This is a genomic window from Pseudomonas sp. NPDC086112 (assembly GCF_044746425.1).
In the GTDB taxonomy this organism is placed as follows: Bacteria; Pseudomonadota; Gammaproteobacteria; order Pseudomonadales; family Pseudomonadaceae; genus Aquipseudomonas.
Genome location: NZ_JBIVCD010000011.1, coordinates 57,672 through 153,579, shown reverse-complemented (window position 1 = coordinate 153,579; position 95,908 = coordinate 57,672). Strand labels below are relative to the sequence as shown.

Sequence of the window (95,908 nt, the reverse complement as noted above, 5' to 3'; positions counted from 1 at the left end):
TCTTGATAGGCCAGTTGCAGCCAGTCCGGGTCGCACCCGAGGGTGTCGACAAAACATTGCCGGGCCAGCTGCGGCAGGTTGTTCTTGCTGCTCAGATGGGCCAGGACCAGGTGTTGCAGGCCTTGCCAGCCCAACTCGGCCACCAGGAATGCCGCCTGATGGTTGTTCAAATGTCCCAATTCACCGCCCACCCGCTGCTTGAGAAAGTACGGGTAGTGACCGCGAGCCAGCATGTCACGGCAATGATTGGACTCGATCATCAATGCATCGAGGTCCCGGTAGCCGTCCAGCACCTTGTTGCAATATGAGCCCAGGTCGGTCAACAGGCCGAAACGCCGCTGACCGTCGCTGAAGACATACTGCGTCGGCTCCTGTGCATCATGGGCCACGGCAATGACGCCGATGCTCAGGTTACCGATTTGCAATTGCTCGCCGCCAGCCAGAAAGCCTGCGGGTTCAATCGGTTTGCGCATCCCGCGCAGGGTCCCGCGACTGAGGTAGACAGGCAGATTGTAACGCCGAGACAGCAAACCCACGCCATGCACGTGGTCGGCATGTTCGTGGGTCACGAGTATCGCGCTCAGCTGCGAAGGGTTCACACCCAGTCGCAGCAGGCGTTTTTCGGTTTCTCGCAGGGAGAAACCACAATCCACCAGTACATACGTGTCGTCGCTGGCTATCAGCGTGCCGTTCCCTTGGCTACCGCTGCCGAGAACGGCAAAACGCATGTGATCAGCCCAGGTTGTCCTGAATCACGCTCAACACTTTACGCGCCACGTCTGCTGGCGCCACGGTGTTGATGTTTTTCTCGACGGTGACTTGGACGTTCTCGCCAACCTTGCTCAGGCGAACCTGATAACGCTCGGCGCGGGCTTCAACTTCTTCCTTGTCCGGCTTACTGCCGAACAGACCGCTGAAGAAACCTGGTTTCTCGTCCTTTTTCTCGGCTTTTTCGGCGAGGTTGATGTAGTACAGGCCCAGGCTGCGGTTGATGTCTTCAACACGCCATTCGCCCTGTTCCAGCGCACGACCGACACTCGACCAGGCACGATCCAGGTCGGAACCGACGTTGAGCACCGGGTTGCCGCTGCCGTCCTCGGTCAGGCTGACACGGCTTGGCGTATCGAAATCACGGGAGGCCAGCATGGAGACCGAGCCGCCCTTCTCCGAGGTACGGCTCATGCTCGCGAGCATGTCGTCGACCAGTGCTGCATCCAGGCCGGTGTTCACCGAACGATTGGTGAAATCCACGTTGGCGGTGCTGCCGGCAGGACGCTCGGCGCTGACCACGTAAACTTCACTGGTGTTGCGTTGCACGCCTGGTTCGATACGCACCCGCACACGGCTTTCACTGTCGGCGCCGACACCGGCTGCGCTCAGGCGCTTGGCCATTGCTGCGGACAGTTCGTCGGAATGCTGCCAGGTGGTGGTGAATTCGCCAGTTTGCGGGCGTTGCTCGTCCAGACGGAATCCGTTGTCCTGGAAGAACTGCACGGCCACGGGCCAGACTTCGGCCGGTGGGTGCTGGGCCATGACCCAACGCGAATCGCCGCTCTTCTGCAGGGTGTAGTCGCTGGCATCAGCCGCGGCCGACAGCGGCTGCGGACGAGGCACGATGTATTCGCCCTTGGCGGTATCGTCAGCCACGTTGCGAGGGATCGGCAACAGCGGATCCAGACGCTTGGCGGTGCTGACGTCCGGTGGCAGTTGCATCGGTGCAGTCTGTTGCGCTTCCAGGTAGTCGCTACCGCGGTCACGGAAATAACCTTCCGGGCCCCAGACCCATCCGCAGCCACTGGTGCTGGAGATGATCAAGGCAAGTGCGGAAAGTCCGGCCAATCGCTTCATGCGTAGTACTTCCTCAATTAAACCAGGACGCCGGACTGGCGCATGGCCTGCCGCAGCGGTTCGTGACAGGCAGCGCTGAGCCAGGTGAGCGGCAGACGGATACCGTCCGGCATCAAGCCCATTTCATGCAGAGCCCATTTCACGGGGATAGGGTTGGATTCGATAAACAGGGTTTTATTGAGCGGCATCAGCTTTTCGTGGATCGCCCGGGCCTTGACGGCATCACCGGCCATGGCCGCGGCACACAACTCGCTCATGGCACGCGGTGCGACGTTGGCGGTCACCGAAATATTACCCTTGCCGCCGAGCAGCATCAGCTCGACCGCGGTCGCGTCGTCACCGGAATACACCAGGAAGTCGCTGCTCACGCCGGCCAGGATGTCCTTGGCGCGCTGCAGGTCGCCCGTGGCTTCCTTGATGCCGATGATGTTCTTCACGGTCGACAGGCGGATCACCGTCTCGGCCTGCATGTCGCATGCGGTACGGCCCGGCACGTTGTAAAGGATCTGCGGGATGTCGACGGCTTCGGCGATTGCTTTGAAGTGCAAGTACAGGCCTTCTTGCGTCGGCTTGTTGTAATAAGGGGTTACCAGCAGGCACGCGTCGGCGCCGGCGTTCTTCGCGTTGGTCGTCAGTTCGATCGCTTCGCGCGTCGAATTGGCGCCCGTACCGGCGATCACCGGAATACGCCCTGCAACCTGGGCAACCACGCGACGAATCACTTCGATGTGTTCGTTCACGTCAAGCGTGGCCGACTCACCTGTAGTGCCGACCGCCACGATGGCGTTGGTGCCCTCTTGCAGGTGGAAGTCCACCAGTTTGCTCAGGCTGTCCCAGTCGAGACGACCCTGTGCATCCATGGGTGTGACCAGTGCCACCATACTGCCCGCAATCATGCAACCGCTCCTGCCGGAAAAAGAGAGCGGTAATGGTACTGGCGCCAAGATGCTTGTACAAGCGAAGTACTGCGCTGCTGCCATTCCCCTTGGCGCTGCTTTTCGCTACCCTTCAGACTTTGATCGGTACTGATAAGCTCGTACGCCGTGTTCCAGCCTCCATTTTCGGCATCACAAGCCCCGATCCAGCGTTGCCACCCCTCGCTCTCGCCACTCTGGAGCACGTCGCAACCTTCGGCCGGGTTTTCTGAATTCGCATCCGCAGGCTCGTCCCGGTAAAAAAAGCCCTTAAAAGTATCGACCGCTCATCGCTTTAGGAATGCTGCATGTCCACCCCCACAGTTCGCGAACAATTCCTTGTCATCAGTGCCCTCGGCGCCAACCCCATGGAGCTGACTAACGTCCTGTGCCGTGCCAGCCATGAAAACCGCTGCGCCGTGGTCACCTCTCGTCTGACCCGCCATGGCGAATGCAGTGCGCTGATCCTCGAGATCTCCGGCAGTTGGGACGCCCTGGCGCGCCTCGAGGGCAGCCTGCCAGTGCTGGCCAAACGGCACGCCTTCACCGTTAACGTGGTCCGCAGCGCGGCCCTGGAGAACCGTCCCCAGGCCCTGCCATACGTTGCCTACGTCAGCTCGGCCTACCGTCCGGACATCATCAACGAGCTGTGCCAGTTCTTCATGGATCACAACGTCGAACTGGAGAACCTGACCTGCGACACCTATCAGGCTCCGCAGACCGGCGGCACCATGCTTAACGCCACGTTCACCGTGACCTTGCCGGCCGGCACCCAGATCAGCTGGTTGCGTGACCAGTTCCTGGATTTTGCCGACGCCATGAACCTGGACGCACTGATTGAACCGTGGCGCCCACAAAACCCAATGTAAGGAAGCTTTCATGGCCGTATCCATCGACCAACCGGTTGCCGACTTCGAAGCACCCGCCACCAGCGGGCAATCCGTCAGCCTCGCGGGCCTCAAAGGCAAGCAAGTGGTGATTTACTTCTATCCGAAGGACAGCACGCCGGGCTGCACCACCCAGGGTCAGGGTTTTCGTGATCAGCTTGAAGCTTTTAAAGCCGCCAATACCGAAGTTTTCGGCGTGTCTCGCGACAGCCTGAAATCCCATGAAAACTTCAAGGCCAAGCAGGCGTTCACCTTCGAGCTGATCAGCGACAAGGAAGAAGCGCTGTGCCAGCAATTCGACGTGATCAAGCTGAAAAAGCTCTACGGCAAGGAATACATGGGCGTTGATCGCAGCACGTTCCTGATCGACAAGAACGGAGTACTGCGTCAGGAATGGCGCGGCGTGAAGGTGCCGGGGCATGTGGATGCGGTTTTGGCTGCGGCTCAGGCGCTGAACAAGGCCTGATCATTTGGGCGTCTGTCCGGACGCCTTCGCGAGCAAGCCCGCTCCCACAGTTGACCGAGTTACCCGGGCAAGCACGGTCTAATGTGGGAGCGGGCTTGCTCGCGAAGAGGCCCTCTGCCCCACCGCATAACCCGCACCGACAATTAAAGCAGCGGCGCCACCATCGGTTCCTTGCGCGGCCAGGCATCCAGCACAGCCTTGAACAGCGTTGCCAGGGGAATCGCAAAGAACACCCCCCAAAAGCCCCACAACCCACCAAACAACAGCACCGCGCAAATGATCGCCACCGGGTGCAGGTTGACCGCTTCCGAGAACAGCAGCGGCACCAGCACGTTGCCGTCCAGTGTCTGGATGATCCCGTAGACCGCCATCAAATAGATGAACTGATCGCTCCAGCCCCACTGGAACAGTGCAATCAGCAGCACTGGCACGGTCACCACCACCGCCCCGACGTAAGGCACCACCACCGACACACCCACCAGCAACGCCAGCAGCGCCGAATAGTTGAGCCCCAGCGCCACGAACGCGATGTAAGTCACCCCACCGCAAATGAAGATTTCGATGACCTTGCCGCGAATGTAATTGGCGATCTGCCGGTTCATTTCCTGGGCGACCCGGGTAATCAGCGCCCGCTCGCGCGGCAGATAACCTCGGACCCACTGGCCGATCATCTCCCGGTCCTTGAGAAAGAAGAACACCAGGATCGGCACCAGCACCAGGTAGATCATGATGTTCACCAGCAGCGGCAGGCTCGACAGTGAGAATGTCAGCGCCCACTGGCCGAACTTGCCGATCTCGCCCCGTGCCACCTCGATCGCCTGCAGCACTTGCTCATCCGATACCAGATGCGGATAGCGCTCGGGCAGCAGCAACAGCAGCGACTGCCACTTGGCGAGCATGCCGGGCAATTCGTTGAACAGCGTGATCAGTTGGTGCCAGAGCAGCGGTACCACGACGATGATAAAGACCAGCAACACCCCCATGAACAACGCGAAAACCAGCCCCACCGCCACGCCACCCGGCACGCGCAGGCGCTCGAGGGTCACTACCAGCCCCTGCATCAGATACGCCAGCACCATACCGGCCAGTACGGGCGCGAGCATTCCACCCAGGGTGAGCACCGCGGTAAATGCCAGAAACAGCAGCACCGCCAGCACCACGGCTTCTTCATCCGAGAAGTAGCGCTGAATCCAGTCGCGTAACACCTTGAACATCAATAATCCTTAGAAACGAACGCAGCAGGTTTCAGGCTTTTTTCAACCAATAGCGGTAAACGCCCGCCTCATCTTCTTCACGAAGCAGCGTATGACCGGCCAATCGGGCAAAGGTGCGAAAGTCGCGCTGGGAACCTGCATCGGTGGCGATCACCTTGAGTACCGCACCGCTGGCCAGTCGGTTGAGCTCCAGTTTGGCTTTGAGCAACGGCAGCGGACAATTCAGACCGCTGGCGTCCAGTTCGGCGTCGTGGGTTACTGCGTCAGTCATTGAATCACTCCGGGGCGGGGGTTAAGCCGCTTAGAATATCTGGTCCCAAGCGTAGTGTCCGGCTACAGTAAGGTCTTTGTCGACTAAGGCTTTGTGCATGACTTTTTTGCGCCCTACCCTGCTGACGCTCGCTTGCCTGCTCGCCTCACCGGGCTTCGCCGACGACTTGCCGTCACTTGGTGACGCCAGTTCTGCCATCGTCTCGCCGCAACAGGAACACCAATTGGGCCGTGCCTGGCTGGCGCTGTTGCGCAGTCAGGTGTCGCAGCTCAACGATCCGCAGCTCAAGGATTACGTCGAATCCAGCGTCTACCGTTTGGTAGAAACCAGCCAGGTCAATGACCGGCGTCTGGAGTTCATCCTGATCAACAGCCCGCAGCTCAACGCTTTTGCCGCGCCGGGCGGAATCGTCGGCGTCAACGGTGGCTTGTTCCTCAATGCCCAGACCGAGGGCGAATATGCTTCGGTAATGGCCCACGAACTGGCTCACTTGTCGCAGCGTCATTTCGCCCGCGGTGTCGAAGCGTCGCAACGCATGCAAGTGCCCATGATGGCTGCGCTGCTGGCTGGCATCGTGATTGCTGCGGCCGGTGCAGGCGATGCAGGGATCGCGGCCATTGCCGGTACACAGGCAGCGGCGATTCAGGAACAACGACGCTTCTCGCGCCAGAACGAACAGGAAGCCGACCGTATCGGCATCATGAATCTGGAAAAGGCCGGCTACGACCCGCGCTCGATGCCGACCATGTTCGAACGGCTGATGCGCCAATACCGCTTCGACGCCAAGCCACCAGAATTCCTGCTGACGCACCCGGTAACCGAATCGCGGATCGCCGACACCCGCAACCGCGCCGAACAGGCCAAACCGGGCGGTATCGAAGACAGCATGCGTTATCAGCTGATTCGCGCACGTGTGCAACTGATCTATGAAGAAACCCCAGGCCTGGGCGCCAAGCGCTTCCGGGCCCAACTCGATGAAAACCCGAAAAATGACGTGGCGCGCTATGGCCTGGCGATCGCCCAGATCAAGGGCGGCCAGCTGAATGAGGCTCGGGAGAACCTCAAGCTGCTGCTGGCCAAATCGCCGAACGAGATCATCTACAACCTGGCACAGGTCGATCTGGACATCACCAATAATCGTCTGCCCGATGCTCAATCTCGGGTCGACCGGATGCTCACTCAATACCCCGGCAACTACCCGCTGAATCAGGTGCGCGTCGACCTGTTGCTCAAGCAGAATCGAGCGGCCGATGCGGAAAAAGCACTGGAAACCCTGCTCAAGAGCCGACCCGATGATCCGGACGTCTGGTACATGGTGGCCGAGACTCGTGGCTTGTCGGGCAACATCATCGGCCTGCATCAGGCTCGTGCGGAGTACTTTGCGCTGGTCGGCGACTATCGCCAGGCAATCCAGCAACTGGACTTCGCCAAGCGCAAGGCTGGTAGCAACTTCCCGCTGTCATCGCGGATCGACGCACGCCAACGTGAGTTGATGGAGCAGGAACGCATGGTCAAGGACATGATGGGCTGACCGCTTCAGAAACAAAAAATCCAGGTACAAAAAAACCGCCTCTCTCGAGGCGGTTTTTTATTCAGCCGACAACCGGTTTATTCAGCCAGTTTGAAGGTGATGAAGCTGGCGCGTCCTTGACGCAGAACTCGCATCGACACCGAGCGGTTCTTCGGCAGCGCCTTGGCAATGTCCGTGAACTCCTTGGAGGAGCCAATCGCCTGGTTGTTCAGGTGAGTGATCACGTCGCCCGGCTGCAAGCCGATCAGGGCAGCAGGACCGTCCTGAACTTCCTTGATCACCACTCCACCCTTGAGGTCGAGGGTTTTCTTCTGCTCTTCGGTCAACTCGACCACGGAAACACCCAGGCGATTGCTGCTGCGCTCGACGCTGGATTTAGGCAGGGCGTCCAGCTCTTTGCCTTCCTCAGGGATAGCGCCGACGGTCAACTCGACGTTCTTGCGCTTGCCTTCGCGGATCACTTCAAGATCAGCTTTCGAGCCAGCCTTCAGCGCGCCCACCAGATGCGGAAGATCGGCAGACATGACGATCGGTTGACCATTCATGCTGAGGATCACGTCGCCCACTTGCAGACCACCCTTGGCAGCCGGACCGTCATCCTGGATCTGAGCCACCAGCGCACCGGCCGGCTTCTCGAGACCGAACGACTCGGCCAGATCCTTGTTCACTTCCTGGATGACTACGCCCAACCAGCCACGACTGACTTTACCGCCGCTTTTCAGCTGATTGGAAACGTCCATCGCCACATCGATAGGGATCGCGAACGACACGCCCATGAAGCCGCCGGAACGGGTGTAGATCTGCGAGTTGATGCCGACCACTTCACCGGCCAGGTTGAACAGCGGACCACCGGAGTTACCCGGGTTGATCGGCACGTCGGTCTGGATGAACGGCACATAGTTTTCGTTCGGCAGGCTACGGCCGATGGCGCTGACGATACCTTGGGTCACCGTGTGATCAAAACCGAACGGCGAACCGATGGCCACGACCCACTGACCGGCTTTCAGGTCCTGGGACTTGCCAAGCTTCAGAACCGGCAGGTCCTTGCCTTCGATTTTCAGCAAAGCAACGTCGGAGCGCGGATCGGTACCGATCAGCTTGGCCTTCAACTCACTGCGATCGGCGAGGCGCACGAGAATCTCGTCGGCATCGGCAATCACATGGTTGTTGGTCAGGATGTAACCGTCGGACGAAATAATAAAGCCCGAGCCCAGGGATTGCGCTTCACGCTGACGATCGCCACGGGGGGAACGCGGCTGCTGCGGCATGCCCCGTTCAAAGAACTCGCGCAGCATCGGCGGCAAGCCTTCAAGGTCAGGCATTTGCTCGCTGGACACCTTACGGTCCGGCAGCTTCTGGGTAGTACTGATGTTAACCACCGCGGGCGAGGCTTGCTCGACCAACTGCGTGAAGTCAGGCAACTCGACCGCTTGCGCAGCGACCGCCTGACCGAGCACCAGCACGGTGGCAAAAATGGAGAGATAAGACTTCAAGCGTGGTATCGACATACGGCTCCCGTTACGACGAGCATGGTTAAGCGATATGGAGCAAGGAACACCGGAAACGATACGCCGGTATTTTTGTTCCGGGAACAACAAACAAGGCCAGAGCCGAGGGGTTCTGACCTATAAAAAAAATTCGGGATATTTGCAAATGAAAATGCTCGGCAAAACATTTCGAGACATTAATGGCGCGACAGCCATTACCGATCCCCGCTCCAACCAGCCCCAGATAGGCGAGCACGGCTGACTCAACTCACTGCTTGCTGGTAGCCGCGGCATCGTTGCGCATGGACAGCGCAATCCGTTCGGCGGTGCCAATCGGTATTTCACCGACAACGGTCACCATCATCTCGCCTTGCGGTGTAGTCAATCGCCGGGAGACAGCAACGGTTGGCCCCAGCTGGGTGCGCGTATCAGTGACTGTTGCGCCATTCAACGGCTCAAGGAATACCGAGAATCGGGCCAGACCGTCGTCGAACATCAGACTGTTGACCTGGGCTTTGGTCTCCGGGTCCTTGTGAGAGGTACTGCTGGTCAACTCGAAACCTGGCGGTAACCAGTCCGAATGCCAGACCTGCGCAGTTTTGACGGCGGAAGCCTTGTCACTGTCGAGGGTAATAGGTTTGCAATCAGAACCTGCCTGCAAATCGCTGTCGGAAGGCATCTGGGCAGTGTCCAGTCGGGTGAACTGGAACCGTTCGAGCAGTTGCCCTTTGTCATTGAGCAGCAATGACTTCAACGGCAATCCGGTTTCCTTGTCCAGATGCAGCTCAAAACCGTAACGATGCTGATCGCGAGGCTTTAACGACACGATCACCGCCGCACGCCCGGCCACACGCGACTTGCCAATGACGGCAAGGTCATACCAATTCTTTAGCTTTTGTGGATCGAGTGCCCGAGCGGTGGAGTTGGGTGTGTCCCCCAGCCCTGCTATCAGGGTGCCGCTCACGCATTGAGTATGCCCATCAATGCGCACGACTTCCTGTGCCGAGCCGTCGAGCTGGAGTAAACGCTCGCGGACCTTGCCATCCTGGACGCGATGCCAGATGTTATGGGTAGAGAAACTACCGTTACGCTCGTAGACGAAAGTACCGTGGAAGCTCTGCGTTTGCTCCGCCTGCCCCAGACGCTTCAGCCAGTCCTGGGCTTCATCGGCGTGGGCTGGAACAACAAACCAGCCGCTGAGCAGAAGCGTAAGTAGAGGTATGGCGCGCATGATCCTCCTTAACGGTTTTCCAGACTTGCTGCACGAGCGTAAGGCAGAGCGCTCTCAGTACCTTTCAATGCAGCCTGTTGAGCATGTTGGCGCAAGTAACCTGGCAGACGCTGATCGTGCCAGCCTGGCTGACCTTGCAATACGCCGTTGGCCATAGGGCCAGTGGCTTCCGAGCTCTCATTGTAGCCTGCCAATACAGCGGGGCCCTTGACCTGAGGAGCGGTCAGACCCGGTTGACTGGATTGCTGGGCCAACTCGACACCGGCGATCTCGTCCTGGTTATACAGACGAACACCTGCCAGCACGGCAACCGTCACCGAAGCAGCAACTGCCAGACGACCCAGGCTGCGCCATGGACCGCGAGAAGCTTTTGCCGGTACGGCTTCGTCAGCCAGCGCAGCAGAGACTGCCGCAGCGATGTCCAGACGAGGAAGCAACAAATCCTTGTGCATAACTGCCCGAGCGATCTGGTAACGAGCCCAGGTATCGCGGGTTTCAACATCGTCGAAGGCATTCAACACCCGACGCAATTCCAATTCGTCCGCTTCGTTATCCATCACTGCGGACAGCGATTCCTGCAGGGCTTCACGACTCATGGCGTTCCTCTCTTGGCTGTCGCCGCTGTCTCAGTTTTCCTGCAACAACGGCTGCAGGGCTTTATCGATGGCCTCCCGGGCGCGGAAAATCCGGGAGCGCACGGTACCCACCGGACACTGCATGACGCTGGCAATGTCCTCGTAACTCAGACCATCGAATTCACGTAAAGTTAAAGCCGTACGCAAATCTTCTGGCAGTTGCTGAATGGTTCGATGGACGGTGCCTTCGATCTCATCCCGCAGCAATGCACGTTCTGGCGACTCGAGATCCTTGAGGCCATGGTCGCCGTCGTAGAACTCTGCATCCTCGGAACTGACATCGCTATCCGGCGGCCGGCGGCCGCGTGAAACCAGATAGTTTTTCGCCGTGTTGATGGCGATGCGGTAAAGCCACGTATAAAACGCGCTGTCTCCGCGAAAATTACCAAGTGCACGGTATGCCTTGATAAAGGCTTCCTGTGCGACATCCTGGGCTTCATGGGTGTCGTGCACGAACCGCACGATCAACCCGAGAATTTTGTGCTGGTATTTCAGCACTAGCAGATCGAAAGCTCGCTTGTCGCCGCGTTGAACGCGCTCGACCAGCTGCTGATCCTCTTCCTGGGTTAGCATGAACACTCCTCGATAAGCTCGAAGGAGGCTTGCATTACTGAACGACCAGACTTGCAAACATAGACTCGGGCTTTTCGCAAAAGTTCTCCCCCTCCAAGCAAGTTTCCTGCGGGCTCTGATTTGGCACGCACGAAAAGCGCAGCGCGGGATAACCCGGCTGCGCGAATAATCTTGTCATCGGATTCATCAGCAAGGACCCAATCGCAAGTCCTGCACCGAAGCCGACGCTGTCCCTTGTTTCAGGCAACCGTCTATTGATCTTGGGCCTTTGGCAAAAGTTCCATATTTATAGCTGCCCGAAACCGACATTGTGCAACCGTGAAGAGAAAAAGACTGTTAAATCCGCGATACAGTCCTCTTGTCGCCGAAGCCATCAAAAAAACTTCCGACGAAGTGTCCAGCCTTTTCCGTCACAGTAGTTTCACAATGCCATGCTGGCCCGGCTATTGTGCCGCTCCCCCCCTCTATATACTAGTGGGCTGTGTGGCTGTCTTGACTCGCCGATCCAGCTGTCTTGCGCCAACCCCGTCCCGGGTCGCTTTGAGCGGAATCCTGAAATGAGCCAACAGTTTCAACACGATGTTCTGGTAATTGGCAGCGGTGCTGCCGGCTTGAGCCTTGCGCTGACCTTGCCCGGTCATTTGCGCATCGCCGTATTGAGCAAAGGCGACCTCGCCAATGGCTCAACCTTCTGGGCTCAGGGTGGTGTCGCTGCCGTTCTGGATGACACCGACACTGTCGAGTCCCATGTCGATGACACCCTCAACGCCGGTGGTGGCCTGTGCCATGAAGATGCCGTGCGCTTTACGGTCGAGCACAGCAGAGAGGCGATTCAATGGCTTATCGACCAAGGCGTGCCCTTTACCCGCGATGAACAGTCCGGCACCGAAGATGGTGGTTTCGAGTTTCACCTGACCCGCGAAGGCGGTCACAGCCATCGGCGCATCATCCACGCAGCTGACGCAACGGGCGCAGCGATCTTCAGAACCCTGCTCGATCAGGCCAAGCAGCGTCCCAACATCGAACTGCTGGAGCAGCGGGTCGCGGTCGACCTGATCACCGAAAAGCGCCTGGGCCTTGAAGGCGACCGTTGCCTCGGCGCCTATGTGCTTAACCGCGGCACCGGTGAAGTCGACACCTACGGCGCACGCTTCGTGATCCTTGCCTCGGGCGGCGCGGCAAAAGTCTACCTCTATACCAGCAACCCCGACGGTGCTTGCGGTGATGGCATCGCTATGGCCTGGCGTTCGGGCTGTCGGGTGGCGAACCTGGAATTCAACCAGTTCCACCCCACCTGCCTTTATCATCCACAAGCCAAGAGCTTCCTGATCACCGAAGCCCTGCGCGGCGAAGGCGGCCATCTGAAGCTGCCCAATGGTGAACGCTTCATGCAGCGTTTCGACCCACGGGCCGAGCTGGCACCACGGGACATCGTCGCCCGCGCCATCGACCATGAGATGAAGCGCCTGGGTATCGACTGCGTCTATCTGGATATCAGCCACAAACCCGAAGATTTCATCAAGACGCATTTCCCGACGGTTTATGAACGCTGCCTGGAATTTTCCATCGACATCACCAAGCAACCGATCCCGGTGGTACCGGCGGCGCACTACACCTGCGGCGGCGTGATGGTCGATCAGCGGGGCCGCACCGATGTGCCGGGCCTGTATGCGATTGGCGAAACCAGCTTCACCGGCCTGCATGGCGCCAACCGCATGGCCAGCAACTCGCTGCTGGAGTGTTTCGTTTACGCTCGTTCGGCGGCGGCGGATATTCTTGAGCAGTTGCCAGAAGTATCGATTCCAACCGCCCTGCCCGTTTGGGATGCGAGCCAGGTCACCGATTCGGACGAAGACGTGATCATTGCGCACAACTGGGATGAACTGCGGCGATTCATGTGGGACTACGTCGGCATCGTGCGCACCAACAAGCGCCTGCAACGGGCCCAGCACCGAGTGCAACTGTTGCTGGACGAAATCGACGAGTTCTACAGCAACTATAAGGTCAGCCGGGATTTGATCGAGCTGCGCAACCTTGCTCAGGTAGCAGACCTGATGATCCGGTCAGCCATGGAGCGCAAGGAAAGTCGCGGCCTGCATTACACCCTCGACTATCCGAACATGTTGCCGGTCGCCCTGGACACTATTCTGGTGCCGCCCACCTACGCCGACTGAACTTGAGCCGAACCCGCAGGCGTCGGTGCACATCCGCCGCCTGCGAATCGCGCGGCACACAGATCGCCCTGATCCGTCGCTCATCGCGCAGACGAAAACGCAGCACCACAATCAATGGCAACGCCAGACTGTCCGGCCGTAGCTGTACGGGCTGCCAACCTACCGCCTGATTCCACAACTGCCAACCATCGGCATCGCGACGCAAGCCGCGAAACGCCTGAGGGTGTGTCAGCAAAATCTGTCGCGGCAATGCCCAAACGCCATGAGCCAGGCAGCAAAAAGCGCCGAGCAAACTGGCCCAGACCGGCATGGAAAGAAGAAACAACGAACCCAGCGCGAAAAGCTGGGCCAGAAGATACGCCGCCAGCAACTGCCGTGAGGCATGCCAGCGGCATTCGAACGCGTTATTTGGGCTGGACACGATCCAGGATCATGCGAACCATGCGCTGAAGCTCCGGATCTTCCGATTCGGCACGTTCCATGAACCAGCCGAACATGTCCTGATCTTCGCATTCGAGCAGCCTGACGTAGCACGCGCGATCGACCTCGTTGAGGTGCGGGTAAACTTCCTTCACAAACGGCACCAGCAACACGTCAAGCTCAAGCATGCCACGGCGGCTGTGCCAGTAGAGGCGATTCAGTTCAACATCTTCGACCATGGAGCGCTCCTCAAATAGGCGGCAAGTATACAGCCCCGGGCCCGCTCGAACAGTCGGCGTTGGTCGCCCCTATCGATCCTTTGTGAACTACCCATTTCATGGGCGCCCCCTTATGATGTCCCTCGGACTCTTTACCCTGCGATGACCCATGGCCGATTCTGCTTTTTTCTGCACCCTGTCTCACGAAGGCGTTCTCGCGGTACGCGGCGCGGATGCCGGCAAATTCCTGCAAGGCCAATTGACTTGCAACCTTAATTACCTGAGTGACACCCAGGCCAGCCTTGGCGCGCGCTGCACGCAGAAAGGCCGGATGCAGTCGAGTTTCCGCATTCTGCTCGAAGGCGACGGTGTGCTCATGGCGATGGCCAGCGAACTGCTGGAGCCGCAACTGGCGGACCTGAAAAAGTACGCGGTGTTCTCCAAATCGAAACTGACTGATGAAAGTGCCCATTGGATTCGCTTTGGCCTTGAGCATGGCGATGCAGCACTGGCCAGCCTGGGCCTGGAACTGCCGGCAGAAACCGACAGCGTCGTGCGCAATGACGGCCTGATCGCCCTTCGCGTCTCGCCGGATCGCGCTGAACTCTGGGTTCGCGCCGATCAGGCCGACGCCATCAAGGGCAAGCTGTCCGCTCTGTTGGCCGAAGGTGAATTGAACCAATGGCTGCTGGGCCAGATCCGCGCCGGGATCGGCCAGGTCATGCCGAGCACCCGCGAGCTGTTTATCCCGCAGATGCTCAATCTGCAAGCCGTCGGTGGCGTGAGTTTCAAGAAAGGTTGCTACACCGGCCAGGAGATCGTCGCGCGCATGCAATACCTGGGCAAGCTCAAGCGCCGTCTGTATCGCCTGCAGCTGGAAGCCAGCGAATTACCGGAGCCCGGTACCCAACTGTTCTCCCCGACCCACGGCAGTTCGATCGGTGAAGTGGTGCTGGCCGCCCGCGCCGGGCAAAACATTGAACTCCTTGCCGTGCTGCAAGCCGAAGCGGCAGAAGATGGCAACCTGCACCTTGGCGCACTCGAAGGTCCGGGCCTGCATCTGCTCGACTTGCCTTACCAACTGGATCGCGATCGCGAAATCCAGCGTTAATAGCAGCACTTGTCGCAATACCCTAGAGAAAAGAAATGAGCGAGCTGGCGGATAAGGTCCAACAGGATTTGGTTGAGGCCATCGATAACGATGACCTGGTTCTGCCAACGTTACCGGAAGTGGCCCTGCAGATTCGCAAGGCCGCCGAAGACCCGGAAATCAGTGTCAGCACATTGAGCAAAGTGATTGGCCGCGATACCGCGCTGTCGGCGCGCCTGATCAAAGTGGTCAATAGCCCGTTGCTGCGCGCAACCCAGGAAGTGACTGATCTGCACACGGCCATCACCCGGCTGGGCGTCAATTACAGCAGCAACCTGGCCATCGGCCTGGTGATGGAACAGATCTTCAATGCCCGTTCCGAAGTGGTGGAACAGAAAATGCGCGAAGTCTGGCGCAAGAGCCTGGAGATCGCCGGCGTCAGCTATGCGCTGTGCCGCAGTTACACACAGCTCAAGCCTGATCAGGCCGCGCTCGGCGGGCTCGTGCATCAGATTGGTGTACTGCCGATCCTGACCTACGCCGAAGATCACTATGAATTGCTGTCTGACCCGGTCAGCCTCAACCATGTGATCGACCGGATTCACCCGCTGCTCGGCGATAAATTGCTCAGGGTCTGGGAGTTTCCTGAAATGCTGGTGCAATTGCCGGGGCTGTATCTGGATTTCAAACGGCAATCGGAGCGGGTCGACTATGTCGATCTGGTGCAAGTGGCCAGCCTGTATTGCCACAAGGACACCGATCATCCACTGGCCCGTATCGATCCCTTCAGCGTGCCGGCCTTCAAGAAGCTGGGGATCGATCCGGAGAACGAGGCGATGTGCAGGGATCTGGAAGAATCGCGGTCGATGTTTTACTAAGAGCTTCGCGGGCAAGCCTCGCTCCTACAAAAGCATCGTATATATTTTGTAGGAGCGAGGCTTGCCCGCGAAGAGGCCATAAAAAACACCATCACTCTCCAGCAATAAAACTCACCCGCACCTTCAACCCCGCCTGCTCGCCATCGTGCAGGCTGATCTGTGCCAGGTGGGCGCGGCAGATCTCGCCAACGATGGCCAATCCAAGTCCCGATCCGGCCACCTGCTCGTTACGCCGATAAAAACGCTCGAACACCCGATCCCGCTCTTCAAGGGGAATTCCCGGGCCATCGTCCTCAACCTCCAGCACCGCCGGTGCCATGACCCGCAAGATCACATTGCCGCCCGGTGGCGTGTGGGCCAGTGCGTTGTCCACCAGGTTGCTCAACAATTCATTCAACAGCGTCGGCTCGCCGCGCAGCCACACCGGCTCGTCGGCTTCCAGCGCCAGCGCCACGCCACGTGCATGGGCCAACGGCGCCATGGCCATGCCCAGCTCACGGGCCAACTGACTGAGGTCGAGTAACTGCGCACCGCCCTCGGCGATTGCCCGGGCGCCATTCTCGACCCGAGCCAGCGAGAGTAATTGATTGGCCAGATGGGTCAGGCGATCCGTGCCCTGGGCGGCGGTTTCCAGGGTGCTGCGCCAGGTTTCGGGTTCGTTCGACCGCAAGCCCAGTTCGAGCCGTGCCTTGAGCGCCGCCAACGGGGTACGCAATTCATGAGCGGCATCGGCGATGAACTGTGCCTGACGCTCGAACTGTCCGCGCAAACGCTCGGTAAAGTGATTGAGCGCACGCACCAGCGGCCCCAACTCGTGCTGCACTTCCACCAACGGCAAGGGCCGCAAGTCATCGGGCTGACGCTCTTCCACCGCCGTGCGCAAGCGCTCCAGCGGGCGTAGCGCCGCACTGACCGCAAACCACACCAGCAGCAGCGCACCGATCGCCAGCATACCCAGACGCAACAACGTGTCGGCCATCAGGCTGCGGGCCATGCGAACCCGCGCCTCATCGGTTTCCGCCACGCGAATTTCCGCCATGCCGTTCATGTTCGGCTCGCTGACCGCTTTGAGCAGGCTGACCACTCGCACGTTCTGCCCTTGATAAGTGGCGTTATAGAAACGTGCCAGCGCCGGATAATCATCGGTACGTGGCGTTCCCGGCGGCGGTGGTGGCAGGTTTTCGTAGCCCGAGATCAGCTTCTGATTGATGTCATTGACCAGGTAAAAAATTCGTCCGGCGCTGTCGTAGGCGAACGTATCGAGGGCCACGTAAGGCACGTTGGCGCTGAGGCTGCCGTCGCGCTGGGACAGGCCGGCGGCGATGGTCCGCGCCGAGGCCAGCAGGGTCCGGTCATAAGCGGTGTCGGCGGCTTCGCGACCGTTCCAGTACGCGCTCAAACCACTGGCGAGCATCAACACCACCAACAGCAGCGCGAGGTTCCACAGCAACCGCCAACGCAGGCTGCTGAGCCTATGCATCGCGGCTTTCCAGCAGATAGCCAAGGCCGCGGAAGGTCACGATGGCCACCGGTTGGCCGTCGAGTTTCTTGCGCAAGCGGTGGACATAGATTTCGATGGCATCGGGACTGGCCTCCTCGTCCAGACCGAACACCTGGGCGGCCAGTTGCTCCTTGCTCATCACCCGACCGGGACGGGCGATCAGGGCCTCGAGCACCGCCTGCTCGCGGGAGGTCAGGGTCAGCAATTCTTCGCCAAGGGTAAAGCGCCGGGTGTCCAGGTCATAGGCCAGCACGCCACAACGCTGCTGGCGTTCACCGCCGAGCACACTGCGGCGCAGCAAGGCTTTGACCCGGGCTTCGAGCTCTGTCAGTTCGAAGGGTTTGGCCAGGTAATCGTCGGCCCCAAGGTTCAGGCCATGGACCCGATCCTTGACGTCGCTGCGGGCGGTCAGCATCAGCACCGGCAGGTTCTTGCCCCGGGCCCGCAAGCGCGCCAGCACTTCGAAGCCATCCATGCGCGGCAGGCCGACATCGAGGATCGCCACCGCGTATTCCTCGCTGCTCAAGGCCAGGTCGGCCGCCACACCGTCGTGCAACACATCCACGGTCAGCCCGGTGCTCTTGAGCGCCTGGGCGACACTTTCGGCAAGCTGCAGATGGTCTTCAACGAGCAGAACACGCATGGATCTTTACCTCATTCAGGGATGGTCGACGCCATTCTTTGGCGCGGAGTTTACAGCCGCATCCGTCGCTGTGAAGCCCGAAAACCGTGAAAGTCAGCTGAAAGGTTAGCGAAAGGTTGGCCGGTTAGAGTCCAGCCACGGACAGTTTCGACTGCCGTTGCTAGTGCCCATAGCAGTACGAGAAACGCCTCGAAGCGTTTTCGCCAATAAGAACAATAAACGGAGTACGTCACCATGCTGTCCATGCAGCTTCAGGCTCGCCCGCCTGTTCGTTTTTCCCGCCTCAGCCACACCGCCCTTGCCAGTGCCGCCGCCCTCGCCGGCTTTTCGCCGTTGAGCCAGGCTGCCTTCTTCGAAGACAGTACGGCAACCTTCGAAACCCGCAACATGTATTTCAACCGCGACTTTCGCGACGGTACCAGCGCCCAGCAATCCAAGCGTGACGAATGGGCCCAGGGGTTCATGCTCAATCTGCAATCGGGTTACACCGACGGCACCGTGGGGTTCGGTGTCGATGCACTGGGCATGCTCGGAGTAAAACTCGATTCGAGTCCGGATCGCACCGGCACCGGCCTGTTGCCGACCCATGACGACGGTCGCGCGGCTGACGAGTATTCCAAGCTCGGCCTGACCGGCAAAATGAAAATCTCCGCCACGGAACTGAAAATCGGCAGCCTGATTCCGGAACTGCCGATCCTCAAACCCAACGACGGGCGCATTCTGCCGCAGACCTTTGAAGGCGGCCTGCTGACCTCCAAAGAGATCAAGAATCTGACCTTCACCGGCGGGCGTCTGGAGAAAGCCAAGGACCGCGACAGCACCGACTTCGAGGACATCGCCCTCAACAACAAGAACAGCCGCTTCGCCGGCACCGTGGCCGGCAAGCACTTTGATTTTGGCGGCGTGGACTACAAGTTCACCGACAAGATCACCGGCAGCTACCACTTCGCTCAGCTCGATGAAGTCTACAACCAGCACTTCGTCGGTGTTGTTGCGTCGCAACCGTTCGGCCCTGGCACGTTTGGCACTGATCTGCGATTGGCCATCAGTGACGACGAGGGCGCGGCCCGGGGCGGCAAAATCGACAACAAATCCCTGAACGGTCTGGTGAGCTACGCCTTGAACGGGCATAAACTCAGCGCCGGCTATCAGCACATGTCCGGTGACAGCGCTTTCCCTTACGTCGATGGCAGCGATCCGTACCTGGTCAACTTCGTGCAGATCAACGACTTTGCCGGCGCCGAAGAACGTTCCTGGCAGGCACGTTACGACTATGACTTCGCCAAACTCGGCATTCCCGGCCTGAGCTTCATGAGCCGTTACCTGAGCGGCGACAACATCAAGCTCAAGAACGGCGACGAAGGCAAAGAGTGGGAACGCAACACCGAGATCAAATACGTCGTACAAAGCGGTGCCCTGAAGGATGTCGCCGTACGCCTGCGCAATGCCACCTACCGTTCCAACTACTCCGCTCGCGATGCCGATGAAGTGCGTCTGCTGGTGAGCTATAGCGTTGCCCTTTGGTAAACATCACGTCCAATAACAATAATGCCCGTGGAGACTCAAATGAACTTATCACTGCGTAAAGTTGCTCTCGCCGCCAGCTGTGTGCTGTTTGCCAGCCAATTGATGGCCGAACCGAAACGTCCGGAATGCATCGCCCCGGCCTCGCCAGGCGGCGGTTTCGACCTCACCTGCAAACTGGCGCAAAGCGCGCTGGTGAATGAAAAACTGCTGACCAAACCGATGCGCGTGACCTACATGCCCGGCGGTGTCGGCGCGGTAGCGTACAACGCGGTGGTCGCTCAACGCCCTGCCGATGCCGGCACGCTGGTGGCGTGGTCCAGCGGTTCGCTGCTGAACCTGGCCCAAGGCAAGTTCGGTCGTTTCGATGAAAGCGCGGTGCGCTGGCTGGCCGCCGTTGGCACAAGCTATGGCGCCATCGCGGTAAAAAGCGATTCGCCTTACAAGACCCTGGACGATCTGGTCAAAGCCCTGAAGAAAGATCCGGGTTCCGTAGTGATCGGTTCTGGCGGCACCGTCGGCAGCCAGGACTGGATGCAAACCGCACTGATCGCCAAGGCGGCCGGGATCAATCCGCGCGACCTGCGTTATGTCGCCCTCGAAGGCGGCGGTGAAATCGCCACCGCCCTGCTCGGTGGCCACATCCAGGTCGGCAGCACCGACATCTCCGACTCCATGCCACACATCCTGAGCGGCGACATGCGCCTGCTGGCGGTGTTCTCCGAGAAGCGTCTGGACGAGCCGGAAATGAAAGACATTCCGACCGCTAAAGAGCAAGGCTACGACATCGTCTGGCCGGTGGTTCGCGGCTTCTACCTCGGGCCAAAAGTCAGCGACGAAGACTACGCCTGGTGGAAAGACGCCTTCGACAAACTGCTGGCCTCCGAGGACTTCGCCAAGCTGCGCGATCAGCGTGAACTGTTCCCGTTCGCCATGACCGGCCCGGAGCTGGACACCTACGTGAAGAAGCAGGTCGCGGACTACAAAGTGCTGGCCAAAGAGTTCGGCCTGATCCAGTGATCGCCTCTGTCTAGCGGCCACGACCCCGGTTCTCGGGGTCGTGGCCCAGGAGTTCCTCATGCTCATACAACGCATTTTCGCTTCGGTGCTGTTGCTGGCCTGTATTGGCCTGGCCCTGATGGCGTGGCCGTATCAAGCGGCTTTTTCCTACGAACCGGTCGGGCCTCGGGCCTTCCCTCTGTTGATGCTCGGCCTGATGGGCCTGGCTTTGCTGTACATGGTGTTTCGACCGGCGCCGATCGTGCACAGCGACGATGACCCGAAACTGGACCGCGAAACCCTGATCAAAATCGGCATTTGCGTGCTGCTGTTGCTGGTGTTCGCCGGGACCTTCGAACCTCTTGGTTTCATCGTCGCCAGCATTCTGATCGGGATCCCGATGGCACGCCTGTATGGCGGCCGCTGGCTGCCCAGTGCGGTGATCATCAGCCTGATGGCCATCGGTCTTTATCTGCTGTTCGACAAGTTGATGGACGTGCCACTGCCGCTGGGCGTGCTCGACGTTCTGGAGAACTGATATGGATACTCTAGGCTATTTGGGTCAGGGCTTCGGCGTCGCGCTGACCCCATACAATCTCGTGACCGCGCTGTGCGGCACCCTGATCGGTACCGTCGTCGGTCTGTTGCCGGGGCTGGGCCCGATCAACGGCGTGGCGTTGCTGATTCCGATCGCATTCGCCCTCGGCCTGCCACCGGAGTCGGCGTTGATCCTGTTGGCGGCGGTGTACCTGGGTTGCGAGTATGGCGGCCGGATCAGCTCGATCCTGCTGAACATTCCGGGCGAAGCCTCCACCGTGATGACCACCCTCGACGGTTATCCGATGGCCCGCAAAGGCCTGGCCGGTGTAGCGCTGTCGCTGTCGGCGTGGAGCTCGTTCATCGGTGCATTCATTGCGACGTGCGGCATGGTGCTGTTCGCCCCGCTGCTGGCGAAATGGGCGATTGCCTTCGGCCCGGCGGAGTATTTCGTGCTGATGGTGTTTGCGATTGTCTGTCTCGGCGGCATGGCCGGCGACCGACCGCTCAAGACCTTCATTGCAGCGCTGATCGGTCTGTTTCTGTCCAGCGTCGGGATCGACGCCAACAGCGGCGTATACCGTTTCACCGGGGATAACATTCACCTGACGGACGGCATTCAGTTTGTCGTGCTGGTATTGGGCCTGTTCTCCATCAGCGAAATCCTCCTGCTGCTGGAAAAAACCCACCGCGGCCAGGAAGCGGTGAAAGCCACCGGGCGCATGATGTTCAACTTCAAGGAAGCCTCGGCGGTGTTCGTGGTGAACATCCGTTGCGGTTTGCTGGGCTTCATCATGGGCGTGTTGCCGGGTGCCGGCGCGACATTGGCCAGCGCTGTGGCCTACATGACCGAGAAACGTATTGCCGGCGCCAAGGGCACGTTCGGACAAGGCGATATGCGCGGTCTCGCGGCGCCGGAAACCGCCATCGGCGGCGCCGCCTGCGGTGCACTGGTGCCAATGCTGACCCTCGGGGTTCCGGGTTCGGGCACCACGGCGGTGATGATCGGCGCGCTGTCGCTGTACAACATCACCCCTGGCCCGCTGTTGTTCCAGCAGCAACCGGACATCGTCTGGGGGCTGATCGCGTCGTTGTTCGTCGCCAACGTGATGCTGGTGATCCTCAACATTCCGATGATCCGCATCTTTACCCGCATCCTCGCCGTGCCAAACTGGGCGCTGGTGCCGGTGATCGCGATCATCACCGGGATCGGTGTCTACGCGGTGCATGCCACCACGTTCGACCTGTTCCTGATGATCGGCATCGGTATCTTCGGCTACATCCTTCGCAAGCTGGACTTCCCGTTGTCGCCGGTACTGCTGGGTTTCATCCTTGGAGGTCTGATGGAGCAAAACCTGCGTCGTGCCCTGTCGATTTCCAACGGTGCGCTGGAAATCCTCTGGTCGAGCCCGATCACATTCGGTTGCTGGGTGTTGACTGCAATCATGTTGCTGATGCCGCTGCTGCGCATCTGGCGCAAACGTTCGGTCGCCCGGCGCGCTATCGCCGATGTCTGATCGCACCCCGTTCAAAAGCTGGTGGGGAACACCGCTGGTCGGTCTGCTGGGCGGTTACCTCGCCAGCCAGATCGGCTGGCCGCTACCGTGGATGGTCGGCTCGTTGCTGGCGATCATCCTGGTGCGCTGCCTGACTCCCTGGCAATTGGCGGAAATCCCGGGCGGGCGCAAGTGCGGCCAGTGGATCGTCGGCATCGGCATCGGCCTGCACTTCACCCCGGTGGTGATGGAGCAGGTGTTGAGCCACTTCGGTCTGATCTTCTTCGGTGCGTTGGTCACCAGCCTGTCCGCGGTGGTCGGGGTCTGGTTGATGCGGCGCACCGGGGAAGATCGCGCCACCGCATTCTTTTCCAGCATGCCCGGTGGCTCCGGCGAAATGGTCAACCTTGGCGCCCGCAACGGCGCGGTGCTCAGCCGTGTCGCGGCGGGGCAAAGTTTGCGGGTGTTGGTGGTGGTGTTGTGTGTGCCGGCGGCGTTCAAGTATCTGTTGGGCGACGGTGCGCCGGTCTTGCATCCAACGACCATCAATTGGTGGTGGCTGGCCATTCTGTTTCCGGCGGGCGCCCTTGCCGCCTGGATCTGGGAGCGGCTGCGACAACCCAATCCCTGGCTGTTCGGACCGTTGCTGGTGACTGCGACGGTGAGCATTGCCTGGGACCTGCACATCGGTCTGCCCAATGGCGGCAGTCAGATTGGCCAGTGGCTGATTGGCAGCGGGTTGGGGTGTCACTTCAATCGGCAGTTCTTCCGGCGGGCGCCGTCCTTCATGGGCCGAACCCTGCTCGGCACGGTGTTGACCATGTTGATCGCGACCCTGGCGGCATTGGGTTTGAGTGCACTGACTCAGCTGGATCTGCGCTCACTGACCTTGGGCATGATGCCCGGCGGGATCGCCGAGATGAGTTTGACGGCAGAAACCCTGCAATTGTCGGTACCGTTGGTGACGGCGATGCAGGTGATGCGGTTGTTGTTTGTATTGTTTCTGGCGGAGCCGTTGTTTCGGTATTGGAACCGGGAGCCGGATTGTCCCTGATAGACCGAGTCGCCTTCTTCGCGGGCAAGCCTCGCTCCTACAGGATTTCGGCTAGTCGCGGGTTTGCGTCCGGCACAAAATCTGTAGGAGCGAGGCTTGCCCGCGAAGGCAATCTTCAGACCGACGGCAATCGCCACTCGATCGGCGTCTCGCCATTCTGTTCCAGAAACTTGTTCGCCCGGCTGAAGTGCCCGCAGCCGAGGAAACCGCGATAGGCGGACAACGGCGAGGGGTGGACCGAGGTCAGCACCAGGTGTTTGGTGGCGTCGATGAGTTTCTGCTTGCTCTGGGCATGCGCCCCCCACAGCAGGAATACCAAATGTGGTTGATGTTCGCTGACCACTTCAATAATCCGGTCGGTAAAATATTGCCAGCCCTTGCCCGCATGGGCGTTGGCATTCGCGCGTTCCACGGTCATGGTGGTGTTGAGCATCAACACGCCCTGCTCTGCCCAACTCTGCAGATAGCCGTGATTGGGAATGTCGATGTTCAGGTCGCGCTTCAACTCTTTATAGATGTTCACCAGCGATGGCGGTGCCGGCACGCCAGGTTGCACCGAGAAGCACAACCCATGGGCCTGACCCGGGCCGTGATAAGGGTCCTGACCGAGGATGACCACTTTGACCTTGTCCAGCGGCGTGGAATTGAGCGCGTTGAAGATCATTGGTCCGGGAGGATAGATCTCTTTGCCCGCCGCGCGCTCCTGTTGCAGGAATGTGCGCAACTCTGCCATGTAAGGCTGGTCGAATTCGGCACGCAGTGCCTCCTTCCAGCTCGGTTCGAGTTTGATACGGTCGTCAGCAGTCATGGTTACATCCGGCAAAAACAATGGGGCGAACCCTAGGAAAGCCCATCACGCTTGTCAATTGATCTGACGCAGATCCGGCACTTTCCTATAGAGCGATCATACTAAACGCTCAATTTACCGATCGAGGTCACGATGAATCTGCACTTCGAAGAACTCACCGGCACCGACGGCGCACGCATCGGCATCGCCAGCCTGGATGCCGAAAAATCCCTCAACGCCCTCTCCTTGCCGATGATCAACGCCCTGCGCGATCAACTGGACGCCTGGGCCAAGGAGCCACAGATCGTTTGCGTGCTGCTGCGCGGCAATGGCACTAAAGCTTTTTGCGCCGGCGGGGAAGTACGCAGTCTGGTGGAGGCGTGTCGCGCCCTTCCCGGCGAAGTGCCGCCCTTGGCTGCACACTTCTTTGCGGCAGAATATCGCCTCGACTTCAACCTGCACACCTACCCGAAACCGCTGATCTGCTGGGGTCATGGTTACGTGCTGGGCGGTGGCATGGGGCTGCTGCAAGGGGCGAGCATTCGGATCGTCACGCCAAGCAGCCGGCTGGCGATGCCGGAGATCGGCATCGGCTTGTACCCGGACGTCGGCGCCAGTTGGTTTCTGTCGCGGTTGCCCGGCAAGCTCGGATTGTTTCTCGGCCTGACCGGCGCCCAGATGAACGGTCGCGATGCGATCGATCTGGACCTCGCCGACCGCTTCCTGCGCGATGATCAACAGCATGAGCTGATCGAAGGTTTGCTGCAATTGAACTGGCAGGAACAGACAGCCATGCAGCTCAACAGCCTGCTCAAGGCCTTGCAGCAGGAAGCGATCACGCAGCTGCCCGAGGCGCAGTGGCTGCCTCGACGCGAGCTGATCGACGAACTGCTGGATGTCAGCGACGTTCGTTGCGCCTGGAAGGCCATCAGTGCGCTGCGCGATCATTCCGACCCGCTGCTCGGTCGTGCCGCCAAAACCATGGCTGAAGGCTCGCCCCTGACCGCTCATCTGGTGTGGGAACAGATCGTTCGCGCCCGGCATCTTTCGTTGGCTCAAGTCTTTCAGATGGAATACACCATGAGCCTCAATTGCTGCCGTCATCCGGAGTTCAGCGAAGGTGTGCGGGCGCGGTTGATCGACAAGGACCAGAAACCTCATTGGCACTGGCCGGACATCAATACTGTGCCGGAGGCGGCGGTGGAGGCGCATTTCCATAAGGTCTGGGAAGGACGGCATCCTCTGGCGGATTTATCGGAATACTGAAAATTCAGGCACAAAAAAAGCGGCGCTTCATGCGCCGCTTTTTTATTGAGTGTTTACCAGCGATTGCCACGGCCATCCCGATCGCCATCACGGTGATCGCCCCTACCGCCACGATGATCCGACCTGCTGTGGCCTCGATAGTCATCACCCCGACCGCTGCGGTGACGGCCATCCCAGCCCCTACGGTCATGACGGTCCCATCCACGATTCTGATAGCCGCGGTAGTCGTAATAGCGCGGTGCCGATTGATAAACCCGCGGCTGGTGGTAATAACGCGGCGTTGGTTGGTAATACCGTGCAGGCGGTGAGTAATACCTGCTCGGGGCGGAATAGTAACGGCTATCGGAGTAGTAAGACCCGCCACCGGAGTAATACGGCGCTGGGGACGTGTAAACCTCGGAACGGTAGTAGCTGTCTCCTCCGTCGGAATAGGGTACGCACGCACCAAGAAACAATCCCAATAGAGCAATCAGCAGAATTTGGTGGAGCTTTTTTTGACAGAGCATGGCGGCCTCCTGGACCGCGAGTGAGCCATACCAGCGACGCTGGCAGGCGACAGTCAATTGTTCACAACTGTCGAAAGATCAGACAGTGAATTCGGAATCTGGTGCGTTCCTGTAACACGTTGAAACAAGTAGCCGATGAAAGGTTCTTCATCTTTCACACAAGAAAACGGCGCGTCCGGGTAGCCGGACGCGCCGTTGCATTCATGAGCTGATCAACGGTGCCCGCGATAGTGCCCGCCGTGATGGTAATGACGGGGACCACTGAAATAATAGTAACGATAGCCGCCGTAAAAACGCGGGCCGCCGTAGTAGTAAGGTGAGTAGTAATAGCCGGGATAGTAATAGGGTGTCGGATAAATATCACCGCCACCTGCATAGTAGTAACAGCCGGACAGGCCCAAACCAAAAAACATGCTGAGCAACATTTGGCGGAGCTTTTTTTGACAGAACATGGAGGCCTCCTGAAAGACCTGCAACAGCAGTCGACTCACACCTGTTTTGACTTTCAAACCTGCACCGAGTGCCAAACGGTATCAGCCTTCAGATCAGCGGCCAGCCCGTCCATCTACGGTGCACGGTTGCGCGCCAACGCACCATGACAAGGCAAGGCGCACGCCCCCTTTATCCGCCCCCTTCCCTACATGCCCCCACCCAGAGGGTTCAAGCCGAGTTGGCACGGCTCTCGCTTAACCAAAGGCGTGCAGGAGTCATCACAGGTTCGCGGCACCACAATTTGCAATGGCTGACTAGGGTTCCGGCTCGCTTAGGCGAGTGGCTGGTCCGAGAGTTGGCGACCTCCAGTTGAGGTTACACGGCGGGACAAAAGCCCGGGAGACAAGCCACCGTTCGCGGTGCCGCTGCCTTCCTGTCCGCCCTTGATCAACTGGAGAACCATCCCATGTCCCGACTTCGTTTACCCACCCTGCTTGCCGCTGCTTTTGCAGCCCTCGTGAGCGTCTCGTCCCAAGCCGCACAGAAAGACCATTTCAGCGTCTGCTGGACTATTTATGCCGGCTGGATGCCCTGGGAATATGCAGGCAGCCAAGGCATCGTCGACAAATGGGCGAAAAAGTACGGCATCAAAATCGATGTGGTGCAGCTCAACGATTACGTCGAATCCATCAACCAATACACCGCCGGCCAGTTTGACGGCTGCACCATGACCAACATGGATGCGCTGACCATTCCGGCTGCCGGTGGCGTCGACAGCACAGCACTGATCGTCAGCGACTTCTCCAATGGCAACGACGGCATCGTGCTCAAAGGCGAAGGCAAGAAAGTCGCCGACCTCAAGGGTATGGACGTCAATCTGGTTGAGCTCTCTGTCTCCCATTACCTGTTGGCCCGTGCTCTGGATTCGGTAGATCTCACCGAGAAAGACCTGAAAGTGGTCAACACCTCCGACGCCGACATCTCGGCCGCCTTCAACACCGCCCAGGTCAACGCCGTCACCACCTGGAACCCGATGCTCTCGGACATCAAGGCCAAGCCCGGCGTGACCGAAGTCTTCAACTCAAGCCAGGTTCCCGGCGAAATCATGGACATGATGGTGGTCAACAGCGCCACCCTCAAAGACAACCCGGCCTTGGGCAAAGCGCTGACCGGCGCCTGGTTTGAAGTGGTGGAATTGATGAACGCCAAAAACGCAGCCAGCAAAGCCGCTCTCGAACACATGGCCAAAGCTTCGGGCACCGATCTGGCCGGTTTCCAGGCGCAACTCGACACCACCAAGCTGTTCGCCACCCCCCAGGAAGCCTTGGCGTTTTCCACCAGCAAGCAACTGCCCGACACCATGCGCAAGGTCGCCGAGTTCTCCTTTCAACACGGCTTGCTGGGTGAAGGCGCCAAGGACACCAGTGCCATCGGCATGGCCTTCGCCAATGGCGTGACCAGCGGCGACAAGACCAACCTCAAGCTGCGCTTCGACCCGAGCTATGTGCAGATGGCTGCCGACTCCACGTTGTAACAACGGAGGACTAGGCCATGCGCCTGATCAATCGCCACCCGGATCGCCCGAGTCGCCTGCTGTTGGTGATCCTGCCGTTCGCCCTGGTGTTGTTTGCCTACTTCATGGGCTCGGCCGATCGGCTGATGGACAACCCCAACGACAAACTGCTGCCCAGTGCCGTGCAGATGACCGACGCGGTGAAACGCCTGGCCTTCACCGCCGACACCCGCACCGGTGAATACCTGCTCTGGCAAGACAGCGCCGCCAGCCTGCGACGGCTGGCCATCGGCCTCGGCATCAGTGCATTGGCCGGGCTGTGCCTGGGCATCGCCGCCGGAACCCTGCCGCTGTTCGGCGCACCTTTGTCGCCGGTACTCACGGTGCTGTCGATGGTGCCGCCACTGGCGATCCTGCCGATTCTGTTCATCGTGTTCGGGCTGGGGGAGTTGTCGAAAGTGATGCTGATCGTGATCGGTATCACCCCGTGCCTGGCCCGGGACCTGGAACAGCGCGCCCGGGAAATTCCCGTCGAGTTGCTGATCAAGGCGCAGACGCTTGGCGCTTCGACCTGGACCTTGATGCTGCGCGTGGTGCTGCCGCAATTGTTACCGCGCCTGTTGATCTCGCTGCGACTGATGCTGGGTTCGGCGTGGTTGTTCCTGATCGCTGCCGAAGCCATCGCCTCCACCGATGGTCTCGGCTACCGGATTTTCCTGGTGCGTCGCTACCTGGCGATGGACGTGATCCTGCCCTATGTCGTGTGGATTACCCTGCTTGCCTGGCTGATGGACTGGGGCCTGAAACGCCTGACCCAGCGTGCTTTTCCTTGGTATGAAGGAGCGCGGGTATGAGCTTCATCACGGTGCAAAACGTCTGGCAGCAATACGCCGATCAGGTAGTGCTCGAAGGGCTGAACCTGAGCGTCAACGAGGGTGAGTTCTGCACCTTGGTCGGCGCGTCAGGTTGCGGCAAATCGACTTTCCTGCGGCTACTGCTGGGCCAGGAACGGGCCAGTCGCGGCGAGATTCTGTTGGACGGCCAGGCCCTGGCCAGCGAACCGGATGCCAGCCGTGGCGTGGTATTCCAGCGCTACTCGGTGTTCCCGCATTTAACGGTGCTGGACAACGTCGCCCTCGGCCTCGAACTGCCGCGTTCACCACTACTTGGGCGCTTGTTTGGCAGCGCTAAAAAAGACGCACGCGAACAAGCCTCAGTGTTGCTGCACAAAGTCGGCCTCGGTCACTCGCTGGACAAGTACCCGGCGCAGCTCTCCGGCGGTATGCAACAACGCTTGGCGATTGCCCAGGCGCTGATCATGAAGCCGCGCGTGCTGTTGCTCGACGAACCCTTCGGCGCGCTCGATCCGGGCATCCGCAAGGACATGCACGGCTTGCTGCTGGAACTGTGGCGCGAGACCCAGCTGACAGTGTTCATGGTCACCCATGACCTGTCGGAAGGTTTCAGCCTCGGCACCCGTTTGCTGGTGTTCGACAAGGTCCGCATCGATCCGCACGCCCCCGGCGCCTATGGCGCACGCATCACCTACGACATCCCTTTGAACAGCGACCGCCGCGCCCATCGCGCCGCCGTCGACGCCCTGCCGGCTCCGTTGGCAGGTTCGCTTCGCATCGCTTAGAGGAATTTACACATGACTGATTCGACCCAGCTGTTCCCGCCCTTCGCCGAAGAAATGCTCCCCGGCGGCGGCCATCGTTCTTTCGTTCTGAAACGCGGCCAATTACTGCGCCTGACCGACCTGCGCGGCGGTGCCAATGTCAGTCTGACGCTACTCAACGCCAACGAAAAAACCGAACGCCTGAACCTGCCCGACAGCCTCAAATGCCAACACACCGCCAAGCTCACCACTGGCCATTGCCTGTACTCGGACATGGGCCGCGTATTGGCGGCAATCACTGCCGACACCTGCGGCTGGAGCGACAGCCTCGGCGGCGTGCTGTGCGCTGAAGAGGTCGCGCAAAAGTACGGCGCGGGCCGCTATCAGGAACTGCGTAACGGCTTCTTCCGCAACGGCACCGACAACCTGTTGGTGGAATTGGGCAAATGGGGGTTGGGCCTGTCCGACCTGCTGATGACCCTCAACCTGTTCAGCCGCGTGAACGTCGATGGGGCCGGGCATTTCCACTTCGTCGAAGGCCATTCCAAGGCCGGTGACTACATCGAGTTGTACGCGCCGATGGACACCCTGGTGGTGCTCACCGCGCTGCAACATCCGATGGATCCGGCGCCTGAGTACGCACCCAAACCGCTGAAGCTCAGCTGGATGAACGCCGATGCGAGTGTCGCCGAACACTGCCGCACCTCGCGCCCGGAAAACGAGCGCGGCTTCATCAACACCGACCGTCTGTTCGCCTGAGGATCGCTGCCATGTCACTCGCTATCGCCACCGCTGCCGTTACTACAAACAGACAACCAGAAACCGCGATCTACAGCGCCACCATCCCCGCCGGCGAACCCTGGGTGATGGAGGTCAAGGCCGGCCAGACCTTGCGCATCCTCGACCTGGAAGGCAATCAGGCCGTCGACACGTTGTTCTACAGCCTCGCCAATCCCAAGGAGCGCTATGACGTACAGCGCACGTTGCGTCGGCAGAACAGCGTCTACCTGAGCACCGGCAGCGTGCTCTATTCCAACCTCGGCAAACCGATGTTGACCATCGTCGCCGACACTTGCGGGCGTCACGACACCCTCGGCGGTGCCTGCGCCCAAGAGAGCAACTCCGTGCGTTATGCGCTGGAGAAACGCTACATGCACAGCTGCCGCGACAACTACCTGCGCGCCTGTGCCCACGATGGTCGGCTGGGCAAGGGAGACATCGGGCCGAACATCAACTTCTTCATGAACGTGCCGGTGACGGCCGACGGTGGCCTGACCTTCGAAGACGGGATTTCGGCGCCGGGCAAATACGTCGACCTGCGGGCCGAGATGGACGTGATCGTGCTGATCTCCAACTGCCCGCAACTGAACAATCCGTGCAACGCCTACAACCCGACGCCTGCGGAGCTGCTGGTATGGAACTGAAATTTTCGCGTTTGCGGCGGTGGTTGTTTGTCTTGTGCCAGGCCCGCTCCGGGCAGTGCATCAAAAAGTAAAAACACCACAACCCAAATGTGGGAGCGGGCTTGCTCGCGAAGGGGCCGTCACATCCAGCATTGATGTCGACTGACACTCCGCTTTCGCGAGCAAGCCCGCTCCCACAGGGAGTCGGTGGTGTTTTTAAGTGAACTGATTCTGCCGCCGAGGACGACCTCAGCGCCTATCGAAAAACTGCGGGACGGCCCGCATCCCAGGTCGAGGCTGATGCTTTATCGCCTCCGGGGGTTATGCCATGTTCGAAAAAGTCCTCATTGCCAACCGCGGCGCCATTGCCTGTCGCATCTTGCGTACCTTGGGTGAATTGCAGGTCAAGGGTGTCGCGGTTTACTCCGAAGCCGATGCCGCCAGCCTGCACATCCTGCAAGCCTTTGAATCCCACAGCCTCGGTGAAGGCGCGGCCGCTGGCACTTATCTGGCGGTCGACAAAATCCTCGCCATCGCTAAATCCAGTGGCGCCACGGCGATTCATCCCGGTTACGGTTTTCTCTCGGAAAATGCCGCATTCGCCCAAGCCTGCGAAGCGGCCGACATCGCCTTCATCGGCCCCACACCGGAGCAATTGCGGGTGTTCGGCCTCAAGCACACCGCCCGCGCCCTGGCCAAGCAACACGGCGTGCCAATGCTCGAAGGCACCGAGCTGCTCGATAGCCTCGATGCAGCGTTGATAGCAGGCGAACAGGTCGGCTACCCGGTGATGCTCAAAAGCACCGCCGGCGGTGGCGGGATCGGTATGCGCGTGTGCCGCAGCGCCAGCGAATTGAGCGAATCCTTCGAAACCGTCAAACGCCTTGGTCAGAACAATTTCAGCGACGCCGGCGTGTTCATCGAGAAGTACATCCAGCGTGCCCGGCATCTGGAAGTGCAGGTCTTCGGCGACGGCCAGGGCGAGGTGCTTGCCCTCGGCGTACGCGACTGCTCAGTGCAGCGACGCAACCAGAAAGTCCTCGAAGAAACCCCGGCGCCGAACCTGCCCGAGGGCATGGCCGAGGAACTCTGTGCAGCGGCCATCAAACTGGCCAAAGCGGTGAATTACCGCAGCGCGGGCACTGTTGAGTTCGTCTTCGACAGCGATGCCCAGCGTTTCTATTTTCTTGAAGTGAATACCCGTTTGCAGGTGGAGCACGGCGTCACCGAACAAGTGTGGGGCGTGGATCTGGTGCGCTGGATGGTGGAACTGGCAGCCGGTGATTTGCCGCCGCTGCGCGAGTTGAGTCAGGGATTGAAAGCCGACGGTCATGCGATTCAGGCACGACTCTATGCCGAAGATCCGGGTCGGGATTTCCAGCCGAGTCCCGGTCTGCTCACTGCCGTCAATTTCCCGGTTACCGATGGCAAACACCTGCGCATCGACACTTGGGTCGAGGCCGGTTGCGAGATCCCGCCGTACTTCGATCCGATGATCGCCAAGGTCATCAGCTGGGCGCCGACTCGCGAAGCAGCACGCGCCGATCTGCATCAGGCTCTGGGCGACAGCCTGCTGTACGGGGTGGAAACCAACCGCGATTATTTGCGGCAGATTCTACTCGATACGCCTTTTGCCAGCGGCCAGCCGTGGACCCGTTGCCTGGAAGGCCTGGTCTATCAAGCCAACACCCTTGAAGTGCTCAGCGCCGGCACGCAGACCAGCGTTCAGGACTATCCGGGACGCCTCGGTTACTGGGCGGTGGGCGTGCCGCCATCGGGGCCGATGGACAGCCGGGCACTGCGTCTGGGCAATCGCTTGCTGGGTAACGATCAAGGTGCAGCGGCGCTGGAAATCACCATGAGCGGGCCGCTGCTGCGTTTCAATTGTGAGGCGGTGGTGGCCGTTACGGGTGCGGTGATTCCGTTGATGCTGAACGGTGAAGTAGTGCCGATGAATACTGCACTGTTGATTCCCGCCGGTGCCACTTTGAGCCTCGGCACCATTGGCGGCGCAGGCGCGCGCAGCTATCTGTGCCTGCGCGGCGGCGTGCAAGTGCCGGATTATCTGGGTAGCAAAAGTACCTTCACCCTCGGCCAGTTTGGTGGCCATGCCGGTCGTGCATTGCGTGCTGGGGACGTATTGCATATTCCGGCCTTGAGCGACCACAGCGCCGGGCAACACCTGGCGATCCAGCACGTTACCGAGTTGCCCGCCGTGCGGCAGATTCGGGTGATCTACGGCCCTCACGGCGCCCCGGAATATTTCACCGAAAACTACATCGGCACCTTCTTCGCCACGCAATGGGAAGTGCATTTCAACTCCAGCCGCACCGGCGTGCGGCTGATCGGGCCGAAGCCGGAGTGGGTGCGGGCCGACGGTGGTGAAGCGGGATTACATCCGTCGAATATTCATGACAATCCGTACGCCATTGGCGCGGTGGATTTCACGGGGGACATGCCAGTGATTCTGGGGCCGGACGGCCCGAGCTTGGGCGGGTTTGTCTGCCCGGTGACGGTGATCGAGGCGGACCTTTGGCAGCTGGGGCAGCTCAAGGCTGGGGATAAGGTTCAGTTTTTGCCGGTCGATCTCAGGACCGCCCGCAACCTCGCCCTGAAATGGGATCAATGTGGGAGTGGGCTTGCTCACGAAGAAGTTGATGTGGTGCCTGATCTGGCCCCTTCGCGAGCAAGCCCGCTCCCACAGGGGATTGTGTCGCCTGTGGTGTTGGATTTGGGTCAGGGGAATACGCAGCTGGTTGCACGTCTGTCGGGCGACACCCATTTGTTATTGGAAATCGGTGCCCCCGAACTGGACCTGGTCCTGCGCTTCCGAGCCCACGCGCTGATGCAGGCGCTGGAAAGCAAAAACCTGCACGGCGTGATCGACCTGACGCCGGGCATTCGCTCACTGCAGGTGCACTACCAACCCGAACAGCTGCCGCTGGCCGATCTGCTGGGCATTGTCGCCGGTGAATGGGACGCCGTGTGTGCCGCCAAGAACCTGCAAGTGCCCACGCGCATCGTCCATCTGCCCCTGTCCTGGGATGACCCGGCCTGCCAATTGGCGATCGAGAAGTACATGACCACCGTACGCAAGGACGCGCCCTGGTGCCCGAGCAATCTGGAGTTCATCCGCCGCATCAACGACCTGCCGAACCTCGACGAAGTGCAGCGCACCGTGTTCGACGCCAGCTATCTGGTGATGGGGCTGGGCGATGTCTACCTCGGCGCACCGGTCGCCACCCCGCTCGATCCTCGGCATCGCCTGGTGACGACCAAGTACAACCCGGCCCGCACCTGGACCGCGGAAAACTCGGTAGGCATCGGCGGCGCCTACATGTGCGTGTACGGCATGGAAGGCCCGGGTGGTTATCAGTTCGTCGGCCGCACCTTGCAGATGTGGAACCGCTACCGTGAGGTTGCGGCATTCGATGGCAAGCCGTGGCTGCTGCGCTTCTTCGACCAGATCCGGTTCTACCCGGTGCGCGCCGATGAACTGTTGCGCATTCGTCGGGATTTCCCGCTTGGGCGCTTTGATCTGAACATCGAACACAGTCAGCTGAATCTGGCGGATTACCAGGCGTTTTTGGCGAAAGAAGCCCAGAGCATCGCGGCATTTCGGGATCAGCAAAAAAGCGCGTTCAACGCCGAGCGAGAACGCTGGATCACCAGCGGCCAGGCGCATTTCGACAGCGAAGAGCTGGCCCCGGAAGTGACTGAAGAGGCACCGCTGGCCGACGGTCAACAGAGCGTCGATAGCCACATCGCCGGCAACCTCTGGCAGGTTCAGGTGCAGGCTGGCAGCCGGGTCGCGGCGGGGGATGTGCTGGTGATTCTGGAGTCGATGAAGATGGAAATCCCGCTGCTCGCGCCCATGGCGGGCGTGGTACGGGAGATTCGCGCGCAACCAGGTTCGGCGGTGCGCGCCGGGCAGCGTGTGGTGGTGCTGGAACTCGACTCAAGCCATTGAAAAAGGATTAACGCCATGAACATCAATCTGCAACTCGACGCCCTGCGCGACGCTTACCGTGACGGCAGCACTACGCCTCGGCAACTGCTACTGAGCCTGCGGGAAAAAGCCGCGGCACTGAACCCGGATTATCACCTGTTCATCCATTTGCTCAGCGCCCTGGAACTGGAACCGTACCTCGCCGCACTCGACGGTCATGACCCAGGCAGCCTGCCGCTGTACGGCGTGCCGTTCGCGATCAAGGACAACATCGACCTGGCGGGCATTCCCACCACAGCAGCGTGCCCGGCGTTTGCCTATGTGCCGGAACGTTCGGCAACCATCGTCGAGCAACTGCTGGCGCTGGGTGCGATTCCGTTGGGCAAGACCAATCTCGACCAGTTCGCCACTGGCCTCAATGGCAGCCGCTCGCCGTATGGCGCTTGCCCGAACAGCGTGTTACCGGAGTATCCGTCGGGCGGTTCCAGCGCCGGATCTTCATTGGCGGTGGCACTCGGCGTGGCGAGTTTTTCCCTGGGCACAGACACGGCAGGTTCCGGCCGCGTACCGGCGGCACTGAATAACCTGGTTGGCTTGAAAGCCAGCAAAGGGCTGATCTCCACGGCTGGTGTGGTTGCGGCCTGTCGAACGCTCGATTGCGTCACGACCTTCACGGCCACGGCCCGGGAAGCCAGTCAGTTGCTGGCGCTCACCGCTCATCTCGATCCACGGGACGAATACAGCCGCAGTAATCCGCTGTGGAATGACGGCTCAGCCTTCGGCACACCGCGTCCATTTCGTTTCGGCGTACCCCGTGCGCGGGATCTGGCGTTCTTCGGCTGCCCTGAAGGCCCGTTGCTGTTCGGCGACGCCATCGACCAGCTCAAAGCCTTGGGCGGCGAAGCGGTCGAACTGGATTTGTCGCCGTTTCTTGAAGCGGCGCGGTTGCTCTACGAAGGGCCGTGGGTGGCGGAGCGTTACAGCGTGGCCGGCGAGTTGATGGAGCAACATCCTCAAGCCGTGCTGCCGGTGATTCGCGCCGTATTGGCCAAGGCTCCAGCGGTGACCGGCGTGCAAACCTTCCGCGCCCAATACCGTCTGCAGGCTTTGAAAGCGTTGTGCGACAAAGCTCTGGAAGGCCTTGATTGCGTGGTCACGCCAACCATCGGCCGCCCGGTGACACTGGCGGAGCTTACGACCGAACCGGTGCTGCGTAACTCGGAACTGGGCTACTACACCAACTTCATGAACCTGCTCGATTACGCCGCCGTCGCCGTGCCCAGCGGATTCATGGGCAATGGTTTGCCATGGGGCGTGACGTTGTTCGGACGGACGTTTACCGATCAGTATCTGTTGAGCGTGGCGGATGCCTTGCAACGTCAGCAAGGCTTGGCCGCGCCTGCGCCGACGAACATTGCACGCAATGATCGCGCACGGCTGGTGGTCTGCGGCGCGCACCTGGATGGGCTGGCGCTGAACTGGCAACTCCAGCTGCGTGGAGCCCGTTTGCTCGAAGCCACTCACAGTTCCCCCGACTATCGGCTGTATGCCCTGGCCGGCGGCCCACCCTATCGCCCGGGCATGGTCCGAGTGAAGGAAGGTGGCGCGGCGATTGCGGTGGAAGTGTGGGAGTTGCCGAGCAGTGAGTTGGGCTCGTTCCTGACCGCTATTCCGGCACCGCTGGGGTTGGGCAAGGTACAACTGGCGGATGGGCGTTGGGAGAGCGGGTTTATCTGTGAGCCCTATGGCTTGGAGGGGGCGGTGGATATCAGTCATTTGGGCGGGTGGCGTGCGTATCTGAACGATCGGCGTTGATTTCCAGGATCGCCGGCTTGCGCAGGAGTGCTTGCCGGCCGATCATGCGCGGTCTCGGGCCAGGCAAAACCGGCCGTAATCGAATGCCCCTTCATGAATAAACCTGACCTCTGCCCAGCCTGCGGCGCCTCCAACGACTGCAGCCTGGCTGACCCGCGAACCGTCGATCGTGCCTGCTGGTGCTACGGCGTCAGCATCGATCCGGCGGTACTTCAGGCGCTGCCCACCGAATTGCGCGACAAGTCCTGCCTGTGCCCGTCCTGCGCCCAGGTCGAGATGCAGTTGCAAGCAGCCGCCGAGCCGATCACGTAAGATGCGCGGCGCTCTCCCACCGAATCCCCCCACCGAACCCTAGCCATGCGCGTTGACCGCTTCCTCAGCAACCTGCCCCGCTTCAACCGTAAGCAGGTACGCCTGTTGCTGGTGGAAAAGCGCGTCAGGGTCGACGGAGAAGTCGTCAGCGACCCCCACGCCGAGGTGCTCGAGTTCAGCCGAGTGGAAGTCGACGACGAGGTGCTGCAAGTTGGCAAGCCGGCCCGCTACTTCATGCTGCACAAACCACCCGGTTGCGTCAGTGCCACCCGCGACCCGCAACACCCGACCGTGCTAGACCTGTTCGATGAACCAGACAAGGATGACCTGCACATCGCCGGTCGCCTGGATTTCAACACCACCGGCCTGATGCTGATCACCAACGATGGCAGCTGGTCGCGACGCCTGACCCAACCGCAGACCAAACTGCCCAAGGTCTACTACGTCGAGACCGAGCAGGACATCACTGCCGAATACGCGATCACCTTCGCCAAAGGGCTGTATTTCGCCTTCGAAGACCTCACCACTCAACCGGCCGAACTGGTCGTACTCGGGCCAAAATCTGCGCGCCTGAGCATCGTCGAGGGCCGCTATCATCAGGTTAAACGGATGTTCGGCCACTTCGACAACAAGGTGTTGCGCCTGCACCGCGAATGCATGGGTCCGCTGGTGCTCGACGACACATTGAAGCCCGGCGAATACCGGCCGTTGAGCAGCGATGAGATCCGAATGATCTAAGCAGGCGACCGCTCAGCAGAAGCCGCTGAAAATTTTGCGAAAGATACTTGCGCGATGACGTGACCCCTGCTTGAATCAGGACGTCGGCGCGAAACGTGACCGACGAGTCACAAAACTACTCTAAGAAACTTTTTGCCGGCAGAGAACCCTCAGGTTCCGCCTTCCCCCGGCAAACTGCCCGCTTATAACAATACCCGTCGACCAGCGTGCAATGGATCGACATGGGCCTTCAAAATTCCAGGCGTATGCCTACCTGTCACAAAGCTCGTGCAATCTGATTTGCGCGCATACCCGCTTGCCAGGAGTCTTATGTCATGAGGCCAGAAATCGCTGTGCTGGATATACAAGGTCAGTATCGGGTTTACACGGAGTTCTATCGCGCAGACGCCGCAGAGAAGACCATTATTCTGGTCAACGGATCGATGTCCACGACTGCGTCGTTTGCACAGACCGTGAAAAACCTTTACCCAGAGTTCAATGTGGTGTGCTACGACCAGCCCTACGCGGGCAAGTCCAAGGCTCACAACCTGCATGAGAAAATGCTCACCAAGGAAATCGAAGGGCAGATCCTCCTTGAGCTGATCGACCACTTCGCCGCCGAACACGTGCTGTCGTTTTCCTTTGGTGGCGCCGCCACGCTCGTCGCCTTGGCCCAACAGCCACGGCGCATCGAAAAGGCCGTGATCAGCTCGTTCTCGCCGGTGGTCAACGCGCACATGCTCGACTACCTTGAGCGCGGTGTCGATTATCTCGGCAGCCGGGACGGTAACCGGGTCGGTGACTTGGTGAACAGCACCATCGGCAAACACCTGCCCTCGCTGTTCAAGCGCTTCAACTACCGTCACGTCAGTTCGTTGGCCGAGCATGAATACGGGCAGATGCATTTTCACATCAGCGACGTGCTCAACAGCGACCGCCAGTGCTACCTGAACGCGGCGAAGAAAATCAACGTGCCGGTGCTGTTCATGAACGGCGAATGGGACGAGTACACCGCCGCCGCCGATGCAAAGCTGTTCGCCGGTCACGTGCAGCACAGCACCTTCAGCACCCTGCAGGCCACCGGCCACTTTCTCGACATGGAGCACAAAGCCGCCTGCCGAGACAGCCGCAACGCACTGCTGGGCTTTCTGAAACCGACGCAACAAGAAAGCCGACCGCGTTACCACTACGTCCAGGACCACCATGCATTGGCAATCTGAAACAGAGTCATCGCGAGCAAGCTCAGCCCTGCAGCGTTAAACGCATTCCTGTAGGAGCGAGGCTTGCCCGCGAATGACCGCTACGCGATCGATGCTTTCGTTTCACCCGTGCTAAAGCCATCGCGCGCAAAGAAAAACTTCATTTTCACGCGCACATCTGGTACAAAGTCAGCCGCTCTGAGCGGGTGTCGTATAATGGCATTACTCCAGCTTCCCAAGCTGATAACGAGGGTTCGATTCCCTTCACCCGCTCCACTATTTCCAAGGCCTGCAGCGCTGTCCATCCTTTACCGCCACCCTCTGGGGGCCGTATTGGGGGCCGTTTGATTGCGGGCCTTTGTTCGTAACAAGGACTCCCGGGAGCCCGGATATGCAGCAAGACCAGCACCTCCCTCTCCCCCGATGCCCGCATTGCGAGATCGCCCTACCAAATTTGTTCCGTACCTCATCCTCAGAAACCAACAACAGCAGTCAGACCCAAAGACGGTTTTGGGTGTCGTATGTCTGCCAAAGCTGTGGCGGAATGACACTGACGGTCTCTCACTGGGATAACACCCTCAGAAAGTTTGGTCGTATCGTCGAAATTTGGCCTACCCCTCGCACCGTGCACAATGCAATCCCAGAGCGTGCGAGAACCTTCCTTGAGCAAGCTATTGCCAGCATTCATGCCCCCGCAGGCGCCGTGATGCTTACCGCCTCGGCCGTAGACTCGATGCTCAAGGAAAAAGGTCTGAAAACGGGAACGCTGTATAAGCGCATCGACCAAGCATCCGCTGAACACCTAATTACTGCAGAAATGGCCGAATGGGCGCACGAAGTTCGACTTGACGCGAATGACCAACGCCATGCAGATGAAGAAGCGGCGCTTCCTGACGAGGCTGATGCGCAGAAGGGAATCGATTTTGCCCTAGCTTTAGCCCAGTTCCTTTTCGTGTTGCCCTCCCGCGTGGCTCAAGGTCGAGCAAAAGCTTGATTGACGAGTGACCAAACAACATCAAGAACAGGGACGCAAGCGTCTGTCGACCTAGCTCCCCTGTGAGTCGCTACTCAAAATCCATGATGGTTTCAAAAAAGAGCGATATTAGTAATATGCCTCGGAAAAATCGTCTACAGCCCTTGTAGACAAGGACTCCAGAGGTTTTTAGGAAAAGCGATATTTGAGCGATAGGGAGGCGATAGTATTACCTTTCTATAAAGCTATATTTCCATTCTTTAAAACCCAATGAATCCGGGGGGTTGGCGGAAATATTACTTTTCATATCGCTTCGTATTACCTTGATTTGTAATACCGAAAGCCCAGTAAAACCAAGGTCTCCAGACCGATAAGCGACACCGTATCGCTGATATCGCTCTTTTTGAAAAGACCTCCACCCCCTTTAGAATCAATCTCAATAAAATCAAGTTTATTCATGGACTTGGCTGCGGATCTTTGCGAAAAAAGCATCTACACTGGAGGCTCAATCTCCACTCATTGGTGGATACGCAGCTCAGTTGAAGAGCAATGCGTATACCCAAGATGGGAAAAATTCTTACCGCTAGCAGGATGGACAATCGTTGTGGAACGCATGAAAAATATCTCGTGCTTAAATACACTCTCACGAAACCAGTCTCGGAAAAGATGCTAATGAGTGACTTTATTGATCCAGATGCAAACCGCAGCTATAGAACTTACATCCCACAAGAACTACTAGATAACTATTCGCTTGAACTCGGCCGCATGCTCCACAAGCACTCACAAGTAGAAACTATATTTGCACTTAGGCTCAATAGGCTTATCAGTGAAACTGCCGAGCCGACGTGGCCGCACCCAGATACTGATGAGTCACATTTCAAGCCTATACCACAATCGCAGATCGAAGAAATTAAGGAAGCAGCAGAAAAGAGTATACGCCTCGCTGCAATCCTTACTATGCTCACAGAAGGCCTAGATACTGAAAAGCGCTGCGTACTAATTCCAAAAATAATGAAAGTAATGGATTATGCAGAGGAAGATATATTAAAATTGAAGGCAATAATTACACATTTCCGAGCTATTTCTAAAGTCAGAAACCTTCTTGTTCATAATGGAGCGACTCCCAATATGACTAACAAAGAAGATTGGTTTTGCACGAGCAACAATTTTGTGCACAGCAATGGAAGCGTAAAATACTTCCAGCCTTCAACTCTTACTAAGATAAGAAACGATCTAGAGTTAATGGAGCATAAAATTTCGATGTGCCTAGATCCTGGGCTTCAAGATTATTATGACTCTGATCCGAATTGGAGCGCCTTTATTACCACGCCCGATGGAAAAGCTTGGATCCAAAGGATGAACGACCCATGGAGTTTTTCCCCAAAGCTAATGAAGGATCATATACCAGAGCCAGTTTCTCCTTCGAAGTAGGCCAAACTGTGAAACGCCGTAAATTCACTCCAACCCTTGCTGAATGTGGCTTACACAAGATATCACCGCTTTTGCATGGAGGCAGAAACCTCCTAAAAAAGATCGATCGCATTTTTAAAAACAGACCCATTCGGGAGTTTTCAGATTTTTCGCCCAATGAAACCGGGCATTCAGCCTTGCCACCGCCCCAATCAACTTCAATGTCGCTTTGCAAATGCGCTTCATTTATTTGCAATTCATTGCACAAAATGAAATGGCCGATTCCCCGGAGGGCCCCATGGTCCGCCTGGGCTGTCGGTTCATTTGCACAGCATCTCGACTTGCACAAAAAAAGGACGTAGAGCCCGTCGGCGGGAGGGGGATAAGTGCGTTTTCAGCTGTTTTTTTCTTTGCCCGACGTTTTTCGTCCGCTGCGCTCAACCGTCGCCCATGTCGGCTTTTCATCGGACAGACGTAGCCCGACCACATCTCATTGATATACTGGCTATACATACAGTATTTTGATGAGCTGATGAGGGCTATTGGTGATGAACCAGAAATACGTTGAGGTGCCGGCTGATAAGTCCAAGGCAATCGCGCTGTGGGAAGTAATGCTGCGGGACGATGTCGCGTTGCTCAATCACCCCGGGGCCCACCATAGAGCTCTGCTGATTCAGGCACACGACCTTCACCGAGCTCAGGTGATCAATCGGGATGATCTCAGCGATCTCCTGGAGCAGGCCGATGGCGCCCTGGCCTACGCGGTGGAAGCGCTGCTTGATGGTGAATGTGGCGAATAGATCGAGGCTCTCTCATGCATATGCTCGTTACCCCTATGCGACGCCAAGGCATCGCGCTCACGCCACAGGAACGCCGGCGCTTTCCTCCGATCAAGGGGAATGTGATGGTGAACTCAGAGAACAACCATGAGCTCGGTCGGAGCGCGAATATCGCTCGAATCAATGTGGGGATGCCTAATGACCCGGATCCTCTACCCCGACTACTGGACGCAACATTGGCAGGGATGGCAGTTACGGGGTTTGTATTGAGCGGGATTGAGTACGTTGACGGTTGCGCCTACGCGCAATCTTGGTGGTGCCGACTTGCATAGCCCTCCCCATTGATAAAGCCGCGGTATTGACCGAGATGCATCAATCAGAAGCGTTCACAAACGTAAGAAATCGTTGGCCTCACTGTCGATGACCAGCTAATGCCATAGATGCTTGATTTACCCAAATGATTGACTGCTAGACTCGCGCAACGAATAGGCCAAATGTTGTTCTGACGAAGTATGACCGAGGTGAAGCGTGGGGCTAAGGACTGAGTTGCTTGCTGTGGTGGATGAATTGGATCGTGTGCACGCTGGGGATTTTTGGAGTACCAAGGGGTCAAGTGAGGACTACATCCCTAACTTTGTCACTGCGGAAAATGGTCAGGAACGACATTTTACCCGAAAGGCCAGAGAGGCTATCACCCAGCTCACCAACACCCTTCATGTGAACAGATTGCCAGGCTCTTTGAGAGTCGAACTTGATATCTACACAACGCTTGTTCGTCAGGCAGTTGCTGACCTACATGCCGATGGTGAGTTTTCAGGGCTATCCGAGCAGGAGGATAATTCCGCTTCTGTCAGGTTGAAGCAGCTCGTCGAGGAGCGCCTTACCAAACTCGTTAAAGAATACACACATTACTTTCCTGCTTGGACTCTGGGCATGGAGAAAGAGAAGCCCTTCATAATTGGCCCAGTAACCTTTATGAGCCGCTCCGACTGGATCGATTCGGTCGACTTCCCACAAAATCTGAAGGACCGTTTTCTTAACGAGACAGAGGCAAATAATCGCTGGAAGGAGATTCTCAAGGAGGGGCTCAATCGTTCACATGATGCCTCCGCTTTAATTGGACTTGCCGAAATCATCTATGGGGTAATAGATAAGTGCCCAGCCATCCTCAAAGTCACTATTCGAGGCTATGAGCAAGATCTATCTAAAAAGCTAGCCAAGCTAACCTGCAAGACTGCCCTGGATGCTGTTTCCCTGGGGTTCGGCGCGCCGGAGCACTTCCATCAGCAAGCCCTCTATGAAGAACGATTACCCCCAGTTGGCAGCGACAGTCTGATCGAGACCAATGGCTTACTTTGGCTACCCGGTTTCGTATTAGGCAAGCGCATTTCATTTTTATCGAGCCAGCAAGTTAGTGAGGCTTTAGATGGAATGGGGAATATTCTGTCAGCGTTTGCATCAGCTTTAGACGGGCTAGTTGAGCCACACAGCCATAGTCATCCGAAGCTAGCAAGTCGGTGGGCTACTGCGCTGGATTGGTTCAGTGAAGGCAATCGAGAGTCAAGTGATGCGGTCGCTCTCGCTAAGTTAGGCACTTGCCTAGATGTGCTTGCCTGCGGGGGTAAAAACGTAGGTATTCGAGAAATGGTTATTCATCTCACCGGAGTAAGTGGAAGCGAGCAGGTTATCCAAGGCACTCGTCCACGCACTTTAGAGCAACTGGTCAAGGATATTTATGACCATGGTCGGTCGAAGATTCTGCATGGCACGCATCACGATAGGTTGGAGTCCTTCGCCAATGAACGGCGTCAAGCTGCATCCCTTGCGCGTATCGCCCTCATTGAATGTGCCGTGCGGCTCCAAGGATATTCAGGCGTAGATGAGGATAAGGCCTTTAGAACGATGCCCGCCGTATGACTTAATTTTGTTGAACGCATGATTACAGCCTAGATTATGAAAAAACCCGCCTGTTGGCGGGTTGATTTTCAATGTAATTACTACGCGGTAAGGCCGTATACATTAGCCAGATACGTGTTCACATCGTCAAACCCCACCTGATTACCCTGGGCGAACATGTCAGAGCTGAAAGCAATCATTTCAGCAAACTGACCTTCCCAGAACAACACACCGCTGGCCGGGCCACCGATAACGAACGGGGACGTTGCCGTGTCCGCTGCAGCCGTCACGTCAGCTGCACGCACGCCATTTGATCGGGCTTTGAGCTTTGCGCCGTCCCAAACGATCCACACCGCGTTCCATTGTCCAAAGGCAATCGGGAACTCGATAGTTGCTGCTCCATAGAGGAAGTTCATCTTCGCCACCGCATTCGCCGGGGTGGACAGCGCCGCTCGCACTGTTGAGCTGGAAAAACGCCCCAGGCAAATTTGCGTCGCCGCCCCTGGCAAAGCAGGCTTGATCATCACAAGGAGCGAGAATGGCTTAGTGGTGTCGAGCACACCGGTGGACAGTGGATAACGTGTCGTTGCCGCCGGTGAAAAGGCCAGCGCCGAGTAACCACCTGGTGCCGCGTTATCGACGAGGGCGGCCTGGTTGGCCGCGATCGGCTGCATGACCGCCATGGCACTCGGTCCGCCTAACGACAGGACTTTGCCACCGGCAAACGTTGCGTAATCCGCGTCCGCCTGGATCCACCCGGCGAAGCCAGGTGTACCTTTAATAAGTTCTACCAGCATCGGCTCTTGACCGGCGGGTTCAATGGACCAAGGGAGTTCGATTCCTGCAGGCATCTTGATTGTTCCTTACGCTACGAGACGTGAATGACGGGCCAGGTAATGGCGAATAAATTCAGGGACGTTGAAACCCTGTTCGTAATAGGCGCTGCGGGTGCGTGACACTGCGCACACATTGCCGCCCAACTGATACCAGCCAGCGACACCGGAACCTGCGTCCATGCCATAGCGGACAGCTGCAAGGTTTCCAGTAGGCACTGTGGCCAAGGTCAGGACGATGGTGTTCGCGCTGTAAGCGATGTTGCTGATTGGGGTGTCACCATTGCTGTCTCGGTACACAAACCCATCCTGTGCAACTTGAGGCGGCCAGTCGGTTTTCTTCACTACTTCGAAAGTCCCTGGGGGCAATGCCAGCGTGATGGTGACCACTGCTCCCACCCGAGAGACGCTCTGCATTTGCAACGGTGTCCAGGTACTTCCACGCTGGAGCTGCAACCGAAAATCACTGTAAACGTCGCCCATCATCATTCGGCCTTCAGCGGTCAAATGCTGAACATCGCTCACGGGGTACGGATACAACGTGCCTACCAGTTCCGTATCGGCGCGGTTGTTCGCGGCATCCAGCTGCGGATTGGCCACGCCGTTATCCGGCGCGACTCCCGCGATCTGCCAGAGGGCTATCTTTGGATCAAAGAGCTGGCCGGTACGTGCCTTTATTGCTGGTTTAACCGCGTCTGCCCAAGTGGCGTAGTCCGCTGCCCAGTTCGCCCCGGCCTCACCCTGTACACGGGTGATGTAGTGGCACTCGGTAGTCCGTTGGTACAGGGCTGCACACAGCACGGATTTCTCCGTAAACGTCATGAGGTTGGTCCAGTTGTTGGTTCCGGGCAGGAAACCGTTGGCGGGCGTGTCTCCCTGCCATGCCGTGTAACCGATCACGCCTGGCTGGGCGATGCCTTCGCGACATTGCTGTCTGGCCCAGGCAAACGCTTGCATGGTGATCGGGTACTGACCCAAAGGCGTCGCCGGGTCGTACAGTGGAACCAGATCGGTCAGCGTGGCGCCATCGACCAGCCCGTTACTTCCTTGCATCTGAAAACGACCGTTCAGGGATAGAACGCTATGGGGCCATTGCGCGCTGGTGAGTTTTGCACCCGCTGCAGCGCCTGTGCCTGCGCCTCCCTGGTTCGATTGACCAGCCCCGGGCATCAGCTCGATGGGAGCTGCACGACTGACGACCAACGTGTCATGAATGCCATTTCGACGTTGCAGCGCATCGTAGATCTGCCCGCCTCTGTCCTGGACTGCGGCAATGTTGTGCGTGTCGGTCTTGCGAATATTGCTGACGGCATAGGCACCGCGGACATCCGAAATCGGATAGATCAGATTGACTCCCACTCCCAGGAGCGCTTTGAGCTTGGGCGACGGAATGAACGTCAAACGTCCTTGAGGATCTGCCGACAACACCTGGTGCGGCGTACCGGCCGGATCGCGTGCATAAAAGAGCGTAAGCCCCGAAAAACCGGTGTGCCTAGCCGACTCTGATTTCGTCAACGTCAGGCCATTCATTTCGTGAACGCCATCTGGGCGAATCGCATGCACTTTTTTGCCATGGATCATATGAACCCACGGCGCCCGGAACGCATTCCGATGGAAGCGTTTCGATGTCAGCGGATAGGTCGAACGGGCAATGGCCTGCAGGCTGCTCGTGCTGGGGTATCCACTTTGCTCAACGGCTTCGCCGGCGACATTCTTGTACACGATCAAAAACTGGCTGCCCGCTGCAGAAGCGACCGTGAAAGTTTGGCCACTGACCGTCGTCGCCAACCCGTGCGCGATGTCATTTTTGACGCCGGCCACCAGTTGGGTGGCGTCCCGGGCCACTTCGGCACGATTCGCGGCGGACTCAGCCGCTTGGAGAGATTCGGACACGTCATTGAACTGCACGCGGATACGGTAATCGCGTGCGTCCTTGATCACCCGCAAGTCATACAAACCATTGGGTGCCGCAAATTGCACCAGGTTCTCTTCGGCTATGAACGGGTTCGAAAGGATCTCACCATTGGCCTTGAGCAATCCGTTGGCTTTGCTTTCGGTACCGCGCAAATACAGGTAGCAAGTCGCCCCAACGAGAGCGTTTCCTTGATCGTCCTGGGGAAAGAAATTCTTGAGTTCCAAATTAAGCTCCGGTGATGGGCTTAAGCTGCCCAGCAAACGTTAGGCCGGTACCGGCGTTGGTGATGAAGTTCGCGGCGTTGCTGGGGACGGGGCTGGATCCGTGCATATGGGTCGCGATCTCGGTATTCATCTGCGTGACCAGGTCAATCAAATCGCACAGCACCTGCAGCACGTTGACCGACTCAGAACCCAACCAGGTCTTGGCGGCGATGCTGCGGCGGGCGCCTTCGATCCGCTCCTGCAGCTCACCACCCACGGTCAGGTTCAGTTTTTGGGCCACGACCTGGTTGAGGTCGCGCCCGCTGGCCAGGTGCAGGTCATCCAATGCGACCAGGCTGGCGGATCCGCCCGACAGCAACTTGAGCGCGCCGATCGCCTCGATCGTCTTGATGCCCCCGACCGACTCGGTCGAATGGTCATCCACCTCCACTTTGCTGCTCTGGTGGCGCTCGGCGTTGGTCAGGCTCTCAACCTCCCGATCGATCGACTTGTCCAGGATCCGGCCGTCGGTCTGGCGCAGCCAGTTTCCGTCCGCATCGGCGCGTTGCTGGGCCGCTTCGCTGTGCTGCCATACCTGGTCACCTTTCGGCACCTTCGGCAGGCTTAGGCCATGCGGCAGAATCGCCTGGATAAACGGCTTGTTCGGTAGGCCATAGGCAAAGGACACGACCACGCGGGTTCCTTCTTCGGGGAAAGCGAAAAAACCCATCTCATCGCCCCCCATGGGCATGGGCAGCGGTACGCCGGCCAGCACCGGCAACTGCGAATCAGGCTCGTCGTCCTCGCCCAACAGTTCGAGGTCCACGGCAAAGCGCGGACGGAAGTCGTCGCAGATCCCGGCGCCGGCCGGGGCATCGGCCACACCCACCACACGGGCAAAGCGCGGCAGGTGATAACCGCCGGTGAGTTCGGGAAATTGTCGCTCTACGCTGCGGCGGATTGCGTCTTCCATCGGATCGCCATTTGGTTGCCGGTGAGCGTCACGTTGGTGATCCGCTCGCCTTGGTTGATGGATGCACCTGGTCGCAGCCCGGGAAGGGCCGCGATCATCGCGCTCTGATTGTTTTGGTAACCATTGAACAGCTCGACCGGCAGCTGCAGCGGCGATCGGGAACCGAAGAAGCTGTCAGCCCAACTGCCCACAAACACTTCGCCGTCGCCTTGCTGCTGCCACATGAAATCGGGAATCCCGAACACCCGGGCCAAGCTGTCCATCGCCTGGTAGCCGGCGGCCAGGTTGTAGAAGAACGGGGCTTTTAGCTTGGCGTAGGCCTTGTCAGGTACGCGAAAGCTCAGCCCGGTTTTCTGATTGATCTCGCCCAGCACCGTGTTCAGATCCGCATGACGCAAGTTGAGCGGCAAAGGGTTGGCCAGGATCGCGGCCAGCTCGCGACAGAACAGCACCTGCTCGATCGCGTTGGACGACGTACAGCGCTCGACGTAGCCGATGAAGTGGCGCTGCAGCGGGCTGTCGTTGTAGCCGATATCAAGGGTGACTAACCCCTTCACCGGTGCCGCTGTCTGGATGGTCAGCGTTGCTCGGCCTGGGGTTCGCAGTTCAAGGCGAACGTCATCGCTGACTAAGGGATACACCACACCGCCAATGGTCAGCACCTTGTGCAGTTTCATGCTCATGACCCACCGCCCAGGTAGTTATCCAGTTTTTTCAGGGTGGCTTCGAAGCCGGTCAGTTCCTCACCTGGTGCGCCGGTTTCGCTTGCACCTGGTGCAGTCACGGACTGCCCCGACGCACCTTGCTGGGTTACGCCCTTACCGGCCCGGCGCGTCTCGACCCGCTCAGGGTTAGAGAGTTTTTCCGACAGAGTGAATTGAACAAGCCAGGCCCGAAGAGAATCGTCTTCCCGGGCGCTGACGCCGTCGGAAAACTGCACCTGGCGCACGCCAAACGCGGACGCGGTATCGTTTACGACCCGGTAGGTTTTGAGTTGGCCACCGGTGCCGGTCGCTTCTGCCAGGCGCATCAGGTTGCGTAAATACGTGTTATCGACGAATGGGATCTGCAAGGTGACCGCCAGCGTCTTGGGCTTGAACCCTTTGTGGGCCGAATCGGTGTTGCTGGTCTGTCCGGACAGGTCGTCGCTTTCGATTCGCAGGTTGGCGGTGACCTTGAGGTTTTTGCCGCGCACCTGTTCGCCATCGAGCAATAAAGTCATAGGCCCACCAGTTCCCGAACAAAGCCCAAGCCTTTCAGGGATCCGACCAGGAGCAATCCGGCAGACAGCCCCCACTCGTGACCTGGTGCTTCGCCCTGCAGCAGCTGGCGACGCAACTCGGCGGCATTACCCGGGCCGATCAGGCGCGCGCGCATGGTGTCGTCTGCAGTACCGCCGGCGAACTGTGACTTGAGGTCGGCCAATTTCTTGGCCTGTGTTTGTGCCTGGTCGGCTTTGCGAGCAGCCAGCCGGCCAAGATCGGCCATCGGTGAACTGTCCGCGTAGCTCTCCAATGCCGATAGCTGACCGTTCAGGGCTTGCGTGGCGGCCTTGGTCACGGTGCAACGCTCCAAAGGCAGCGCCCCCCAGCGCGGCAGTGTGCCGGCAGTTGGCAGTTCCCACTTTTCAGCGTCCAGTGCGAACAGGTTTTTCGCTCGGCGTTCGGCGCGCTGCAGGTCTGGCATTGGCAGCACGGCATTAAATCGGGCCAAGGTCGTCGCGAATTTGTCGTAGCGTGTACCCAGGAACATCACTGCCAGGGCGTATTGCGGGCCGGCCGGACGTCCGTCGTCGCCGGTGTCCTCCAGCTTCTCGCCCATCTGCTGCAGCAGGTTGGGCGCGGACAGGTAGCGCTGGTATCCGCGCCCCTGCCCCACACCACTTTGAAAGGGTGTCACCACCAGGCAGGTCGGTACCTCGCCCAAGGCATCGGTGAGCCCTGCGCGGCCAGCGACCACGGCGGCTTCTGCTGCGGCACCGACCGGGCCGGGCGAGGTGGTGGCTAGGTCGGCCAGACCTTCCAGGCGTTGCCCGGTGCTGGTCAGTTCGCTGCTCGCCAGATCCTTGGCCGCCTCGAGGTCGCTGAGCCACTGCGTTGATTGCTCCGGCCAGCGCATGGTAATGGGTGCCCAAGTCATACCGATGCGGACTCCCATGCCACTGCGTTGAGGGCGTCCAGGTCCGAAGTCGATCGCGCCAGTGCTAAGGCTTGCTTGAGGTCGTTGGCCTTGCGCAGACGTTGCATTTTGAATTCGGTGAACTCGTCGCCGATCTGACGCAGCTGCTCGGCGGTGTGATCCAAGAAGGCTTTCAACCCAGATTGATCTTGGCAGGCGTAGTCACCACCAATGCCGCGCAAAATCATGCCGGTCAGGTTCAGTTGATCCTGCAGTTGGGTTTCGTAGAAAAAGCGATCGCCCAACACCGCCGACCAGAACCCGCCGGTGATCTCCTGCAGACAAGCCGTGTTCACCGCCGACAACTGGGCGACATAGCGCAGCTCGATCACGGCCGGGATATCGTCGACCCAATGGCCATTGCCCCATATCTGGCCCGGGCCTGGCACTTCCAGCGTGTAACCCGTCGGCAACGAACCCGCACGTTCGATCACCAGAGGCGCACAGGTTTGGATGTTGTAGGCCGTCAGCCCTTGGTAGGAGTCAACCAGCTGCCAGCGTCGACCATCCCAAAACGCTGCCTTTCTATCCGGTACCGCCGGCGGCGCGACTTCAACGCAACCGCCTGGAATCAACCAGACATCCGGTTCCAGCGGCGAGCGATCAGCCACGGTTTTGCCGGTGAAGATGCCCAGGTGATCGGTTTGGTAGACGTCTTTGGTATCCATGACAGGTCTCAGTACTTAATGCAGGCAAGGAAAGCGATGTTTTGCGGGCGTGTTTCTGCACCGCCGGTGTAGCCAACGGTGATGGAATGGCTGTGATCCGGGGTCGCAGCAACGGTGATGTTGTGAGCATGTAAGCCGGCAGCGTTGGTGGTGAAGGTCGAGCCGTCGATCGCGTTACCAATCTCGCCGGCGTAGCCGCTGTTCGGGGAGTTCATGGTGCTACCAGTCACGGTATGGGTGTGCTCGCCTTGCGCATCGGCGGAGGCCGTGTGTGCGTGGCTACCGGCATAGGCTGCACTGCCGCTGTGGTTGTGGCTGCGAATTTCGTCGGCCTGAGAGCTACCCAAAATCCGGCCGGCGTCGATACCCCGGCCATCGTCCAGAACGCGAATGAACTTGCCGCGTGGATCAGGCAGGTTGAAGGTGGAGACGCCGTCACCGGCTCCGTAGGTGGTGCCGATCTTGGCGAATAACGCGGAGTAGACCGTACGCGACACCGCCGCACCGTTGGCCCTGAACCAACCAGGCGGTGGCGTGGCCATCGCAAACGTGCCGATTCGGCCGACCTCGGAATCCGCAATGATCTTGCGCAGCACATTGAGCGCCTTGGTGGTCGCCAGGATCTCGCTACTGTCGGTGACTGGATCGTCGCTTTTGGCGTTGGGCAGCTCGCCCAGCTCGACGTCTTCTTTGGTGGTAGCGCGGGCTCGCAGGTTTTCGTAGTCGCCATTGCGCAACGCAAATTGCTTCACCAGGGCGCCAGTGATCGGCTCGCTCTGGCGCAGGTCGGTTATTTCCCCCGACGTCGCCACGCTGGCCAGCTCCACCACGTAGTGGGCGGTCCCGTTGCTGTCGACGTAGTCCGTTTTCGCCGCGCCGAATACCACCTTCCACGCGGCGACCGCGTCACTGCCTTCACGGGCCAGTGCCACGTCGAGCCAGGCTTTGGCCGGCAGCGCGGGCAATTGCGCCTGGACTGGTTCATCCAGCTGGACGCGGATCCCTTCAACGTAGGCAATGCCCGCCTTGACCTGGTACAGCCCAAAAATACTTTCCATCTGCAGGCTGTCGGCCAGATAGCAGACACGACCAAACACGTCGCGATTGCTCAAGCGCTCACGCAGATCTATGCCGTTCAGGCGCATTGTGAAGTCATGCTGCCAGGTACTGGCGTCGACGGTGATACCCGTCAGCGCCTGTGCACCGTTGAACTCCACCAGAAAGTTACGGGTGACGTTGTTGCCGATCTGCAGCGGCGGAATGTTCTTGCGCTTCTGCTGTATCGGAACGGTCGCGACCGCCAGCAGCACACCCTCGGATGCCTCCAGGCCGATCCAGTTAAAGTCCCAGTCACCGACGTCCGAGCCCACCATCAGGCTGTAGATCACCTGATTGGGGCTGACGTAGCCTTTGCGGTCATAGGCTTTGGTGAAGACGATTTGAGACGCTGGCGGCTTGCCGGCAGCTCGGTCGACTGGGGCGTTTGGATCAAGGTCTGGGATAAGCGCTAGAACGAAGCGAGCGATCTCAAGCTTCTCCCCCGCGCCTTGCTTTTGGGCAATAAGACTCTCGCCGGCAAGGGTAATGCTAGCTCCCATGGGTGCTCCTAAAAGGGTCGTTCAAAAAGGTGAGCAGTGCGAGCTCGTTGATCACGACCAGGCGGCTTGCGCTGTCGTCCAACGTGGCAATCAGGGTCTGTTGGTCGTCGTTGAAGTCGGCCACGCCAATGTTCAGTTTCACGGGGGTTATCGTGACGAAGTCGTAACGCCGGCAAGTGCGGCCGTATTGCTGCATCAGGACACGCAGCAGCACCGGGTTTTCGCTCAGCTGCGTGTCGGACAGCTGCAGCAGGACCACGTCCCAATCGAGCCCTGGTAGGCGCTCCTGGATCTCCACATAACCCACGCCCAGACGTTCGAAAATACGGGCCATGCCCGCGGTGCTGCCCGCATCTACGGCGTTGATAAACGCGTACTTGACCCGCAGGCGGTACAACCTTTCGGGCTCGCCGTGGAAGCGCTGAATGTCGCGCTGCCAGGCCAACAGATCGAGCACACTCAGGTGGCAGGTCTCGGCATCCATTTGCAGCAAGGGCCAGTGCAGCCAGTTTTCGACCTTGCTCCACCAGGCTTGCGCCGCCGCTTTGAGCTTGGCCAGCTCCGGCCCGTCAAGCCAGAAAGGTAGACTCAACTTAAGCATTCAGCCCCACCTCAACCCCGGACAGGCGCGGGATAGTCAGCTCGGAAATGATGTCCGTGTTGTCGAATTTCAGGGAGTCGATGCCAGGAAATTGCTGGTGCAATTCCTCACCCAAGCGGCTGAAGGAAAAACGGGATTGGGGGTGAGTCAGCGTTGGCTGATAGTCGCTGGCCGTGCTCTCGCGAAACGCGGCACGGATGTACAGCTCGATGTCGGCTTTCAACGCCGGCCAACGCTCGGTACCGATTTCGGCCTTGGGCCAGACTGTCAAGCTGACGGCGTGCAGCGTGGCGGGCATCTCCAGCACCAACAGGTCATCGCCGTGGCCATGGTTGCCTTGGTCGCGGATGTAGCTGTTGATTTCAGCCAGGAAGGTATCCGCCGGCGAGTCGGCTTCGAACAGCACAAAGGCATTGGCACTGCCGGGCCCCCGGGGCGCGTTGTGCTCAAAGTAAACGCCATCGGGCTGCACACCCGGGAACGCGGCAATCATGGCGCGATACACGGCGTCGGTGTGCCATTGGTTGACCGCTGAGAACTGGTTACGCACGCGCAGGCGCAGCTCGTCGTCGGGCTCGGTGTCGGCGCCGGGCTGGCTCAGCCAGCCGTCAGCATTCACCACCTGGACAACCCCGGGCACGGGCTCCGGGAGAATCGAAAAGTAACCTGGTGCGAGATTGAAGCCGCTGCCGGCTTGTTTCGCTCGGGCCAATACCCGGATTTGGGATTCGCCATCGGCAAAGCTGGCCGCTGCAACCGTCACCAGCTCGTACACGTTGCCGTTGATCGCTATCGACTGCACGCGGGTACCGGCCGGAATTTCCAACAGGCCGGCCAGCGCGCTGCGTGTGAACAGCAACGACCCTTCGGCCTTGGTCGCTGGCTTGCGGGTGACGTTGACCGCCCAGGCCAACATGTCGAGCCAGGCGCCGATGGCTGTCTTCACGAAGAAGTTCGGCAACACGGTGCCGGCGATAAAGTCGATCAACCACATGACCGGCTTGGTCACCAACGCGGTGATCACTCGCCAGAATGGCGACCAGGCGCTGGTGTTGCTCAGCTTGCTGCCTTGGGCAACGACTTCAAGCTCCCAGGCGGCGCGCAGCTTGGCCTCGGTGGTCGGAATGCCGGCGTCACTCAACGCCTGTTTGAAATCTACGTCACTCACAGCACTACCTCGACAGATCCGAATTCAACGGTTTTGGCCGTGACCAGGTACTTGCCCTTTCCTTCTTCCAGGATCCGGACGGTGCCCGGTACCAGGCGCACGTCAGCCTCCACCAGCAGTTCCAGCTGCTGGATGCAGTCGGCTTGACGGAAGCGATCGCGCTCGGCCACCAGCGTCACCAAGAGCGCGCTTTCGCGGATCATGTGTCCGATGTCCTGGGCAATGCTGGCCCGATCGTCCACCAGCAGCGGCTGATTCGACGGGTCCAGGGTCAGGTCGTTGTTGGTGATCAGCAGATCGATGTAGAGGCTCATCCGCCCACTCCCATCGCCACCATGTTCTCCAACTCCAGGGGGGTCATTGGCTTGGCGGTATGGATGTTCACGTTCTCGACGTGCGTACCTTTGTTCTCATTGCTGGAGTTCTGAATGCTGGTCAGCAGCCCGCCCGGGGGCACAGCGGAAGCCCGCGACGGGGAAAGGCTCGGGATGGCGGCGTTGATGGTTTGCTGGGCTTTTTGTGCCCCGCTGGCGGTATCGGCTGCGTTGATCGCAGCGTCGACACCCGGCACTTCGGGCAAACCGCCAAACCGCGCCTCGATGTTCACCCCCGGGATGCTGTTGATCATCTCGATCAGGCTGTTGATGGCTTTGTAAAAGACGCCGACGATGCTGTCCCAGGCGCCCTTGGCCATGCCTGACCAGCCGCCCATGGAGTTAAACCAGTCGGACAGGGTCTTGAACTGATCACTGACCCACTTGAAGGCCTCACTGTTGAGCAGCGCGGTGGTCCATTCGTCCCAGTAGTAGACGGCAGCGACCACCGCAGCGACTAACGCCACGACACCGACAATGATCAAAGCAATCGGGTTGGCCAGCAGCGCGCTATTCACCAGCCAGATGGCGGCTTGCCAAGCGAGCATCCCGACCTTGACCAAGCCCATCCAGCTGTACAGCAGCACCAGGCCGGCAACGAAGGCAATGGTCATGACGGTGTGAAACAGGAACATCGCGATACTGCGGTAGCCGGTCCAGGTCAGGAGCTTCCAGACTGTCAGCATCCCCAGCCACACCATTTTTGACATGCCTACAGCCAGGGTCAGCAAAGACATGCCGGCGATGATGCCGAAGATGGTCAGCGTGGTGATGCCGATCACGCGGGTGATGTTGGGAAAGAGAGTGACCCAGCGCATCAGCGCCTTGCCGATCGCCACCATCTTTTCCATAAACGGGGCCAAGACTGGAATCAGCACCTGACCAAACAGGGCGCGCATGCTTTCCACCAGGGACGCCCATTGCGCCCATGGATCAACCATGGCCTTCGCCATCTGCTCGGCATTCTCCAAGCCCCGGACTTTGCCCAACTGATCCAGGCCAATACGCAGCCGATCGGTGTCCTTGGCCAATGCCGTGATCACGCGAGCGCCCTCGCCGCCAAAGGCCTCAATCAGCTTGGTACCGGCCGACGCGCTGTTCAGATCACCAAACTTGCCCTCCAACTTGCCGAGGATGTCGAGCATCGGCAGCAACTTGCCGTTCTGGTCGACAAACGTCATCCCCAGCTTTTCCGAGGCGCTGCCGATGTTCTCGAAGAATGATTTGTAGATCCCACCGGCGTCCCCGCCTTCCATGGTGCTGCTGAGCGAGCCGATCACTGCGAACTGCTCGGCCAGGTCCACGCCCGCCGTGGTCGCGATCGAGCCGACCTCCTTGAAGGCGTCCTTCAACTGGGCACCGTCGGTGCGGAACAGCTTCACCGCCAGCGCGGTTTGCCCGCCCAGTCGCTCGACCCATTCGGTTTTGCCGAAGGCGTCAGCCTGGCCCTTGAACAGGTTGTACATGGTGCCCACGTAGGCGCTGGTGGTTTCCGTATCGGCCTTGGTCGCCTTGGCGAGCACGTTGCTGGTGTTGGTGATCGAAGTCAGCTGGCTGGCGGTCAACCCTTTGATGGCGCCGTCGATCATGGCCGCTGATGCCACAAAGTCCCGGGCGTTGGTGGCGTAGTCGACGGAGAACTCCAACGCCTTTTGATTGAGCGCGGTCAGAGCGTCTTCAGCCACGCCCAGCGACCTGACCTCGCCCAGGGCGCGATTCATCTCCAGGGCAGGCGCCAAAGACTGGGTGATCGCCACGCCGGCGCCGACCATACCGCCCAACCCCAGGCCCATCGTCTTGATATTTTTTTCGCTCTGCTCGGCAAGATCGGAGAATCCCATTTTCACCTTGCCCAGGGGCGCGGTGACCTTGTCGGTCAGGCTCAAGATGAAGGCCAGGCGGGCAGCGCGGTCAGCCATGTGTATTTATCCGTTCAGTGCATGGGCGATGCCGTTAGCCACGGCGATTTCCATACGTTTCCAGTGTTCGTCCTCCAGCCACTTGGCCGTGCCCATCACCTCGGGTGTGGGCTCTTGACCAGGAAGCCAGCGACTGGACAAGGCCATCAGTTGACCCAGTCCGTCTTCGCTCAGGCGCTCAGCGTGGTCGAGTGCTTTTTTACGATGATTTCAACGTCCGGCGCGTACTCCTCCAGCAGCGCACCGGCGATCTGCATCGTCATCACCGGGTTGGCCATCAGCGAGCGCAGATCGGTGCGCTGATCGGCTGCCACGGTGTTGCTGAGCAGGTTGTGGGAGGGCGCGACCTTGTTGTTGGCGGTCATGGCGTTGAAGTACTTGGTCACGTCCTGCGGGGTCATGGAGAAGGTGAATTCCTTGTCGCCGACTTCCAGGGTGATTTCGCGTTTATCAGTCATCGTGTTGTTCCATTCAGCTTTATGGGTAATGGTCAGCGCAGGCAGATCCGGCGCACGTGGTCCTGCAGCCCCAGGATCATTTGCCGACTGAGGGCGAGTTGATCTCTGAGGGTGAAATAATCCGATCGAGCGTCTGCTGCGAGTTCGGCGGGTCCTGCATCAGCCACGCCGCCGGCGCCGGTCTGCTCGGGTTTGGGGCTGTTGCAGGTGGCTTTGACGCGCAGCCGCTGACGGCCAGCGTCAACAGCGAGGCGCAGGCCATCGTTTTGATTGAGCGCATTGCTCAGCTCCTGGGTACGTTGAAGATCGATCTCGTCGCGGTCAGCCAACATCTCGCCGCCGATTCGGGCCGCTTCGCGCAGGCCTGTAACCTCAAACTGTGCGCTGTCGCGGTCGCGGCGAGCGGCGCCGAGTTGGTCAGTCACCTGATCAAATGCAACCCACACGAGCAGGCCGGACAGCAGGAGAAACGTGGCAAGGCGCAGTGGCGGAATGGTCATTGGGCACACAGCTCCGCTTCTGCCAACCGCCGCGCATGCAGTCCGCGAACGAACTGTTTGCGGCCCTGGGCGTCGGTAACGAATGCCCACACCGGTGTTTTGCCATCCGGGGCCCAGGCGATCGCTTTGCAGCCGTCGGCGATACGTCCGGCATTGATCAGGCCGACCGCTCGACTGGCGCACGTACTCGGCACGCCAAAGTTGTGCGCATGACTACTCAACGCGTCGAAGGTGTTCTGCCCCACTTGCTGATTGGTGATGCAGTCAGCCAACTGCAGCTGCCCTTTCTCGATCACCAGCTGCTCCACCCGGGCACAGCGAGCGTCTGACCAGTAGTCACCGATCACGACCGGGTAAGGGCTGCTATGACGGGTGATGCCTTTGCAAACGGTCGGCAGTCCCCGGGCTAGCTTGTCGGCATAGACCAAGTTCTGGCCGTTGCCTTCCCAGGTGCCCAGGAAAGCCAGCAGCCCAGAACTGCACAGGGCGATCGCGCCGGCGGTGATCTTGCCGCGCAAGCTCATGGCAGCAGTACCCGCAACAGCGTCGGACCGAACATCTGCAGGATTGCCCACAAGGTGCTGGCAATCGCCAATGCCCAGGTGATCTTGCTGCCGATCGCGGACACGACAACGGTCAGCTTCTGCTGGCCGACGTTGAGCTCAGACAGCTGGCCAGACATGTGTTCGAACTGCTGTTCCAGCTTCGTGACGCGTGTGGGCACCAATTCATGCCGGGTCTCCAGCTGTCCCAGACGGTAGGCAATCATGGCGATCTCACCCTCTACGGCGGTCAACCGGCCATGCGCCGAAAGTGGTGCAGCGATTTTCTGCCGCAGACTGTTTGTCATCGGCGGGTTCCTTTCTCGAAAGTGGTCTGGCATGGCGTACAGCGTGTGATCCCGCCAAGCGCCTGGCGCGCAGCAGGGATCTCGTCCCCGCAAGTCGCACAGTGGGTTCGGCTCGGTCCCGTTGGGCGCGGCTGGGCGAGTTGGGCAGCGATTGAACGCTCACGCTCCAGCTCCTCGATCGCTTTGGCGTTGTCGAGCCAATCCCCCATCAGCGCAGGCCCTCGATCTCGGCTGCAGCCAGGTACGGCACGCCGTTAATGCGAATGAAGTCCGGGCTGGTGACGTCAAACGGCACCCTGTGTTTGGACTTTTCACCGCCTTGCGGATCGATGTTCAGCAGGCTGGAGACCTTCAATTTGCAGCCGAAGGCCTCAACACGCAGTTCCTCCTCGCCGGCCTTGGCGAAGAACACGGAGTCGAAAGGTTCAAGTTCGCGAAAACTGCCGGCAGTGCGTGCGGCTTCAATCAGCAGGTTGAAGTTGCTGGTGTCGAATTCCATTTCCCCGCTGGCCGAAACGTCACCGTCAACGTGACCATTGGGGACGCCCCCGCTCTGCGCCACGGCCGTGTTGTCCGTGATGTCGAGGGTGCAGTTTTCAACGTGGACCAGCAGATCGCCCAGGTTCACGTCGAAGTTCTTGCCGCCAATACGTGACATGGGGGGTTACTCCGAATCGTCGTTGGAAAGGTCGAGGGCGATGTTGGCCGTCAGGTCTTTGGGGCAGTTGAGCGGCCGGATCTTGATGTAGAGCTCAACCTTGGTTTTGCTGAGCCACACCAGGACGATGTCGCCGTCCTTGGGCGCCTCGATCTCACCAGGGAAGACCTGGCCGGCGAACGTGGCGGACTTGGCCATCTGGCGCAGTGGTTTCATCAGCGCACTGATCGCGGCGGCCATACTGTTGGGGGTGTTGTTAAGTCGGCGATCGGCGACGCGGCGGATCAGTAACGGGCGCACTTGGCGCGCGGCTTTGTCAGCCAGGCGCAAGTACTCCACCACCTGAAAGTCACTGGCCGGGGCATCGAGCATGTTGCCGTCGCCCCAGAACACGCCCGGGTAATCCGGGTAGGTCTGCGACACGGAGAAACGCGCCTTATCCAGCTCGGCACGGATCGCCGATGGCAGCGGTACGCCTTCGACGTCGGCCGGAACCGCGCCCAAGCCCAGTACCGCACCGGAAGCCACACGCATGGGGCTGTCGGCAATGCTCACGGCCGCGTTGGCCAAGCGGCCAGCCAGCACGCCCAGGTCATTGCCGTGCAGCTGAGGTACGACCAGGACACGCGGCGCGGACAGGTCGGCAGTGATGGCCCGCTGCTCGAGCAGGTATTGATCCCAGGTCTGCAGCACGGTGATGCCGGCGCTCGCCGCCATGACGAATGTGCGGCGGCCGTAGACGTTGTTCAGCGAGATCGCCGCGTCATGCATGGCCGACAGTTGTGCAGCAGTGGTCACCGGTTTGGTGATCACCACCGCCTCGACCGAAAACCCCTGCTGCTGGGCCTTTTCCAACGCTTCGGACCACTCACCGTCCGCCGCGATCGGCGCCGCCAGACCGGCCCAGCGATCGCCGCCGTTCAGTCGGGCGGCAGTGATCTGGGTTTTCAGGTCGCTGGCCGGAATGCCCAGTGCGCTGTCCAGGTCGCTATCGGTGTTTAATGGGATCATCTGACCGATGCTCTTCGCGCCGGGGCCGATGAAAAGGAAATAGCGCTCGATCTCAGTCACGGCACCCTGGCCCAGATTGAGATTGTTTACGCTGACTTTGCCGAGTGCCATGCAGTGCCTCGCTAGCGGGGTGAATTAAGGATTTGTTGGAGCACCTGGTTCAACAGCAAGCCCGTATCGCGCTCGGTGCTGACGCCGATGAACTGGCGCTTGGGCAAGGTGATTTCCCAGCTCTGCGCGCCGCTGCTCTCGGCTTTTTCATCGCCCAAGATTCGGATCAGCAGCCCCGCCTTGGCGTAATTCACATGCTCCTGAATCCAGGCCACTGACGGCCGGGATAAAGATTTTTTGCCTTTCTGGCGAACCTTGAAGCCCAGACGACGCAGGCGCTTGGCCTGCTTTTCCGTGGCAGCCAGGCCCACGGGAACGGTGTTCCACTTGCGCATCTGGGCAGCGGTGCGGCGCTCGCTGACGCCGTTGTGTTGCTGTGCGGCGACCCAGCTGGTTAGCGCGTTACGCCAGCCCAGTTCGGCTTCGTCAGCGCTCACACGGGTGACGATCATCAGCTTGGCCAGGCCGGCTTCCATCTTCTTCTTGCCTTTGGCCGGCCCCTTGCGCGCCTCGAAAGGCGAGCCGTCCAGGTTCTGCTGGTCCCTTGCCCGCTTGCGGCTCATCGTCCGCACGCGCTTGGTGACGTTGTTCAGCAGACGCCGGCGCAGCTGCGGCGGCAGGCTGAGCAACGCCAGCTGCTCACGCACGCCCAGGTAGCCCCGGGCATCGAGCTCGAAGGTGCTACGCGCCACGGGTGCCCACCTCGCCGTGCTCGGCAATCCACAGGTCAAACGGGACAAACGCCCATGTTTTGCCGAAGGCCTCGATCTCGCCGGCGGGATCTTCAGCCAGGTATTGCGGCTCGTTGAACTCGAGGGTGATGTCCACGTCGGCCAGATCGTTGTCGAGCATGGTGATGTCGAACTTCGGCGCAGGCAGTTCGTCGCGATCGCGCTCCTGGTCATTGGTTTCAAGCCAACTACCCACCAGGGCCATCAGGCGTCCGGGGTGATCGGCAAAACGCTCCAGCGCGATCGTCGCGCTGTAACGCATGTCACCCATGCGCAGGCCGTCGAGGTCAGGCTTCCAGATCAGTTCCAGGTTCACCTGGTCGGTCCAGCTGTCGAGCTGTTCCGGCAGCACCAACTGCCGCTCGATCAGGTACGTGGTGAGGGCGCGAAGTTTGATCACAGGAGTGCCGCCGTGATGCGACCACGACCCTGCAGCGACCGGACAGCCTGCTGGCTGAACTCCAGAAAGGTTTCGCCACGCTCGGGCAGCTCTTTGCCTGTGTTCTCCGCACTTTCACGTCGAGTCACGGTAGCGAACTGAGTCAGCAAGCTGGCTTTGGCACGGCAATACACGGCGCGTTTGTACGTCGCTGCGTGAAATGTGCGCTCGGGCAGCACCATAGGGTCAGCAGATTCCACGGTGGTGACGCCTGCGTTTTGCCAAGCCGCCTTGCGCTTGGCGAGGTCACCGTTGACCTCGATCATCGCCGTGGTCAGATCAGTGGCCAGCATGTCTACCAGGTACTCCGCCGGCAGGCGGTAACCCTTCTGGAACTCAGCCAAGGAGAGGTCCGGCCAGAAGCCGTCGTTCTCTATCGCCTGCTCCACAAAGGTGGTGGGTTTCCCGGAAAAGCTCATTGCTGGGCACTCGAATAGGGGCGGGAAAACTGTTTCAGTGGGTCAGGCCATAAATGGTTGGCTCACATCCACAGTTTCTCGCCGGGGGGGGTAGTCGGTTATTCGGGGGCTTTCTCAGCCAGTTCTTTTGTCAGAGCCTTGCGAGCACCTTCCAGGCGCGTGCCGACACCAATGCCTTCGTACAGCGCTTCCGCACGTTCGAAGTGGGTGATGGCTTTCGCAAAGTCGCGCTGGTCCAGAGCCAGGATCCCCAGCTGCTTGTGATAGCGGGCCGGAATGCGCTCAAAAAGCTTCCATTCGCCATCCACCAAGGGCAGCAGGTCGGAGAGGTAAGGTTCGGGGCTGCGCTTGGCCTTGTACTCAGCCTCAGCCCAGTCGATCACCTCATCCGCGACGAAGGTCGGCACGTCACGCTTGAAGCGCTCAGGCAGCTGCTGGTCTTGCCCCATCGCGAAGTTCGCCAGGTCCAGACCGGCTTCGAACTGCGCGGTGTCGAATAGCCAGACCAGGACCTGCATCACTACCGAGTTCGGGAAACTCAATCCGGAATCGCGGTAGCGCTGCACATAGTCCAGGTACTTGGGCAGCAGCTCGTCCCGCTTGAGTTGCTGACGCAGTTCGCGGCTGTTGATCGCACCGATGCGTTCCAGGTCCTGCGCCAATGCGTCTTCCATCAGCTTCAGATGTTTTTTGCCGTTGGCTGGACTGGACAACGCGGTGGCGGATGAATAGGCCATCACTTCGGCACCGGCGCGGGCAGCTGCTGGACCGTCGGCCTGAATGCGGCGTTTGTGCGCCAGTGCCAGGCTCATCAGATCAGCTCCACTTTTTCAGCGGCCGCGAACTTCTCCAGCTGCTCGATCACGTAGCCTTCGTTGCGACCGTTGTAATCCTCGACACGGGAACGTTTCGGGTTCTCGATCAAGTGGCGACGCCAGCTGCTGTCCTGGAAGTAGATCGACAGGTTGTCCCAGCTGGTGACAACGACGGCGTTGACCGGGAAGTGCGGCACGGTGAAGGTCGGCAGACCGCCGTAGGTCGCAATGACCTGGGCACTTTCAATGCGTTCTTTCTCGGTTGGTTTGCCGGCCTGGTTGGAATACAGCTTGGCCTTGTCGCTGGCCAACAGATCACTGCCGACGATGGCAATCAGGTCACCGCCGTCACGGAACACGGAGTCGATCATCTGCTTGACGTCGTGCACCAGGGCGTCGAGGTTTTCGTAGTCGCCGCCAGCACCGAGGGTGATTTTCCCGGCGGTCGCGCCTTCCTCAAGAACCTGCTCAGGGATTTGCTCGCGAGCGATTTGCAGCCAGCCCTTGTTCACGTCCTGCAGCATCGGGTTGGTGGTCAGATTGGTCTGGGGGGCTGCGGTCAAGCCGTGCCAGCCAATCATGATGCGATCCAGAGCGATTTGCTTCTGCACTGCCGCCGAGTAGCGATCGGCAAAGTCCGGAAACTTCGCCCAGCTGTCGATCTTGGCAAACGGCAGGCCAACGTCCGACTCAGTGTGGAACAGCTCGTAGCCCAGGCCGTTCAGGTCAGAAACGTCTTTCGCTTCGCGGTCGGTGGTCTTGGTGTTGGTGCGGCTGGTCACTGGACCATTCACACCGAACATGACCTTCTCGCCCTTGATCTCAGTCACCGGCACTACGTTGATACGTTCGAGGAAATCCGCCCGCTCGGTGATCTTGTCGTTCAGTTCCTGGGCAATGCTCGGCTCGACGTTGAACTGGCGAGTCACGTCGACACCGTAGGTTTCGGCGATCGCTTCACGCAGCGAGGTGTATTGCTTCAGAGCACGATTGCTCAAAGATTGCTGGCTCATGTCACAGCACCCGCTTTTTGATTTCGGTGGAACCGGTGGTTTTCGGCAAAGGCTGACCGGTGGTGGTGTTGAAGGCTTTTTCCAGCAGCGCTTCAATACGATCGAGACGCTTGCTGTCGCCGCCCTTCTTGGCAAACTCGCGATCCGCTTCGGCTTCCGTCACGATGGCGTCGACAGCTTCTTTCACGTCATCGACTTCAGTGGTCGCCGGGTCGGTGACTTCAACAGTCGCCGGTTCGATCACAGCGGCGAGGCCGGTGACGACGAGGCCGAGTTGTTCGATCAAGGCCTTCAACGCCTTGGCTGTAGCTTCATCCATTGGGGGGTTGCTCTCGGTAGGGGTGGTCTGGGTCGTTTCGGTGGGGGTGTCGTCAACAGCGAAGCGCTTAAACAGGCGGGTCAGCAGGTTGGTCAACATGCCAATCTCGCCCTTGGGCTCCTCATCACCCAGCACGCCAAGAGGTACAGACGCGGCGTAATGCACGGGCTCGCCGGTTTTGCGGGAAAAGTAGAGTTCCTGGGTGCCCAGGCTGGCCGGCGAATCGGTCACGGCAAGGCCGGACAGGTAGGCTTTGCCGCTGTTCGCGAAGTTCGGGGTAATTTCGATGCTGGTGAACAGCTTCTCGCCCTGGTCATTGAGGCAGAGCAACTTGTTATTAGGCTTGAGCTGGGCTTCCAAACCGACTTGGCCCGGTTCCAGATCGTCCGCTTCTTCCACCAGGCGTACCGCGAAGACGGTCCCGTAGGAACCGGGCCAGCGTTCGTGTTCACTCCAGATCACCGCCGTGTATTTGGTCGGGCTGTAGGTCTCAGCGATATCACGCAGTTCCTGGGGAAGGATCTCGCGACCATCAGCGGTGGTGCCGCTGGTGGCGACACGTTTCCAGAACGAAACAAGGGAACGGGGCATGGGCGATAACTGCGCTCAATCGGTGACTTGAGCCGCCACGATATGCACCGGCTCACCACCAAACAAACGGTTCACTTTTGCTTTGGTCCTATTTCGCGGATATAGGTCAAACCCGGATTTTAAGCCCACGTTTACAGCGTTTTCGCCGCATAGACTGCGGGCATGCCATACGCCCCCGAACTTAAAGAAGCCGCTAAACGCCTCTATTTGCGCCGCTGCAAGCCGCGTGAAATTCAGGCGCAACTGTCCCTGCCCAATATCCGAATCATTTACTACTGGATCCGCCAGGGTGAGTGGGACGACATGCTGTCGGACGAAGAACCGCTGACGGCTGTTGGCCGGCGAATCACCCTCCTCCTGGACAAATCCACGTCGCTGACCAAGGGCGATCTAGACGAGCTCGATCGCCTGACTACCGTCCGCGATCGGCTGTTGAAGCAATCCGCAAAACCGGTACCAGCGCCGATCGGTGATCCGCCGGCGGACGATGGCCAGCGTAAAGAAGGACAACGGAACGAGCGCCGGGAGCGAGGCGATCGCAACGACAAGGGCGGGAAGAAGCGCGAGAAGAAGGCAAAAAACGAAGTCGGCGAACTGACCGAGGTGGACTTCCTCGACAAGTTCATCAGCAAAATGTACGGCTACCAGAAGGAGTTGTTTGCCGCCAAACAGAACCCGCTGACTTGCCGAATCCGGAACATCCTGAAAAGCCGCCAGGTGGGCCTGACGTACTACTTCGCCGGCGAAGCGTTTATGGACGCCGTGCTAACCGGTGACAACCAGATCTTTCTGTCGGCCAGCCGCGCCCAATCCGAGATTTTCCGCAGCTATATCGTGTCGTTTGCACAGGAATGGTTCGGCCTGGAGCTGACCGGCAACCCCATCGTGCTGAGCAAAAACGGCAAACCATGGGCGGAATTGCGCTTCCTCAGCACCAACAGCAGCACCGCACAGGGTCACCATGGCCATGTCTACGTTGACGAATATTTCTGGATCCGCGACTTCGAAAAGCTCAACACCGTCGCCAGTGCCATGGCCACGCACAAGAAGTGGCGTAAGACCTACTTTTCCACGCCCAGCGCCGTATCGCACCAAGCTTACCCGTTCTGGACGGGTGAGAAATTCCGCAACAGCAAACGCAAGAACGCCAAGGATCCCTGGCCGAGCGAAGCCCAAGCCGCGGCTGGCTCGCTGTGTCCAGACGGGCAATGGCGCAAGGTCATCACCATCCTCGACGCCATCGCCGGCGGCTGCGATCTGTTCGACCTCGAGCAGCTGCAGCTGGAGTACGACGAGGACAAATTTCAACAGCTGTTCATGTGCAAGTTCATCGACAGCACGCAGAGCGCCTTTTCCCTGGTCGACCTGGAGCGCTGTTACTCCGACCTGTCGTTGTGGACCGACTACGACCCCGATGATCCGCGCCCGTTCGGCAACAGCCCCGTCTGGATCGGTTACGACCCGAGCCGCACCCGGGACGATGCCAGTTGCGTGGTTATCGCCCCGCCGCTCGAGGACGGCGGCAAGTTCCGCATCCTGGAGAAGCACAGCTGGCGCGGGCAATCGTTCAAGTACCAGGCCGACCAGGTCAAGAAGCTCACCGAGCGCTTCAACGTGCAGCACATCGGCATCGATACCACCGGCATCGGTTACGGCGTGTTCGACCTGGTACGCGACTTCTACCCGCGTGCGACCTCGATCCACTACAGCCTCGAAACCAAGAACACCCTGGTGCTCAAAGCACAGGACACCATTCAGGGCAGCCGCATCGAGTGGGACGCCGGCTGGAACGATATCGCTCAGGCCTTCCTGACGATCAAGCGCGGCACCACTGGCGGCGGGCAGGTGACCTACAGCGCATCACGAACCGACGCCTCCGGTCACGCCGATATTGCCTGGGCGATCATGCACGCCCTGGCCCATGAACCCCTCAATACCAACAAACAGCGGCGCAGCCGCTACACATTTAGCGGATCAAGCACCCATGGGCAAACCAGCAAAAAACCAGCAGCAACCACCGGCAACCGGTCCGATGCGGACGTTTTCATTCGGTGCGCCGGAACAGGTTCTGACCGAGAACATCGGGCACTATCTGGGCGTGTTCGCCACCCACGACGGACGAACCTACACGCCACCGGTGTCACGCCAAGGCCTGGCCAAACTGCTGCGCGCCAACGCGCACCACGGCGCCATTCCGGGGTTCAAGCGCAACCTGTTGCTGCGTGAGTTCGTATCGTCCAAAGGCTGCTCGATCAAGACCATGAGCTGTGCAGCGCTGGATTTTATGGTGTTCGGCGAGGCGTACTTCCGCCGTAACCGCAACGCGTTCGGCCAGGTGCTGGAGATGGACCACCTGCCGGCGATCAACATGCGGGTCAAAGTGGGTGGCGGGTTTGTGATGCTGCAGAAGGACGGCAAAGAGTTGGAGTTCAACGAAGACGAGGTTGAGCACGTCATGAACTATGACGTGGAACAAAACATCTACGGCGTGCCTGAGTACCTAGGTGGCATGCAGGCACTGCTGCTCAATGAGGCCGCTACCCTCTTCCGCCGGCGCTACTACAGCAACGGTGCCCACGCGGGCTACATCTTCTACACCAACGACCCAAACCTGACTGAGGACGACGAAGAGTCGTTGCGCGAACAGATCAGCGCAAGCAAAGGCGTGGGCAACTTCCGCTCGTTATTCGTGAACATCCCGGGCGGTACCGAGAAGGCGATTCAGATCATTCCAGTCGGGGATTTCCAGGCCAAAGACGAGCTGGAGAAGGTCAAGAACATCACGCGCAACGACGTGATCGCGGCCTGGCGCATGAACCCCGCATTAGCCGGCATCATCCCGGAAAACAACGCAGGCTTTGGCGATATTGAGAAGATCGATCGGGTGTACACCAGCAACGAAATTCGCCCGATCTGCCAGCTGTTCAACCAGTTGAATGACTCGTTACGCGAAGATAGGCGATTCACCTGGAGAACTCAAAAAGACACAGTTGATTCCACTACGTAATCCGCACAAGCAAGAGTTTGCCACTGCATATTGTGGCAAGATAGTGGCGATTGACAGCCCTGGGGAGGGACACAATGCGAGTTATTTGCAAATGCGGACACAAAGGGCGAATCGCTTCGCGAGACCAGTTATCGGAGGATTTTGCGAAGCTCTATTGTCAGTGCCTGGATGCAAAGTGCGGGCACACGTGGGTTGCGAATCTGACGTTCTCCCACACGTTAAGCCCGTCGGCTCAGTCCTTCGAAAGAATGTTGTTCGACCGTTTGAGAGACATGCCCAGTGCAAAACAGCGTGAGTTGTTTGAGCAGTTGGGATCACAAGCGAGGGCATAAGTCGCAAACCGCCGACTCAAAGATGTCGGCGATCGATTACTTCGAATGATCTATTTCAGGCACAACGACTGGGGCTATCAACTGCAGACCCTTTTGGGTTGGTAACCAGAATTTCAGTAACCCGGCGGACTTGTTGCTGGTCCAGCTCACCCAAACGACGGTAGAGCTCGATCAGACGGCGTTCAATTTTCGTCAGACCAGGCCATTCGAATTCGGTCATTCCAACGCGGTCGCGTTCATTTGTCGTGCGATCCAACATGCTTACTACTCCATAAGTGCATTGCTGAATCGATTATCCGGAAGGGAACTGGCTTTAGAAGTTAATTCCTATGGCGGGCGGCGTCGTCGGCCATGGCTTGCAGGAAACGACGAATGGCTTCCTGATCGAACGGCGTGATGCTCCTGTACTGCGTCACGAGTCGATCTTCTATCTCGGAAAGCGCGTCATTTGGCAGTGTGGCGCGAACACCATTGACGATAAAAGCCACGTCGAAACCCAGCTCACTGGCAGCCAGACTCAGGTAAGACGCCGGAGCATCGCTAGCACCAGACTCATAGTTGCCTTGGGTACGTTTCGAGATACCGAGCTTTTCTGCGAGCTGGTCTTGAGTCAGCCCCGCCTGAGCACGCAGTTGTCGCAGACGCGCGCCAATCTCTTCTGAGAGAGTCAAATTTTTTCCACTCTTATATTTACATTGGCAATCTTTTGCCACATCCTGCGCCTGCCATCACACGAAAGCGCAAGGAATTGCACTATGCCCAACACCACCACCCCCGAGCAAGCCCGCAAACAAGCGCGTGAAGTCTTGGAAAAGCGCGGTCAGTCCGCGAAAGACTTTGCTGTATTGCACAACCTGAATCCCAGCACCGTCTACGCGGTGCTGAGTGGCCAGAGCCGTTGTCGCCGTGGGGAGGCACATCGTGCCGCCGTACTACTCGGTATCAAAGACGGCGTGATTGAACAGTAACGGCACTGGGCTACAGGGAAAAGCAGAATATGGAAGACGCAGTTCTAAAGACTCGCCGAGAAGTTGTCAGTGCAATTATTTGCAGTTACCCGGGTGGACGGGAATGTGCTGCAGCGCGCATCGGTTTGGCGCTGAAAAAATTCGATAACCACGCCTATGAGAACAACAACAGCCGACCACTGACCGACGCTCAGCTTTTTCAATTGGAGCAAGAGTCCGGCACTCAGCATTTGCCCACCTACGTTGCGGCTATGTACGGCGGTTTGTTCGTTCCAATCCCAGATCCAGAAACTATGGATAACGTCGAGATGTACACCCTCTCGGTACAGGTCGCCGCCAAGCGCGGCACCGTTGACCAAGAGATCGCCAAGGCATTGGCGGATGGATGCATCACCAAACCCGAGGCGGAACACATCCTTAATGCTCACAACCTACACATGGCGGCACGTCACGCCGAGGTGCTCGCATCCATTGACCTGTACCGCAACAAATCAGGGACTATCCAATGACTGACCAGCCTGCAGTACAGCAATATCAGGACATCCTCAAAGCCGCCGCGCTTGGGTTCCTGGAGCGCCACCGATGCGAACATCTGAGCGACGATCAGCAGTTGTTCGACCGCGCAGTGCAGCACCTGGTTACCGACTATGACGTCCTGACGACGATGGCTGAAAAGATGGTGCACTTGGCCTGCAGCGATATGTCAGCGGTACGCGATCGGCATCGTCTGGACATTGTCAGCAGCACGTCGGCGCACACCGTCATCATCGACCCTGCCACCGGTAGCGCTTGGTCCGTCCCGGTCAGCGTTATCTATGAACGCATTCTCAACGCACCGGACAACGGTCGCTTCCGCGTAGCCGCACCGTAACACCCACCCAATAAACCGCCTGCCCCACCCCCGTGGGTTTGGGTGAGCTGCGTCCGAAATTGAGGTTTGACGATGGAAAACGCCATGAACATCAACGCAAAACTGACGCCAGGTCAGGCCCAAGCGCTCTTGGCCAGTCTGCGCGAGCAATACCGTCTCAGCCTCAATGATCTTTGGTACGCGGACCAATATCGATTGATTCCCGATGGCCTACGCCACGGATCAATTCTTGCCAACAGCCCTGTGATGGCCGCGCAGAAACATCTGATCGGCGCCCTCACCCAAAGCCTCGGCCTCAGCCTCAAAGTAGCGAAATAACCATGAGAGACGATCTGCGTCACGACGTCCTGCAGCGTATCGAGTCCGAATTCGGCCTTAAACACCGTGTCCCCACTAACTACATGCGGGGTGGCACTTGTCCCAAGTGCAACAAAAAAGAGCTGTATACCCGCTTCGACAGTCCGTGGCAGCTCATCTGTGGCCGTCAGGAAAAGTGCGGCCACACGGTGCATGTGAAAGAGATCTACGACGACCTCTTTGAAGATTGGAGCAAGCGCGTTCCCGCCACCGAGAACGCCCCTACAGCGACAGCGCGTGCATACCTTGAGTTTGCCCGCGGCTTCGATATTTCACTTATCGGAGGTTGGTTTACACAGGATACGTACTACTCGGCCCAGCACGACGCTGGCAGTTCGACGGTACGATTCGCCCTAGAGAAAGGCGGATACTGGGAACGCCTGATCGACCGGCCTGCGCGCTTCGGCAAGATGAAGGCCCGCTTCAAGCCGGGTGAGTCATACAAAGGCGTGTGGTGGTGTCCGCCGTGCGTCGACGTGCTAGAGGCGAAGGAAATCTGGATTGTCGAGGGCATCTTCGACGCCCTCGCCCTGGTGCACCACAACATTGCCGCCGTATCGGCGATGTCCTCCAACGCCTTCCCGGCCGACTCTCTGAAGGCGTTGGTAGAAGCGCGCCCGGGAAATCTTCCAAAGCTGGTTTGGGCGCTTGATAACGAACCAGGTGCACACGCTTACACCAAGCGCTGGGTCCGTATGGCACGTGAGCTGGGCTTCACTTGTGAGGCGGCGCAGATCCCCCAACGGGATAACAGAAAGGTCGACTGGAACGATCTGCACCAGCGCTGGCAGTTCCTGGACGAAGGCGAGAAGCGTGATGCTCAGTTCGACAAAGACATCACCACTGCACGGCACCACGGCGCCCTGCTGATCGCTGAGAACGCCACTGAGAAAGCCTTGGTGATGTTTGATTGGAAGCGCCGTAGCGAATTCCACCTGGAATACGGCAACCGGCTGTACTGGTTCAAGCTCGACCTGGAGAAGTACAACAAAGCTATTCAGGAGCTCGAGGACAGCGACCACCACGACGACCAGCTGCTGAACAACAAGCAGATGCGAACCAAGGCCATGCAGCAGTGCGGCGCGCTGCAACGTATCGCCACCTGTAATCCAAAAGCACTGTATTACCAAGAGAACAAGCTTACAGACGAATCCTGGTACTACTTCCGGATCACGTTCGCCCATGACGCTGCGCCAATCAAGAACACCTTCACCAGCTCACAGATTGCCTCGTCTGCAGAGTTCAAGAAGCGCCTGCTCGGCATTGCCCCAGGCGGGATGTTTACTGGTACCACCCAACAGCTAGACGCCTTCATTGAAGAGCAAACTGATGCCCTCAAGACCGTTCAGACCATTGACTTCACCGGCTACACCCGTGAGCACAGCGCCTACGTCTACGGCGACGTAGCGGTCCGCGATGGGAAAGTGTTCAAGCTGAACGAGGAGGACTTTTTCGACATGGATCGGCTGAGCATCAAAACCCTCAGCCAGTCGGTGATCCTCAACCTGAACACGGACCTGGAGAAGTTCGACACCGAGTGGCTAGACATCATCTGGCAATGCTTCGGTGCCAAGGGTCTGGTCGCGCTCGCATTCTGGTTCGGGTCACTGTTTGCCGAACAGATCCGCCAGCACCAAAAGAGCTACCCCTTCGCCGAGATCATCGGTGAGCCAGGCGCCGGTAAGTCCACGCTGATCGAGTTCCTGTGGAAGCTGTGTGGTCGCATCGACTATGAAGGTTTCGACCCAACCAAGGGCACGCCTGTCGCTCGAGCGCGGAACTTCGCCCAGGTCGGCAACCTGCCGGTGGTACTTATCGAGTCAGAGCGAGAAAAGACCGATGGCAGCCAGACCAAACAGTACGACTGGGACGAACTCAAAACTGCCTACAACGGTCGGAGCGTCCGTTCCACCGGCGTAAAGAACAACGGCAACGACACCCGTGAACCTCCATTCCGTGGAGCCGTGGTCATCGGCCAGAACCATGCGGTGAATGCTTCCGAACCGATCCTGCAGCGCCTAGTGCACATCGCCATGACGAAGGACGGGCAGACGCCGCAAACCAAGTTGTTGGTGGAAAAGCTCGAGCGCATGCCGGTCGACCGCGTGAGCGGGTTTCTGGTCAAGGCAACGATGAAGGAAAGCATCGTGATGCAGACCGTCCGTGAAAAAGTACCTGTCTACGAGCAGAAGCTCCTGGCCCTTCCGGAGATCCGCACCGTCCGAATCGCAAAAAACCACGCTCAGCTGCATGCCTTGGTTGACGCCCTGGTTCACGTTGTCCCACTGAAAAAACACCAGGTGGACGCGGCCCACTCCGAGATCCAGAGCATGGCCAAGGAACGCCAGCTGGCGATCAACGCTGATCACCCGATCGTCGTCGAGTTCTGGGAGCTGTACGAGTACTTGAACAGCACTGCAGGTGGGCTCAACCACTCCCGCAATGACGGCCTGATCGCGGTAAACCTCAACGACTTCGCCAAGGAAGCCGCAGAGAAACGCCAGAAAGTACCGGATCTGACCGAGCTCAAACGCCACCTTAAAACCAGCAAGTGCCCTAAGTTCCTGGAGACCAACCGAAACGTCTGCTCAGCATGGGATACCGATGCCGCCAACAAACCGAAAACTGTGCGGTGCTGGATTTTCCAGGCTGCCTGACATTACCAAGGGAAGAAACACAGATGAAAAGGCGCGATCAACTCGCAAAAACCACCCAATGACGAAAAAACTGGATCGATTCATGAGGGAAAGAGAAGTGTTGGACGTAACCTCCTTTTCCAGAACCACGCTCTGGCGGGAAATCAAACGCGGTCGATTCCCTAAGTCGGTTGTAATTTCGGCAGGGCGCGTCGGCTGGCGAGAGTCGGCGATCGAAGCCTGGCAAGTCAATCCTGGAAACTGGCAAGGCAATGCCAACATCGAGGCCGCATAAGCGGCCTCATCTACACGCTTATCGCGATCCAAAGTGAAGTGTTATTTAGCTTTCAGGAGACCATCTGTATCCAGCCAGAGATCTAGTGACGCAGTCAGATCGTTCCAGAAAGAATTCAGCTCATCTATTGATGCCTTCCGCACCCATGCCTGATCCAAATATTCGAACACGTCACATTGAGGGGTTGCCACAAGTGAGCCAAAAGCGGCGTCATCGAGAAGGGTCGCCGATATGAACTGCGTCACCTGGCTCACGATCCCTAAAGCTTCGATCACCTCGTGATAGTTGGCTTGTACAGGGGTGCCAGAGGCTCGCTTCTCTGGATGTGCGAACACCTTATCCGCCATAGTGCAAACCTTCTTCACCACATCGGAATTCAACATCGCTTTGAGTCGATCGAAAATCTCCGCCGATATTGGTTGAGACCTCCCGGCTTTGCGACTGCCGTCAGCTATCGAGTCGAAAATATCGTGGCGCAACTTCGAGTTAAAACCAGCATCAGGCCCCGTTGTTGATATCCAAGTAGCTTTCCCAAGAGACTTTGGATCCCGCGCAGCAAAGCGGCGGAGCTCAGCTGCTTCGTGATCATAAGAAAGTCCGTCGTAGCAGACGAACATTTCCCTTGAAATAAGATGCTTATTGGCTTCCAGGTCCAACAGGACCCGCTTTATCGAGTTCGAGTCCTTGTGATGGTCTACCAACCTGCGAATGCCAAGCGCCGCGATGTGAGCGTAACCGTCGACAATGAGATTCCACATTGCGCCGTTCACCTTCCTCTCGCTCTCGATCCTTCGAGCTTCGTTTAACGCATGAAAGACAGCTGAGTTCCATGTCAACTGGTGTATCTGGTTTGCGATCGAGTTCTCAGCAGAACCCCGAATGGCCTCTAAACACTTACTCCGCAGTTGCCTGTAGTGGTCTAACGCTTTCTGCTGTGACTTATCGACATCACACTGATCTACCGGATAAAGATAATTTTCGATTGGCATCTCACTCATCCTAAAGAATTTACGTTTTCAGCGCGTTGAGCCATCAACTCTTATCGTCCCGACTCCACATTCAGCGCAATAACATTCTTTTGCAGCCACTGTGCCCAACGTTGAAGGCCTCGTTGTTTTTCCGGGAAATAGCCGTAGCGATCATAATGTTTTGAAGAAACATCATTGAAAGCATGACCTTGAATTCTGTCCCGAAGCTCCTTGGTAATCCCAGCCGCACCCATCAACGTTTTACAGGTACGACGCAAGTCCCGCAGGGTAAAGGGTCCATTGAATTTGTCCGGATGCCGGCTGCATAGTTTGGTCACCGCACGGGACAGTGAGTTGGCATGCAGCGAACTGTCCGGCACTTTGCCCTCGAACGGGTAAACGCTCGTCGCATTGATTTCATCCATGGCCTTCAGGCTCTGGCGCATGAGCTTGTTGTAGGGCACGACGTGCAACGAGCGTTCGCCTTCGGCCCCGCGACCTTTCTTGTTGCGAATGATCAAGTGGTCTTTCAGATAGTGCCGACGCTCGGTCGCGAGTAACTGCTCCGGACGCTGCCCACCAGACGCGATCAAAAACTTAATCAACTCTGCTGTGACCACGCTCAACTGTTCAGGCAGCATTTGCCAAAGGTGGGCAAGCTCCGTGGTGGATAAGGCTCGGTCGCCAGGCTGCTCCCAGTCGGCCTGAACCGGGACGCTGGCCACCGGATTACTTTTGATTCCAAATTTCACATCGTCTTTATGGTAACTGCGCGGGTTGAACTCCTGCTCCAAGGCAACTTGGAACGCCGCGTGCAGCTGTGATCGAAGCCGATTGCAGTAGGTGGTCACACCATTCGCGATCATCTTGGCGATGATGTCTCGGATTTCACCTGGGCCGACCAGAACAGCCGGGAGCTTTACCAAATTCGGAAAGGGTTCAGAAACGTAATGCTTGAAAGACCACTTCACATCCTCAGCCGAAGCGGCGCCCTCGCCCGTCAGCTTGGTGATGTAACCGTTCATCACTTCCTGAAAGGTGCCGGCCGCGATCACGACTTCCTTTTCAGCGCGGCACAGATCCCTGGCGTCAGCTAAACCGAGTGTTGGCCAGGTACCAAGCTTGCTCTTGATTTTCTTGCCGCTGCTGAATCGCTGGAAGTAGAACTCCTTCGTCCCGTTCGGACGCACTCGCAGAAGCAGCACACCCTCACCTCGGGCTGTACGGCCATCCGAGACTGTGTATTCCTTTTCCGCAGGCTTCATTGCCTTGATTTGTTTCTCTGTGAGCATTTGGGGGCCGTAGCTGGGGGCTGTATGACTGAAATATGGGGTAAACCGATGAAACAGACTGAAATCGCGATTCACCCTTCAACCCCTGTAGTACGGGGCTATCCGGGACATAAGCATACATCCGGCGCCCAACTGAAACACCATCCGCCCAAGATTCCCAAGCTGATAACGAGGGTTCGATTCCCTTCACCCGCTCCAATCGAATTTTTGTCTCACGTCAGTTTTTTTGGCGGGGGATGCAGGAACACAAAAAAACCGGCCTCGATGGCCGGTTTTTTTGTGCCTGGGATTTGGTGGAATCGAGCTCTGAGGCATCTCCCCATTTTCGCCTGTTGTCCGCTGATCGATGAATAAGTGCTCTCCGGGCGTTAGCGACTACCCTGAAGTCTGTTAGCGTTTTTTTCGAAAACCCCGGATTTATTATCAAATTTCATCAAGCGTTAATGTTTTCATCTCTCCGAAAATTAACGTTTTCGCATATGATCGATCTTCTGTTAGCGTTTTTCTTGCCCCAGTAAAGGATTTCGTCAATGCAAGTCGGTTTCAAGACCCTCGCGAACCGGTACGACATCGCACTGGCACAACCTCTACGAGTCGACTCGATGATCGGCACTGTACGTGTCAGTCGCGAAAGTGACGGAAATGTGGAAAACCGGTATCCGGCAAGCTATCGGCCCGCAGACGATTTCGCAGGACACTTCGAATTCGGCCTCAAATACGAAGAGATCCATCTCGAGTTCTTCGCCCGCCTGTTTGCGGCCATAGGTCCGCAGCCTGTCGAAGACTGGTGTCGACGGGAGCCATTCGGCCAGTACGCCCGTCGCACCGGGTTCCTCTATGAATGGCTGACAGGGGAACGTCTGAATGTGCCAGACGTGACCAATGGCGGCTATGTTGATGTACTTTCGCCACAAGATTACCTGACTCGTCGCGAAGCACTGCGAACGCGGCGCTGGCGCGTCAATAACAATCTGCCGGGGACGGCTGAGTTCTGCCCCTTGGTTCGTCGTACGGCGCCAGTGCAGGAAGCTCTGCAATTCGATCTGCGCGAGGCATTGGATGAATTGGATCAGGCCTTTGGCTCCGACATCCTGATGCGTACCGCCAGTTGGCTGACGTTCAAGGAATCGCGTGCGAGCTTTCTCATCGAAAAGGAAGCCGACCAGGCCGATCGCATCCAGCGGTTTGCCCATGTCATTGCCCAGTACTGCGGACATATCGAGGACCCGTTGAGCAACGACAGTCTCCAGTCCCTGCAGGCCGGCATTCTGGGGCGTGACGCCATTGGGCTGGGCCTGCGGCGCTCCCCTGTGTTTGTGGGTCAGGCCACGATGCGCGAGGACATCGTGCATTACATTGCCCCCCATTTCGCGGATCTTGCGCAGCTATTGGCAGGACTCAACGAGTTTGAGGTCGCAACGCGTGGTGCAGAGTCAGTGGCACGTGCCGCTGTGTTGGCATTTGGCTTCGTGTATATCCATCCCATGCGCGATGGCAATGGCCGGATTCATCGCTTCCTTATCAACGACACCCTGATTCGGGATAAGGCAGTGCCCGACGGCGTAATACTGCCGGTGTCAGCCACAATCACGAGTTCGATCGACTTCAGGGCCGGCTACGACCGTACGCTCGAAGTGTTCTCGCGACCGTTCATGCGATGTTACGCGGCGGCCTATCGGTTCGGCGAACTCGTGACCTACGAGGACGGGACTCGCAGCAACTTCATCTTCGATGAATACGAAGACGCGTGCTTTGCCTGGCGCTATCCCGATCTGACCGAACACGTCCTGTACACCGCACGCGTCGTCGAACACACGATTCGAAAGGAAATGGCGGATGAAGCCAGAGTACTGGTGATCTTTCAGCGAGCTCAGGAGCAGCTGAAAGAGGTACTGGAAATGCCGGACGTGGATGCGAACCGCATCATCCGCTCCATCAAGGAGAACGGCTGGGTGGTGTCCGGCAAGCTAAAGAAAGGGTACCCGCAGCTTGAAGATGAGCGCATGGCGGGACGCGTCGTGGAGGCCGTGCGTTCTGCGTTTGAGGATCGAGAGATGGGTGCAGGCGAAGAAGGATCTTTCGGCGAATCTGGATAAGGCGCTGGGGGTGGATTAGAAAAAACCGGCTTGATGGCCGGTTTTTTGTGTCTAGGGTTTGGTGATCCTCCAGACCTTGACGCTGCCCGCCCCGCATGCTAGCGAATGCTATACTTCCTACGAATTGCATCAAGTGTGCAGCGTTCCCCACGTGCACAGACATCGACTGTAAATCTCAGTTAACGGCTGCAGGACAAGGGAGGTCTACAGCCAACACGAGATGGGAGGTGTGGCATGAATCGGCACTATTACATCAGTGACAATCTCGATGATCTCGAGGCCGTTGAAAATGAGCTGGAAGCCAACGGCATCAATACCGAACAAATTCATGTGCTCAGTGAACAAGTTGCTGATGTTGAAGAACATCACCTCCACGAGGTTAACTCGTTGATGAAACAGGATGTTGTTCACTCTGGCGAGATTGGTGCGTTGGTCGGCGTGCCGCTCGCGGCGCTGGTCCTTGGCGGCGCCTATTGGATGGGCTGGACCGAATCCGCCGCAGGCTGGGTGCCTTTTATCTTCCTGGCCATTGTTATATTTGGCTTCTGCATCTGGGAAGGCGGCTTCTTTGGTATCCAGGTGCCTAATGCTCACTTCCGCAATTTCAAACAGATGGTAGAAGAGGGAAAACATATCTTCTTTGTGGATGTTGAACCGAATCAGGAACCGGTATTGGACCGGGTAATCGAACATCATCCAAAGCTGACGATCGCCGGCACGGGAACGGCAGCCCCTCACTGGACAGTGGCCTGGCAGCACAAATGGCATCAGTTCAAGCGAGTGATATCGGGTTAGCCCTGAAGACTCATGGCCATCCTGGAAGCTGCTTACTGGCCGAAGGAAATGACCCGGCTGAGGAAAACATAGTCCGCCTCGGTGGCCATCAGTCCGACGAGCACCAGTAAACATAACGGTGGCACCAATATGGCGTAGACCATGGCCAACCGTTCCCAAGCCATATGCATGAAGATGGAGACAATCAAACCTGCCTTCAACAACATGAAAGTGATAATCAGGGACCACCGAAGGTAGCCATGGAAGTGGAAATAGTCGACAAGGTACGACAGCGTGCTGAGGACGAATAACAGCCCCCAGATTTTAAGGTACAAGCTGATTGGATGTTGCTGACCCTGAGCATGTGCCATCACCCGTGCTCCTCTACCATAAATAGAAGAAAGCAAAAATAAACACCCAGACCAAATCCACGAAGTGCCAGTAAAGCCCGGCTATCTCGACGTTCTGATAGTTTCCGGAGCGCTCATAATCTCCCCGCAGTACTTTCAACGCCACAATGCTGAGGTAGATGGCGCCGATTGACACATGCAGTCCGTGGAAACCGGTAATCATGAAAAAGCTGGCACCAAATTGCGCCGCCCCCATGGGGTTCCCCCAGGGACGCACCCCTTCTGCGATGAGCTTGCTCCATTCAAATGCCTGCATGCCGACGAAGGTCACACCCAAGGCAGCGGTCGCCAGCATCAGGGCAGTGGTTTTCGCGCGATCACGGCGATAGGCGAAATTAACGGCCATGGCCATGGTGCCGCTGCTACTGATCAGCACAAAGGTCATGATCGCGATCAGAATAAGCGGGATCTCTCTACCGCCGATCGTCAATGCGAACACTTCACTGGGGTTTGGCCAGGCGGTGGTGATGGTCATGCGTACCGACATGTAGCCGGTTAAAAAACAGGTGAATATGAACGTATCGCTGAGCAGGAATATCCACATCATCGCCTTGCCCCAAGGGACCTGCTTGAAGGCCTCTCTATCCGAGGACCAGTCGCTGGCGATGCCCTGCCATCCCGGTGCAGGCGGTGAGTCTGGTGGATTGGATGAACTGGATTCGACTGGGGCAAGTGGGGGCGATGCCATGGCTTTTCACCTCAGGCCGCAGAATCTGGCGATCGCTTCATAGGTTTGCGGCGTGCTGGCCAGCAAAGCGAACAGCACGAACCAAAGACCCAGTAAGTAGTGCCAATAGGTGGTACAGAGTTCTACACTGACGCGCAGTTGCGGCAACGGCACGCGACGCAGGAGTTTAGCGACGATTATGCTCCAGGCTATCAGCCCGCCCAGCAGGTGGAGCCCATGCAGGCCGGTCAACAGGTAGAAGAAACTGTTGGCCGGATTGCTGGCGACAAAGTAGCCCCAGGCCACAAACTGCTGCCAGACCCAGAGTTGCCCCACCAGAAAGGCAATGGCAAATACGCCCCCCAATGCAAAACCAATGACCATAGCGTCCAGCCGAGCCTGCCGGGCGGCCATACGCGACCACTGCAGTGCAATGCAGCTGAATACCAGAAAAGCCGAATTCAGCCATAACGGCCAGAGATTGGCTAACGGTGCCAAGGGGTCTGTCAGGGGGAGCCAGTCAGCCATTTGTGAACGGGCAATAAAGGCGAAAAGGAAGAGAAAGAATAACGAACTCACCACGACCAGGAACAAGCGCAGGCCCACTCTTGCGATTTGGCCTCTATCGGCACCCTCGGGGGCCTGAATACCCCCAGGGTCGCGACTCCAACTGCCGCCGGGGTCAGCGCCGTCGGCGTTTCTCAATAGCAGCCTTTTCATGTTTTAACGTCCGCTATCTTGGTTCCGGCACTCAGTTGCCGCATCTGCTCCAGCTCCTCGGCGGAGACCGTCTGCGGAACGAAATCCTGTTCTATCCCCGGCACACTGTAGTCATAGGCCCAGCGATGCACGACCGGCAGCTTCGCTCCCCAGTTACCGTGTATCGGCGGGGTGTTCGGCGTTTGCCATTCCAGACTGGCCGCCCCCCACGGATTACTGCCTGCGGGCTTGCCCTTGAATGCACTCCAGGCCAGGTTGAACAGGAACAGCAGCTGTGAGACGCCGACGGTCAATGCGATCACCGTAATGAAGGCATTCAACTCTTGCGCCGACTGCGGGATGAACGCGTAGTTTTCATAGGCGTAGTAGCGGCGAGGCATGCCCTGGAAACCGAGGTAGTGCATGGGGAAGAAGATGGCGTAGGTACCCAGAAAGGTAATCCAGAAATGCAGCTTGCCCAGGGTGTCGTTCAACATGCGCCCGGTGACTTTCGGGAACCAATGATAAATGCCGCCGAACACCACCAGTACCGGTGCGACCCCCATAACCATATGAAAATGGGCGACGACGAAATAGGTGTCCGAGAGCGGAATATCCACGATCACATTGCCGAGAAACAACCCGGTCAGACCGCCGACCAGGAAGGTGACGATAAAGGCCAGGGCAAACAGCATCGGCACGGTCAGATGAATGTCGCCGCGCCACAGGGTCAGCACCCAGTTGTAGACTTTCAGCGCGGTCGGCACCGCGATGATCAAGGTGGTGACGGCGAAGAAAAAGCCAAAATACGGGTTCATTCCGCTGACATACATATGGTGCGCCCAGACCACAAAACTGAGTACGCCAATCGCAATAATGGCCCACACCATCATCCGGTAGCCGAAGATATTTTTCCGCGCATGCGTGCTGATCAAGTCGGAGACCAGACCAAACGCAGGGAGAGCCACGATGTAGACTTCCGGGTGGCCGAAGAACCAGAACAGGTGCTGGAATAATATCGGGCTGCCACCCTGGTGATCGATCTGCTGCCCCAGCGAGATCATCGCCGGCATAAAGAAGCTGGTGCCCAACAGCTTGTCAAACAGCATCATGACCGCACTGACGAACAACGCCGGGAAGGCCAGCAAGGCCATAATCGACGCCATGAAAATGCCCCATACGGAGAGCGGCATGCGAAACAATGTCATGCCGTGCGTGCGCGCCTGCAACACCGTGGTGACGTAGTTCAACCCGCCCATGGTGGCTGCAACAATAAAAATCGCCAGTGAGACGAGCATCAGAACGATGCCCCACTCGACCCCAGGTGTCCCCTGAGAAATGGACTGCGGCGGATAGAGCGTCCAGCCCGAACCGGTGGGGCCGCCAGGAACAAAGAAACTGGAGAGCAACACCACTACCGCTACCAGGTAGAACCAGTAACTCAGCATGTTGACGTAGGGGAAGACCATGTCGCGGGCGCCGACCATCAGCGGGATCAGATAGTTACCGAAGCCACCCAGAAACAAGGCCGTCAGCAAGTAAATGACCATGATCATGCCGTGCATGGTCATCGCCTGATAGTAAGCACTGGCGTCCATGAACTCCAAAGTGCCGGGAAAGCCAAGCTGTATGCGCATCAAGCCAGACAACACCACGGCGATAACGCCCACGAATAAAGCCGTCAAGGAGTATTGAATGGCAATGACCTTGTGGTCCTGACTCCAGATATATTTGGTCAGGAAGCTTTTGGGTTCGTGTAGCGCTTCTGTTTCGGCTTGCTCCGCATAGGCCATCACGTCATCCTCCTGTTCGAAGTTTCGGTGCATTCCTGGCTGCTTTACGGCTACTTCCCTGGCTCCGCCTTGCTCGCATCAGCGTCGGCATTCGCTTTGGATTTGATAAAAGCGATCAGTGCGTTCAACTCCTGATCACTCGGGGTAAAGGCCGGCATGACGGCTGCATAGCCTTTGACGATTTTGGCGCCGGGATTAAGAATCGAATCCTTTATATAGCCCTCATCGGCCTTGATACTCGTACCGTCGGCAAGGGTTACGGTCTTGCCATACAGGCCCTGCCAGCTGGGGCCGACGCCCTTGCTGCCATCGACACTGTGGCAGGCCAGACAGCCGAGCGACTCGGCCAGCCGCTGCCCCTGCGTCGCCAAGTCGTCACCTCTGTCCAACTTTTCGCTAGCAGAAGGCTCTTGCTGCGCGGCACCCAGCGACTTGATCAGGGCGACGACAGCGTCCAGTTCATCTTCAGTGAGAGTATAGGCCACCATGACTGGCGGGTAGCCCTGCACCAGCCGGGCCTTCGGATCGAGAATCGACTCTTTCAGGTAGGCCTCATCAACCAGCGCACGGGTGCCATCGGCAAACTGTTCAGTGCGGCCGTACAGCCCCTTCCATCCCGGGCCGAGACTGCTACTGCCATCCTGGCTATGGCAGGCACCGCAGCCGTATTTTTCGACCAACAAGCGACCTTTTTCCAGCACGCTGTCCTGACTGGGTTTGGCAGCTGTCGTTAATGTCTGCGCAAAAGTCGGTTGGCTGTTCAGCCATTGATCGAAGGCGCCCTGCTCTTCCACGATCATCTGGCCGCGCATGTTGTAATGACCTACGCCACAATATTCAGCACAAAGGATTTCATATTTCCCGGTTTTAGTTGGTGTAAACCAAAAGTACGACACCATCCCCGGCACCATGTCCATCTTGCTGCGAATTTGCGGGATATAAAAATTGTGCAGCACATCTTTAGAGCGCAGTAAAACCTTCACAGGCTGATCGAGCGGAAGGCGAACTTCATTGTTTTTTATAAGCACATCGTCCTGCCCGACAGGATCCTTGGGATCAAGGCCGAGGGGATTGGTAAAATCAACAAACTTGATATCCGATTTACCCAGTTTCCCGTCCTGGCCGGCAAAACGAAAGGCCCACTGCCACTGCTGGGCGACCACTTCAAGTTCATAAGCATTTTTCGGCACATGGATGAAATCACTGTAAACCACCAGGCCTGGCGCCAACATCGCGGCAATCCCTATCGAGGTCACGATAATCAACCATGTTTCCAGTTTTTTACTTTCTGGCTGATAGTGCGCCCTGGCACCCTCCTTGTGACGATAACGCATCACGGCTACCGCCATAAATACCGTGATAGCAATGAAAAATATTCCACTGATGATCATTGTGATAAACAGGGTGGTGTCTATAGATCCCCAGTTGGAAGCTGCCGGTGTCGCCTGCCAAGGCGCTAGTAGATGGAACAACACGGATGCAATAACGATTAATATCAAGATAATTGCTATTGCCATTTTCTGTTCATCCTATTCCTGTTGTTCACTGGTTATGCAAACGCATCGCCACTGACGTCCAAGCAGGGCAGAAAATACCGTCCCATTCGGCGGTAAAGTCAGCAAGAAGTATAGTGCACGGACGGAACAAGTGCTTTTTTGAACAACCTGATGCAGGGATGTTCCAACGAATATTAAGCTAATCGTTTAAAGCGATTCGCTACATACAACTATGGATATTCAGCATTACGTTTCTATGGACTAAACGGGCGTAGCGCACAGCAAGCGAGACCAGGTTGCCAGCTATACTCAATCCTGATGACGGGATGGCAGAACTGGCCAGAAGCGGATGGCTTGAGAAGACACGAGAGCTACAGAGTCCAGCAGTCCACGACGGAGGTTTCGTCATGAGTAACCTGACAATCGAAGGCTGGTGCAAACCCAGCGGCGCCCCAAAGTCCACCCCGGTGGGTGAGATCAGCTTTGATGTCGATGGCCCCCTCCATCTGAGTCTAGAGCAAGCTGAAGAACGTCTACAGAAGACTCATGAGCGTGAAGCCATGGTTGATGTCGACATGAGCTCAATGGATTTGGTCTTGCCAGAGGGATACGGCCCCTTGTCCGACTGCCAAATGCGCGTCTACTTGCAGCACGGACGCGGTCAGTTCCATTTGGTCGGGCATCGAGCGAGCGATGGAAGCTTGATCTATACCAACGCGGTTTTGATTGATCAGCTGATTTAGAAGCTACTACTCAATTTCAGTCAGTTAAGCGAGCAACCGCTTTTCGTAGGAGCCAGGCTTGCCGGCGAAAGCGCTCTTAAGGACGCCTTCGCCGGCAAGCCTGGCTCCTACACTTCCGATTCGCCTGACATTGATCCGAAGTGGCCGGTTTTTTATGCATGAAATTTGATCTCCCTTCCTCTCCAGCGCCTTGGCAAAACCCTGCAATACAGAGAGCAGGCCTCCGCCAAGCCATCGCCAAATGCCCTCCTAGACTCATTTCATACCGCTAGCACATCAGTGCTTAGGACGCATTGGTGGTTATAGTGTTGATTAGTGAATTTCAGTAGGTATAGTAACCACAAGCAGGGCCTTCGGAGAATGACAAACATGCTTTACCCAATTGCGATTTCCATGGGCGATGACGAACACGCCTGGGGTGTTGAAGTACCGGATATTCCGGGTTGTTTCTCCGCTGGGGAGGATCTGGATGACGCCATGGCCATGGCGCGCGAAGCCATCGAAGGCCATTTCGAAATATTGGCCGAAGACGGATCACCGATTCCGCCCGCCAACAAAGTAACCCTGCATGCGGCCAATCCGCAGTACGCAGGGTGTACGTGGGCCGTGGTGGACATCGATGTCACCAAATACCTGGGCAAGGCCCAGAAACTCAACATCACCTTGCCCGGCTACTTGCTCAACCGCATCGACGAATACGTACTGCATCATCCGGAAGAGAAAAGTCGCTCCGGGTTTCTGGCCTCGGCGGCGCTCAAGGTGTTGCAGCAGGGCTGATGGTTCGAAGGTTGGTCAACCAAAGGGACAAACGACCAGGCATGTCCCTTTGTACGTCAGCGCGTCGCCACCATGAACAACCGTGGAAACGGCAACAGCACAGAACCATCGCTCAGCGCCGGATAGGCCTGCTCGATCGCCGCCTGATACTGCTTGAGATACTGCACCCGCTCCGCTTCATTCAGCGGCTCAAGAAAAGGCCGCAAACCGCTGCCCTTGAACCACTCGACCACGCCCGATGCGCCGTCAGCGAGGGGATGATAGTAAGTGGTGCGCCATACATCGACGCGGGTGCAGTGGGCACGCAGCATCGAGTAGTAACCACCCGCATCCTCCATTTCCGTTCGCAGGCCTGCGGCCCTTGCCAGTTTGTCAGCCCAAGGGCCGTTCGCTGCGACCTCGCGCATCAACCTGTGCGACGGTTCGTTGAGGTTATCGGGCATCTGAATCGCCAGGCTGCCGCCGGGCGCGAGCCTGGCCACCAATGACGGCAGCAACCGGGCGTGATCGGGCAGCCACTGCAATACCGCATTGGCGAAAATCACGTCGAACGGGCCGGCATCGTTCCAGACATCAATGTCTGCGGTGTCGAATTGCACCTGAGGCAAGCGCTGGCGGGCGGCCTCGATCATATCGGGCGAACTGTCCACCCCTCGCACCGCGGCATTGGGAAAGCGCTGCACCAGCAACTCGGTGGAATTACCCGGGCCGCAACCGATGTCGATTGCCGATTGGACGTCCATTGTGGGGATGGCGGCCAGCAAGTCACGCGCCGGGCGCGTTCGCTCATCTTCAAACGCTACGTATTGTTTGGCGGACCAACTCATATCGTTCTCCTGTCGGTGCAGGTTGTAGCCAGAGGCAGACAACCGGTTCGCTACGATACATCGACCGATGTGCTCTGCCCTATCCCGACTTTTGGAGGGCGTAGGATCTGAGTGAGCCTTTTCTTATCGAAAAATCATCGAAAGTCATAACCAAAAGGACCGTTCGTCGACCGAAGGGCGAAGCGATTTTGACAGTATAAAAATGACATCTATAGTCCTACTCGCGGCCTGTTGGAAGGAACCCAACCCGTCATTTCAAGGCAAGGAGCAAGGCCAGCTCGCACCCGTGATCGAGTGGGTTCCCCAGTAGTGTGTTCGCAACGGCCGCAAGGCAAAGCGTTGTGCCTGGTAGGTAGCCAGGTAATCACTATCAAAGGAGCTTTACTATGTCTCGAGTCACGGATGTACTTGTTTCGATCGACACCGAAACCATTCTGAAAAACTACCCGAACATCAGCAAAAACCCTGCTGCGCCGACGCTGATCGACGTCAATCATGTATACATGGTGACCAATCAGAACAACGTGGTGAGTGGCCAGGCCGGTGGCGAGCTCAATCTGAAAGCGCAGGTAGGCGATCTGATTCGCTGGCGCGAAACCAGCCTGTCGCAGAGCTTCGAGACGGCGGTGATTTTCTACAAGTTCATCGGTAACGTAGGCAACGAGCTGATCTCCACACCCACGCCGCGCAAGGCTACCGCCTGCGTCGCTGTCCCTAACACCAGCAACCCATCGGTGCCCAGCTGCCAGAAAGTCGATAACTATTACTGGTCCTCGGAAACACTTTCGTGCGGCAGCGTGACCTACCACTTCCACTTTCTGATCGTGGATCGCGACTGCAAAATCGTCGGCTGCTGCTCGTGGGATCCGTTCATTACCATTCGTAACTGATGATGGGCCGGGCCCCTTGGCAACGAGGGGCCTACCGGGCTCGTTGCCGCCTCGGCTGGAATGGATTTCTTGCGTGACCGAAGCGGCTATCGATATGCGTCAACATCATGAAAGGAATCCATGATGACTTCCGAACCGATTACCTCCCCTTCGGCGAGCGTCGTGACAGCCAACAATGTGCTGCTGATCGTCGATGCCGAATCGCTGCTTTCCCGTTATCCGCAACCCAGTCTTGAAGCGCAAAAACCGACGATGATTGAAGACGGCTTCATCTTCGCCATCAGCGGTACAGAAACAACAAAAAACACCAAAAATGACAGTAAAGTGACGCTAACAGCCAGTAACAGCCAAGTCTTCCATCTCCGCGGCAGAACCGTCAGCTTGCTGGCCGAACACAGCGTTGTCTTTCACAACATTTCGGTGGTCGATACGGGGATCCTTTCGCCACCCAAACTGGTCGTCAACGGCGAGCAGACAGTCCCCGCGCCCGACCCCGCCAACCCGACCCAACCGGGTAGCCACAAGGCCGATGATCACTACTGGGAGTGCTCGCAACTGAGCACGGGCGTGACAGCCTGCGAACTGAACTTCATGCTGATCAACCAGCGCTGTGAAGTGTTGGGGTACTTCAGCTGGAAGACTGAGGTGACGTTGTTGTGAATAGATAGATACAAAAAAACAACGCCAGTTCAGGCGCGGAACCTGTGGGAGCGGGCTTGCTCGCGAATGCGGTGTTTCAGGCGACATCAATATTGACTATGCCGCCGTCTTCGCGAGCAAGCCCGCTCCCACATGGATTCACACTTATTTCTTGGCATGCAACGATACAGCAGCCACTCACCGCTATTTACTATCCGCCCCCTTCTCCTGCATCTGCACCGATGACTTGGTGCCATCAGTATTGTCTTTAGTCTCGTTATCCGAGTTATCGAAGCAGCCCTGCAACGCAAGCAGGCAGCAACAAAGGTAAAACGTGCGAGCGAGGTTCATGCGGGTCTCCAGTTTCACAGGCTTGAAGTAGTGACCCCATGTCGGTGGAAATGGTTGCGACTTTTTCGGCCCCGACGATCAGCCTCTGACAGAGGGTTTACGCATCCATGCGCAGGCACTATTCAGCAGAATTTTCGTTATGCCCGTGCTGTCTGAAAATCAGGCGCATTCCTATAAGGAGCACGGCAATGAAATTCGCAAAAATTGCACAGAAACTCTCCCTGTGGGCCGGCCTGCCCCGTACATTTCTGGGGGCGATCGTTCTGATTATCCTGTGGGGTTTGAGCGGGCCGATTTTTCATTTCAACGATACCTGGCAATTGATCATCAACACCTCGACCACCATCATCACTTTCCTGATGGTGTTCCTTATCCAGAACACCCAGAACCGCGACACGGACATTTTGCACTTGAAGATCGATGAGTTATTGCGAGTAACGAAAGAAGCGCAGAACGCGATGCTGGGTCTCGAATCGCTGGATCTCAAACAGTTGGAAGAGTTGAGAAAGAAATATCGTCACCTTGGCGAGGGCGAAACGATTCCTCTGGACGGCACTGTCGTCCCGGAAACAAAGAAACAGGATTGAATGAATGTTGACTCATGCCCCGCGGGTGACCGGTGACGTCACCCGCGCCATTGGTGCTAACGACTGGCTTGCAGCTCTCTGGCCATTTGCAGGTGGTTTTGCAGTTTGGGCAAGGTTTCTTCGGCGAACGCTTTGATTTGCGGCACGTCCGTGGTCTGCGCTTGTTGTTGAAGCTGCTCGATGGTCTCTTGGGTGGTTTTCACCTGACTGGCGGCGTACGCCTGATCGAAGGACGCATCGTCCTTCACCTCCGGAATCAGGGTTTTGGCCTTGTCCATCACCTCTTCGCGTGGCGCGACCGGTAAATCGAGTTGCTTGGCAATTTTCGCCAGATGCTGGTTGGCGGTGGTGAGGTCGTTGATCACCACGATGGTGTAGTCCTTGACCTCTTTGGATTCGGTTTTCTGGTGCGCCAGGCGGCTGGCTTCGATGTCGGCCATGCCTTTGGCCGACGCTTCGTTGATGAATTCAGCAGCAGACTGGGCAAAGGCACTGTTGGCAAACAGCCCCAGTAACGTGACAAAACTGGCATTGCGTAATCGGGTGGCCATCCGGCTCATGGTCGCGCCCTCCTTCTTTGAAAATTCAAACGGGAGCTTGCGCCCCCGTCTTTTAATAAAAACCACTTCACTATTACCGGGATTTCTGACCACCTTTGCGGCCCATGCCGCCTTTCGCGGAGTCTTTATCAACGGTCGTCGTGGTGGTTTTCCCACCTTTGCGACCGGCTTCAGACGCCTTCGTTCGATCATGGGCACTACCCGGACTCGGATTTTTTGAAGTAGGCATGGTTTTCATCCTCTTGATGATGAGAGCAGCGAGCAGCCGCCCGCATAGAATAAGAATTTCCATAGTCAAAAAGGTTTAGAAAAACTGGCAACGCTGCGACGAACGGTGACGGGCTTTCAGGCCCCGAGACGCAGGTGATGCTGGCGCTTGGCGCTGTACATCGCCTCGTCGGCATGCCTGAACAACTGATTTTCTTCAGTCCCGTGTTCGGGGTAGCGCGCAACGCCAATGCTCGGCTGGATGTTCAGGTTATGCCCGTCCAGGCGCAGGGGCTGAACCAGTACCTGACGGATCTTTCCCGCCACACGCTCGGCATCCTCTGCGGCATGGATGCTGTGCAACAACACCACAAATTCATCACCGCCGATGCGCGCCACGGTATCGGTTTCACGCACGCAGCCCTTGAGCCGATTGGCGACCGCTTGCAGCAGCATGTCGCCAACCGTATGACCGTGGGTGTCGTTGACATGCTTGAAGCGGTCGAGGTCGACGTAGAGCAAAGCCATTCGACCGGAGTCTGTTCGGGCCAGCTCCAGCGAGGCTTTGAGGCGTTCGCGCAGCAACTCGCGATTGGGCAACTGAGTCAGTTGGTCGTACTGGGCCATGCGCTGGAGCCGGGCATGCAATTGCTTGCGCTCGATAGCGGTCGCGACCTGGGCGCAAACATACTGCAGCAGCTCTTTGTCTTGCTCGGTATAACGCTCGCCGCCCGGTACGCTTTTAACGATCAACGCGCCAATGGTGCCGTTCTTCGAACTCAATGGCACGCCCAGCCAGCAGGGCGAATCCTGGCCCGCGACCAGTGCCGCAAACCCCGCCGGCGGATTGTCCTGATCCGGAGTCAGCAGGATCGGCAAGCCGCTGCGAATCACTTCACTGCAAAGACGCCCGGTCACAGTCCCGGGCTCCTCGGGTTGCGGTTCACGGTCGTCGACGTGATAGGGAAAATTCAGCTGCGCGCAGTGCTCGTCATACAGCGCCACGGAGAAATTCAACGCCGGGAGCCATTCGCCGATGATCGAATGGACGCGTTTGAACAGCGCCAGCAAATCTTCCGCCGCATGGGCCGCCTCGGAGATTGCGTACAGCGCCGCTTGTCGGGACTCGGCCTGTTTGCGCTCGGTGATGTCGCGCGCCACGGCAATGCGCAACTGATCGACCTCCGACCAGCGCGCCGACCAGAGAATGTGCGCCACCCGGCCATCCTTGCGCAGGTAACGATTTTCAAAATTGAGCTTGGGTTCGCCGCCCATGATCTCCCGCGCGGCGTCGAGGGTGCGCTGTCGGTCGGCGGGATGCACCAGGTCGATCATCGGCTGGCCGACCAACTCGTCGGGGGTGTAACCGAAAATGCGCTCGCAGGCCGCGCTGACAAATACGAAGCGACCTTGTTTATCCACCGCACAGACGGCGTCCAGCAAGAGGTCAATGTAGCTCGCCAGTGGGGCGGAATTTCTGGTTTCCATAATGCCGAGAGCGTGTCCGGACAATGCAACATTGAACAACCCTCCCTGACCGGTCATACGCCCGAGCGATGACTGTGCAGCCGACGCTTCCCTGCGATCAGCCTCAAGCCTTGTTCGTCACCAGCCCCGGCAGCGCATGCGCCAGGGCATTGATGGCAAAACCGATGAACATTACCCCGCACAACCGGGTGATCGCCAGTTCATGACGCTGATACAACGTGCGCACCTGACGCGCCCCGACGATGCCTATGAGAATAGCGTAGGCCAAAAGGCCACCAACGAAGCTCAGGATGATCAACCAGGGCAACATCGACCAATGCAGCAACTCTGCACGGCTGGACAACAGCGCAGTAAAGGTCGCCACTGCCACCGGATAAGCCTTGGGGTTGGTCAAACCGAACAGGATGCCGTGCCAGAATGGCTGCCGCGCCGGCCCCTGAGGCGCCTCGACGCTGCCGCGACGAGCCCGCACCGCGCGCAGACCCAGCCAGAACAGGTAGAGCCCGCTGAGTACGCCCAACACATCGAACGCGGTGCTGCCGATTTCCCGCGCACCGACAATCGCGATCAGCGCCGTGCTGCACCAGACCACGTCGCCCAGCAAATGCCCGCACAGAAACCCCGCTCCGGCCCGCCGCCCGCGCGCCGCGCCGATGCCGAACACCGCCAGCACACCCGGCCCCGGCGTGATGCCATAAATGAAGCCCGAGGCGAGAACGGCCATTAGCAGCGATGGAGTCATGGGAATTCCTGTTGAAACGCCGGATGAATGGACGCAAGTCTATCTCAGCCCCCCAAGGATCGACTCACTGATCGTCGAAGAACTTCATCCCCGCATACGGCCGTTGCCGACAAGCCGTCAGCCGCGACGCCAGATCCCCGACATGCGCCTCAAGCTTGTGCCCGTCCGGGTCGAGAAAATAGAACGATGCGCCTTCGCTGCGGTTGTCCCGCCACTCCTGCACGTTGGCGGATCGCAGGTGTTCGACGAACAACGGGAAGTCCGCTGAATCGATACTGAAGGCGTAATGGGTGTAGTCAGCGGTGGCCGTAGGTTCGCGTAGCGGATCGAGAGAAAGACACAACCACAGACCGGGTAATGAGAGATAGGCGCCGGTGTCCCACGTGGCTTCAAGCTGGAGTTGCAGATCGCGATAGAACGCCACGCTGCGGTTCAGGTCGGTGACGGCGAGGGTCAGGTGGTTGAGGCCGGTTAGCATGGGTTTAGTAACCTATAGGCTGGGTCCGACCGAAGCGTACAACTTAAACGTCCTTGAGCGTATAGCCGCTGGGGGGTTGTTGCTGTGAGTCAGTCTTCACGAGCAAGCCTGCTCCCCCATTTTGATCTGTGGAGAATCGAATATCGCGTCCGACACAAATCCCTTGTGGGAGCGGGCTTGCTCGCGAAGAGGCCCGCCCAATCCGACAAATGACTATCAGACCACCCCCGCGCCACTGCTCAAACAACATCCGCCTCACCGGCGACAGGGTCGCTTCATCGCGCACCACCAGAATCAATGCGCGATCCGACCAGTCATCCGTCAGCGGTACCGCGTGCAAACCGAACCGTGCCCTGGTCAAAACGCGCTGCGGAAAATCTCCTCGATCTGCCGCTGATCCGCCTTCCGTGGATTGGTCAGTCCACAGGCGTCTTTCAAGGCGTTGCTGGCCAGCACCGGGATGTCGTTGAGCCTGGCACCGAGCTCACGTAAGCCGGCGGGGATTTCCACGTCCTTGGCCAGAGTGCGAATGGCCGCGATCGCTGCCTGAGCGCCCTCTTCAGGGCTGAACCCGCGAACGTCGGCGTCCATCGCACGAGCAACATCGGTCAGGCGCTCGGCGCAGACCAGCGCGTTGAAACTCTGCACGTGAGGTAGCAGCACCGCATTGCACACACCGTGGGGCAAGTCATAGAAACCGCCCAACTGGTGAGCCATCGCGTGAACGTAACCGAGGGACGCATTGTTGAACGCCATGCCGGCGAGGAACTGCGCGTAAGCCATGTTTTCCCGCGCGATCATGTCACTGCCGTCGCGTACGGCCAGGCGCAGATTATTGCTGATCAAGGTGATGGCTTTCAGCGCACAGGCATCGGTAATCGGGTTGGCCGCCGTGGAGACGTAGGCTTCGATGGCGTGGGTCAGTGCGTCCATGCCAGTGGCGGCAGTCAGGCCCTTGGGCATGGCGACCATCAGCGCCGGGTCGTTGACCGACAGCAGCGGCGTGACGTTGCGATCGACGATGGCCATTTTCACGTGACGGGATTCGTCGGTGATGATGCAAAAACGGGTCATCTCGCTGGCAGTGCCGGCGGTGGTGTTGATCGCGATCAGCGGCAACTGCGGTTTGGTTGACTGATCGACGCCTTCGTAGTCACGAATCGTCCCACCGTTTGTGGCACACAAGGCGATGCCCTTGGCGCAGTCGTGAGGCGAACCGCCGCCCAGCGACACCACGAAATCACAACGACTTTCCTTGAGCAGGCCCAGGCCAAGTTCGACGTTGGCGATGCTCGGATTCGGCTTGGCGCCGTCGAAGATCACCGAGTCGATGTCCTGGATCGCCAGTTTCTCGGCAATCATCGTCGCCATGCCAGCCTTGGCCAACCCGGTGTCGGTGACGATCAGCGCCTTGCGAAAACCATACTTGCGAATGGCGTCCATGGCTTCGTCGAGGCAACCGGTGCCCATGATGTTCACAGCGGGGATGAAAAACGTACTGCTCATGCGCGAGTCTCCTGGCTGAAGCCGAATCAACAGCACCGATCCGGCGGGTGCGCACAGGATCGACCCATTAGTCGTGCGGTAACTTGATCTGGCTCAAGTCCGGGTCGTGATAAAGTCGCCGTCCATCAGACCTTTTGCTTTGAGACAACGAACGCAATGACCGATTTCCAGGATGTCGATGCCCAACTTGAAGACTGGAACGCCTTGCGCACCACCGCCTCTTTCGGCGGCCTGCTGGTGGGTAACGGTGCCAGTCGTGCGGTATGGGACGACTTCGGCTACGACTCGCTGTTCGAAAACGCCCGCACCGTCGAAGAAAAGCCTCTGAGCCAATCCGAATTGAGCGTGTTCGAGGCGATGCAGACGCGCAGTTTCGAACAGGTGCTTGGGGCGCTGAAAACCACCAGCCGGGTCAACAAGGCCTTGGCCGTCAGCTCAGCGGCACCGCGCAATCGTTATTACGCGATCAAGGAAGCGCTGATCAATACCGTGCATGCGGTGCACATCCCTTGGCGGTTGGTGGTGCCCTCGACGCTGGCGACGATCAATCAAGAGTTGGGCAGCTATCGAACGGTGTTCACCACCAATTACGATTTGCTCAACTACTGGGCGATCCAGCACCGGCCTGAGACTATTACCGATCTGTTCCAGGGCACCGAGCCGCGTTTTGACCTGAGCCTCACCACGACCGACAAAACCCGGCTGTTGTACCTGCACGGCGGCCTGCATCTGGTGCGCAATCAGGACGGCACCGCGCGTAAATTGATGTCGACCGAAGGTACGTTGCTGGGCAGTTTCGCCATCAACAATACGATCAAGACCCTCGACGATGTGCCGCTGTTCGTCAACGAAGGTCCGACCCAGGACAAGCTCAAGACCATTCGCAGCTCCGATTACCTGTCGTTTTGCTACGACCAGTTACTGGGCCATGGCGATGGGCTGTGCATCTTCGGGCATGCCCTTGGCGAGCAGGACAGTCACATCATTCATGCATTGCGTCAGGCGAAGCCGAAGACAGCGGCGATCTCGATTTACCCGCGCAGCAAGGCGTTCATCCAGCATCAGAAGCGGCATTACACGAAGGTGTTTGAAGGGACGGGAGTGGAGCTGCGGTTTTTTGATTCGAAGACGCACGCGCTTGGTAGTCCGAAGCTGACTGTACCGGTCGAAGTTTAGCGGCGCCGCGGGGCCGGCCTCTTCGCGGGCAAGCCCGCTCCCACAGGGATTTGTGAACGCTGCCAAACCTATGTGGGAGCGGGCTTGCTCGCGAAGGGGGCTGAACATTCAACGAAGATGCTGAATGTCAGACCGCTTTCGCGAGCAAACCCGCTCCCACACTGGATGTGTATTGGACTTATCAAGCGGTGTGTTTAGAGCACCGGCAAGGTCTTGTCCTTGATCACCGTGGTCGGGCCGTTGGCCTTGACGCTGGCGATGCCTTTATCCCTCGCGGTATCGGATGAGTAGGACTCGCTGCTGCCGATGATCTCGTGATTACCGGCCTTCAGGTTGAAATAAGGGTGACCGTCCTTGGTGGTTTTTTTCTCGTAGCGTTCGTCCAGTGGACTGTTGGCCTGAACCGAGGCGATACCGCCATCGGCCGCGCCGCGCGTGGTGTACAGCTCACTGGTCAGAATGGTTTCGGCATTGGCCGCTTTCAATACAAACTTGAATTGACCGTTGACGGTTTTGCTCACTTCGTACCATCCAGACATGCTTCTACTCCTTGGCGATTGAGAGGTTTCGCGCTTCAGAGTAAAGACCAAGTCAGGATTTCTGTCGCCTGTACCGGCCCCTTCGCGGGCAAGCCTCGCTCCTACAGGTTTTGGGTCGGACGCAAAAATTCGCGGTCAACCGAAACCTGTGGGAGCGAGGCTTGCCCGCGAAGGCGTCCTCAAAATCGACACAAACCGCTCTATTTCACCGCAGCCCGTACCACCGACAACTCAGGTGTCTGCACCCGTCGCTGGCTCAAGTAGCGCATGCAGCTAACCCGCAAGAACGAGGCGAAATTCACCACTTCGCCGCGGTAGTCCATCACCTCTTCATACAGCTTGGCGATCAACTGATTGGTGGTCATGCCGTCGACCTCGGCGATTTCGCTGAGGATGTCCCAGAACTGATTCTCCAACCGCAGGGTGGTCACCACCCCGCAGATGCGCAGCGAGCGGGAGCGCGACTCGTAGAGAATCGGATCGGCCTTGACGTAGAGCTCGCACATGGAAACGTCCCTCGTTACAGCGTGATTTTGGTGCCCAGCAACCCAAGGAAACCGGCCAGCCAGCTCGGGTGCGCCGGCCAGGCCGGTGCAGTGGCCAGATTGCCTTGAACGTGACCTTGCGTCACCGGGATATCGATGAACGTGCCGCCAGCCAGGCGTACTTCCGGGGCGCACGCCGGGTAGGCGCTGCACTCGCGGCCTTCAAGAATGCCTGCCGCGGCCAACAGTTGCGCACCGTGACACACGGCGGCGATCGGTTTGCCAGCCTTGTCGAACGCTCGCACCAGGTCCAGGACTTTTTCGTTCAGGCGCAGGTACTCCGGCGCACGACCGCCCGGCACCAGCAGCGCGTCGTAGTTCGCTGCATCTACCTTGGCGAAATCGAAGTTCAGGGCAAACAGGTGACCGGGTTTTTCGCTGTAGGTCTGGTCGCCTTCGAAGTCATGAATTGCCGTGCGCACGGTCTGGCCGGCTGTTTTGTCCGGGCAAACGGCGTGTACCGTGTGGCCGACCATCAGCAGCGCCTGGAAGGGCACCATCACTTCGTAGTCTTCGACGTAATCGCCGACCAGCATCAGAATTTTTTTAGCCGCCATGGGGAGGACTCCTCTGGAAAATGCGTGGGCATGCAGGAGTATTCAAGGTAGTCCTTATCCAGCGGGGTGGGTAATAACCAGTTACTACCTGATGGACCGCGTTATCGTTCTTCGCGGGCAAGCC

The 95,908-nt window shown here is 58.4% G+C and carries 106 protein-coding genes, 1 tRNA gene, 1 pseudogene and 1 riboswitch; of the genes and pseudogenes, 46 read left to right on the top strand and 62 right to left on the bottom strand.

Features of this window, described 5'->3' with window-relative positions; translation table 11 throughout:
• The 3 genes from ACIPLA_RS11100 to dapA all read right to left on the bottom strand — a co-directional run.
• On the bottom strand, positions 1-728 hold a 728-nt coding region (locus tag ACIPLA_RS11100), incomplete at its 3' end, for an MBL fold metallo-hydrolase (protein WP_401173147.1).
• Between the two features lie 4 nt (positions 729-732).
• A complete protein-coding gene (gene bamC, locus ACIPLA_RS11095; protein WP_218398181.1) occupies positions 733-1,848 on the bottom strand; it encodes an outer membrane protein assembly factor BamC in 1,116 nt (371 codons plus the stop codon).
• Between the two features lie 17 nt (positions 1,849-1,865).
• Entirely contained in the window at positions 1,866-2,744 is an 879-nt protein-coding gene (gene dapA, locus ACIPLA_RS11090; protein WP_030132650.1) for a 4-hydroxy-tetrahydrodipicolinate synthase, read from the bottom strand.
• A 326-nt stretch (positions 2,745-3,070) separates the two neighbouring features.
• On the opposite strand from dapA, the gene ACIPLA_RS11085 reads away from it, so the two are divergent.
• Together ACIPLA_RS11085 and ACIPLA_RS11080 are read left to right on the top strand one after the other, a co-directional pair.
• Positions 3,071-3,631: a glycine cleavage system protein R gene (locus ACIPLA_RS11085; protein ID WP_007898662.1), complete on the top strand. Its 561-nt coding sequence runs from the start codon at positions 3,071-3,073 to the stop codon at positions 3,629-3,631.
• 10 nt (positions 3,632-3,641) lie between these two features.
• Entirely contained in the window at positions 3,642-4,115 is a 474-nt protein-coding gene (locus tag ACIPLA_RS11080) for a peroxiredoxin (RefSeq protein WP_401173146.1), read from the top strand.
• A gap of 143 nt (positions 4,116-4,258) precedes the next feature.
• Here ACIPLA_RS11080 and ACIPLA_RS11075 read toward each other — a convergent pair whose 3' ends face one another.
• Together ACIPLA_RS11075 and ACIPLA_RS11070 are read right to left on the bottom strand one after the other, a co-directional pair.
• Complete coding sequence (locus ACIPLA_RS11075; RefSeq protein WP_218398185.1) at positions 4,259-5,329, bottom strand: AI-2E family transporter; 1,071 nt, start codon at positions 5,327-5,329, stop codon at positions 4,259-4,261.
• A gap of 31 nt (positions 5,330-5,360) precedes the next feature.
• Positions 5,361-5,600, bottom strand: coding sequence for a sulfurtransferase TusA family protein (locus ACIPLA_RS11070; RefSeq protein WP_007898654.1), 240 nt, complete (start codon positions 5,598-5,600; stop codon positions 5,361-5,363).
• A 97-nt stretch (positions 5,601-5,697) separates the two neighbouring features.
• Between ACIPLA_RS11070 and ACIPLA_RS11065 the strand changes: the two genes are divergently transcribed.
• Entirely contained in the window at positions 5,698-7,131 is a 1,434-nt protein-coding gene (locus tag ACIPLA_RS11065) for a M48 family metalloprotease (protein ID WP_401173145.1), read from the top strand.
• A 77-nt stretch (positions 7,132-7,208) separates the two neighbouring features.
• On the opposite strand, the gene ACIPLA_RS11060 is transcribed toward ACIPLA_RS11065, so the two are convergent.
• Positions 7,209-8,639, bottom strand: coding sequence for a DegQ family serine endoprotease (locus ACIPLA_RS11060; RefSeq protein WP_218398189.1), 1,431 nt, complete (start codon positions 8,637-8,639; stop codon positions 7,209-7,211).
• A 34-nt stretch (positions 8,640-8,673) separates the two neighbouring features.
• Here ACIPLA_RS11060 and ACIPLA_RS11055 point away from each other — a divergent pair, with 34 nt between their 5' ends.
• The gene (locus ACIPLA_RS11055; protein ID WP_123499080.1) at positions 8,674-8,880 is read left to right on the top strand and encodes a hypothetical protein; all 207 of its coding nucleotides are present in this window, start codon (positions 8,674-8,676) and stop codon (positions 8,878-8,880) included.
• Between the two features lie 6 nt (positions 8,881-8,886).
• Here the strand turns inward: ACIPLA_RS11055 and ACIPLA_RS11050 are convergent, their stop codons facing one another.
• Genes ACIPLA_RS11050 through rpoE form a run of 3 tightly spaced genes read right to left on the bottom strand, consistent with a single transcriptional unit; the run spans position 8,887 to position 11,057 of the window.
• Positions 8,887-9,849 (bottom strand): MucB/RseB C-terminal domain-containing protein, encoded by a 963-nt coding sequence (locus ACIPLA_RS11050; protein WP_123499083.1) that lies wholly within the window; start codon positions 9,847-9,849, stop codon positions 8,887-8,889.
• 8 nt (positions 9,850-9,857) lie between these two features.
• Positions 9,858-10,445, bottom strand: coding sequence for a sigma-E factor negative regulatory protein (locus ACIPLA_RS11045; RefSeq protein ID WP_007898648.1), 588 nt, complete (start codon positions 10,443-10,445; stop codon positions 9,858-9,860).
• A gap of 30 nt (positions 10,446-10,475) precedes the next feature.
• On the bottom strand, positions 10,476-11,057 hold the full coding sequence (rpoE, locus tag ACIPLA_RS11040) for an RNA polymerase sigma factor RpoE (RefSeq protein ID WP_003172477.1): 582 nt from the start codon (positions 11,055-11,057) through the stop codon (positions 10,476-10,478).
• 557 nt (positions 11,058-11,614) lie between these two features.
• On the opposite strand from rpoE, the gene nadB reads away from it, so the two are divergent.
• Positions 11,615-13,231, top strand: coding sequence for an L-aspartate oxidase (nadB, locus tag ACIPLA_RS11035; protein WP_008074472.1), 1,617 nt, complete (start codon positions 11,615-11,617; stop codon positions 13,229-13,231).
• Here nadB and ACIPLA_RS11030 read toward each other — a convergent pair.
• A complete protein-coding gene (locus tag ACIPLA_RS11030; RefSeq protein WP_401173144.1) occupies positions 13,200-13,652 on the bottom strand; it encodes a protein YgfX in 453 nt (150 codons plus the stop codon). The genes nadB and ACIPLA_RS11030 overlap by 32 nt on opposite strands.
• On the bottom strand, positions 13,636-13,890 hold the full coding sequence (locus ACIPLA_RS11025) for a succinate dehydrogenase assembly factor 2 (protein ID WP_007898624.1): 255 nt from the start codon (positions 13,888-13,890) through the stop codon (positions 13,636-13,638). The genes ACIPLA_RS11030 and ACIPLA_RS11025 overlap by 17 nt, the downstream gene beginning before the upstream one ends.
• Before the next feature lie 148 nt (positions 13,891-14,038).
• Here ACIPLA_RS11025 and ACIPLA_RS11020 point away from each other — a divergent pair, with 148 nt between their 5' ends.
• Together ACIPLA_RS11020 and ACIPLA_RS11015 are read left to right on the top strand one after the other, a co-directional pair.
• On the top strand, positions 14,039-14,980 hold the full coding sequence (locus ACIPLA_RS11020; protein ID WP_401173143.1) for a YgfZ/GcvT domain-containing protein: 942 nt from the start codon (positions 14,039-14,041) through the stop codon (positions 14,978-14,980).
• A 35-nt stretch (positions 14,981-15,015) separates the two neighbouring features.
• Entirely contained in the window at positions 15,016-15,837 is an 822-nt protein-coding gene (locus ACIPLA_RS11015; RefSeq protein WP_218398193.1) for an HDOD domain-containing protein, read from the top strand.
• A gap of 91 nt (positions 15,838-15,928) precedes the next feature.
• Here the strand turns inward: ACIPLA_RS11015 and ACIPLA_RS11010 are convergent, their stop codons facing one another.
• Positions 15,929-17,317, bottom strand: a complete 1,389-nt coding sequence (locus ACIPLA_RS11010) for a sensor histidine kinase (protein WP_218398195.1) — start codon at positions 17,315-17,317, stop codon at positions 15,929-15,931.
• A complete protein-coding gene (locus ACIPLA_RS11005) occupies positions 17,310-17,981 on the bottom strand; it encodes a response regulator (RefSeq protein ID WP_007898613.1) in 672 nt (223 codons plus the stop codon). The genes ACIPLA_RS11010 and ACIPLA_RS11005 overlap by 8 nt, the downstream gene beginning before the upstream one ends.
• 234 nt (positions 17,982-18,215) lie before the next feature.
• Between ACIPLA_RS11005 and ACIPLA_RS11000 the strand changes: the two genes are divergently transcribed.
• Genes ACIPLA_RS11000 through ACIPLA_RS10980 form a run of 5 tightly spaced genes read left to right on the top strand, consistent with a single transcriptional unit; the run spans position 18,216 to position 23,591 of the window.
• Positions 18,216-19,508: an OprD family porin gene (locus ACIPLA_RS11000; protein WP_218398197.1), complete on the top strand. Its 1,293-nt coding sequence runs from the start codon at positions 18,216-18,218 to the stop codon at positions 19,506-19,508.
• A gap of 39 nt (positions 19,509-19,547) precedes the next feature.
• Positions 19,548-20,525, top strand: a complete 978-nt coding sequence (locus ACIPLA_RS10995) for a Bug family tripartite tricarboxylate transporter substrate binding protein (RefSeq protein WP_401173142.1) — start codon at positions 19,548-19,550, stop codon at positions 20,523-20,525.
• A 58-nt stretch (positions 20,526-20,583) separates the two neighbouring features.
• The gene (locus ACIPLA_RS10990) at positions 20,584-21,042 is read left to right on the top strand and encodes a tripartite tricarboxylate transporter TctB family protein (protein WP_401173141.1); all 459 of its coding nucleotides are present in this window, start codon (positions 20,584-20,586) and stop codon (positions 21,040-21,042) included.
• Between the two features lies 1 nt (position 21,043).
• On the top strand, positions 21,044-22,558 hold the full coding sequence (locus ACIPLA_RS10985; protein WP_192344354.1) for a tripartite tricarboxylate transporter permease: 1,515 nt from the start codon (positions 21,044-21,046) through the stop codon (positions 22,556-22,558).
• Positions 22,551-23,591 carry an AbrB family transcriptional regulator gene (locus ACIPLA_RS10980; protein WP_401173140.1) on the top strand — a complete coding sequence of 347 codons (1,041 nt, stop codon included), beginning with the start codon at positions 22,551-22,553 and terminating at the stop codon, positions 23,589-23,591. Before ACIPLA_RS10985 ends, ACIPLA_RS10980 begins: the two co-directional genes overlap by 8 nt.
• Positions 23,592-23,706: 115 nt before the next feature.
• On the opposite strand, the gene ung is transcribed toward ACIPLA_RS10980, so the two are convergent.
• Complete coding sequence (gene ung, locus ACIPLA_RS10975) at positions 23,707-24,399, bottom strand: uracil-DNA glycosylase (protein ID WP_008074486.1); 693 nt, start codon at positions 24,397-24,399, stop codon at positions 23,707-23,709.
• A 132-nt stretch (positions 24,400-24,531) separates the two neighbouring features.
• On the opposite strand from ung, the gene ACIPLA_RS10970 reads away from it, so the two are divergent.
• Positions 24,532-25,644, top strand: a complete 1,113-nt coding sequence (locus ACIPLA_RS10970; protein ID WP_401173139.1) for an enoyl-CoA hydratase/isomerase family protein — start codon at positions 24,532-24,534, stop codon at positions 25,642-25,644.
• 53 nt (positions 25,645-25,697) lie between these two features.
• Here the strand turns inward: ACIPLA_RS10970 and ACIPLA_RS10965 are convergent, their stop codons facing one another.
• Together ACIPLA_RS10965 and ACIPLA_RS10960 are read right to left on the bottom strand one after the other, a co-directional pair.
• Positions 25,698-26,150, bottom strand: a complete 453-nt coding sequence (locus tag ACIPLA_RS10965) for a hypothetical protein (protein WP_225603452.1) — start codon at positions 26,148-26,150, stop codon at positions 25,698-25,700.
• Between the two features lie 212 nt (positions 26,151-26,362).
• The gene (locus ACIPLA_RS10960; protein ID WP_401173151.1) at positions 26,363-26,602 is read right to left on the bottom strand and encodes a hypothetical protein; all 240 of its coding nucleotides are present in this window, start codon (positions 26,600-26,602) and stop codon (positions 26,363-26,365) included.
• A 283-nt stretch (positions 26,603-26,885) separates the two neighbouring features.
• Positions 26,886-26,986: riboswitch (guanidine-I (ykkC/yxkD leader) on the top strand.
• A 62-nt stretch (positions 26,987-27,048) separates the two neighbouring features.
• Between ACIPLA_RS10960 and ACIPLA_RS10955 the strand changes: the two genes are divergently transcribed.
• The 16 genes from ACIPLA_RS10955 to ACIPLA_RS10880 all read left to right on the top strand — a co-directional run bounded on the left by ACIPLA_RS10955 (position 27,049) and on the right by ACIPLA_RS10880 (position 44,187).
• A complete protein-coding gene (locus tag ACIPLA_RS10955) occupies positions 27,049-28,116 on the top strand; it encodes a putative urea ABC transporter substrate-binding protein (protein ID WP_218398211.1) in 1,068 nt (355 codons plus the stop codon).
• A gap of 17 nt (positions 28,117-28,133) precedes the next feature.
• Positions 28,134-28,949, top strand: coding sequence for an ABC transporter permease (locus ACIPLA_RS10950; RefSeq protein ID WP_401173138.1), 816 nt, complete (start codon positions 28,134-28,136; stop codon positions 28,947-28,949).
• On the top strand, positions 28,946-29,734 hold the full coding sequence (locus tag ACIPLA_RS10945) for an ABC transporter ATP-binding protein (RefSeq protein WP_401173137.1): 789 nt from the start codon (positions 28,946-28,948) through the stop codon (positions 29,732-29,734). The genes ACIPLA_RS10950 and ACIPLA_RS10945 overlap by 4 nt, the downstream gene beginning before the upstream one ends.
• A gap of 12 nt (positions 29,735-29,746) precedes the next feature.
• Positions 29,747-30,472 (top strand): urea amidolyase associated protein UAAP1, encoded by a 726-nt coding sequence (locus tag ACIPLA_RS10940; protein WP_192344347.1) that lies wholly within the window; start codon positions 29,747-29,749, stop codon positions 30,470-30,472.
• Between the two features lie 11 nt (positions 30,473-30,483).
• On the top strand, positions 30,484-31,137 hold the full coding sequence (locus ACIPLA_RS10935; RefSeq protein ID WP_401173136.1) for an urea amidolyase associated protein UAAP2: 654 nt from the start codon (positions 30,484-30,486) through the stop codon (positions 31,135-31,137).
• Between the two features lie 307 nt (positions 31,138-31,444).
• The gene (uca, locus tag ACIPLA_RS10930) at positions 31,445-35,086 is read left to right on the top strand and encodes an urea carboxylase (protein WP_401173135.1); all 3,642 of its coding nucleotides are present in this window, start codon (positions 31,445-31,447) and stop codon (positions 35,084-35,086) included.
• Positions 35,087-35,101: 15 nt separating this feature from the next.
• Positions 35,102-36,880 (top strand): allophanate hydrolase, encoded by a 1,779-nt coding sequence (atzF, locus tag ACIPLA_RS10925; protein ID WP_401173134.1) that lies wholly within the window; start codon positions 35,102-35,104, stop codon positions 36,878-36,880.
• A 93-nt stretch (positions 36,881-36,973) separates the two neighbouring features.
• Positions 36,974-37,192, top strand: coding sequence for a cysteine-rich CWC family protein (locus ACIPLA_RS10920; RefSeq protein ID WP_123499122.1), 219 nt, complete (start codon positions 36,974-36,976; stop codon positions 37,190-37,192).
• A gap of 45 nt (positions 37,193-37,237) precedes the next feature.
• Positions 37,238-37,930, top strand: a complete 693-nt coding sequence (locus ACIPLA_RS10915; protein WP_401173133.1) for a pseudouridine synthase — start codon at positions 37,238-37,240, stop codon at positions 37,928-37,930.
• A 314-nt stretch (positions 37,931-38,244) separates the two neighbouring features.
• A complete protein-coding gene (locus ACIPLA_RS10910) occupies positions 38,245-39,129 on the top strand; it encodes an alpha/beta fold hydrolase (RefSeq protein WP_123499126.1) in 885 nt (294 codons plus the stop codon).
• Between the two features lie 181 nt (positions 39,130-39,310).
• Positions 39,311-39,384: transfer RNA gene (locus ACIPLA_RS10905), tRNA-Gly, on the top strand.
• 115 nt (positions 39,385-39,499) lie between these two features.
• Positions 39,500-40,102 (top strand): DUF4145 domain-containing protein, encoded by a 603-nt coding sequence (locus ACIPLA_RS10900; protein WP_401173132.1) that lies wholly within the window; start codon positions 39,500-39,502, stop codon positions 40,100-40,102.
• Between the two features lie 651 nt (positions 40,103-40,753).
• Positions 40,754-41,512, top strand: coding sequence for a hypothetical protein (locus ACIPLA_RS10895; RefSeq protein ID WP_401173131.1), 759 nt, complete (start codon positions 40,754-40,756; stop codon positions 41,510-41,512).
• A 527-nt stretch (positions 41,513-42,039) separates the two neighbouring features.
• Positions 42,040-42,291 carry a hypothetical protein gene (locus ACIPLA_RS10890; RefSeq protein WP_401173130.1) on the top strand — a complete coding sequence of 84 codons (252 nt, stop codon included), beginning with the start codon at positions 42,040-42,042 and terminating at the stop codon, positions 42,289-42,291.
• A 14-nt stretch (positions 42,292-42,305) separates the two neighbouring features.
• Entirely contained in the window at positions 42,306-42,602 is a 297-nt protein-coding gene (locus ACIPLA_RS10885; RefSeq protein ID WP_401173129.1) for a hypothetical protein, read from the top strand.
• A gap of 223 nt (positions 42,603-42,825) precedes the next feature.
• Positions 42,826-44,187, top strand: coding sequence for a hypothetical protein (locus ACIPLA_RS10880; protein WP_401173150.1), 1,362 nt, complete (start codon positions 42,826-42,828; stop codon positions 44,185-44,187).
• An 80-nt stretch (positions 44,188-44,267) separates the two neighbouring features.
• On the opposite strand, the gene ACIPLA_RS10875 is transcribed toward ACIPLA_RS10880, so the two are convergent.
• The 26 genes from ACIPLA_RS10875 to ACIPLA_RS10750 form a co-directional block, all read right to left on the bottom strand.
• Positions 44,268-45,017, bottom strand: a complete 750-nt coding sequence (locus ACIPLA_RS10875) for a LamG-like jellyroll fold domain-containing protein (RefSeq protein ID WP_401173128.1) — start codon at positions 45,015-45,017, stop codon at positions 44,268-44,270.
• Positions 45,018-45,029: 12 nt separating this feature from the next.
• Entirely contained in the window at positions 45,030-47,138 is a 2,109-nt protein-coding gene (locus ACIPLA_RS10870; protein ID WP_401173127.1) for a hypothetical protein, read from the bottom strand.
• A 1-nt stretch (position 47,139) separates the two neighbouring features.
• A complete protein-coding gene (locus ACIPLA_RS10865; RefSeq protein WP_401173126.1) occupies positions 47,140-48,090 on the bottom strand; it encodes a hypothetical protein in 951 nt (316 codons plus the stop codon).
• A complete protein-coding gene (locus ACIPLA_RS10860) occupies positions 48,063-48,773 on the bottom strand; it encodes a hypothetical protein (protein ID WP_401173125.1) in 711 nt (236 codons plus the stop codon). The genes ACIPLA_RS10865 and ACIPLA_RS10860 overlap by 28 nt, the downstream gene beginning before the upstream one ends.
• Complete coding sequence (locus tag ACIPLA_RS10855; RefSeq protein WP_401173124.1) at positions 48,770-49,312, bottom strand: DNA-binding protein; 543 nt, start codon at positions 49,310-49,312, stop codon at positions 48,770-48,772. The genes ACIPLA_RS10860 and ACIPLA_RS10855 overlap by 4 nt, the downstream gene beginning before the upstream one ends.
• Positions 49,309-50,229 (bottom strand): hypothetical protein, encoded by a 921-nt coding sequence (locus tag ACIPLA_RS10850; protein ID WP_401173123.1) that lies wholly within the window; start codon positions 50,227-50,229, stop codon positions 49,309-49,311. Before ACIPLA_RS10850 ends, ACIPLA_RS10855 begins: the two co-directional genes overlap by 4 nt.
• Positions 50,226-50,936, bottom strand: coding sequence for a phage tail protein (locus ACIPLA_RS10845; RefSeq protein WP_401173122.1), 711 nt, complete (start codon positions 50,934-50,936; stop codon positions 50,226-50,228). The genes ACIPLA_RS10850 and ACIPLA_RS10845 overlap by 4 nt, the downstream gene beginning before the upstream one ends.
• An 8-nt stretch (positions 50,937-50,944) precedes the next feature.
• Entirely contained in the window at positions 50,945-52,534 is a 1,590-nt protein-coding gene (locus tag ACIPLA_RS10840; protein ID WP_401173121.1) for a phage tail protein, read from the bottom strand.
• Positions 52,524-53,135, bottom strand: coding sequence for a phage tail protein (locus tag ACIPLA_RS10835; protein ID WP_401173120.1), 612 nt, complete (start codon positions 53,133-53,135; stop codon positions 52,524-52,526). The genes ACIPLA_RS10840 and ACIPLA_RS10835 overlap by 11 nt, the downstream gene beginning before the upstream one ends.
• Positions 53,128-54,303 (bottom strand): baseplate J/gp47 family protein, encoded by a 1,176-nt coding sequence (locus ACIPLA_RS10830; RefSeq protein WP_401173119.1) that lies wholly within the window; start codon positions 54,301-54,303, stop codon positions 53,128-53,130. Before ACIPLA_RS10830 ends, ACIPLA_RS10835 begins: the two co-directional genes overlap by 8 nt.
• The gene (locus tag ACIPLA_RS10825; RefSeq protein WP_401173118.1) at positions 54,300-54,617 is read right to left on the bottom strand and encodes a DUF2590 family protein; all 318 of its coding nucleotides are present in this window, start codon (positions 54,615-54,617) and stop codon (positions 54,300-54,302) included. Before ACIPLA_RS10825 ends, ACIPLA_RS10830 begins: the two co-directional genes overlap by 4 nt.
• Positions 54,614-56,596: a phage tail tape measure protein gene (locus ACIPLA_RS10820; protein ID WP_401173117.1), complete on the bottom strand. Its 1,983-nt coding sequence runs from the start codon at positions 56,594-56,596 to the stop codon at positions 54,614-54,616. The genes ACIPLA_RS10825 and ACIPLA_RS10820 overlap by 4 nt, the downstream gene beginning before the upstream one ends.
• Positions 56,597-56,602: 6 nt before the next feature.
• A complete protein-coding gene (locus tag ACIPLA_RS10815; protein ID WP_033043937.1) occupies positions 56,603-56,743 on the bottom strand; it encodes a DUF6890 family protein in 141 nt (46 codons plus the stop codon).
• 23 nt (positions 56,744-56,766) lie between these two features.
• Complete coding sequence (locus ACIPLA_RS10810; protein ID WP_401173116.1) at positions 56,767-57,054, bottom strand: putative phage tail assembly chaperone; 288 nt, start codon at positions 57,052-57,054, stop codon at positions 56,767-56,769.
• Between the two features lie 32 nt (positions 57,055-57,086).
• Positions 57,087-57,554: a lysis protein gene (locus tag ACIPLA_RS10805; RefSeq protein ID WP_401173115.1), complete on the bottom strand. Its 468-nt coding sequence runs from the start codon at positions 57,552-57,554 to the stop codon at positions 57,087-57,089.
• The gene (locus ACIPLA_RS10800; protein WP_401173114.1) at positions 57,551-58,078 is read right to left on the bottom strand and encodes a lysozyme; all 528 of its coding nucleotides are present in this window, start codon (positions 58,076-58,078) and stop codon (positions 57,551-57,553) included. Before ACIPLA_RS10800 ends, ACIPLA_RS10805 begins: the two co-directional genes overlap by 4 nt.
• Positions 58,075-58,404 (bottom strand): hypothetical protein, encoded by a 330-nt coding sequence (locus tag ACIPLA_RS10795; protein ID WP_231508961.1) that lies wholly within the window; start codon positions 58,402-58,404, stop codon positions 58,075-58,077. The genes ACIPLA_RS10800 and ACIPLA_RS10795 overlap by 4 nt, the downstream gene beginning before the upstream one ends.
• Positions 58,401-58,613, bottom strand: coding sequence for a TraR/DksA C4-type zinc finger protein (locus ACIPLA_RS10790; RefSeq protein WP_401173113.1), 213 nt, complete (start codon positions 58,611-58,613; stop codon positions 58,401-58,403). Before ACIPLA_RS10790 ends, ACIPLA_RS10795 begins: the two co-directional genes overlap by 4 nt.
• A complete protein-coding gene (locus tag ACIPLA_RS10785; RefSeq protein WP_028939309.1) occupies positions 58,613-59,062 on the bottom strand; it encodes a DUF2597 family protein in 450 nt (149 codons plus the stop codon). Before ACIPLA_RS10785 ends, ACIPLA_RS10790 begins: the two co-directional genes overlap by 1 nt.
• A 6-nt stretch (positions 59,063-59,068) precedes the next feature.
• On the bottom strand, positions 59,069-60,184 hold the full coding sequence (locus ACIPLA_RS10780; RefSeq protein WP_401173112.1) for a DUF2586 domain-containing protein: 1,116 nt from the start codon (positions 60,182-60,184) through the stop codon (positions 59,069-59,071).
• Positions 60,185-60,195: 11 nt separating this feature from the next.
• On the bottom strand, positions 60,196-60,876 hold the full coding sequence (locus ACIPLA_RS10775) for a virion morphogenesis protein (protein ID WP_401173111.1): 681 nt from the start codon (positions 60,874-60,876) through the stop codon (positions 60,196-60,198).
• Positions 60,866-61,315, bottom strand: coding sequence for a phage tail protein (locus ACIPLA_RS10770; RefSeq protein ID WP_028939306.1), 450 nt, complete (start codon positions 61,313-61,315; stop codon positions 60,866-60,868). Before ACIPLA_RS10770 ends, ACIPLA_RS10775 begins: the two co-directional genes overlap by 11 nt.
• On the bottom strand, positions 61,312-61,773 hold the full coding sequence (locus ACIPLA_RS10765; RefSeq protein ID WP_401173110.1) for a head completion/stabilization protein: 462 nt from the start codon (positions 61,771-61,773) through the stop codon (positions 61,312-61,314). The genes ACIPLA_RS10770 and ACIPLA_RS10765 overlap by 4 nt, the downstream gene beginning before the upstream one ends.
• 98 nt (positions 61,774-61,871) lie before the next feature.
• Complete coding sequence (gpM, locus tag ACIPLA_RS10760) at positions 61,872-62,585, bottom strand: phage terminase small subunit (RefSeq protein ID WP_401173109.1); 714 nt, start codon at positions 62,583-62,585, stop codon at positions 61,872-61,874.
• A complete protein-coding gene (locus ACIPLA_RS10755; RefSeq protein WP_032830951.1) occupies positions 62,585-63,601 on the bottom strand; it encodes a phage major capsid protein, P2 family in 1,017 nt (338 codons plus the stop codon). Before ACIPLA_RS10755 ends, gpM begins: the two co-directional genes overlap by 1 nt.
• Before the next feature lies 1 nt (position 63,602).
• Entirely contained in the window at positions 63,603-64,511 is a 909-nt protein-coding gene (locus tag ACIPLA_RS10750) for a GPO family capsid scaffolding protein (RefSeq protein WP_401173108.1), read from the bottom strand.
• Positions 64,512-64,673: 162 nt separating this feature from the next.
• Between ACIPLA_RS10750 and ACIPLA_RS10745 the strand changes: the two genes are divergently transcribed.
• The 3 genes from ACIPLA_RS10745 to ACIPLA_RS10735 all read left to right on the top strand — a co-directional run bounded on the left by ACIPLA_RS10745 (position 64,674) and on the right by ACIPLA_RS10735 (position 67,850).
• On the top strand, positions 64,674-66,737 hold the full coding sequence (locus tag ACIPLA_RS10745; protein WP_401173107.1) for a terminase large subunit domain-containing protein: 2,064 nt from the start codon (positions 64,674-64,676) through the stop codon (positions 66,735-66,737).
• Positions 66,649-67,518, top strand: a complete 870-nt coding sequence (locus ACIPLA_RS10740; RefSeq protein ID WP_095633805.1) for a phage portal protein — start codon at positions 66,649-66,651, stop codon at positions 67,516-67,518. The genes ACIPLA_RS10745 and ACIPLA_RS10740 overlap by 89 nt, the downstream gene beginning before the upstream one ends.
• 74 nt (positions 67,519-67,592) lie before the next feature.
• The gene (locus tag ACIPLA_RS10735) at positions 67,593-67,850 is read left to right on the top strand and encodes an ogr/Delta-like zinc finger family protein (RefSeq protein ID WP_401173106.1); all 258 of its coding nucleotides are present in this window, start codon (positions 67,593-67,595) and stop codon (positions 67,848-67,850) included.
• Positions 67,851-67,905: 55 nt separating this feature from the next.
• Here the strand turns inward: ACIPLA_RS10735 and ACIPLA_RS10730 are convergent, their stop codons facing one another.
• Both ACIPLA_RS10730 and ACIPLA_RS10725 read right to left on the bottom strand, forming a co-directional pair.
• Positions 67,906-68,109 (bottom strand): hypothetical protein, encoded by a 204-nt coding sequence (locus ACIPLA_RS10730; RefSeq protein WP_095633804.1) that lies wholly within the window; start codon positions 68,107-68,109, stop codon positions 67,906-67,908.
• A 61-nt stretch (positions 68,110-68,170) separates the two neighbouring features.
• The gene (locus ACIPLA_RS10725; RefSeq protein ID WP_028939298.1) at positions 68,171-68,521 is read right to left on the bottom strand and encodes a helix-turn-helix domain-containing protein; all 351 of its coding nucleotides are present in this window, start codon (positions 68,519-68,521) and stop codon (positions 68,171-68,173) included.
• 84 nt (positions 68,522-68,605) lie between these two features.
• On the opposite strand from ACIPLA_RS10725, the gene ACIPLA_RS10720 reads away from it, so the two are divergent.
• The 6 genes from ACIPLA_RS10720 (at position 68,606) to ACIPLA_RS10695 (ending at position 72,977) form a co-directional block, all read left to right on the top strand.
• Positions 68,606-68,818, top strand: a complete 213-nt coding sequence (locus ACIPLA_RS10720; protein WP_401173105.1) for a DNA-binding protein — start codon at positions 68,606-68,608, stop codon at positions 68,816-68,818.
• A 29-nt stretch (positions 68,819-68,847) separates the two neighbouring features.
• Positions 68,848-69,327 carry a YmfL family putative regulatory protein gene (locus ACIPLA_RS10715; protein WP_401173104.1) on the top strand — a complete coding sequence of 160 codons (480 nt, stop codon included), beginning with the start codon at positions 68,848-68,850 and terminating at the stop codon, positions 69,325-69,327.
• Positions 69,324-69,689, top strand: coding sequence for a hypothetical protein (locus ACIPLA_RS10710; RefSeq protein ID WP_401173103.1), 366 nt, complete (start codon positions 69,324-69,326; stop codon positions 69,687-69,689). The genes ACIPLA_RS10715 and ACIPLA_RS10710 overlap by 4 nt, the downstream gene beginning before the upstream one ends.
• Before the next feature lie 72 nt (positions 69,690-69,761).
• Entirely contained in the window at positions 69,762-70,007 is a 246-nt protein-coding gene (locus ACIPLA_RS10705; RefSeq protein WP_028939294.1) for a hypothetical protein, read from the top strand.
• A 2-nt stretch (positions 70,008-70,009) separates the two neighbouring features.
• Positions 70,010-72,703 carry a toprim domain-containing protein gene (locus tag ACIPLA_RS10700; RefSeq protein ID WP_401173102.1) on the top strand — a complete coding sequence of 898 codons (2,694 nt, stop codon included), beginning with the start codon at positions 70,010-70,012 and terminating at the stop codon, positions 72,701-72,703.
• Positions 72,704-72,761: 58 nt separating this feature from the next.
• On the top strand, positions 72,762-72,977 hold the full coding sequence (locus ACIPLA_RS10695; protein WP_401173101.1) for a helix-turn-helix transcriptional regulator: 216 nt from the start codon (positions 72,762-72,764) through the stop codon (positions 72,975-72,977).
• A gap of 41 nt (positions 72,978-73,018) precedes the next feature.
• On the opposite strand, the gene ACIPLA_RS10690 is transcribed toward ACIPLA_RS10695, so the two are convergent.
• Complete coding sequence (locus ACIPLA_RS10690; protein ID WP_401173100.1) at positions 73,019-73,966, bottom strand: hypothetical protein; 948 nt, start codon at positions 73,964-73,966, stop codon at positions 73,019-73,021.
• Between the two features lie 50 nt (positions 73,967-74,016).
• Entirely contained in the window at positions 74,017-75,312 is a 1,296-nt protein-coding gene (locus ACIPLA_RS10685) for a tyrosine-type recombinase/integrase (RefSeq protein ID WP_401173099.1), read from the bottom strand.
• 455 nt (positions 75,313-75,767) lie between these two features.
• On the opposite strand from ACIPLA_RS10685, the gene ACIPLA_RS10680 reads away from it, so the two are divergent.
• Both ACIPLA_RS10680 and ACIPLA_RS10675 read left to right on the top strand, forming a co-directional pair.
• Positions 75,768-77,333, top strand: coding sequence for a Fic family protein (locus ACIPLA_RS10680; RefSeq protein ID WP_401173098.1), 1,566 nt, complete (start codon positions 75,768-75,770; stop codon positions 77,331-77,333).
• A gap of 234 nt (positions 77,334-77,567) precedes the next feature.
• The gene (locus tag ACIPLA_RS10675) at positions 77,568-78,128 is read left to right on the top strand and encodes a magnesium transporter (RefSeq protein ID WP_401173097.1); all 561 of its coding nucleotides are present in this window, start codon (positions 77,568-77,570) and stop codon (positions 78,126-78,128) included.
• A 32-nt stretch (positions 78,129-78,160) separates the two neighbouring features.
• On the opposite strand, the gene ACIPLA_RS10670 is transcribed toward ACIPLA_RS10675, so the two are convergent.
• The 5 genes from ACIPLA_RS10670 to ACIPLA_RS10650 are packed head-to-tail and all read right to left on the bottom strand — an operon-like array spanning position 78,161 to position 83,193.
• Positions 78,161-78,478, bottom strand: coding sequence for a cytochrome C oxidase subunit IV family protein (locus ACIPLA_RS10670; protein WP_008074510.1), 318 nt, complete (start codon positions 78,476-78,478; stop codon positions 78,161-78,163).
• 13 nt (positions 78,479-78,491) lie between these two features.
• Positions 78,492-79,205, bottom strand: a complete 714-nt coding sequence (locus tag ACIPLA_RS10665; RefSeq protein ID WP_401173096.1) for a heme-copper oxidase subunit III family protein — start codon at positions 79,203-79,205, stop codon at positions 78,492-78,494.
• 6 nt (positions 79,206-79,211) lie between these two features.
• Entirely contained in the window at positions 79,212-79,904 is a 693-nt protein-coding gene (locus ACIPLA_RS10660) for a cytochrome c oxidase subunit 3 (protein WP_401173095.1), read from the bottom strand.
• Positions 79,901-81,676 carry a cytochrome c oxidase subunit I gene (gene ctaD, locus ACIPLA_RS10655; RefSeq protein WP_401173149.1) on the bottom strand — a complete coding sequence of 592 codons (1,776 nt, stop codon included), beginning with the start codon at positions 81,674-81,676 and terminating at the stop codon, positions 79,901-79,903. Before ctaD ends, ACIPLA_RS10660 begins: the two co-directional genes overlap by 4 nt.
• A gap of 50 nt (positions 81,677-81,726) precedes the next feature.
• Positions 81,727-83,193 (bottom strand): c-type cytochrome, encoded by a 1,467-nt coding sequence (locus ACIPLA_RS10650; protein WP_401173094.1) that lies wholly within the window; start codon positions 83,191-83,193, stop codon positions 81,727-81,729.
• Between the two features lie 386 nt (positions 83,194-83,579).
• Here ACIPLA_RS10650 and ACIPLA_RS10645 point away from each other — a divergent pair, with 386 nt between their 5' ends.
• Both ACIPLA_RS10645 and ACIPLA_RS10640 read left to right on the top strand, forming a co-directional pair.
• Positions 83,580-83,915 carry a hypothetical protein gene (locus tag ACIPLA_RS10645; RefSeq protein ID WP_401173093.1) on the top strand — a complete coding sequence of 112 codons (336 nt, stop codon included), beginning with the start codon at positions 83,580-83,582 and terminating at the stop codon, positions 83,913-83,915.
• A gap of 369 nt (positions 83,916-84,284) precedes the next feature.
• Positions 84,285-84,692: a type II toxin-antitoxin system HicB family antitoxin gene (locus ACIPLA_RS10640; protein WP_008074516.1), complete on the top strand. Its 408-nt coding sequence runs from the start codon at positions 84,285-84,287 to the stop codon at positions 84,690-84,692.
• A gap of 56 nt (positions 84,693-84,748) precedes the next feature.
• On the opposite strand, the gene tam is transcribed toward ACIPLA_RS10640, so the two are convergent.
• Positions 84,749-85,519 carry a trans-aconitate 2-methyltransferase gene (tam, locus tag ACIPLA_RS10635; protein WP_218398237.1) on the bottom strand — a complete coding sequence of 257 codons (771 nt, stop codon included), beginning with the start codon at positions 85,517-85,519 and terminating at the stop codon, positions 84,749-84,751.
• 386 nt (positions 85,520-85,905) lie between these two features.
• On the opposite strand from tam, the gene ACIPLA_RS10630 reads away from it, so the two are divergent.
• The 3 genes from ACIPLA_RS10630 to ACIPLA_RS10620 all read left to right on the top strand — a co-directional run bounded on the left by ACIPLA_RS10630 (position 85,906) and on the right by ACIPLA_RS10620 (position 87,986).
• A complete protein-coding gene (locus tag ACIPLA_RS10630; RefSeq protein ID WP_401173092.1) occupies positions 85,906-86,409 on the top strand; it encodes an inclusion body family protein in 504 nt (167 codons plus the stop codon).
• 123 nt (positions 86,410-86,532) lie between these two features.
• Positions 86,533-87,069: an AidA/PixA family protein gene (locus ACIPLA_RS10625; protein ID WP_401173148.1), complete on the top strand. Its 537-nt coding sequence runs from the start codon at positions 86,533-86,535 to the stop codon at positions 87,067-87,069.
• Positions 87,070-87,587: 518 nt separating this feature from the next.
• A complete protein-coding gene (locus ACIPLA_RS10620) occupies positions 87,588-87,986 on the top strand; it encodes a low affinity iron permease family protein (protein ID WP_192344331.1) in 399 nt (132 codons plus the stop codon).
• A gap of 56 nt (positions 87,987-88,042) precedes the next feature.
• Here ACIPLA_RS10620 and ACIPLA_RS10615 read toward each other — a convergent pair whose 3' ends face one another.
• The 7 genes and pseudogenes from ACIPLA_RS10615 to yiaY form a co-directional block, all read right to left on the bottom strand.
• The gene (locus ACIPLA_RS10615) at positions 88,043-88,546 is read right to left on the bottom strand and encodes a DUF4142 domain-containing protein (protein ID WP_123499151.1); all 504 of its coding nucleotides are present in this window, start codon (positions 88,544-88,546) and stop codon (positions 88,043-88,045) included.
• Positions 88,547-88,619: 73 nt separating this feature from the next.
• A complete protein-coding gene (locus tag ACIPLA_RS10610; RefSeq protein WP_008014777.1) occupies positions 88,620-88,775 on the bottom strand; it encodes a KGG domain-containing protein in 156 nt (51 codons plus the stop codon).
• Between the two features lie 116 nt (positions 88,776-88,891).
• Positions 88,892-90,241 carry a diguanylate cyclase domain-containing protein gene (locus ACIPLA_RS10605; protein WP_401173091.1) on the bottom strand — a complete coding sequence of 450 codons (1,350 nt, stop codon included), beginning with the start codon at positions 90,239-90,241 and terminating at the stop codon, positions 88,892-88,894.
• Positions 90,242-90,344: 103 nt separating this feature from the next.
• Positions 90,345-90,983, bottom strand: a complete 639-nt coding sequence (locus ACIPLA_RS10600; protein WP_401173090.1) for a LysE family translocator — start codon at positions 90,981-90,983, stop codon at positions 90,345-90,347.
• Between the two features lie 64 nt (positions 90,984-91,047).
• Complete coding sequence (gene fos / locus ACIPLA_RS10595; protein ID WP_401173089.1) at positions 91,048-91,461, bottom strand: fosfomycin resistance glutathione transferase; 414 nt, start codon at positions 91,459-91,461, stop codon at positions 91,048-91,050.
• 226 nt (positions 91,462-91,687) lie between these two features.
• Positions 91,688-91,807 (bottom strand): annotated as a pseudogene (locus ACIPLA_RS10590) (LysR family transcriptional regulator); the annotation flags it as partial.
• 11 nt (positions 91,808-91,818) lie between these two features.
• Positions 91,819-92,967 (bottom strand): L-threonine dehydrogenase, encoded by a 1,149-nt coding sequence (yiaY, locus tag ACIPLA_RS10585; protein ID WP_401173088.1) that lies wholly within the window; start codon positions 92,965-92,967, stop codon positions 91,819-91,821.
• A 156-nt stretch (positions 92,968-93,123) separates the two neighbouring features.
• On the opposite strand from yiaY, the gene ACIPLA_RS10580 reads away from it, so the two are divergent.
• Complete coding sequence (locus ACIPLA_RS10580) at positions 93,124-94,143, top strand: DUF4917 family protein (protein WP_401173087.1); 1,020 nt, start codon at positions 93,124-93,126, stop codon at positions 94,141-94,143.
• A gap of 194 nt (positions 94,144-94,337) precedes the next feature.
• Here ACIPLA_RS10580 and ACIPLA_RS10575 read toward each other — a convergent pair whose 3' ends face one another.
• From ACIPLA_RS10575 to ACIPLA_RS10565, 3 genes are all read right to left on the bottom strand, one after another.
• On the bottom strand, positions 94,338-94,682 hold the full coding sequence (locus ACIPLA_RS10575) for a YegP family protein (RefSeq protein ID WP_218398247.1): 345 nt from the start codon (positions 94,680-94,682) through the stop codon (positions 94,338-94,340).
• A 200-nt stretch (positions 94,683-94,882) separates the two neighbouring features.
• Entirely contained in the window at positions 94,883-95,188 is a 306-nt protein-coding gene (locus ACIPLA_RS10570; protein WP_007903755.1) for a ribbon-helix-helix domain-containing protein, read from the bottom strand.
• 14 nt (positions 95,189-95,202) lie between these two features.
• Positions 95,203-95,784: a DJ-1/PfpI family protein gene (locus ACIPLA_RS10565; RefSeq protein WP_401173086.1), complete on the bottom strand. Its 582-nt coding sequence runs from the start codon at positions 95,782-95,784 to the stop codon at positions 95,203-95,205.
• Between the last annotated feature and the right edge of the window lie 124 nt (positions 95,785-95,908).

Coding starts and splice junctions, on each gene's coding strand:
- ACIPLA_RS10895 (WP_401173131.1), top strand. CDS start 40,754: ATGAGTGACTTTATTGATCCAGATGCAAACCGCAGCTATAGAACTTAC.
- ACIPLA_RS10970 (WP_401173139.1), top strand. CDS start 24,532: ATGAATCTGCACTTCGAAGAACTCACCGGCACCGACGGCGCACGCATC.
- bamC (WP_218398181.1), bottom strand. CDS start 1,848: ATGAAGCGATTGGCCGGACTTTCCGCACTTGCCTTGATCATCTCCAGC.
- rpoE (WP_003172477.1), bottom strand. CDS start 11,057: ATGCTAACCCAGGAAGAGGATCAGCAGCTGGTCGAGCGCGTTCAACGC.
- fos (WP_401173089.1), bottom strand. CDS start 91,461: ATGCTAACCGGCCTCAACCACCTGACCCTCGCCGTCACCGACCTGAAC.
- tam (WP_218398237.1), bottom strand. CDS start 85,519: ATGAGTTGGTCCGCCAAACAATACGTAGCGTTTGAAGATGAGCGAACG.
- ACIPLA_RS11005 (WP_007898613.1), bottom strand. CDS start 17,981: ATGCGTGTTCTGCTCGTTGAAGACCATCTGCAGCTTGCCGAAAGTGTC.
- ACIPLA_RS10985 (WP_192344354.1), top strand. CDS start 21,044: ATGGATACTCTAGGCTATTTGGGTCAGGGCTTCGGCGTCGCGCTGACC.
- atzF (WP_401173134.1), top strand. CDS start 35,102: ATGAACATCAATCTGCAACTCGACGCCCTGCGCGACGCTTACCGTGAC.
- ACIPLA_RS10920 (WP_123499122.1), top strand. CDS start 36,974: ATGAATAAACCTGACCTCTGCCCAGCCTGCGGCGCCTCCAACGACTGC.
- ctaD (WP_401173149.1), bottom strand. CDS start 81,676: ATGGCCTATGCGGAGCAAGCCGAAACAGAAGCGCTACACGAACCCAAA.
- gpM (WP_401173109.1), bottom strand. CDS start 62,585: ATGAGCCTGGCACTGGCGCACAAACGCCGCATTCAGGCCGACGGTCCA.
- ACIPLA_RS10935 (WP_401173136.1), top strand. CDS start 30,484: ATGTCACTCGCTATCGCCACCGCTGCCGTTACTACAAACAGACAACCA.
- ACIPLA_RS10815 (WP_033043937.1), bottom strand. CDS start 56,743: ATGGCCTTGTCCAGTCGCTGGCTTCCTGGTCAAGAGCCCACACCCGAG.
- ACIPLA_RS10885 (WP_401173129.1), top strand. CDS start 42,306: ATGCATATGCTCGTTACCCCTATGCGACGCCAAGGCATCGCGCTCACG.
- ACIPLA_RS10855 (WP_401173124.1), bottom strand. CDS start 49,312: ATGACTTTATTGCTCGATGGCGAACAGGTGCGCGGCAAAAACCTCAAG.
- ACIPLA_RS10765 (WP_401173110.1), bottom strand. CDS start 61,773: ATGAGCTTTTCCGGGAAACCCACCACCTTTGTGGAGCAGGCGATAGAG.
- ACIPLA_RS10705 (WP_028939294.1), top strand. CDS start 69,762: ATGGAAAACGCCATGAACATCAACGCAAAACTGACGCCAGGTCAGGCC.
- ACIPLA_RS10620 (WP_192344331.1), top strand. CDS start 87,588: ATGAAATTCGCAAAAATTGCACAGAAACTCTCCCTGTGGGCCGGCCTG.
- ACIPLA_RS10610 (WP_008014777.1), bottom strand. CDS start 88,775: ATGCCTACTTCAAAAAATCCGAGTCCGGGTAGTGCCCATGATCGAACG.
- ACIPLA_RS10745 (WP_401173107.1), top strand. CDS start 64,674: ATGCCATACGCCCCCGAACTTAAAGAAGCCGCTAAACGCCTCTATTTG.
- ACIPLA_RS10570 (WP_007903755.1), bottom strand. CDS start 95,188: ATGTGCGAGCTCTACGTCAAGGCCGATCCGATTCTCTACGAGTCGCGC.
- ACIPLA_RS11025 (WP_007898624.1), bottom strand. CDS start 13,890: ATGGTCGAAGATGTTGAACTGAATCGCCTCTACTGGCACAGCCGCCGT.
- ACIPLA_RS10795 (WP_231508961.1), bottom strand. CDS start 58,404: ATGACAAACAGTCTGCGGCAGAAAATCGCTGCACCACTTTCGGCGCAT.
- ACIPLA_RS10680 (WP_401173098.1), top strand. CDS start 75,768: ATGCAAGTCGGTTTCAAGACCCTCGCGAACCGGTACGACATCGCACTG.
- ACIPLA_RS10580 (WP_401173087.1), top strand. CDS start 93,124: ATGACCGATTTCCAGGATGTCGATGCCCAACTTGAAGACTGGAACGCC.
- ACIPLA_RS10625 (WP_401173148.1), top strand. CDS start 86,533: ATGACTTCCGAACCGATTACCTCCCCTTCGGCGAGCGTCGTGACAGCC.
- ACIPLA_RS10690 (WP_401173100.1), bottom strand. CDS start 73,966: ATGCCAATCGAAAATTATCTTTATCCGGTAGATCAGTGTGATGTCGAT.
- ACIPLA_RS10600 (WP_401173090.1), bottom strand. CDS start 90,983: ATGACTCCATCGCTGCTAATGGCCGTTCTCGCCTCGGGCTTCATTTAT.
- ACIPLA_RS10825 (WP_401173118.1), bottom strand. CDS start 54,617: ATGAGCCTCTACATCGATCTGCTGATCACCAACAACGACCTGACCCTG.
- ACIPLA_RS10945 (WP_401173137.1), top strand. CDS start 28,946: ATGAGCTTCATCACGGTGCAAAACGTCTGGCAGCAATACGCCGATCAG.
- ACIPLA_RS10940 (WP_192344347.1), top strand. CDS start 29,747: ATGACTGATTCGACCCAGCTGTTCCCGCCCTTCGCCGAAGAAATGCTC.
- ACIPLA_RS10910 (WP_123499126.1), top strand. CDS start 38,245: ATGAGGCCAGAAATCGCTGTGCTGGATATACAAGGTCAGTATCGGGTT.
- ACIPLA_RS10840 (WP_401173121.1), bottom strand. CDS start 52,534: ATGGGAGCTAGCATTACCCTTGCCGGCGAGAGTCTTATTGCCCAAAAG.
- ACIPLA_RS10575 (WP_218398247.1), bottom strand. CDS start 94,682: ATGTCTGGATGGTACGAAGTGAGCAAAACCGTCAACGGTCAATTCAAG.
- ACIPLA_RS10640 (WP_008074516.1), top strand. CDS start 84,285: ATGCTTTACCCAATTGCGATTTCCATGGGCGATGACGAACACGCCTGG.
- ACIPLA_RS11010 (WP_218398195.1), bottom strand. CDS start 17,317: ATGCATAGGCTCAGCAGCCTGCGTTGGCGGTTGCTGTGGAACCTCGCG.
- ACIPLA_RS10670 (WP_008074510.1), bottom strand. CDS start 78,478: ATGGCACATGCTCAGGGTCAGCAACATCCAATCAGCTTGTACCTTAAA.
- ACIPLA_RS10955 (WP_218398211.1), top strand. CDS start 27,049: ATGTCCCGACTTCGTTTACCCACCCTGCTTGCCGCTGCTTTTGCAGCC.
- ACIPLA_RS10875 (WP_401173128.1), bottom strand. CDS start 45,017: ATGCCTGCAGGAATCGAACTCCCTTGGTCCATTGAACCCGCCGGTCAA.
- ACIPLA_RS10700 (WP_401173102.1), top strand. CDS start 70,010: ATGAGAGACGATCTGCGTCACGACGTCCTGCAGCGTATCGAGTCCGAA.
- ACIPLA_RS10565 (WP_401173086.1), bottom strand. CDS start 95,784: ATGGCGGCTAAAAAAATTCTGATGCTGGTCGGCGATTACGTCGAAGAC.
- ACIPLA_RS10835 (WP_401173120.1), bottom strand. CDS start 53,135: ATGCTTAAGTTGAGTCTACCTTTCTGGCTTGACGGGCCGGAGCTGGCC.
- ACIPLA_RS11055 (WP_123499080.1), top strand. CDS start 8,674: ATGGAGCAAGGAACACCGGAAACGATACGCCGGTATTTTTGTTCCGGG.
- ACIPLA_RS11075 (WP_218398185.1), bottom strand. CDS start 5,329: ATGTTCAAGGTGTTACGCGACTGGATTCAGCGCTACTTCTCGGATGAA.
- ACIPLA_RS10960 (WP_401173151.1), bottom strand. CDS start 26,602: ATGTTCTGTCAAAAAAAGCTCCGCCAAATGTTGCTCAGCATGTTTTTT.
- ACIPLA_RS11085 (WP_007898662.1), top strand. CDS start 3,071: ATGTCCACCCCCACAGTTCGCGAACAATTCCTTGTCATCAGTGCCCTC.
- ACIPLA_RS10660 (WP_401173095.1), bottom strand. CDS start 79,904: ATGAAAAGGCTGCTATTGAGAAACGCCGACGGCGCTGACCCCGGCGGC.
- ACIPLA_RS10785 (WP_028939309.1), bottom strand. CDS start 59,062: ATGTCACGTATTGGCGGCAAGAACTTCGACGTGAACCTGGGCGATCTG.
- ACIPLA_RS11050 (WP_123499083.1), bottom strand. CDS start 9,849: ATGCGCGCCATACCTCTACTTACGCTTCTGCTCAGCGGCTGGTTTGTT.
- ACIPLA_RS10860 (WP_401173125.1), bottom strand. CDS start 48,773: ATGAGCATGAAACTGCACAAGGTGCTGACCATTGGCGGTGTGGTGTAT.
- ACIPLA_RS11065 (WP_401173145.1), top strand. CDS start 5,698: ATGACTTTTTTGCGCCCTACCCTGCTGACGCTCGCTTGCCTGCTCGCC.
- ACIPLA_RS11045 (WP_007898648.1), bottom strand. CDS start 10,445: ATGAGTCGTGAAGCCCTGCAGGAATCGCTGTCCGCAGTGATGGATAAC.
- ACIPLA_RS11080 (WP_401173146.1), top strand. CDS start 3,642: ATGGCCGTATCCATCGACCAACCGGTTGCCGACTTCGAAGCACCCGCC.
- ACIPLA_RS10730 (WP_095633804.1), bottom strand. CDS start 68,109: ATGTTGGATCGCACGACAAATGAACGCGACCGCGTTGGAATGACCGAA.
- dapA (WP_030132650.1), bottom strand. CDS start 2,744: ATGATTGCGGGCAGTATGGTGGCACTGGTCACACCCATGGATGCACAG.
- ACIPLA_RS10710 (WP_401173103.1), top strand. CDS start 69,324: ATGACTGACCAGCCTGCAGTACAGCAATATCAGGACATCCTCAAAGCC.
- yiaY (WP_401173088.1), bottom strand. CDS start 92,967: ATGAGCAGTACGTTTTTCATCCCCGCTGTGAACATCATGGGCACCGGT.
- ACIPLA_RS11020 (WP_401173143.1), top strand. CDS start 14,039: ATGGCCGATTCTGCTTTTTTCTGCACCCTGTCTCACGAAGGCGTTCTC.
- ACIPLA_RS10695 (WP_401173101.1), top strand. CDS start 72,762: ATGACGAAAAAACTGGATCGATTCATGAGGGAAAGAGAAGTGTTGGAC.
- ACIPLA_RS10950 (WP_401173138.1), top strand. CDS start 28,134: ATGCGCCTGATCAATCGCCACCCGGATCGCCCGAGTCGCCTGCTGTTG.
- ACIPLA_RS10645 (WP_401173093.1), top strand. CDS start 83,580: ATGAGTAACCTGACAATCGAAGGCTGGTGCAAACCCAGCGGCGCCCCA.
- ACIPLA_RS10965 (WP_225603452.1), bottom strand. CDS start 26,150: ATGCTCTGTCAAAAAAAGCTCCACCAAATTCTGCTGATTGCTCTATTG.
- ACIPLA_RS10800 (WP_401173114.1), bottom strand. CDS start 58,078: ATGAGCTTGCGCGGCAAGATCACCGCCGGCGCGATCGCCCTGTGCAGT.
- ACIPLA_RS10630 (WP_401173092.1), top strand. CDS start 85,906: ATGTCTCGAGTCACGGATGTACTTGTTTCGATCGACACCGAAACCATT.
- ACIPLA_RS11070 (WP_007898654.1), bottom strand. CDS start 5,600: ATGACTGACGCAGTAACCCACGACGCCGAACTGGACGCCAGCGGTCTG.
- uca (WP_401173135.1), top strand. CDS start 31,445: ATGTTCGAAAAAGTCCTCATTGCCAACCGCGGCGCCATTGCCTGTCGC.
- ACIPLA_RS10990 (WP_401173141.1), top strand. CDS start 20,584: ATGCTCATACAACGCATTTTCGCTTCGGTGCTGTTGCTGGCCTGTATT.
- ACIPLA_RS10780 (WP_401173112.1), bottom strand. CDS start 60,184: ATGGCACTCGGCAAAGTCAGCGTAAACAATCTCAATCTGGGCCAGGGT.
- ACIPLA_RS10845 (WP_401173122.1), bottom strand. CDS start 50,936: ATGGATACCAAAGACGTCTACCAAACCGATCACCTGGGCATCTTCACC.
- ACIPLA_RS11000 (WP_218398197.1), top strand. CDS start 18,216: ATGCTGTCCATGCAGCTTCAGGCTCGCCCGCCTGTTCGTTTTTCCCGC.
- ACIPLA_RS10675 (WP_401173097.1), top strand. CDS start 77,568: ATGAATCGGCACTATTACATCAGTGACAATCTCGATGATCTCGAGGCC.
- ACIPLA_RS10850 (WP_401173123.1), bottom strand. CDS start 50,229: ATGACTTGGGCACCCATTACCATGCGCTGGCCGGAGCAATCAACGCAG.
- ACIPLA_RS10995 (WP_401173142.1), top strand. CDS start 19,548: ATGAACTTATCACTGCGTAAAGTTGCTCTCGCCGCCAGCTGTGTGCTG.
- ACIPLA_RS10720 (WP_401173105.1), top strand. CDS start 68,606: ATGCCCAACACCACCACCCCCGAGCAAGCCCGCAAACAAGCGCGTGAA.
- ACIPLA_RS10820 (WP_401173117.1), bottom strand. CDS start 56,596: ATGGCTGACCGCGCTGCCCGCCTGGCCTTCATCTTGAGCCTGACCGAC.
- nadB (WP_008074472.1), top strand. CDS start 11,615: ATGAGCCAACAGTTTCAACACGATGTTCTGGTAATTGGCAGCGGTGCT.
- ACIPLA_RS10915 (WP_401173133.1), top strand. CDS start 37,238: ATGCGCGTTGACCGCTTCCTCAGCAACCTGCCCCGCTTCAACCGTAAG.
- ung (WP_008074486.1), bottom strand. CDS start 24,399: ATGACTGCTGACGACCGTATCAAACTCGAACCGAGCTGGAAGGAGGCA.
- ACIPLA_RS10810 (WP_401173116.1), bottom strand. CDS start 57,054: ATGACTGATAAACGCGAAATCACCCTGGAAGTCGGCGACAAGGAATTC.
- ACIPLA_RS11060 (WP_218398189.1), bottom strand. CDS start 8,639: ATGTCGATACCACGCTTGAAGTCTTATCTCTCCATTTTTGCCACCGTG.
- ACIPLA_RS10865 (WP_401173126.1), bottom strand. CDS start 48,090: ATGGAAGACGCAATCCGCCGCAGCGTAGAGCGACAATTTCCCGAACTC.
- ACIPLA_RS10890 (WP_401173130.1), top strand. CDS start 42,040: ATGAACCAGAAATACGTTGAGGTGCCGGCTGATAAGTCCAAGGCAATC.
- ACIPLA_RS10605 (WP_401173091.1), bottom strand. CDS start 90,241: ATGGAAACCAGAAATTCCGCCCCACTGGCGAGCTACATTGACCTCTTG.
- ACIPLA_RS10750 (WP_401173108.1), bottom strand. CDS start 64,511: ATGCCCCGTTCCCTTGTTTCGTTCTGGAAACGTGTCGCCACCAGCGGC.
- ACIPLA_RS11015 (WP_218398193.1), top strand. CDS start 15,016: ATGAGCGAGCTGGCGGATAAGGTCCAACAGGATTTGGTTGAGGCCATC.
- ACIPLA_RS10665 (WP_401173096.1), bottom strand. CDS start 79,205: ATGGCATCGCCCCCACTTGCCCCAGTCGAATCCAGTTCATCCAATCCA.
- ACIPLA_RS10615 (WP_123499151.1), bottom strand. CDS start 88,546: ATGAGCCGGATGGCCACCCGATTACGCAATGCCAGTTTTGTCACGTTA.
- ACIPLA_RS10755 (WP_032830951.1), bottom strand. CDS start 63,601: ATGAGCCAGCAATCTTTGAGCAATCGTGCTCTGAAGCAATACACCTCG.
- ACIPLA_RS10650 (WP_401173094.1), bottom strand. CDS start 83,193: ATGGCAATAGCAATTATCTTGATATTAATCGTTATTGCATCCGTGTTG.
- ACIPLA_RS10900 (WP_401173132.1), top strand. CDS start 39,500: ATGCAGCAAGACCAGCACCTCCCTCTCCCCCGATGCCCGCATTGCGAG.
- ACIPLA_RS10805 (WP_401173115.1), bottom strand. CDS start 57,554: ATGACCATTCCGCCACTGCGCCTTGCCACGTTTCTCCTGCTGTCCGGC.
- ACIPLA_RS10735 (WP_401173106.1), top strand. CDS start 67,593: ATGCGAGTTATTTGCAAATGCGGACACAAAGGGCGAATCGCTTCGCGA.
- ACIPLA_RS10790 (WP_401173113.1), bottom strand. CDS start 58,613: ATGGGGGATTGGCTCGACAACGCCAAAGCGATCGAGGAGCTGGAGCGT.
- ACIPLA_RS10715 (WP_401173104.1), top strand. CDS start 68,848: ATGGAAGACGCAGTTCTAAAGACTCGCCGAGAAGTTGTCAGTGCAATT.
- ACIPLA_RS10980 (WP_401173140.1), top strand. CDS start 22,551: ATGTCTGATCGCACCCCGTTCAAAAGCTGGTGGGGAACACCGCTGGTC.